This is a genomic window from Geodermatophilus sp. CPCC 205506 (assembly GCF_051383635.1).
Classification (GTDB): domain Bacteria; phylum Actinomycetota; class Actinomycetes; order Mycobacteriales; family Geodermatophilaceae; genus Geodermatophilus.
Window position 1 is genome coordinate 1 of sequence record NZ_JALPKP010000002.1, and the last position, 115,343, is coordinate 115,343.

Consider the following 115,343-nt stretch of genomic DNA (forward strand, 5'->3'; position numbering starts at 1 on the left):
GTGCCCCGGCGGGGCGCGCAGCCACCGGCCGCGCGGGGGCGCGCTGGGCAGCCACCCGGGCCGGCCGGGAACGGAGCGGCCCCGCGGCCCTCACCCCCGCCCGGCGCCGAGTCGCCGTCGCCGTCGCCGTCGTCCGTGCCGCCGGTGCCCCCGGTGTGGACGTGGGCCGTGCCGGGGAGCGGCACCGGCCGGGACGACCCCGCACCGCCCGCGCCCGACGGGCCCCTGCCCGCCCAGTGGGGGCCGAACCGCCGGCGCGGGCCCGCCGTCGCGGCCGCCGCCGCTCCGCCCGCGTTCTGGGAGCGCCGCCGTCTGGGGCGCCTGCTCACCAGGCCGCGGAGGTGAGCGCCTCCACCGCCATCGGCATGGTGAGCAGCTCGCTGCGCGCCATGCTGATGGCGCAGATGCGGCTGAACCTCACCGTGGACGTCACGGTGCTGGCGCCCGACGAGCAGGCCGGGGACCGGCGGGTGAACCTGTTCCTCTACCGGCTGGAGGAGAACGCCTACCTGCGCAACCAGGAGGCGACCGTCTCGCCGAGCGATCCCGGCCGCCTCGTCCCGCCGCCGCTGTCGCTCGTCCTCTACTACCTGCTCACGGCGTACGCGCCGAACGACGCGGAGACCGGCAACGCCACGGCGCACCAGATCCTCGGGGAGGCGATGCGGGTCTTCCACGACAACCCCGTCGTCCCCGACGCCCACCTCGACCCGGGCCTCCGCGACGCCCGCGAGGACCTGCAGGTCGTCGGCAAGGCCCTGGACCTCGAGCAGCTCAGCCAGATCTGGAGCACCTTCTCCCGCCCGTTCCGGCCCTCCGTCCAGTACCAGGTCTCCACCGTCCAGCTCGACGCCCGCCGGCACGAGGGGCTGCGCACGCCCGCTCGCGTCCGCCGCGTGGCCGTCCCGGTCGTCCGGACGTACCCGGGACCGCCCGTCGTCGACGCCATGTCCCCGGTCCGTGGCCCGGCCGGCAGCGCCGTCGACTTCGCCGGCGAGCACCTGGCCGGCTGGCGGGTGGGCGTCGTGATGGGCGGACGCGTGGTCCTCCGCGACCACGACCTGACCGGCGACGCCTTCACCGTCCCCGTTCCGCCCGACGTGGCCGCCGGTGTCTACGACCTGCGGGTCGACGTCGCCGGGGTGTTCCGCCGCACCTTCCTCTTCGAGGTGACGTCGTGACGACCGCGGTGCTGCCCGCGACCGGCGTGCGCGGCTACGCCGACGACCTCGAGCACCTCGCGGACGAGCTTCGGCGCCTGGACCTGCGGATCCGCCTCCGGGCGGCCGAGCTCCGTGCCCGGCTGCACCCCGAGTCCCAGCTGGACCGGCCCGTCTACATCTCCGACGAGGAGGTCGACCGGCTGCTGCGGAGCGACGAGGGGCCGGTGGTGCGGGCGCTCGACGGCGGTGCCGGCCCGTCGGCCCCGGCGCAGCGGTCCGCCCTGGCGGAGCTGTCGGCCCGCATCGACGGCCGGGTGCGGCGCAGCACCGCGGACGGCGTCCCCCTGCGCCTGCCGCGGTTGCGGCGGGCGTTCGCGCTGTCCGACCTGGACGTGCAGACGGTCCTCGTCTGCCTGGCGCCGGAGCTGCGCCGCAAGTACGACCGCCTCTACGCCTACCTCCAGGACGACATCACCCGCCAGCGCCCCAGCGTCGACCTGGTCCTGGAACTGCTGTGCCCGGACGAGGCCGAGCGGTGGCGGGCCCGGGCGCGCTTCGCCGAGGGCGCACCGCTGCGGCGCAGCGGTCTGCTCGAGGTCGTGGCGGATCCGGCCAGCCCGTCCGGATCGAGCGGCCTCGCGCGCTTCCTCCGGCTGGACCCGCGCATCCTCGGCTTCCTGCTCGGCGACGACGCACTCGACGCCCGCCTCGACGGGCGGGCCCGGCTGTACCCGCCCGCGTCGGACCAGGACGCACCCGATGTGCTCCCCGACGTCCTCACCCGCCTGCAGGCGATGGTCGAGGCGCGGCTGCGCGACCCAGGTGGACGACCGGCCGTCGTCCACCTGCACGGCCCGGCCGGTGCCGGCAAGCAGACGCTCGCGCGGTACGTGTGCGGGCGGCTCGGCGTCGGACTCCTCGCCGTCGACGTCGACGCGGTCGTCGCCGAGCCCGCCGACGAGGCCGTGGCGCTGCTCCGGCTGGCCCTGCGCGAGGGGCTGCTGCAGGACGCCGTGGTGTATCTCGGCGGGGTGGACCCGCTCCAGGAGGCATCGGGTCGCCCGGTGGTGCGGGCCCTCGCCGACACGCTGGCCGAGTGCCGCCGGATGGTGATCTCCGCCGGCCGCACCCCCTGGTACGACGCGGCGGACGATCCGGGCCTGGTCAGCCCGGTCGAGGTGCCGGAGACGCCGGCGCCGGTGCGGGCAGCGGTGTGGCGGCGCGAGCTGGCGGGCCGGACCCCGAGGGCGCGGGACTGGGCCGGTGACCTCGCGACCCGGTACCGGCTGACCCCCGGCCGCATCCGCGCGGCGGTCCTCGCCGCGGCCGAGGAGGCGACCATCCGCGGGGAGGGTCCGGCCCTGACGCTGGATGACCTGACCCGGGCCTGCCGCCGGCAGTCCAGCCACCGGGTGGCCGAGCTGGCGAGCACCGTCGAGCCCTGCTACGGCTGGGACGACCTGGTCCTGCCGGACGACCGGACGACGCTGCTGCGGGAGATCTGCGACCAGGTGCGCCACCACCAGCGCGTCTACGAGGACTGGGGCTTCCGGCGCCGGCTCGGGCACGGCACGAGCCTCAGCGTCCTGTTCAGCGGGCCGCCGGGCACGGGGAAGACGATGGCGGCGCAGGTGCTGGCCGGCGATCTCGGACTCGACCTCTACCGGATCGACCTGTCGCGCGTGGTGAGCAAGTACATCGGGGAGACGGAGAAGAACCTCGCCCGCGTCTTCGCCGAGGCCGAGACCAGCAACGCCATCCTGTTCTTCGACGAGGCCGACGCCCTCTTCGGCAAGCGGACCGAGGTCGCCGACGCGCACGACCGCTATGCCAACATCGAGACCAGCTACCTGCTGCAGCGCATGGAGGACTACGCCGGGGTGGTCGTCCTCGCGACGAACCTGCGGCAGAACCTCGACGACGCGTTCGCGCGCCGGATCCGCTTCCTGGTCGACTTCCCGTTCCCGGACGAGCGGTCCCGGCAGCTGATGTGGCGCAAGCACCTGCCGCCCGACGCGCCGGTGGCCCCGGACGTCGACTGGGAGCTCCTGGCGCGGTCGTTCCCCGTCACCGGCGGCAGCATCAAGAACATCGTGCTCAACGCCGCCTTCCTGGCGGCGGCCGACGGCGGGCCCATCCGGCCGCAGCACCTGCTGCAGGGCACCCGGCGGGAGTTCGACAAGGTCGGCAAGGTCTGGAGCGATCCCCGATGACCGATGGCTTCCCCAACAAGCCGCGCATCCTCCGCGGTGCGTTCGTCGAGTTCGGGCTGACGATCCCGCCGCTCGTGGTGGTGTTCCAGTTCAACCCCCTGCAGCTGACCCGCAGCCGCAGCCTGACGTTCGCCGCCCCGGCGGCGGAGACGGGCGGGTCGGCGGCGCCGCTGCGCACCATCCGCCAGTTCCACGGGACGTTCAGCGACCTGACGGAGCTGCAGAAGCAGCAGATGGTCACCGTGCAGGAGCAGAGCATCGGGTTCGACCTGCGGCTCGACGCGACCGACCGGCTGGACGAGGAGGACGCGATCACCGAGAACTTCGGCATCGGGCCGCAGATCGCCACGCTGGAGCTGATGGTGCACCCGAAGTCGGAGAGCCTGGTCGGCGGCGCGCTGGCCAAGCTCCTGGGCCGGCCCGACGGGTTCAGCTTCACCCGCAGCGCCAACCCGCCCCTGATCCTGTTCGTCTTCGGTCGCAAGCGGGTGCTCCCGGTCAACATCAACAGCATGACGATCACCGAGACCGAGTTCAGCTCGGACCTGAACCCGGTCCGGGCGACGGTGGGGGTCAACCTGACCGTGATCGAGGGCAAGAGCGTCCCCTACCTGTACTCCAAGGCCATGACCGAGGCGATGTCGGCGCTCAACCTGGCCGGCATCGCCGACGTCGCGAACGTCGTCATCCCGGGGTGAGGCCGGTGTTCAGCGCGAGCTCGCGGTACCGGGGCGTGCCGACCGTGGCGGTCCCCGACCGGCAGGGGCGGATCGTCCGCGCCACGCAGGCCCGCCCGCTGCCCGAGGTGACGGGGACCTTCCGCCACGTCGTCGCCGCGGGGGACCGGCTCGACCAGCTCGCCACCACCTACTACGGCCGGTCCCGGGACTGGTGGCACATCTGCGACGCCAACCCCGACTCGCTCTCCCCGCTCGGGCTCCTCTCCGACGACCCGGTGGTGACCACGGAGTTCCCGCTCGGCGACGGCGACCCGCCGTGGGCCCGCCTGATCGCCGCGGTCCAGGAGCTGTCGGGCGTCGAGCACGTCCGCGTCGTCGACGACGCGGCCGGCCCGGCGCGGCCCCCGTGGTCGTTGCGGGTCACGCACAACCGCGTCACCGTCGCCGCGGAGGAGATCGCCGCCGCCCTCCGGTCGGTCCCGGTCGGCGTGGGCGAGTGGGTGGTGCTGGACCGGCTCGGCCGGGAGATCGTCGTCCCGCCCCCGGTGACCGGGGGGTGACCGCCGTGGCGCACGAGAACCTCCGGGTGCAGGTCGGCGGGGCCGAGGTGGAGCAGCTGTACGAGGACCTCCTCCTCGCGGAGGTCGACCTCGACGACGAGCTGGCGGGCACGTGCCGGCTCAGCGTCGCCCTCCTGCTGCGTCCGGACGGCCGGTGGGACTACCTCGACGACGAGCGGTTCGCCCCCTGGCAGCCGATCACCGTGGCCGCCGGGGTGGCGGAGGAGACCCAGGAGCTCTTCAGCGGCTACATCACCCACCTGCGCCCCGAGTTCGGCGAGGGGCTCGACCGGTGCCGCCTGGAGATCCTCGCGATGGACGCCAGCGTCCTCATGGACCGGGACGACGTGCTCAAGGACTGGCCGAACAAGAAGGACAGCGACATCGCGCGGGAGACGTTCCAGGCCCACGACCTCGAGCCGGACGTCACCGACACCGAGGTGGTCCACGACGAGGAGGTCTCGACGATCATCCAGCGGGAGACCGACATGCAGTTCCTGCAGCGCCTCGCCGTGCGCAACGGGTTCGAGTGCTACGTCGACGGCACGCGCGGGTACTTCGGCCCCCCGGCGGCGTCCGAGGGCGACCAGCCGGTCCTCGCGGTCGCGTTCGGCGACGAGACCAACGTGACCCGGTTCGCCCTGGAGGTCGACGCGCTCACGCCGTCGGCGGTCGCGATGTCCCAGGTGGACCGGCTGAGCGGGGAGGTCCTCGACGCCCGCGCCGAGTCGGGCCTGCAGCCGCCCCTCGGGGCCAGGCCCCTCGCCGCGTACCTGTCGTCCGGGATGTCCCCGGGTGTGGTCCAGGTGGGCCGGGCGGTGACCACCGGCACGGCGGAGATGGCGGTCCTGTGCCAGGCGCTGTACGACCGGGCGGAGCACTTCGTGACCGGTGAGGGTGAGCTCGACTCGCACCGCTACGGAGCGGTGCTGCGACCGCGCTCCACGGTGGTGGTCAAGGGGGTCGGGCGGACCCACAGCGGCAGCTACCTGGTCACCCGGGTCCGGCACGCCTTCACCGCCGAGGGCTACACGCAGACCTTCGGCGTCAAGCGCAACGCCCTGGAACCCACCGGCGCCGAGGACTTCGCCGGTGCGGGCGACGGTCTGCTGGGAGCGCTGGCGTGATCGGCGCCGGGGCCGCTCTGGAGCGGGTCGTCGCCGACCTGGTGGAGCGGGTCGAGCGGCGGTTCTACGGCAAGTACCGGGGCTTCGTCGTCGACAACGAGGACCCGGCCCGGCTCGGCCGGCTCCGCGTCCGGGTGCCCAGCCTGCTCGGCAACGACGTGGTGACGGGGTGGGCGGCCCCCTGCCTCCCCTACGGCGGGGCCGCCGGCGAGGGCTTCCTGTTCCTGCCCGCACCCGAGGCCGGCGTGTGGGTGGAGTTCGAGGAGGGCGACCTGGAGTTCCCCGTCTGGGTGGGGACGTTCTGGAGCCGGCCCGGGGACAGCAGCCAGCTGCCCCGGCCGACCGCACCGGACGGCGAGGAGGCCGGGGAGGTGCAGGACCCCCCGACCCGCAAGATCCTCACGACGGCCTGCGGGCACACCCTCCAGTTCGAGGACGCCGACGGGGAGGAGTCGGTGCTCCTGCACGACGGCGTCAACGGGCACCTCGTCGTCCTCGACGGCGACGGGCTGAGCATCGTCGACGGCGTCAACGGCCACGAGATCCGGCTGTCCTCCAGCGGGGTGCGGATCACCGACGGGGTCTCCGAGGGCAACACCGTCGAGCTGGCCGCCGGCGGCATCACCCTGGCCGACAAGAACCAGAACAGGATCGTCATGGGCGCCGGCGGCATCCAGCTCGGGGACGGCGCCGCGCAGGCGCTCGTGCTCGGCACCCAGCTGGCCACCCAGGTCGGCACCTTCCTGACCGCGCTGAACGCGCACACGCACGTGGGGAACCTCGGCGCCCCGACGTCGCCGCCGGCCACCCCGATGCAGCTGTCGGTTCCGCTGTCGGCCAAGCACAAGGTCCAGTAGGGGGGCGCGGTGGCACTGACGGTCGGCACCCAGGACGCGGACCGCGGCCTGAGCAAGGCGGTCTACGACCAGCTGGACGCCCTGCTCTCACCGCCGCTGCAGCAGGCGGTCGAGGCCGCGTCCGGCCCCGCGAAGGAGGCCGCCCAGCAGGCCCTGGAGGGCGCTCGGTCGGGGTGGCGGAAGCTCGCCTTCGCGATCGCCACCGGCGTGGTCACCCACCTGCTGGACAACCTCGAGGTCACCGGCGTCCGGACCGGGGGCAACGTCGTCGCCCAGGTCTCCGGGCAGGTGGCCGTGCAGAACGGGGTCGTCCTCGCGCAGGTCAACGGCGGCACCGGCCTGGTGCGCTGACGGGGAGGCGGAGATGACGACTCGTGCGCCCGGCGGTCCCGGGTTCCCGTTCGCGGTGACCCCGGCGGGCGGCATCGCCACCCACGCCGACGGGGACGCCGAGCTGCGGGGGCGGATCCTCCAGGTGCTGTTCACCGCCCCCGGAGAGCGGGTGAACCTGCCCGAGTTCGGCTGCGGCCTGCTCAACCTGGTCTTCGACGCGAGCAACCCGGTGCTGGCGGCCGCGATCGAGTTCACCGTCGGCCAGGCCCTCACCCGCTGGCTCGGCGACGAGCTCGTCGTCACCGGCGTCGACGTGGAGGCACACGAGGAGGTGCTGACGGTCGAGGTGGCCTACCAGCGCCGGCTCGACCTGGCCCGCCGCTCGATCCGCTTCCAGGCGTCGTGAGGAGGCCGGCATGACCGCACCCGTACCGGACGGCCGGCCGGTGATCGACTACCTGGCCCGCGACCACGACAGCCTGCTCCAGGCGATGCGCGACCTGATCCCGCAGGTGCTGCCCGAGTGGCGCGACCACACCAACGAGGCCGACGTCGGCAGCGTCCTCCTCGAGCTGTTCGCGCACATGGGGGACATCCTCAGCTACTACCAGGACCGGGTCGCCGACGAGAGCTTCCTGGGGACGGCCCGCACCCGGCGCAGCGTCATCCACCACCTCCGGCTGATCGGCTACCAGCTGGCCACCGCCGCTCCGGCCGCCACGCAGCTGCGCGTGTCGGTCCGGGCCTCGGTCACCGACACGGTCACCCTGCGCCGGGGCGCCGCGTTCGCCACCCGCAGCCTCCGCGACCGCCCCAGCGTGCGCTTCGAGTACACCGGGGACACCGCCCTGACCATCGACTTCTCGAGGGTGACCGCGGTCGACGGCCGCAAGGTCGTGTCGTTCGACGTGGAGGAGGGCCGCCTGTTCGAGGACGAGCTGCTCGGGCAGGCCACCCGCGCCCCCGACCAGCGCTTCCCGGTGGCCCACCCCGGGATCATCCGGCGCCCGCCCGGTGCGCAGCAGCAGGCCAGCCGCGACATCCGGCTCACGACGCGGCTCGGCGAGGAGGTCGAGGACTGGGAGCTGCGCGACACGCTCACGTTCAGCAACGGCCGGTCGCGCCACTTCGCGCTCGAGATCGACGAGGACGACCAGGGGACCGTCGTCTTCGGGGACGGGGTCTTCGGGGCCGTGCCCCCCGCCGGTGCCGACATCCGGATCACCTACCGGACGGGCGGCGGGCGGCTCGGCAACGTGCCCGCCGACGCGATCCGGACGATCGCCGACGCCCCCGCCCTGGCCCGGCTCGGGGCCACGGTGACCAACCCGGCCGCCGCGACCGGCGGCGCCGAGCGGGAGTCGATCGAGCACGCCGTCGAGCACGCCCCCGCGGTGTTCCGCGCGCAGGAGCGGGCTGTCACGGCCGCCGACTACGAGGCGCTCGCGCTCAGCTTCGAGGGCGTCGGCAAGGTCAAGGCGCTCCCGGTGGGGTGGAACCGGGTGCAGCTGCTGGTCGCCCCGGCGGGCGGCGGAACGGTGAGCGACGTGCTGCGGGTCGGGCTCACCGGCTACCTGGAGGACAAGCGCATGCTCGGCCACGTCGTCGAGGTCGAGGACGCCGACCCGGTCCCCATCCTGGTCACGGCGGAGATCGGCGTGGAGAGCTACTACGTGCAGAGCGAGGTCGTCCCGGCCGTGGAAGCGGCCGCGGCCCGGCTCCTCGCGTTCGCGGACGTGCGCTTCGGGGAGCCCGTCTACCTCAGCGCGTTCTACGAGCGCATCCAGGACGTCCCCGGCGTCCGGTTCGTCAACATCACCGAGTTCCGCCGGGCCGACGTGCCGGACCCGCTGCTGGAACCCTCCGGGCGGATCCTGCTGGAGCCGACCGAGCTGCCGACGGTGCCCGACGTCGGGGAGTACTCCGCCGGTCTGAAGGTGGTCGTCGTCGGGGGCGGTGGCTGACCGTGCGGATCGACCGGCTCCGGGCGGTGCCGCACCCGCTGGGGCACCGCATCGACGTCGGCTGGCGGGTCGTGGACGCGGCGGGGGCCACCGGCGTCCGCGTGGTCCGGCGGGAGGGCACGCACCCGGTCGACCCGGGGGACGGCGAGGAGGTCCCCGGGGATCTCACCTCGGCCCACGACGAGGGCCTGCGGGCCGAGACGACGTACTACTACTCACTGTTCCCCTTCACCGGCGAGCCACCGCAGTTCGCCGACGACCCGCCGTACCGGATCAGCGCCACGGCGACGGCCTCCTACGACTTCGCCGGGCGCATGTACGACCTGCTGCCGGCCGTGTACCGGCGGTACGACACCGTGACCCAGGCCGGCACCGCTCCCGTGCCGGGCGGGCGCGGCCAGGGCGTCCTCCGCCGCTTCCTCGAGCTCCCGGGCTCGCAGCTGGACCAGCTCTACAGCCTGGCCCGGGTGGCGCTGGCGCTGCACGACGTCGACCGGGTGGACGGCCGGCTGCTGCCGCTGCTGGCCCGGTGGATCGGCTGGCGCACCGACCACGGGCTGCCGGTGCGCGCCCAGCGGAACGAGGTGCGCTTCGCCCCGCACCTCTACCGCCTCACCGGCGCGGTCGGCCCTGTGACCGCCGCCGTCCGGCGCGTGACGGGGCACTCGGCGCAGGTGAAGGAGTACCTGCACAACGTGGCGCTGACCAACCAGCCCGAGCGGCTCAACCTGTGGGCGGCGGCGCGCGATGCCCGGGAGTGGACCTCCGGAGCGGTCGTGTCGGTGGACTTCGCCCACGACGGCCGGGTCGCGCACGTGCGCGACGACGACGGCGCGGACCTGTTCGTGTTCCACACCCTCCGCCGGAGGGGGTGGGAGATCCGGGCCAAGCGCCGGGTGGGGGAGGAGTGGGAGCCCAGCACCGCGCTGGTCGACCGGCCCGAGATCGACCGGGACCCGGCCGTGGCCCGGCAGGGCCCACGGCTCTGGCTGTTCTGGAACGGCGTGAACGCACGGACCGGCCGGTGGGAGCTGCTCGCGCGCACCCGGGAGCGGGGGACCTGGTCGGATCCCACGGTCGTCGGCGCGTCGGACGCCGACCGCCGGACCCCCGTCGCGGTCGTCGACTCGACGGGTGGGCTCTGGCTGTTCTGGCGGGAGTGGGCCGGCTCGTCCTGGCAGGTGCGGTACGACCGGCACGACGGGAACCGGTGGCAGCTGGCGGACCCGGCGGTCCTGCGGGACGGCGACGGCCGGGCCGTCGTCGCAGACGACGACCTGGTGGCGGTGGCGGCCGCGGAGGGAGACGCCGGGCCTCCGCTGTGGCTGTTCTGGGCCACCCGGATCCCGGGTCCGGACGGAGCCCGCCGGTGGGCCGTCCGCTGGCGGACCAAGGAGGGGCTGGACCCGGCGACCGACGACTGGTCGCCGGTGCAGACGCTGCCGGGGGACGACGCCGGAGCCCACGACCGCGAGCCCGCACCCCTGCTGCGCACGTCCGGGGACCTGGAGCTGTTCTGGGCGACGACGAGGACCGGGAACTGGTCGATCGCCACCGCGGTCCTCGACGCCCCGGGCGGCACCTGGGGGCCGGTCGACCGGGTCGGCAGCGGCCCGTTCTCGAACCGCGCGCCGCTCGCCGTCGTGCTCGAGGGCGACCGCACGCTGCTGCTGTACCGGTCCAACGAGAGCCTGTCCCACCTCGAGGGCCGGACGGTGCTGGACGCGCGGTACGCGGGGACGACGACGGTCCGGTCCACCGACGCCGGCAAGATCGCGCTGCGCGGCGGTCCGGAGGACTTCCAGACCTACACGTACGACACGCGGGACCCCGGGCCGCCGGGTCACGGCCTGGTGACCCGGCACACGGTCGGCGTCTTCCTCGGCGCGGCCACGGCGCCCCCGGCACGTGACCGGTCCACCGAGCTCGCCGTCGCCCGGCTGGAGCGCGTCCTCCCCGAGGTCCTCCCGGTCACCGTCCGCGCGATCGTCCGGCCGCCCCCAGCCGAACCCTGAGGAGCACCATGAGCGACTTCTCCCGGCCTCCCCTGGACCTGCTGCGCGACAGCCGCGAGCGGGGCTACGCCGGCCTGCACGTCCAGCAGGGCGTGCCGATCCTCGACCGCGACCTCAACCTCCTGCAGGACCTCGTCGTGGCCGCGGTGCGCGACCTCGCCGCCCGCTACATCGGGAACGGTGTGTCCGCGGGGTCCGAGGCGTTTCTCATCGAGCCGGTGCAGGAGCCGCAGGACTTCCGCGTCGCGGCGGGGCCCGACGACGGCCCGGGCTGGTGCCTGGTGGACGGGATCGAGGTGCCCATCCGGGGACCGGTGCGCTACTCGGAGCAGCGCGACGCGGCCGGCCGGCCGCTGCCGGAGCTGACCACACCGGGCCCACCCGACGCCGATCCGCGGGTGGACGTCGTCTACCTCGACGCCTGGGTCGACGAGGTCGAGGGGACGCCCGACCTGGACAACAGCGCCGACGTCGGGATGCCCACCTCGACGCGCCTGGTGGTGCGGTCTCTGGTGCGGGTCGCCGAGGGGGGTGAGCCTCCGGCCGACGCGGGGGGACACGTGTTCTACCGGCTGGCGCGTCTGCAGCGGCCGCACGGCCGGAACGTGGTCGACGCGGCCATGATCGAGGACCTCCGGCAGCGCCGGCTCACCCTGGCCGACCTCGAGCGCCGGCTGACCGTCGTCGAGCGGGTGCTGCTGGTGCCCCGGTTCGTGCCGCCTCCGGGACAGCTGCTCCCCACCACGACGCCGACGCATGCGAACGACGCCGTGCGGCTGAAGGGCACCAACTTCAAGGTCGGGAAGCTGGAGGTGCTCATCGGTGGCGTCCTGGCGAAACAGCTGTCGGACCCGGGGGAGGACGAGGCGGTGGCCGAGGTGCCCTTCGGGCTGACCCCCGAGGGCCGGGAGACGCTGGTCAAGGTGACCGTCCGCAACGAGGGCGGGGGAACCACCAGCGACGAGGACCTGAAGATCACGCCGAAGCTCGCCCTCGTCCCGGACAGGGACGAGCAGTTCACCCCCGAGAGCGGCCCTCCGGGAACCGACGTGACGATCAGCGGTTACGACTTCAGCATCGGCCAGCTCACGGTGACCTTCGCGACGACCCGCGCCACCGTGGTCGGGACGCCGACGAACACCACGGTGGTGGCCCGGGTGCCCGACGGGCTTGCCCCGGGCAGGAGGCGCATCACGCTGTCCATCGCCGGGCAGCAGAACGTCAGCACGGCGAAGGAGTTCGAGGTCGCCGCCTTCCCCGTGCCGAGGTTCGACGCCGGGCCGTTCTCGGTGCCGGCCGGGAGCGCCGGGACGCAGGTGACGCTGAGGGGGGTGAACTTCGACGTGCTGCCGGTGAAGGTGTTCTTCGCCGATGCCCGTGCCGACATCGTCGGGACCCCGACCAACACCCGGATCGTCACGAAGGTGCCGCCCGACCTGGTCCCGACCGGCGCCCAGGACCGGCAGGTGCAGGTCTCCGTGAACACCCCCGGCGGCACCGCCGTCAGCGCCACGCTCTTCACCGTCCGGCGCTGACCCCTCCCGAGGGATCTCCCCGAAGCGGGGCCGCGCGCCCGCTGCCGAGCATGGTGGGCGGCCGAGCCGTCCGGTGACACCACGACCGGGGTGCGGCCCGCCCGAGCAGCGCGCGACCCGGGGGAGCGGTCGTGGACCCTCAGCCGATCAGCTGGACCGAGTACGGAGTGCCCACGGCGCCCGGGACGTGGCGGCCCGAGGAGGCGCGCTGCAGGGAGAGCGGCACCGACCAGGTCGGCCAACTGCGACCGCTGGAGCGGGCGCACCTCGGCGCCCTGCACGGCCACGGCGTCGCCTCTGGGCTGGCGGTCCGCGCGACCGCGGGAGAGACCGCCGTGCGGGTGGCTCCGGGCGTGGCCGTCGACCCCGCCGGCCGGCACGTCGTGCTCGCCGCCGGCGGCTGGGCGGAGCTCGCCGTCAACCTCGTGCTGGGCTCCCAGCTGACCGCGGTGACCCAGGAGGGTGTCGAGGTGCCGACGGCCGGCCGGTCGGGTACGTGCCGGGTCGTCGTCCGGTGGCGGGAGACGTTCGACCAGGCGCTGCGCAACCAGACGGGGCGTTTCCTCACCCACCAGACCCCCTGGCTGCGGGTCGTGGCCGCAGCGGAGGGCGACGACGTGGTGCTGGCCACCGTCGTGCTCACCGCGGACGGCCGGGTCACCCCGGGCGGGGTGAGCGCCGAGGGGCGGGCCGGCCCGGCCCCTGCCGCGGCGTCGCTGCAGCTGCGGGCCGCCACGACGCAGCCGGGTGGCCAGGACGGCGGGGTGCAGGTCGCCGAGCGGACCGCCGGCGAGGTGCGCGCGCGGCCCGGCGGAGGCGTGGAGATCCGTGCCGCCGCAACGGGTACCCCGTCGCTGACCGTCTCGGCCACGGGCAACGTGGGCATCGGCACCGCCACCCCGGCCCAGCCCCTCCAGGTGGCCGGTGCGGCCGACGTCACCGGTCCGCTCACCGCCGGGGGAGCGCTGCGGGTGGCCGGGGCGGCCACGCTGGACCAGGCGCTGACCGTGGCCGGCCTGCTCACCGCCGCCGGTCCGCTGCGGGTGACCGGCGCCGCCGACGTCTCCGGCCCGCTGACCGTCACCGGCCCGCTCACCGCCACCGGTCCGCTGCGGGTGACCGGCGCCGCCGACGTCTCCGGCCCGCTGACCGTCACCGGCCTGCTCACCACCGCCGGTCCGCTGCGGGTGACCGGCGCCGCCGACGTCTCCGGCCCGCTGACCGTCACCGGCGCGCTGACCGCGCGGGGGACGTTCCGGGTTGCCGGGGCGGTGACCCTCGAGCAGGAGCTCACCGTCGCCGCCGCCATCCGCCTGACCGCGGCCGGCGCGGCGCCGGGCCCGGTCCGCCTCCAGAGCGACGGCGTCCGCCGCCTGACCGTGCACGCCGACGAGCTCGGCGTCGTGCAGGAGGGCGCGGAGCGGATGACGGTCACCGGCGGGCGGCTGGGCCTCGGCGGTGCTCCCCGGGCGGCGCTGGACAGCCGCGCCGGCGGCCTGGCGAACGGGGTCACCCTCGGCACCGGCGGGGTCGCGACCGGAGGCGACCCGAGGAGCGTGGCCTACCCGTGGAGCTACGAGACCGTCGGGGTCACCGAGCCGATCTTCAACCTGCGCCTGCAGTCGCCCGGCCGGATCTTCCTGCACACCTACGACGCGGTGGGCAACACCCACTGGCCGCGACTGGCCGTCGGCGGCTCCGGGGGCTTCGCGGAGGTGGTCGTCGGCTCCACGGCGAACGGCCGGCTGTGGGTCCGGCACATCGACGGCAAGCACCACCTGCAGGACAGCGAGGACGACCTGTACCTCAACTGGGGGACCGGGCGCGCCGTGCACGTGGGTGGCGGTGCCCGCGCGGACCTGCTCGTCCACGGCGCGGTCCGGAGCGACGCCGATCTCACGGTGGGCGGCGGCCTGACGGTCGCCGGCGAGGTGTTCCTGGGCTACGCGCGCACGTCGCTGCGCGGTTTCGACGGCGGCGGCCGCAGCGGCTACCACTGGATCAGGACCGAGGGGGACGAGGACGACCTGTGGATGGCCTTCGCCTACCCGTTCCCCAACTCCACCATCCCGAAGCGGATCGAGGGTGCGGTCCCGTTCTACGGCCGGTTCGTCAACCACTCGGACGCCCGCGCGAAGACCGACGTCGCGCCCATCGGCGAGGCGCTGGCGAGGCTGGCGGGCATCCGCGGTGTCGCGTTCCGCTGGGCCGACAGCGCCCGCACGCTCGGCGGGACACCGGGGGAGCCGGCGATGGGGGTGGTCGCCCAGGAGGTGGCGGCCGTCTTCCCCGAGCTGGTGACCGGCACCGAGGACGACGAGTACATGGCGGTGGACTACGCGGGCCTCACCGGGGTCCTCGTCGAGGCCGTCAAGGAGCTGACCCGCCGCACCGAGGACCTCGCCACCCGGCTGGCCGCCCTGGAGCACGGCGGCTCGCCCGGGTAGCGCCCGGCGCAGGGACCTCCCGGAAGCGACGTACCCGGTCGGCGCCCGAGCATCCGGGGTGCCGGACCCGGATCGCGACGTCGGAGGCAACCGTGGAACCTCGTCCGATCAGTCACACCGAGTACGGCGTCGGAACGACCCCCGGTGTCCCGCGGCCCGGCTCCACGAGCCACGAGGAGAGCGGCATCGACCTCGAGTCCTACCTGCGCCCGCTGGAGCAGGCGCACGCCGGCGCGCTGCACGGGCACGGGGTCGCCGTGGGGCTGGCCGTCCGCGCGGTCCCCGGGGAGTCCGTCGTCCGCGTGACGACCGGGGTCGCCGTGGACGGCTCCGGCCGGCACGTGGTGCTCGCGCCCGGCGGCGCGGCGGAGGTGGCCGACGACCCCACCCTGGGCAGCGTCCTCGTCCCGGTCGACGGCTCGGGGGTGGAGCTGCCGACCGCGGGCCGGTCGGGGGCCTGCCGGGTGACGGTGCGCTGGCGGGAGACGTTCGACCAGGACCTGCGCGACCAGACCGGGGCGTTCCTGACCCGGCACACCCCCTGGCTCCGGCTGGAGCCGACCGCCGGCGGAGCGCCCGGACCGGAGGCGGTCGCGCTCGGCACGGTGACCCTGGACGGCACCGGCCGGATCGTCGCCGGAGGTGCCGACGCCGGTGAGCGGGGGAGCGTCGAGGCGGCGGCAGCCGTGGTCCGCGTGCGTGGCAGCGCGGTGCGCCCGTCGGCGGACGGGCTGGCGCTGGAGGTGGGCGAGGTCGCCCGCGCGGAGCTGCGCGGACGACCCGGCGGTGGCCTCGACCTCCGCGTCGGCGACCCGGCCGGGGACCCCCCGGCGCTGGCGGTCTCCTCGTCGGGGCACGTCGGCATCGGCACCCCCACCCCGAGCCGGTCGCTGGACGTGGCCGGTGGCGCCGCCGTGTCCGGCTCCCTGTCGGTCGGTGGCCGGCTGCGCGCCTCGGACGGTGTGACGCTGGCCGGCGGTCCCGGCGACGACGCGGCCGGCTTCCACCTGACGGTCGGAGCGGTCGGCGAGACCCCGGTGCTGCGCCTGCACGGTGGCGCCGACGACACCGGTCCGGTCCTGCTCAGCGTCACGTCCGCCGGCGCCCTCACCATCGGCACCGCGACCGGGCGGGTCTCGGTGCAGGACGACCTGTCGGTCCGCGGCGCCCTGTTCGTGACCAACTCGAGCGGCGGGACCGTCACGATCAGCGGCCGGACGTGGGACAACGAGGCCGACTTCTCCCCGAGCAACCTCAAGGTCGTGATGGCGAACCGCTTCCTGATCCCGAACCGGGACCGGCCCTTCCAGTTCCTCGTCGGCTACGGCCGGGAGCGGTTCATCCTGGGCGAGGGAGGGCTGGCGCACCGCTTCGTCCGGGTCTTCAGCGTCGACGACAAGGGCAACGCCTTCTTCGCCGGGAGCAAGGGCGGCTACGTGGTGGACTACTTCGTCAACGCCGTGGGCGGACCGCTGGAGCGGGGCGACGTCGTGGTGCTGCGCCGCAGCCCCCCGGTGGCGTCCTACGGCACGTCCGGAGCCATCCCGATCCCCGAGGTGGACCTCACCGACGAGGCCCACGACGGCCGGGTCTGCGGCATCGTCGCCGACGCGGTGCCCGCCGGCGGCCTGCCCGGGACCGACCCCGCCGACGACGACGGCGAGGCGTCCGCCCCCGGCCACCCCCTGGCCCGGTACGCCGGGGAGCAGGACGCCACCGACGCAACGGTCGCCGACCGGCGGATGGGCCGCATGGTGACGCTGGGCTGCTGGAACCACTGCAAGGTGGACGCCGACATCGCCCCGGTGGAGGTCGGCGACCTGCTCACCACCAGCCCGACCAGTGGCCACGCGCAGAAGGTGACCGACCGGAGCCGCGCGCCCGGGACGGTCCTGGGCAAGGCCCTGGCCCCGCTGCCGGGCGGCCGCGGCACGATCCCGGTCCTCGTGGCCCTGCAGTGACGTGACGCTGCAGTACAGCCGCGCGCCGGTCAGCCGGCCGGAGCCGCGTCCTCACCGGCGGGGTCGAGCAGTTCCTGCAGCACCTGCACCGCGCCGCTGATGCGCAGCAGCGTCTGCTGCAGCTGCGTCTGCTCGCGTTCCAGCTCGCGCAGCCGGGTCTCCCCGAGCTGTAGCTCGTGCCGCAGCACGGTCAGCCGGTCCCGGCTGCGCTCCGCCAGGTCACCGGGCGTGGTTACGGTCTCCGCCACCGTCGATCTCCTCCACCTCGGGCACCGGAACGGCCGGGAGCGGCCGGGCCGGCGCAGAGGACCCACCGTGTCCGCCCGGCCCGGATCGCGCTTCCGGGAACTCCCCATGCGGTCGGGACGGCGCACTCCGGAGGGGTGACCGGGGCCGCGCGGCGGGGCTACCGTCGCGCCGTGTCCCGTACGGTGCACGTCGTCGAGCGACAGCGGGCGGGCCCTCGCCGGGCCGCCGCCCGGAGGGACGTGCCGCTGCGCAGCCCGGTGGCGGCCCCCGTGCTGCAGCGGCAGCTCGGCAACCAGGCCGTGGCCCGGCTGCGCGTGCAACGGGCGTGCTGCGGCAGCTGCTCGTCGGGCGGCCCCTGCGAGGGGGAGCCGGAGCAGCGCACGGCGCCGTCGGTGGTCCCCGGCGTGGTCCAGCGCTACTACACCGAGGACTGCGAGGGGTACAGCGTCGACCAACGCCGCAACGGGGTGAGCGAGGCGACCTCCATGGCGCGGCGGGCCGTCGACGCCCTCACCGCCTACACCGCCGCCCACCCGGGCGGCACCCAGGACCCGAGGACGGCGCATCTCCTGCGGGACTGCTTCGCCAGCGACTCGCTGTGGACCGCCATGCGGGCGCGCGCCGGGTTCGCGCGGATCAAGGCCTACCTCGACGCCGACGACTTCACGATCGAGTGCGAGGACGACTGCGACACCGCCAACGCCTACGTCTACGGCGTCTGGACCGACATCCACATGTGCATGAACGTCATCAAGAACGAGTCGGCGCGGCGGTTCGGGGAGATCCTGCTCCACGAGGTGTCCCACGATGCGCACGGCACCGACGACGAGCAGTACTTCTACCCGCCGGCGGGGAGCCGGACGACGCTCTCGGTGGGCGACGCCCTGGACAACGCCGACTCCTACGAGGCCTTCGCCGCCCAGATCTGAGCCGGGACGTCACACCTCGCTGGTGAGGCGGGATCGTGCGCAGCCGCCACCCCGCGTACCAGGTGGCGCCCACCGTGACGACGACGAGCAGCGGCACCGCGGCGAGGCCGACCGCGGACGTCACACCCAGCTGCGCGGCCGGGGCGCCGATGACCCGTTCGGTGATCGCCAGCGCCCACTGCTGGATGCTCAGCGCCTGAGCACCGGGGACGAACTGGCCCACCAGGGACTCCCAGACCAGCGCGTACAACAGCCCGACCACGACGGCGTTCCGGGTCACGACCGCCAGCAGCACGAACAGCGCGCAGTAGGCGACGCCGGCCACGGCCGCTCCGGCGGCGTACCCGACCGCCAGGTAGCCGGCCGATCACGTGCCGGTTCAGCGGCTTGGTGAGCACGTACACGATCGAGCCGTCGTCGATCTCCGGCCCGATCGCTCCGGTCCCGGCGATGAGCCCGAGCAGCGGGACCAGCGTGCCGAGCGCGAACCCGCCGGGCAGGCCGACGACCAGCTCCTCGTCGGGCCCGGCGAGCGCCCGCGCGAGCGCCGCGAGCACGAGGAGCACCGCGGGCAGCAGCGGGAGCAGCAGCGCTCGCCGGCGGCCGAGCAGGCTCCGGGCGGTCAGCCGGGCGACGGTCGCGTTCACCGCGCCACCAGGTAGGCGAAGACGCTCTCGAGCGACTCGTCGGCCGGCGCCACCTCGTACAGCCGGATGCCGTGCCAGCCGCGGCAGCGCCCGGACGAACGCCGCGAAGTCCGTGGCCTGGACGTGCAGCGCACCGGAGGAGTCGCCGGCGCCGATGCGGGTGCGCCCGCCCGGCGCCAGCTGCACCGCGGAGACGCTCGGCTCCGCCATGACCGCCGCCGCCAGCCGGCGGTCGTCGTCCGACCGCGAGCCGGGCCGGGGTCAGCGCCGCACGGATCCGGTCGAGGCGGGAGGAGCGGGCCCGGGACGACCACGAGGGCGACGACCAACGCGGAGTCGGCGGGCGACCGGAGATCGGGTGACGTCCCGTCCCGGACGAACACGCACGGTGATCCGCGCAAGTCGGGGGCCCGCGGAGCCGCGACGAGGAGCACCATGACCCCGTGGGGACCGACCGGACCCACCCGTGACGCGGGAGCAGAGAATGAGACGTTTCCCGGCAGGCACCCTCGCGGTGCTCCTCCTGATCGCCGCCTGTGGCGGCCCCGCCGAGGAGGAGGACGCCGCGCCGAGTCCGGTCGCCGGGGCGCCGACGCTGCGGGCGACCGTCGGGACCGAGGAGTCCCCGGACGCCTTCGAGATCGCCCTGGTCGACGAGGACGGCAACCCGGTGACCGAGCTGCCCGCCGGCGAGTACAACATCGAGGTCAGCGACCCCACCGGCATCCACAACTTCCACCTCAGCGGCGGGGACGGGGCCGTCGACGAGCGGACCAGCCCCACGGAGCGGATCGAGACCACCTGGGTGGTGACGTTCGAGCCGGGCGAGTACCGCTACATCTGCGACCCGCACCCGAGCATGAACGGGCAGTTCACCGTCACCTGACCGGCTGCGCCGCGGACGTTCCGGCGGGCCCGGTGTCCTCGGGGTGGGCGCGGACGGCGAGCAGGGCGATGTCGTCGTCGGCCCGGCCGACCGCGATGCGGTCGAGCAGCTGGTCGCAGACCTTGTCCAGCGGGCTGTCGGCCAGCAGCGCGAGCTCACCGGCGAGCCGGGTGAGGCCGTCGTCGATGCCGGTGTGGCCGTGCTCCACCAGGCCGTCGGTGTAGAAGAGCACCGTGTCGCCGGGGTGGAGGACGGCCTCCTGGTTGCTGCGCGGCGCGGGGGAACCGGCGCCGAGCAGGCGCTCGGGCCGGCTGTCCAGCAGCTGCACCGTCCCGTCCGGGCGCAGCAGCGCCGGAGGGAGGTGCCCGGCCGACGACCAGCGCAGCGTGCGGTGTCCGGTGGCGGCCTGCTCGGCCGGCTGCTCGATCCGCGCCACCAGGGCGGTGGCGAGGGTGTCGACGTGCAGGCCGGTGAGAGCGGCGTCGACCCGGGTGAGCACCTGGGCCGGGCTCTCCGGCCGGTCGTAGGCGATGCCGCGCAGGATGCTGCGGATCTGGCCCATCGCCGCGGCGGCGTCGATGTTGTGCCCGACGACGTCGCCGATCACCAGCAGGGTCGCCCCGTCCGGCTGGTGGAACGCGTCGTACCAGTCGCCGCCGACCTGCTGGTAGCTGGCGGCCGGCCGGTAGCGGACGACGATCTCCAGGTGGTCCGGCTGCGGCGGGGCGGTGAGCAGGCTGTGCTGGAGGGTCTCGGCCACCTTCAGCTGCCGGCCGTAGAGGCGGGCGTTGTCGAGCGCGAGCGCGCCACGGCGGGCCACCTCGACCGCGGTGGCGATCTGCAGCTCGGTGTGCGGCGACCGGTCGCCGACGTTGAGCATCGCCAGCACGCCGAAGGTCTCCCCGCGGGCGCGCAGCGGGACGACCGTGCACGAGGCCGTGTCCAGCCGCCGCCAGGCCGCGCGCACCTCGTCGGTGGGCAGGGACGGCGCGACCAGCTCGTCGTCGAGCGTGGTCATCTGCACCGGCTCCCCGGTGAGCAGGGCCTCGATCATCGCGCCGTCGCCCCCGGTGTCGCGCAGCCGCCCGGTCAGGTAGGTCTCCAGATCGGCCCGGCGGGCCGGATCGCGGTGCGCCCACGCCTCCTCGCCGGGGCCGCCGTCGTCGTCGGCCAGCGCGACGAACGCCCAGTCGCAGAGGCGCCGCACCGCCAGCTCGGCCAGCCGGATGGCCGTCTCCCCGGTGTCGAGGGTGGCGATCATGGACTCCGAGACCTCGGCCAGGAAGCGCAGCCGGTCCTGCTCGCCGTCCTCGTCGGCGACTGCGCGCGCACCGGCGCCGGCCGGCTGCGCAGCGGGCTCGTCGACCGGCCGCGTGGACACGTGCAGCAGGTCGCCGACGACCGACGCGGTGGCCTGCAGCCAGCAGCCGGCCGGCGGCAGGTACCCCGTCCAGGTCACCGGCGTGCCCGTGCTGCGGGCGTGCAGCAGGAAGCTGTGGAAGATCGTGCCGCTGAGCTCGGGCACCGCGACCCAGATGTCGCGGCCGACCAACTCGGCGACCGGCCGGCCGAGCAGCCGCGCACCGGCGGGGTTGACGTAGCCGATCGTCCAGTCGCGGTCGAAGACCGCGACCGGGTCGGGCAGCGCATCCAGCACCGCCGCGAACGTCTCGGGGCCGAGGGGGGAGACCGCGGATCCACTCACCACAACTCCCGCGTCTCGGTGGGCGGCACTCCGGCTGGCCGCACCGGACCCTACGTCAGTCGGGGCGGTCGCACGCGTTTCCTCGCCGGGCGGCCGCATGGGAGACCGCTGCCCGGGTAGATCCTGCGGACCGAGCCGTATCAGAACAGGCCCGCCCGCTCTCAGGTCGGGGACGAGCCGCCGGGCGGTTCGGCGTGTCCAAACAGCGGCGCGACCCGGAACGAGGCAGATGGACGAGGCTCAGTGGGCCCACCGGCCGACACCGGAGGTGGGCGCCGACGTGACGGCGCGGTGGTCCGGGGAGCCGGCCACCGCCGAGGAGGTCTCCGCGTTGCGCCGGCAGCTGCGCGGGGCGCTCCGGGACGGCTCGCTGCCCGCCGGGGAGGACGACGCCGTCGACCTGCTCCTGCTGGTGTTCGAGGAGCTGGTCAGCAACGGCCTGCGGCACGGCAGACCGCCGGTGCGGGTGGCGGTCACCGCCGTCGGCACCGGCTGGCTGCTGGAGGTGTCCGACGCGGCCGTCGACCGGCTCCCGACCCCGGCGATCGGGCGCGACGCGGCCGCCGGCGGCCTCGGCCTGCACCTGGTGGCCCGGTTGTGCGCCGGCCACGGGTGGACGGTGCGGGAGGGCCGCAAGCACGTCTGGTGCCGCGTCTCCCGTACCGCTGCGGCCACCGGCAGCGCGCCCGACCGGTCCCGGCGGTAGCACGGCCGCCCGGGCCGGTGGAGACGGGAACGTGCCCCCGCCGCCGTGACGATCCCGTGACGGGTGACTGCCAGGCTGTCGCGATCGGACCGGCGGCGCCCCGGCGCCGCCCCACCAGTCGCCGCGAGGGGACCTCCCGTGACGGGTACGCACCGCAGGCCGGAGCGGGTCCCGCCGCGCGCCGGGACGTCGGGTCCCGGCAGCACGGCGGCCAGGCCGGCGCGGCCGGCCCGGCGGGGGAGTGCAGCGGAGGGGGACGTCGTCACCCCGACGGACGTCCCCCCGTCGGGGGAGTGCCTCACGCAGCGTCACGAGCGAGGATGGGACCCCGCGATCATGACAGCTCGTGGGCAACGGGTCGTCTGCTGGGGCGGGCCGCACGGACGACCCCGATGGGCGGTGACCTTGGACGGCGACCGCAGTGCCGCACTGCTCGTCCGCGTCTGGCTCGAGGACGGCGCCCAGTCCTTCCGCGGTCGGCTGACGACCATGGACACCTCTCCCGGTCAACGCGGGGCGCAGGAGACCACCGTGGCCCTGGCCTCGTCGCCCGGTGACGTCGTCGATGCGGTGCGTGCCTGGCTGGAGGGGTTCCTCGGCGACGCGCCGGACTCGATTGACAGCGACGAGTGACAGGCCAACGATCCAGACCCGGCGGTATCTGACGTCCTCTCCACCACGCTGACGGGCCGAGGGGGAATGCGCCGTGACCCTCGCTCCACCCACCCGGGTGACCCTCCTGGACGGCTTCGCGCTCCGGCTCGGGGGCGACGCCGAGGCCCCGGTCCGTGACCTGCCGCGAGCGGTCCAGCGGCTGGTCGCCCGCCTGAGCCTGTCGCGGTGTCCCGATCGGAACGCGATCGCCGGTCAGCTCTGGCCGGACGTGCCCGAGGACCACGCGCACGGCAGCCTCCGCTCCGCGCTGTGGCGTCTGAAGCGGGTGGCCCCGGGGATGGTCGAGGTGTCGGGCGGCTCGCTGTCGCTCGCGCAGGGCGTGCGGGTCGACGTCCGGGAGTTGGACACCTGGGCGGCGCGCGTCCTCGACCCCGACGTCGGCGGGACCGACGTCTCCGGGCTGGAGACCGCGCTCCAGGGGGAGCTGCTCCCCGGCTGGTACGAGGAGTGGGTGCTGCTCGAGCGGGAACGGCTGCGCCAGCTGCGGATGCACGCGCTGGAGGCCCTGGCCGACAAGCTCGTCGCCGCGGGCCGGTTCGGGGAGGCCGTCCAGGCGGCGTACGCCGCGGTCCACGAGGAGCCGCTGCGGGAGAGCGCGCACCGGGTCGTCGTGCGGGTGCACCTGGCCGAGGGCAACGTGGCCGAGGCCCGGCGGGCCTACGAGTCGTTCCGCGAGATGCTCGCCGACACCCTGGGCATCGCACCCACCCCGCACATGACCGGCCTGCTCACCCGGCTCGAGAACCGGGCGGGCGACCCGGAGCCGGCGCGTGTCCCCCGCGACCGTGGCTGACGGGACGCGTTCCCAGGGTCGGAGAGCCGTTACGGTCTGCTCATGAGCCGGGCGCTCCGGTACGCACCGCCCCTGACCGGTCGTGGCCTGATCCTGCGGCCCCGGCTCCTGGCCCCCCTGCACACCCGCTTCGAGCGGCCCCTCACGGCCGTCGTCGCGGCGGCCGGGTTCGGCAAGACGACGCTGCTGGCCCAGGCCGTGCGGGAGAACGCGCTCTCCCCGCTGGGCCGCGACGCCTGGCTGACCTGTCAGCGCGACGACGCCGCGCTCTCCTTCCTCGCGTCGGGTGCCCTCGCCGCGCTCGGCGTCTCCGCGCCGGCACCCGACGACCCGCGCGCGGCCGCGGTCACCGTCGCCGAGGCCATGTGGGGCACCGCACCCCGGCACGTCGCGCTGGTCCTCGACGACGCCCACCTGGTCGACCCCGGCTCACCCGGGGGCGCCTTCCTCGCCGCCCTGGTCGAGGAGCTCCCGCGCAACGGCCACCTGGTCGTCGCGTCCCGCCCGCCGCTGGCGGCGCTGCCCACCGCCCGCCTGCAGGCCAACGGGAACGCGGTCGTGCTGGGAGAGGCGGACCTGCAGTTCGGGGACGAGGAGGTGGCCGCGTTCGCCGGGACCCGGCAGGTGTCCCCGGAGCTGCTGCGCGAGGTGGGCGGCTGGCCGGCCCTGGCCGAGCTGACGGCGACCGCGGGCCCGGCCGCGGTCACCGGCTACGTGTGGGAGGAACTGCTCGGCCGGCTGCCCGCCGACCGCCTGCGCGCGCTCGCCCTGCTGGTGGCCGTGGGCGGCGCCGACGACGAGATCGCCGCGACGCTGCTCGGCGAGCACGTCCGGCTGGGCGACCTGCTCGACGGCCTGCCGCTGGTGGTCCGCGGGCGTTCGGGCTGGTGGTCGCTGCACTCGCTCTGGGGCGCCATCGTGGGCGACCGGCTCACTCCGGCGGAGGTCGCCTCGGCGCGGCGGAGCGCCGGCCGGGTGCTGGCCCGGCGGCGGCGCTACCACGACGCCATGGACCTGCTGACCGACGCGGGGGCCTGGGACGACGTCCGGGCCGTCGTCGTCGAGGTGTGCGAGGTCGGGACGCCGCTGGTGCCACCGGACGTCCTCGAGGCGTGGCGGGGCCGGCTGCCCGCGGAGGTGCAGGACAGCCCGGAGGGTCTCCTCCTGGCGGCGATGGTGGCCGAGCCGACCAACCCCGACGCCGCGGAGCAGCTCCTGGAGCGGGCCTTCGCGGCCGCGCCGCACGCCGCCGAGGTGGGCTTCGCCTGCCTGAACGCGCTCGTGGAGGTGGCGTTCCGGCGGTCGGACCGGCGCCAGATGAAGCTGTTCATCGAGCGGCTGACCGAGCTGGCCGCGCACGGTCACGAGCGGGCGGAGGGGTGGATCGCGCTCTTCCGCGCGCTGCTCGCCCGCAGCGCCGCCGAGGTGCGCGCCGAGCTGGCCGCCCCCGGTCTGGTCTCGGGAGCGCCGTTGAGCCCGGTGCAGGAGTGGCTGCGCGCGCACCTGCTCCTGCTCAAGCTGGGCGAGCCCGAGGCGGCCGAGGCGGTCGCCCGCCGGGCCATGGGCTCCGCCGTCCCGAACCTCGCGGTGCTCTTCTGCTGCCAGGTGGTCGAGTCGCTGCGGCTGCGCGGACGGCTCGACGAGGCTTCGCGGCTGCTGCCGGACCTGCTCGGCGGCATCCACCCGGCCAAGGTGCTCACCTCCCCGGAGGTCGTGACCTGCGCCGTCGTCCTGCTCGAGGTCCTCGGCCGGGACGACGAGGCCGAGGGGCTGCTGGAGCGGTCCCGGCCGTCCGTGGCCGCCTCCTCGGTGGCCTGGGGGCCGGTGGCCGGCGCCCTCGCCGAGGCGTTCTGCCAGGTGGGGCGGGGCGAGGAGGACCGGGCGGCCGCGACCCTGCGCGCGGTGCTCCACCTCGGCCTGGCGCGCACCCAGGCGGTCCTCCAGGTCTCGCCCGCGGCGCTGCCGCTGCTGTACGTGCTCCTGCCGGAGGTCCGGCAGACGTGGGACGCCGATCCGCCGGCCGGCAGCTTCACCGCCGTCTCCGCGCTCGCCGGGGCGCTCGTCGCGCTCCGGGACCGGGGTTCGGTCGCCGAGGCCGGTGACCTGCCGCCGGAGGCCCGGCGGATCGCGCGCGCGGTGCTGCCGGCGCCCTGGACGGCGGAGCTCGCCCTCGGCCTGGTCGCGACCGGCCGGGACGAGGGCCGCGCGCTCCTGGAGGACCTCGGCCCGCGGGTGCGGCCGACCCTGCGCGCCCGTGCCGGTGGGCTCCCGGGACCGGTCGCCGCCGCCGCCCGCCGCCTGCTCCGCGAGCTGCCGGCCGCCCCGGCCGCCCGGCTGCAGCTGCGGGTCCTCGGGCCGATGGAGCTGCGCCGGGACGGCGAGGTCGTGGCCGCTCCCGAGCTGCGCCGGGAGCGCGTCCGGCAGCTGCTGGCGTACCTGCTCGTCCACGACCGGCCGACCCGGTCCGCCGTCACCGCCGAGCTGTGGCCGGACCTGGACGAGCCGGCCGCGGGGCGCAACCTGCGGGTGACGCTGGCCTACCTGCACAGCCTCCTCGAGCCCGACCGCGGCGAGCTGGACCCGCCCTACTTCGTCCGCAGCGCCGGACCGGTGCTGCACCTGGTGGTCGACGGCGCGCTGGAGGTCGACGTGCGCACCTTCGACCGGTGCCTCGACGAGGCCGCGCGCCTGGAGCGGCAGGGGGTGCCCTCGGCGGCCCTCCCGGCCTACCTGCGGGCGGTCGACCTGTGGTGCACCGACCACCTCCCCGACGTCCCCGGCGGCGAGTGGCTGGAGTGGGAACGGGAGCGGGTGCGCGGCCGCTGCGTGGCGGCCGCGGTCCGCGCCGGGGAGCTCCTCCTCGCCCGCGGCGACCGCCGGGCGGCCCGCGGGCTGGGGGAGCGGGCGCTGCGGGTGGACCGGTGGTCCGAGCGCGCGTACCAGCTGGTCGTGGCCGCGCTCCTGGACGCCGGGGACCTCGTCGCCGCCCGGCAGTGGTCCCGGCGGTGCCTCCGGGCCCTGGCCGAGCTCGGCGTCCCCCCGCAGCCGCGGACCGTCGCGCTGGAGAAGCGGCTCGCCGAGCTGGGTGCGCGCCCCGGGGCGCCGCCTCGCTGACGTCCCGCTAACGCCCCCCTCCGACCCTCCTCCCGGCGGCGGTCCCGCCGCCGGGAGAAGGGGGAGGGGACATGGAGCCCGCAGACGTTCCCGCACTGGTCCGGCGCGCCACCGGAGGCGACCGCGCGGCATGGGACGCCATCGTCGCCGAGTACGGCGGCCTGGTGCGGTCGGTGGCCCGCGGTCACCGGCTGAGCGAGGCCCAGACCGCCGACGCGGTCCAGACCACCTGGCTGCTGCTGGTCGAGCACCTGGCGGCGATCCGCGAGCCGGAGCGGCTGGCCGGCTGGCTGCGGACGACGGCCCGGCGGGTGTCCCTGGCGATCGTGCGCGAGGCCGGCCGGGAGGAGCCCACGGACACCTGCGACCGGTGCTCGGGCACCGGCTCGGACGAGGCCGCTCCCGAGGCGAGCGCGGTGCGCCGGGACCAGCAGGTCCTGGTCCGCCGGGCCGTGGCGACGCTGCCGCCGCGGCACCGGCAGCTGCTGGTCCTGCTGGCCGCGTCGCCGCCGGCCAGCTACGCGCAGATCAGCGCGGGGCTCGGCATCCCGGTCGGCAGCATCGGGCCGACGCGGGCACGGGCCCTGGCCCGGCTCCGGACGGCGCTGGAGACCGCGGGCCTGCACGACGCGGCCCTCAACTGACCGTCACAGGCCGGCGAGGTGCCCGATCGCGGTGCGGCTCGGGAGGAAGAGATAGGCGCCGCCCCGGGTGGTGACCAGGCGGGGCAGGTCGGTGAGCGCGGACCGCCCGCCGGGAACGGCGAGGGGCAGCGTGCCGCCGGCGCCCAGGAGGGGGTCCTGCGACCGTCCGAGGCCCGGCGCGAAGCGCCCGTCGTTGGCCCACTCGCGCATCAGGAACTCGAACTGGTCCCGGAGGCTGACCCCGATGAACAGACCGAGCAGCCCGCGGTCCTGCCCGTCCCGCGGGTGCGCGGGGTCGGCGGGCGGGCCGTAGGTGAGCCCGCGCCGCACGATCCGGTGCTGGTGCCCGCCGTTGCCCGCCACGCGGGAGTCGCGCGGGTACATGCGCCGGATGTGCGACCCGATCGGGCAGCGCTCGCCGCGGGGGTCGCCGGCGTAGCCGAAGTCGTTCAGCCGCTCCGCGGACACCGGCGGCTCGGGGGAGCCGGTGTCCGGGGAGAGCACCAGCGGCGTTCCGTTGCGCCAGCGCCCGCAGAGCCGCGCGGCGACCAGCTCGGGGGACGTGCCGGTGCGGCGGGACTGCTCGGCGAGCAGGTCCCGGAAGGCGTCGACGTCCTGGGCCAGCATCCGGAACGCGGCGAAGCTGCCGTCGCGGCCCAGCGCCGGCGGCTCCGGCACCGGGTAGGTGAAGTCGCGGAACTGGCTCGGGTGGCCGAGCAGGAACGCCCCGGCCGGCGCCTCGGGCAGCCGGTCGGGCGGCCCCGGCGGAGGGGCGTCGCCGACGGTCGGCTGGGAGATCCCGTCGACGTAGCCGAAGTGGTCCACCCGGTCGCCCAGCACCGCGGCGTCCAGCCGGCACAGCTCCGTCACGCCCGGGGCGGTGCCGGCCAGGACGTCGTCCGTGGCCCGCTCCACGGCCGCGTCGGACTGCCCGAACAGCGAGACCAGCAGGTGGAACCCGGCGTCCCGGAACACGGGGAGCCAGTGCTCGGGAGCGCTGGGCCCGACGTCCCCCACCCGTTCCGCACGGGCCACGGCGCCCGCGGCGAACTCCTCGGGGAAGCTCGCCAGCGACTCCTCGGGGACGCCGAGGGCGCGCAGGCCGCCGTGGGTCACCGAGAGGTTGAGACAGCAGTCCGGCTTCTCCGTCCAGGGCGTGCCGGTCGTGACCTGGGGACGGCGGGAGCCCCCGTCGACGAGGGAGCCGAGCAGCTCCCGTGCGGCGGGGGCGGAGTCCACCCGCAGCACCAGGTGCCGGGCGCGGGGCATGGTGTACCCGCGGACCACGAGGCCCTGGACGTCGGCGAGGTCGAGCACCGGGACCTGCCCGCGGCCGGGTCAGCTGCCGCTGTCGGCGGCGAGGATGTCCAGCACCGTCCGGTCCGGGTAGGCGCTGTAGAACGGCGGCAGGCACCGCAGGTCGTTGCGACGCACGTAGTCGAGGAACTCCTGGCGGTGGCGCTGCACGGGAAGCGGCGGGGCGCTGTCCATGTGCTGCAGGAGGTCGTTGAAGACGTCACCGATGTGGTCGACGAACTCGTTGACGTAGGCGTCGAAGTCGCCGTCGTACGTGGTGATCACGGCGAGCTTCTGCTCGTCGAGGAACACGAACCGGGCGAAGTGCACCGTGGCGATCTTGTCCAGGGCGGCGATGATGGGGTTCTGCTCGCGGGGCAGTGACTGCAGCGCCTCGAGCTTCCCCTGCAGCGTCCGGCGCTCCTCGGGTGACCGCAGGGTCATGACGAGGGTGAGCGGGTTCTGCACCGGGTCGTCGGCGGCGTTCGGTCCGGTCATGGCCGATCCCTCGTCTCGTGTCCCGCGCCCCCTGCCGGGGCGGCTCGGTGCCGCCGACCCTCCCTCCGGGTCATCACCGCCGCGTCACCCGCCCGTCACCGCCGCGGTGTATCAGCGGCACCGCTGCCCGCCTCTGCTGGTCGACGACCGCACTGGGGAGGGGCACGCCGATGGACCAGGTCCTCGCGAGCAGGCCGCGGGTCACGCTGCTCGACGGGTTCTCCGTCCGCGGCGCACGGACGCCCGGCGCCCCGGTCGCCGGCGAGCTGCCCCGGGCGGTGCAGCGGGTGGTGGCCCACCTGTGCCTGGCCGGCCGGCCGGCGCGGGCGGCCGTGGCCGGCCGGCTGTGGCCCGACGTGCCCGAGGACCGGGCCCAGGCCAGCCTGCGGTCGGCCCTGTGGCGACTGCGCCGGTGCGCGCCCGAGCTGGTCGACGCGTCGGGCGGCCTGCTCCGGCTCGCCGCCGGCGTCGGCACCGACGTGCGCGAGCTGCACGCGTGGGCCGAGCGCGTCTGCGATCCCCGGACCGCAACCGGCCGGGTGACGCTGCCGCACGCGGCGCTCCTCGGGGACCTGCTCCCCGGCTGGTACGACGACTGGGTCCTCCTGGAGCGGGACCGGCTCCAGCAGCTGCGGCTGCACGCGCTGGAGACCGTGGCGGCCCGCCTCGCTGCCGCCGGTCGTCCTGCCGCGGCCCTCGAGGCCGCGTACCTGGCCATCCGGGCCGAGCCGCTGCGGGAGAGCGCCCACCGCACCGTCGTGCGGGTGCACCTCGCCGAGGGCAACGTGGCCGAGGCGCTCCGCGCCCACGACGTGTTCCGCGACCTGCTGAGCGACGAGCTCGGCGTGCCTCCGACCGCGCGGATGACCGGGCTGGTCCAGGGTCTTCCACGGCTGCGGCGGATCGCCTCCTGACCGCCCGGGATCCCGCCCGCGGCCCCGTGATCAGGGTCCAACGTCCATTGACGCCCGCCAGGCCGTGTCGGAACGATTGCGTTTCGTCACCACGCCGTGCAGAGACCCGCCGACCGCCCAGAGGGCTGGAGAGGGGCTTCATGAACGTTCCGACCGCACGCGTCTCCCTGCTCGACGGCTTCCGGGTCTCGGTCGACGACGTCCGCGCGGAGTCGACCGTGAGCGGCCTGCCGCACGGCGTCCAGCGCCTGATCGCCCACCTCAGCCTGTGCGGACGCCCGGCGCGCGGGGCCATCGCCGGCCAGCTCTGGCCCGACGTCCCCGAGACGCACGCCCACGGCAGCCTCCGCTCGGCGCTGTGGCGCGTGCAGAAGGCGGTGCCGGGGCTGGTCGACGTGTCCGGCGGCGCGGTCACGCTGGCCGAGGGCGTCTCCGTCGACGTCCGCGAGTTCGTCGACTGGGCGCACGCCGTCCTGGACCCGGGCATCCGGGTCGACCGCATCCAGACGCCGGCGACGGCCCTCGCCGGAGAGCTCCTGCCCGGCTGGTACGACGACTGGGTCCTCCTGGAGCGGGAGCGGCTGCGCCAGCTGCGCATGCACGCCCTCGAGGTGCTGTCGCACAAGCTGGTCGTCGCCGGGCGCCACGGCGAGGCGGTGCAGGCGGCCTACGCCGCCGTCCGGGACGAGCCGCTGCGCGAGAGCGCGCACCGGGCGATCGTCCGGGTCCACCTCGCCGAGGGGAACCTCGCCGAGGCGATGCGCGCCTACCGCGCCTTCCGGGACGCGCTCCTCCGGGAGCTCGGCGTCCCGCCCACCCGGCAGATGGAGGACCTGGTCGCCCGGGGGCAGGCGCGCCTCGCGGGCGGCGGCCGGGGCGCGGGTGTCCCGAGGCCCCGCCCGGTGACCGCCCCCGCGCCCGCCGGGGCGCCGGGCGGGTGACCCGGACAGCGACCCTCGCCCACACGGGCGGCGGCTGGGAGAGCCGGGGGACCGGCCGGTCAGGGAAGGGGTGGGGCCGGTGAAGATGGTGCTGTTCGACCTCGGTGACACGCTGGAGTCCGACGGCGTCCTCAGGCCGGGAGCGCTGGAGACCCTCGAGGAGCTCACCGGCCTGTGCGCCGGCGGGCGCCCGGCGGTGGTCCTGGGGCTGCTGTCGGACTTCCGCGACGCGGCGGACCCCGCGGACGTCCCCGAGATCGTCGCGGAGTACCACGCCCTGCTCGACGAGCTGCGCATCCGCCGGTTCTTCGAGCCGCTGTCCCGGCGGGTGACCCTCTCCACCGAGGTGGGGGTGCGCAAGCCCGCCCCGGCTGTCTTCCGGGCCGCCGTGGCGAAGGCCGAGCCCGCGCTCGCCTTCTCGGACGTCCTCTTCGTCACCGAGAACGCCGGGCACGTGCGGGCGGCCCGGGAGCTGGGGATGGCCGGCGTCCACCTCCGGCCGCCGGGCGGGACCGGCGGCGAAGTGGCCGAGCTGCCCGACCTCGTCCCCCTCGTGCGGGCCCTCGTGGAGGGGACGACGGGGGAGGACGCCCGCGGTCCGGCCCCGGACAGCGCCTGGACGCGGCTGGGGGACGAGGTCGTCGTCACCGGGGACGCGCCGCCGGCCGACGCCGGGGAGGCGCCCCGCGCGGGCCGGGTGCACGTGCACGCGGCCGACGCCGCCGAGCGGCTGTTCCTGGTCACCCAGAACGGACGGCTGTTCCAGACCGAGCACCCGGACGTGCCGGTGCTGGTCGACACCGGCCGCAACCTGGTGGTGGACCTGGAGCCGGCGGCGGCGGAGCGGCTGGGGACCGGCGACGGCGTCTGCTGGTCGATGCGGCCGCTGCCCGGCGGCTCCGTCGTCGTCGCCGCCGCACCCGTCCTCGACCGGGCGCCGGAGGAGCGGGACGAGGTGCGCTGCCTCGTGGACCGGCTGTCCCGCGACGGGCTGACCGCCGACCTGGAGACCCTGGTGGGCCACCCCACCCGGCACTCCGCGAGCGATGACTTCGACACCGCCGCGAGCCGGGCGGCGGACCAGCTGCAGACGGCGGGGTACGCCGTCACGACCCAGCCGGTCCCGCGCGGCGGAGGCCGCTGCCGCAACGTCATCGCCGACCGGCTCGGCACCGGCCCGGAGCCCCGGGACGTCGTCCTGGTCACCGCTCACCTGGACTCGGTGAACCGGCTCGGGTCGCAGGCCCCCGCGCCGGGGGCGGACGACAACGCGTCCGGCAGCGCCGGCGTGCTCGCCCTCGCGCGGGTGTTCGGGGACTCGCAGGCGGCGCTCGACCTGCGCCTGGTGCTGTTCGGCGGCGAGGAGCAGGGGCTGTTCGGCAGCCGGCGCTACGTCGCGGAGCTCGCCGGCCCGGAGCGGGCCCGCATCCGGGCGGTGGTCAACATGGACATGATCGCCGGCCGGAACACCCCGGCCGCGGGGGTGCTGCTCGAGGGAGCCGCCGTCTCCCAGGACGTCGTCGACGCGCTGGCGCGGGCCGCGGCGACCTACACCGGCCTCGCCGTGAGCACGAGCACCAGCCCGGCCAACAGCGACCACGTGCCGTTCATCGACGTCGGCATCCCCGCCGTCCTCACCATCGAGGGCGCCGACGGCACCAACGCGCGGGTGCACACCGAGCAGGACACGCTGCCGGCCCTGGACACCGAGCTGGCGATGGAGATCCTCCGGATGAACGTCGCCTTCGTCGCCGAGACGCTCGCCGGAGGCGACGGCGCCGGGGGCGACGGCCCGGCGTGACGGTCGCGTGACGGTGCCGTGACGCGACCCCTCCTAGCGTCCGTGCAGCGGCCCGGAGGTGACCGGACCAGCCGAGGAGGGGCCATGCCCAAGCGTCTGGTGCTGTGCTGCGACGGCACCTGGAACACCGCCGACCAGGAACGCGACGGCCACCTGTGCCCGACCAACGTCAGCAAGGTCGCGCTCGGGATCGCCGCCCGGGACGAGGACGGCGTCGAGCAGCGCGTCTACTACCAGCAGGGGGTCGGCACCAAGCCGGGGGAGCGCATCCGCGGCGGCGCGTTCGGCGTGGGGCTGTCGCGCAACGTGCAGGACGCCTACCGGTTCCTCGTCGAGCACTACGAGCCCGGCGACGAGATCTTCCTCCTCGGCTTCAGCCGCGGCGCGTACACGGCGCGGAGCACCGTCGGGCTGGTGCGCAACTGCGGCGTCCTGCGGCGGGAGCACGCCGGCCGGCTCAAGGAGGCCTACACGCTCTACCGGACCCGCGCCGTGCGCCCCCGCGACATCGAGTCGCAGCTGTTCCGGCGGTCCTACAGCGCCGAGCCCAGGGTCCGCTTCCTCGGCGTCTGGGACACCGTGGGGTCGCTGGGCATCCCGTCGGTCGGGCTGGGGCTGGCGGGGCTGGTCAACCGCCGGTGGGAGTTCCACGACACCAAGCTGAGCGGCATCGTCGACGCCGCCTTCCAGGCGCTGGCCATCGACGAGCGGCGCCGGCCGTTCGAACCTGCCCTCTGGGACCCCGCGCCGGTCGAGGGGGGCCGGCGGGTGGAGCAGGTGTGGTTCAGCGGCGACCACTGCGACGTCGGCGGAGGGCACCGGGAATCCGCCCTGGCCGACATCGCGCTGCTGTGGATGCTCGACCGCGCGCGGTCCTGCGGGCTGGCGTTCCGGGAGGACGCCTACCGGCGTCCGGCCGACGGCGGGCCGGAGAGCTTCGACGGCCGCACCTTCCCGGTCGACCCCGATCCGCTCGGCGAGCTGCACGACTCGCGGCGGTGGTTCTTCCGCCTGGTGCGGCCCTACGCGCGCCCGGTGGGCGCCCACGACCCGGCCTCGGAGTCGGTCGCCTCCAGCGCGGTCCGGCGGCGCGAGGACCGCCGGGCGAGGTACGCGCCCCGCCGGCTGGTCGCCTACCTCGACCGGGAGCCGCGGGTGACCGAGGTGCCGCTGCGGATCGGCCGGCCCACCACCGCACCGGTCGCGGTGGGCGCGGGCACCGGACGCTGACGGCCGGCCGACCGGCCTTCTCACGGGGGACGACGACGAGGGCGCCCGGCGCCCGGACAGGGGGACGACATGGCCACCAGGGAACTGCCGCAGGACTTCCACGCGCTCTACGACCCCGGGGTCCGGCGGACCCGGGTCGGCGCGCCGACGGTGGCCGAGGAGCCGCCGCCGGCACCCGTCGGCGAGGGGGTGCAGGTCGACCTCGACGAGGCCACCGGGCTCCCCAACCGGATCGCCGGCCTGACGCCGGCCGCGGCGCCGGCCGACCGGGCCGGCGGGTCCCCCGAGGAGGCGGTCGGGCGGTTCATGTCCGAGCACGGCGGCCTCTGGCGCCTGTCGCCGCAGGACGCCGCGGGTGTGGCGGTCGAGTCGGTCAGCGGCTCCCGGCTGCGCACCGCCCACCTCGTGCAGCGCGCCGACGGCGTCGAGGTGTTCAACTCCGAGGTCACCGCCGCGATCAGCCCGGACAACGAGGTCGTCTCCGTGGCGGGGCAGTTCTTCCCCGGCGCCGCGGACGCCTCCCGCGCCGACCGGTCCGGCGGGATCACGCCGGAGCAGGCGATCGCCGCCGCGGCCCGTGACCTCACCGGCGTGGAGTACGACGCCGCCTCCTTCGTCCGGAACGACAGCGGGTCCGGCGGGCCGGGCGCGTACCGCAGCTACCGCTGCGAGGCACCCGCGACCGAGGAGCGGCCGGCGTTCGAGCGCCCGGTCCGGATCAAGGACGTGCTCTTCCCGCTCGGCGCGCAGACGTTCAGCCCGGCCTACTACCTGGAGCTGTGGATCCGGACGTTCCCGGCCTTCAGCTACGTCGTGGAGGCCGCCGCCGAACCGGACGTGCTGTTCCGCAAGAACCTCCGGGCCGACGTCGCCTTCGGCTACCGGGTCCACAACACCGAGGACGCGGTGTGCCGGCCGGAGGACGGGCCGGCCCCCGGCTCGCCGCACCCGACCGGCGTGCCGGACGGGTTCCAGGCGCCGACCATCCCCGAGCGCCTGGTCACGCTGGAGGGCCTGCTGCCCGGCCGGCCGTGGCTGCCGGACGGCGCGACGACGACCGTGGGCAACAACTGCACCGCCTACGCCGACCTGGCCGCACCCGACGGGCTCGGCCCCGGCGACGTCTTCGGCGAGGTGACCGGCGACCACGTCTTCGACCACGTCTACGACCACGCGAAGCCGGCGACCGACCCGGAGAACCTGCAGGCCAGCCTGGTCGGGATGTTCTTCCACGTGAACTGGCTGCACGACCGCTGGTACGAGGCCGGGTTCGACGAGGCGGCCGGCAACGCGCAGCAGGACAACTTCGGGGCCGGCGGCCTCGGCGGCGACCCGGTCCTCGCGGAGGGCAACGACTTCAGCGGCACCGACAACGCCAACATGCAGACGCCGGCCGACGGCGACAGCCCCCGGATGCAGATGTTCGAGTTCCGCGGGATCAGCCCGTCCCGGACCAGCAACCACGAGGCGCTGATCACCTTCCACGAGATGGGTCACTACGTGACCAACCGGCTGGTCGGCAACGCCAGCGGCCTGGCCAACCGGCAGGGCCGGGCGATGGGGGAGGGCTGGGGCGACTTCTTCGCGATCTGCATGACCTCCCAGGCCGGCGACGACTTCGCCGGGGGCGTCTTCCCGGTCGGCGGGTGGACCGACCTGACCCCCGGGTTCACCGACAACTACTACTTCTCGATCCGGCGCTACCCGTACTCGGTCGACACGGCGAAGAACCCCCTGACGTTCCGGCACATCAGCGACGGCGTCGTGCTGCCGGCCGGCCCGCCGCGCAACCCCAACGGGGGCGGGTCGAACAGCGCGGTCCACAACGCCGGCGAGATCTGGTGCGCGGCGCTGTGGGAGGTCTTCGTCAACCTCGTGCAGCGGCACGGCCACGCCGACGCCGAGCGGCGGGTGCTGGAGTACGTCATCGGCGGGCTCAAGCTCACCCCGTCGATGCCCACGTTCACCCAGGCCCGCGACGGCATCGTCACGGCGGTGACGGCACTCGACCCGGGCGACCTGCCCGACGTGTGGGCCGGGTTCGCCAAGCGCGGCATGGGTGTGGGCGCGGTGGCACCGCCGGCCACGTCGACGTCGCTGGCCGGCGTCGTCGAGAGCTTCGCCGCCTCCTGAGCCCCCACCGGCGCCCCGCCGGGCGCCGGTGACGGCGCGGTGACGGTGCCTGCCGACGCTGGTCGTGCCGCGACCGCAGGGGAGGCCCCGCCATGACCATGGCCCTCGACCCCACCGTCCACGACGGCCTGGTGGGGACGCCGGAGGACGCCCTCGACCCCGGCGCCCCGTCCTCGAGCGCACCCGGCGACGGCCCGGCCGCCGCCGTGCCGCGGGCGGCGGTGAGCGGGCGCTACCAGGCGACGGTCGCCGGCTGGCAGGTCGAGCTGCGCGTGGACGTCGACGGCGACCGGCCGACCCGCCGGGTGAGCGGCGACTTCTTCGCCACGACCGGCGCGACGACGAGCTACTTCGGCTCGTTCGTCGTGGACACGCCGGAGATCACCGAGACGCCCGCCCTGGTCCGCGTGCGCGGCCGTGGCCGGTTCACCTGGGGCGCGACCGCCCGGCTGGTCACGGTGGTGGTCCCGCGGGTGCCCGCGGGAGCCGCCCGGGCGCCGGCCCTGCTGCGGTTCTCGACCGTGGCGGGCGATCCGGCGCCCGGCGGCCCGGAGGCCGCCGGCCCGAGCGCGACCTTCCCCTGCGCGTTCGCCTCGCCGTGGTTCCGCACGGTCGTGTGGGAGCAGGACTCGGTCGCCGGCGCCGTCCCGCTGGTCTCCTACGACACCGGCCTGCTGCCCCGGCCGCCCGGCGTCCCGGCGCGCGTCCTCGGCGTGACCGAGGCGTACGCCGACGCGGGTGTCCAGCTGCTGTCCTCGGGCATGGTCAACGTGCTGCCGCTCTCCGAGGCGGGGGCCGGCACCTCCCCCCGGTGGAGCGACAGCGAGCTGCACAACGCGATGGCCAAGCACTTCAGCCTGTTCGCCGACGCCCCCCGCTGGCAGGTGTGGCTGCTGGTCGCCACCGCCCACGACCAGGGCTACCGCGGGATCATGTTCGACTACGCCGACGCGTTCCAGCGGCAGGGCTGCGCGGTCTTCTACGACGCGATCAAGGGCGAGGACCCGGCCAGCCGGCGCGCCGCGCTGCGCACCTACGTGCACGAGCTCGGACACGCGTTCAACCTGCTGCACTCCTGGCAGAAGAACGGGGCGAGCCCGCCCGCGCCGCTCGGCCCCAACGCGGGCCTGGGCGACCTGTCGTGGATGAACTACCCCTGGCGGTACGAGCCGCCGCCTCCGGCACCCGGCGGCGAGCAGGCGTACTGGAGCGCGTTCCCGTTCCAGTTCACGACGAACGAGACGGTGCACCTGCGGCACGGCTTCTACCGGGACGTCGTCATGAGTGCCAACCCGTTCGGCACGGGCGCCGCCGACACGGAGCTGGACCCCGAGGTCTTCGCCGAACCCGTCGCCGACCGGTCCGGCCTCGCGCTGGAGCTGCGGGCCCGGCCCGCGTTCGCCTACGGCGAGCCGGTCGTGGTGGAGATCAAGCTCAGCGCCACCGACCTGCGGGGCACCACCACCCACGGTTATCTGCACCCGAACGACGAGTTCGTCTCGGTCGCCGTCCGGCAGCCGTCGGGCCGGACGGTGCTGTTCCGGCCCCTGCTGCGGCACTGCGTGGACGAGGACCGCCGGCTCCTGCTGGACCCGGGGCGGCCGGCGGTCTACGACAGCGCCTACATCGGGTTCGGCCGGGACGGCCACCTGTTCGAGGAGCCCGGCCGCTACACCCTCCGCGCCGTCTACTCCGGCACCGACGGGTCCCGCGTGCTCTCCGCTCCCACCGAGCTGCGGGTCCGCCGGCCGCTGACCGCCGAGGACGAGGAGATCGGCGACCTCCTGCTCGGCGGAGAACAGGGGCAGGTGCTGGCCCTCCTCGGGTCGAGCAGCGACCTGCTGCGGCAGGGCAACACCGCGCTCGACACCGTGCTGGAGGAGCACGCCGGGCACCCCCTGGCCGTCTACGCGCGGCTGGTGAAGGGCGTCAACGCCGAGCGGGACTTCAAGGACCTCGGCGCGGACGGCGTCCTCCGGGTCCACGACGCCGAACCCGGGGAGAGCATCCGGTTGCTGTCCGAGGTGGAGCAGGCGTCCACCGGCGCGGGCGGGGTCGACAACATCACCCTCAACACCGCGATGCGGACCCTGGCGATGGCCGAGGCGAGGGCCGGCAACCCCGAGCGCGCCCGGGAGGTCACCGAGCGCATGGTCGACGTGTTCGCGCAGAAGAAGCTCAACCCCGCGGTGCTGGAGACCATCCGGCAGCAGGCCGAGGCGACGGCGGCCGCCGTCACCGCGCTGACCGGCGAGGAGCCGCCCGCGCGGCGGGAGGACATCCCGGGGCAGCGGAAGGGCGAGTCGGCCCCGCGCTCGGGGGCGAAGCGGTCCGCCCGCCGGTAGCGCCGTCCGGCGGGCCAGGATGACCGGGTGACCGTCTCAGCCGCGGGCCGGGGCGACGGCGTCCACCTCGCCCTGCACGTCGCCGCGGGCCCGCACCCCGTCGGTGTCCCGGTGCCGGTCGAGGTGCGGATCACCAACACCGGGGCGGCGCCGATCCGGATGCCCCGCGTCCTCGACGGGTCGGAGACCGCGACGCGGCTGCCGCACTACCGGCCCGCCGTCCTCCGCGGTGCAGAGCAGGTGGCCGGCCCGCCGGCGGCCGAGGACCCCCTGGTGGGGCCGGTGCGACCGGAGGACCTCCGGCTGCTGGGGCCGGGGGAGGAGTTCGACCCGTCGGCGCGGTCGGACGGCGGGGGCCTGCCGCTGTCCACCTTCAGCACCTTCCGGCCGGACCGGCCCGGTGCGTACCGCTTCGCGCTCCAGCTGGACACCACCGGCGGCCCGGAGGCGTGGATGGGCCGCTTCGGCCAGGAGCCGTACCGGGCGCAGGTGCTGCCGCTGCTCGCGGAGGTCCCGCAGGTGTTGCTCACCGCCGCGGTCGACGTCACGGTCGGCCCCTGAGCCCGGCCGGAGAGTGGACTTCCGCGCGGAAAGTGCGGTGCGGGACGGACTCCCCGCGCGGGATGTCCGCGGCCGGGTGCTGGGTGACGGCGTCGTGACGGCGCCGTGATGCGGCGTTCCCTACCCTCCCGTCGTCCACCGCTGGCGGTCCACGCACGACGACGAGGATGAGATGCGCTTCGACGGAGTCGAGATCAAGGTGACCCTCGGCGGGAAGCAGACCGGTCCCGCCGTCCAGGCGCTCGATCTGCCCTCGGTGGATCCGTGGCAGATCTGGTTCTGGGAGGACGTCACGCCGGGCAGCGGTCCCGGGACGCCGCTGCTCGACCTCGGCGTCATCCTGCGGGCCCGCGACCGGGACGGCGACGACGACGCGACGATCAAGCTGCGGCCGTGCCGGCGCTCCCAGCTGACCGACCACTGGCTCGCCGCGAAGAAGGGCGAGACCGACGACGGCGACAAGTGGGAGCTCAAGGTCGAGGCCGACTGGTCGGGCGACCGGAGACTGCTGGCGGCGTCGCACACCTACGAGCGACCCGGCGCCCTGATCCGGGAGGCGGGGGGCGGCGACCGGCCGGTCGCGGAGCTCTTCACCCGGGAGCAGCTCGACTTCCTCCGCGACTGCGCGGGGACGGCGGTCAACCTCGCCACCCTCACCGCGCTCCCGCCGGTGACCGCGACGCGGTGGAAGAAGGTCGCCGAGGCCCCGGCCGAGCTCGGCCTCCGGGCCGAGCGGTGGACGGTGGGCGACCTCGACTTCCTCGAGTTCTCGGTGGTCGCCGACCTGGCGGAGGCCCGCCGGACGCAGGCCGCCCTGACCGACTTCGTGCGCTCCCTGCCCCTGCCGGCCGATCCCGGCGCGAAGCCCGAGAGCAAGACCCGCCAGGTGCTCGAGCACCTGGTGGCGCGCGCCGTCGAAGCACGCTGACCACCGCGCCGCGGGAGGACCGATGACCGGCATCGTCGCCAGGGTGACGTCCACGGGTGCCGAGGCCCCGCTCGCCGGGCTGCTCACCGCCCCGCTCGGACTGGACGTCTGGGAGGTCACCCCCGAGCACATGGTGCTGCAGCTCGAGGAGGCCCAGGCCGGCCGGCTGGAGTCGATGGGGTACGCCGTCGAGCAGCTGCAGGTGACCGAGGGCTACGTGTCGCGGTTCGCGACCGACGCGGCGGCGGCCGGCTACCACACCGTGGCGACCCTGGAGGCCGACCTGCGGCAGCTGGCCGAGCGGCACCCGGAGATCGCCGAGCTGCACGAGATCGGCCGCAGCGTCGAGGGCCGGCCGCTGTGGGCCCTGCGCCTCGGCGAGCGGCGGGGGAGCGATCGCCGGGTGGCCTTCCTCGGCTGCCACCACGCGCGCGAGTGGATCTCCGTCGAGGTGCCCTACCGGCTCGCCGAGCACCTGCTCGACCACTCCTCCTCCGACCCGGTGCAGCAGTGGCTGCAGCAGGGTGAGGTCTGGGTGGTGCCGATGGTCAACCCGGACGGGCACGAGCACACGCGGACCGAGAACCGGCTCTGGCGCAAGAACCGGCGACGGAACCCGAACGGCACCGTGGGCGTCGACCCCAATCGCAACTACGGCTACATGTGGGGCACGCTGGACACCAACACGGCCAGCCACGTCCCCGCGGACCAGACCTACGTCGGCCCCCGCGCCTTCTCCGAGCCGGAGGTGCGCGCGGTGCGCGACCTCGTCGCCCGGCAGCGCTTCGGCGGCGTCCTCACCTACCACAGCTACTCGCAGCTGATCCTGTACCCGTGGGGGTACACGACCGGGCCGATCAGGGACGCGGCCGACCTCGGTGAGATGCGGAGCCTGGCGGAGGAGATGGCGCAGCTGGTCAAGGGCGTGCACGGGGAGACGTACACGGCGAAGCAGTCCTCGCAGCTGTACCCGACCGCGGGGGACACCACCGACTGGACGCACGGGGAGTACGACGTCCCGTCCCTGACCATCGAACTGCGGCCGGCCTCCGCGATGGACGGCGGCTTCATCCTCCCGGCCGACCAGATCGAGCCGTGCTGGGAGGAGAACCGCCCCGCTGCCCTGGAGTTCATCCGGCACGTCCTGGCGGCACCCGAGGGCTGACGACGGCGGACCCGGACCGGCGGGAGCGACGGATGGCGGCGGCCGAGCAGATCTGGATCGCCCGCCTGACGCCGCCCGCGGGGGGCAGCGTCGCCGACCTGCTCGACCTGCCGCTGGGTCTCGACGTGTGGGAGCGCTCCGCCGGCTCCCTCGTCGTGGCCGCGCCCGAGAGCAGCCTCGCCGAGCTCGAGCGGCGCCGGCTGGCGTCCGTGGAGCGGTGGGCGACGAAGGAGGAGTACCAGGCGCGGATGAGGACGGAGTAGGCGGCCGGGTGACCCGCCGTGCCGCCTACGACGGGGCGTCGACGCCCGCGGGGGAGCGGCTCCTCCGCCGCCCCGGTTGCGGAGGGGCCGACGGGGCCGGACCCGTGACAGCGGGGTGACGGCCTGGTGACGCTCGTGCACGCAGGCTCGTCCGGGTCCGAGCGGAGGAGGCAGGGATGACAGGGGTGCCACGGGTGGAGCTGGCGGAGGACCACCCGCTGGGCGCGGTCCGGACGATGCCGGAGTTCCGGGCGGGACTGGCCGAGGCGACGATGTCGGAGGCGGACCGCCGGCTCCTGGTCGAGCAGGCCGAGGCGCTGGTCGACGGCGTCTACGTGCACCTGCCGCTCAAGCGGGCGATGCACGCGATCGACCCCGAGCAGTCGCTGCGCCTGCTCCGGCACCGGCTGGCGACCATGAGCGACGCCGCGTTCCACCGCGAGCTGCTGCGCATCTTCCAGCAGCTGCGCGACCTGCACACCAACTACATCCTGCCGGCGGGGTACGAGGGCTTCGCGTTCCTCGGCATCTTCGTCGAGCGCTACCGCGAGTCCGGCGAGGACCGCTGGCTCGTCTCCCAGGTCTACGACCACATCGTGGGCGACCCCCACCTGGTCCGCGGCGCCGAGATCACCCACTGGAACGGCGTCCCGATGGCCATCGCGGTGGAACGCAACGCCGAGCGCGAGGCCGGCAGCAACCCGGCCGCCCGCCGCGCCCGCGGCCTCGAGAACATGACGATGCGTCCGGTCCGCATGTCCCTGCCGCCCGACGAGGACTGGGTCGAGCTGACGTACCGCGTCCCGGCGGGGGACGGCGGCTCCACGACCCACGAGACCCGGGTGCCGTGGCGGGTGTTCGCCAGTGCCCGGGAGGTGCGCGACTTCGGCGTGGGGGTCACCGCGGCGGCGCCGTCGACCTCCCGCGGCACCCGGGCAGGTGCCCTCGGCACCGGCGTCGACCTGGACCACCTCGTCGGGCTCGACCTGCGCACCGAGCTGACCCGGCGGGCGAAGCGGGAGTTCTTCGCGCCGGAGTCCCTCGCCGAGGAGGAGCGGGTCCGTTCGGCAGCCGAGGAGGTGCCGCCCCCGACGGAGGGGCAGGCCGAGGCCGGGGTGATCCCCACGACCCGACCGGCCGAACTGCGGGCCCGGGTCATCACGACGTCGTCGGGCCGGTTCGGCCACCTGCGGATCTTCACCTTCTTCATGGCCGACCGCGACATCGAGGCGTTCCTCGACGAGGTGGTGCGGTTGCTGGCCGTGCTGCCCGAGGAGGGGCTGGTCCTCGACGTCCGGGGCAACGGCGGGGGATACGTCATCGCCGCGGAGTTCCTGCTGCAGTTCCTCACCCCGCAGCTCGTCCAGCCCGAACCGATGCAGTTCGTCACCACACCGGGGACCGCGCAGCTGTGCGCCGCCGTCGACGACTACGCGTCCTGGCGGCGGTCCATCGACGAGTCGGTGGAGACCGGGGCGCAGTACTCCAGCGCGATCCCGCTCTACCCGACGGACCTGGTCAACTCGGTCGGCCAGCTGTACCACGGCCCCGTCGTCCTGGTGACCGACGCGCTCTGCTACAGCGCGACGGACATCTTCTCGGCCGGGTTCCAGGACCACGGCATCGGGCGGGTGCTCGGCGTCGACCAGAACACCGGGGCCGGCGGGGCCAACGTCGTCCAGCACGGGCAGCTGCTGCAGGAGTGGACCGGTGGTCCACTGCGAGCCCTGCCCGGCGGCGCGGACTTCCGGGTCGCCCTGCGGCGGAGCCTCCGGGTGGGCGCCCGGGCGGGGCAGCCGGTCGAGGACCTGGGCGTCGTCCCCGACGAGGTCCACGAGCTCACCCGGCGGGACCTCCTCGGCGACAACGAGGACCTCATGGCGCACGCCGGGCGGATCCTCGCCGGCAGCCGGCCGCGACGTCTGTCCGCGACCGCCGGCGTCGTCGGCGCCACGCTCCGGTTGACCCTCGAGACCCGTGCCCTCTCGAGCGTGGACGTCTACGTCGACGGTCGGCCCGCGGTGTCCTCGGCCGTGACGGACGGGACCACCGAGGTGGACCTGCCCACCGCGGCAGCCCCCACCACGGTCCGGCTCGCGGGCTTCGACGGGGACCAGCTGGTCGCCGGCCGCGTCCTGCGGGCCCGCTGAAGGGAACCGCGATGACGACCGGCCGTCCCGAGGACCGCATCCAGCTGCGGTTGGCCCTGGTCTGCTACGGCGGTGTCTCGCTCGCCGTCTACATGCACGGGGTCACCAAGGAGCTGCACAAGCTGGTGCGGGCCTCCCGCCGCTTCGACGACGTCGACGACCTCGAGGCGCCCAACCCGTTCCCGGACGACGACACCGAGGCGGCCTACTTCGAGGCCCTCCGTGAGCTCGCGCAGGGCGGGCGCCGGCTGTCGGTGACCATCGACATCGTGGCCGGCACCTCCGCCGGGGGCATCAACGGCGTCGTCCTCGGCAAGGTCCTGGCGCGCGACGGGGACCAGGACGGCCTGCGGAAGCTGTGGATCGAGGAGGGCGACCTCCGCAAACTGCTGCGCGGCCCGCGCGTCGGGGGCCTGCGCCTGCGGGCCGCGCTGGCAGGCCTCCGACTGGCCGGGCTGCAGCTCTTCGGCAGCGACAAGGCCACCTCTCCGCTGCGCGGAGAGCGCATGTCCCGCCTGCTGATCGAAGCGATGCGGGACATCGACGTCGGTGCGCGGGGCGACGCGACCCTGCTGCCGCGGTCCGGATCCCTCGACCTGTTCGTCACGCTCACGGACCTGCACGGGTTCCAGGTGCTCGTACCGTCGGGTGCGGGGGGCGCCAGCCAGCGCGACCGGCAGCACGCCCAGGTGCTCCGGTTCTCCGCCCGGTACGGCGACACCGGCGAGTTCGGCCCGGAGGCGACGCCGGACCTCGCCTTCGCGGCCCGGGCGACGTCGAGCTTCCCGGGGGCGTTCGCCCCGGTCAGCGTCACGTCCTTCGGGCAGGAGTGCGACACCCGGATGGATCGCGAGACGCTGTCGCAGCGGTTCGTCTACCGCTACGACGAGCAGGGCGCCCGGGCGGTGAACGCCTGGTTCGTCGACGGCGGAGTCCTCGACAACGCCCCGTTCGACCTGGTGGTCCACGCCATCGGCCGGAAGCGGGCCGAGTCCGAGGTGATCCGGTCGCTGATCTACATCCAGCCCGATCCCGGCCAGCCGTTGGCCACCGCGCCGCCCGCGGACTCCGGCGGCGCCCCGCCCCCCGCGCCGTCCTGGCTCCAGGGCGTCGGCAAGGCGGTCCTCGGCGTGCGCGGGTCCCAGGGGGTCCTGCGCGACCTCTTCGCGCTCCGTGACCTGAACACCCGGATCAGTGAGGTCGGCTCGATCGCGGCCAACCAGATGGCCCAGGCGCAGCGGCTGCTCGACGATGCCGTTCCCCGCGCGGACGAGGACGCGCTCAGCTGGGAGGTGAGCAGGGAGGGGTTCCAGGCGGTCTCCGACGAGGTCCACCGGGGCGCACAGCGGGAACTGGGCGCGTCGTACGCCTCGTACTGCCGGCTCAAGGCGGGGGCGGCGGCCCGCCGGATGGCCGACGAGGTGGCCCGGCGCTTCGTCTGGCCACCGGACGCCGGCCGCACCGCCTTCGTGCGGGCGGCCATCGGGGCGTGGGCCCGCGGGCGCGAGGAGTGGAACGATCCCGACCCGACGCGGCTCATGGAGATGCTCGGTCCGGTCGACCTGCCCTACCGGGAGCGGCGGCTGCTGTTCCTGCTGGCGGGCGTCAACGACCTGTACGACTGCCTGGGCGAGGGCCCCCACGCCCCCACCCGCAGCGACCTGGACACGCTCAAGCGGCTGGCCTGGGACCTCATGGACCAGCTGCACCGGGTCCCCGGCGAGGCCGTCGCGGGCGTGCCCGACGCCCTGGTGCAGTTCCTCTCCGCCGACCGAGTCGACCCTGCCCTGCTCGAGGACCCCCAGGTGTTCGCCGAGGAACACGCGGACGACTTCCCCGAGCTGTTCGAGGCCTACCGAGACTCACTCACCCGGCGCCTCGGCGACGGCGGTGCGCAGCTGTGGCAGGCCTTCGAGACCTCGACGAAGGGCTGGGGGCGCACGTACCGCCGCGCGCTCCTGTCGCGGTACCTGGCCTTCCCCTTCTGGGACGGCCTCATCTTCCCGACCGTCGCCCTGTCGGAGGTCCCGCAGTTCTCACCCATCGGTGTCGCCCAGTTCAGCCCCCTGGCCGCGGGGGCGCTGGTCCCGCCGGAGGGCGGCAAGCTCAAGGGCGTGTCCCTGCACCACTTCGCCGGGTTCGTGAAGCCGGAGTGGCGGGAGAACGACTACCTGTGGGGGCGCCTGGACGGCGTCGAGCTGGTTCTGCGGACGCTCTACACCGCGGGGTCGGCGCGGCCCGCGGTCGCCGACACGGCGCCGCCCGAGTCGCAGGAGGCGGCCGTCCGCACGGCCGGCGGGGCGGTCCTCCAGCGGGGGTTGCGGGGAGTGCTCGCGGCGGAGAGCGGCCTGAGGCGGATCGCGGCCGCGCGCCGGAGCCTGCTCCAGCAGGTGGAAGCCCTGCCGCTCGCGTGAACTCCGGCCGGAAGGGGAGGACGTGTCCGCGGCTGCTGGTCGAGGGGGAGGAAGGAGCCGGCGCCGCCCCGAGGACTGGCGGGACCTGACCGGCCGCCTCCCGGCACCCTGTCACGATCCGGAGGGCCGGGACCTGCTGTGGCAGCAGTTCGAGGCGCGGCTGCGGTGGTACGACCGAGCCGCCGCGCGCAGTCGACGTGCCTGTCTGGCGCTGAAGACCATCACGCTGGCGGCCGGTGCGACCGTCACCGTCCTGGCCGCCGCAGGCGCCCCTGCGGTGCTGACCGCCTCGCTGGCCGCCGGAGCGGTGGTCGCCGAAGGCATCGAGCAGGTCTTCCAGCTCCATCCGCACTGGATCTCCTACCGCTCGACGGCAGAGACCCTGCGCCAGCACGGGTTCTCGTTCGCGGCCGGTGTCGTTCCCTATGACGTCAGCTCGACCCGTCGCGAGCTGCTCAACTCCGTCCTGTGGGCGGTGACGTCGAAGGAGAACGCCGACTGGGCGGCCGGCATGCGAGGTGCGGCACCACCGTCGCCCCCTCGCACGGCCGATGACGAACCGGCGACGCACGCGTGATGCCCGACGGTGACGATCAGAGCGACCAGTTCCTGCCGGGCATCGGCGGGTGACCGGCAGCGAGGGGTGTGCGATGGCCTTCACGTTGTGCGCGGACTTCACCCTCTTCCCGGACGACACCATCCTGGGGCCGGGGTTCACGTTCGCGGCGATGGACTTCCAGGACGTCCCGGGCGGGTCCTCGGCCTCCTTCGTCAACGCGACGGCGGGCGAGCGCGGGCTGCAGTTCCCGCACACCGGGCTCGAGGTCGGACTGCCCGTGCCGGTCCTCTATGCCCGCGCCTGCGGGTCGGGCAGTTCGCGGGGCCGTACACGATCGACGGCCTGGACCTCTCCGGCGTCGTCGTGAGCAGCTTCGCGATGACCTTCCTCTGCGTCCCCATCCCGTGAACGGGCGCCCGGCCAGGCGGGTCACGACCGGCGCGCCGCTGCCCAGAGCCAGCCGGCGAGCGCGAGCGGCACGACGGTGAACGCCGACATCGCCGGGACGGTGCCGACGGCCGAGCCCAGCCACGCGAGCAGCAGTGGGGTCCCGAAGCCGGCGTAGGCGAAGGCGTAGAACGCGCTGTTCATCGCGCCCCGGGTGTGCGGGGGCGCCAGCCGGGCGGTCAGGGTCAGCCCGGCGGTGAGGCACAGCCCGGCCCCGCCGCCGAGCAGCGCCGCCGCCGGCAGCAGCAGCGGCCTGGCGTGCGTCACGATCCCGACCACGCCGAGGCCGTGGCCGAGCGCACCGAGGACCATCCCGAGCGGCGCGGCGCCCCGCTCCGCCCGCCGCCCGACGCGGGCCGCGACCGCGCTGGCCGCCAGAGCCAGCCCGCCGATCAACCCGGCGTAGGCGACGCCGACGCCGTCCGGCACCACGAGCAGGGGGAGCAGGGTCGCGGCGATGGCGGGGAACGCGAACACCCCGACGGCGGTGGGCGCCAGCACCGCCCAGAACGGCCGCCGCGCCTCCGGCGGCAGGCCGAGCGTCATCAGCCGGCCCGGCCGGCGGACGTGCACGGTCTCGGGAACGGTCACCAGCGCGCCCACCCCGACGGCGAGGACGGCGACGTGCACGAGGTAGGGCAGGGTCGTCGGCGCGGGGCCGTACTGGGCGAGCACCCCGCTCATCGCCGGGGCGACGGCGAAGCCGAGGGACGTGGACACCGCACCGCGGGTGGCCGCGGAGCGCTGCCCGTCGGGACCGGCGAGGTCCTGCAGCCACGCGTTGGCGACGGAGAACACCACCCCGGACACGACGCCCTGCAGCAGCCGGCCCGCGTAGAGCAGGGGCAGGTGGTCGACTGCGGGGAGGAACAGCAGCGAGACCAGTCCGGCGACGACCGCGAACGGGAGGACCAGCGCCCGCCGTCCGAACCGGTCCGACGCCGCACCGGACACGGTGAGCGCGGCCATCAGGCCGACCGCGTAGCAGCCGAAGACGGCGGTGAGGTCGGCGTCCGACAGGCCAAGGGTGCGCCGGTAGACCAGCAGCAGCGGCGTGGGGATGTTGGTGCCGAGAGCCACCGTGAACAGCCCGAACGTGAGGGCGTCGAGCCGCCGTCGCACGGCGTCCCGCTGGACCGCGGCGTCCGGCACCTGCCGGACGCTACCGGTCGCCGGGTCAGCGCACCCGCACCGTGTCGGTGCGCACCAGCGTCGTCCCGGAGCCCGTGGTGGCCAGCACGCGCACGGTGACCTCGTCGCCGGGCACGTCGTCGACGGCCAGGCTCACGACCGGCTCGGGGAGGCCGACCGCGACCGTCCGCCAGGTCCCGCCGGCGTCGTCGCGGAGCTGGACGACGTACCGCTGGCCGGCCGGTGCGTCGGGCGCCTCCCAGCGCAGCACGACCGAGCCGGGCGCCGCGTCGAGATCCGCGCCGAGATCGTCGCCGGCCGGCGCTCCCAGCGGGGCCGCCTCGCCGCCGACCGGCTGGCTGTCCACCACCGCCCCGTCGACCAGGACCTCGACGCTGGCCGCGCCGGCCGGCGTGGGGAGGCCCATGTCGACGACGCCGGTGACGTCCTCGTCCGGGTCCTCGCACGCGCTGGGCACGAACGCGGCCGGGCGCTCGTCGAGGGTGGCCCCCGCGGCGTCGCGGATGCGGACGGTGACGTCGTGGGCTCCGGCCCGCCCCTCCGCGTCGCTCGCCGCCTCCCCGGCCAGGGGCAGCACCGCGGTGATCGACCCCGAGGCGCGGGTGAGGTTGACCGCCGCGATCAGCCGCATCTCCGGAGCCTCCCGCCTGCCGATCGCCGGCAGGTCGCCCGGGCCGGCCGGATCCGGTCCGCGCCCCGCGGGGAGGGCGTTCTCCGCCACGAGCCGGTCGAAGATGCCGCGGTAGGTGAACGAGCTCAGCCACTGGTCGTCGCAGTAGGTCATGAGGTCGTGCGCATCGGTCCCGTCGAGCAGCCGCATCGGCAGCCCCAGTCCCGGGTCGCCGACGTCGAACCCGACGAAGCTCTGGTCGGGACCGGACAGCTGGCCGCCCGGGAACGGGTAGTCGGCGCCGCCGGCGGCCCCGCAGAACTCCGCGTGGAACCGGCCGAAGGTGTGGCCGAGCTCGTGGCCGCCGTACCAGTCGCCGTAGGAGCCGTCGAAGTCCCAGCCGAAGGTCGCCGCGCCGGTCGGACCGGAGGCGACCGTGCCCGGTCGCGGCGTCTGCGGGATGTCGGACGCGCGCCCGCGCATGAAGAAGCCGCTGTCGGCGACCATCCCGTAGTAGTGCGTGCGGGCGTCCGTGCCGGTCGCGACGTCGACCGCCCGCAGGGCGAGGAGCTGGGCGTTGATCTGCGCGGCCTCGAACTCCGGGGCCGGGGCGGCGTCGACCGTCGTCGTCGTCAGGTCCAGCCGCGCGATCGGGTAGGCCCGGCGCAGCCAGGAGGCGATGAGCGTGCCGTCGGTGCCGGAGGGCAGGTGGACCCGGGCGGGGCTGCCCGTCCGGTAGCGCAGCCGGACGAGCCGCAGCCGCAGCGGGGCGGCCCGCTTGAACGCGACCTTGCGCCGGCGCAGCCTCCCCAGCGACGGCAGCGGCGTGCCGGTGGCGCGCTGCACCTCGCCCATCCGCAGCCACACGGTGCCGGGCGCGGTGAGCTTGGCCGGCAGCAGGAAGTTCAGGCTGCAGGCGAGGTCGGCGCGCCGCGAACGGAGCTGGGCCGGTGTCGTCCCCGACCGGGACGGGTCGAGCTCCGCCGTGCCGAGCGCGGGAACCGAGAGCCACGGCCCGCCGGCGGAGCGGGCGACCTCCAGCTCCCCGCGCACGGTGACCGGCTGCGGACAGGACAGGTACGCCCGCACGACCGTCGCCTTGCCCGCGACGAGGGGCACCGAGTGGTCGAGGTCCTGCACCACCTGGGTGACCTCGAGCCCGTCGAGCGCCACCAGTGGCGGCTGGTCGCCGGCGCCCCGGGCCCCGCCGTCGTCGGCCAGGTCCGCCAGCACCCGGGCGACGGCCGCGTCCTCGGGCACGTCGGGCGTGGTCAGCACGCGTGCGACGGCCCGGTCGGCGGCTCGGGCGAGCGCGATCTCGGCCTCGACGGCCGGTGACGGTGGGGAAGCGGTCAGCCTGCGGCCCATGGCAGCACCCTCCATCCGGGCCGTCATCCCGACGTCACGACCGCGTCACGTCCGGACGGTTCCGGACGCCGGGGTGGACACCGGCGGACCGAACGGGCAGCGGTGTATCCCGCGATGGGCAGACCTGTGTGCAGCCCTCACCGTTCCGAGCCGCCCGTCCGCGCGGGACGTCGGCGAAGCGGCGGTTCCATCCCCGAGTTCGCCGCCTTGGCGAGCGCCGGCGCTCGGTCGTGCAGCGACTTGCTGCATCCACTCTTGACTCCGGTTGGATACACCTCCTACGTTCGGTGGCGTGTCGAGCCCCGCGCTGGAGTCGGAGTCCTCCCCGGACCGGGTCACCTACCTGCACCAGGTGCTCCGGGAGTCGATCCTCAGCGGGGACATCGAGCCGGGCGCGGTGCTCACCCAGGCGGCGCTCGCCCGCGACCACAACGTGAGCCGGACGCCGCTGCGCGAGGCGCTCCGGCTGCTGCAGGCGGACGGCCTGGTCGACGTCAGGGAGCAGAGGCTCCGGGTCCGCCCGATGTCGTTCGACGACCTCGACGACCTGTACACGATGCGGATCACGATGGAGTCGCTGGGCGCGAGGATCACCGTCCCGAAGATGACGCCCGCGCACCTGGAGATGCTCAGGTCGCACCTGGATGCGATCGACGAGTTCGACCGGGTCGGCGACTTCGCGCAGCGCGAGGTGCCCCACGTCGCCTTCCACCGGGGACTGGTGAGTCTCGCGGGTCCCAGCCTGGTGTCGGCCTTCGACGAGTACAACGCCTTGACCACCAGGTATCGCCGGCTGCAGTCCACCCAGCCGCGCGCCTACGCGTTGGCCGCGCAGGAACACCGGGCGATCCTCAGCGCCTGCGAGGCGGGCGACGCGGAGGCGGCCGCCCAGAGGCTGGCGTACCACCTGGCCCGGGTGGCGCTGACCCTGGTCGCCGAGCTCGCCCCCACGAGGGATCCCGCCAACCTGCGGACCTCGATCAGGTTCGCGTGCGGCGGCTACGAGGTCGATCCCGCGTTCGCGGCGCCGCAGCCGTTCGAGAGCACCCCGTGATCCCCGAGCTGTCCGACAGCCCCTTCCACGTCGCACTCGTGGTGGACGACGTGCGGCGTCATGCCGATCTGATGACGCGTCGGTACGGGTGGACCTGGACTCCGATCCGCACGCGGCACCAGACCTACCGCGAGTTCCCGTCCGGGCTGGTCCGCGAGGTCGACGTCGACGTCTGCTTCTCCACGCACGACCCGTTCCGGATGGAGCTCATCTCGTCGGCGTCCGGGAGCCCGTGGGAGGTGTCCGACGGCCAGGCGTTCCACCACCTCGCGTGGTGGGTCGACGACCTGGCCGCCGTCTCGGCGGCGCTCCTGGAACGAGGAGCGGTGCCCGAGGCCCACGGCGTCGATCCCGACAGCGGACGCGAGCCCGCTCGCTTCGCCTACTTCACCGAGGCCGGCGTGCGCATCGAACTGCAGGAGACATCGCGGCGGCCCGACTTCGAGGCCTGGTTCGCCGAGTAGAGCACGACCCCGACCAACGGAGCGAGGAGTCGAGAGTGCTGCACCGAGAAGACAACGACCTGCTGACCCGGACCGGGGCGGACACGCCGGGCGGGCGGTTCATGCGCCGGTACTGGCTGCCGGCCCTGCTGGAAGCGGAGTTGCTCGACCACCAGCCGGTCCGGGTGAGACTGCTGGGTGAGTCCCTGGTCGCCTTCAGGACGGCGGACGGCTCGATCGGGTTGCAGGACGAGCGCTGCCCGCACCGGGGAGCATCCCTGGGGCTGGCGCGGTGCGAGCCGGACGGGATCCGCTGCCTCTTCCACGGGTGGAAGTTCGGACCCGACGGGAACGTGCTCGACCTCCCGACCGAGCCGGAGGGCCGTCAGCGGCTCAAGGACAGGATCCCGGTGCGGTCGTTCCGCACCCGGATCGCCGGCGGGATCGTGTGGGCCTACCTGGGGCCGCCCGGGAGCGAGCCCGAGTTCCCCGACTTCGCGCCCTTCTCCGCCGGACCGGGGCACTGGCACGCCTCCAAGCTCCACCTCGAGTGCAACTACCTGCAGGGAGTGGAAGGCAGCCTCGACCCGGCCCACGTGTCGGCACTCCACAGCTCGCAGACGACCGGGGCCGCGGCCGGGAGCTCGCTGGGGATGACGATGTCCAGCACCGCACCGAGCCTGGAGGTGGACGAGTCCTGGTTCGGCTTCCGGCTGGCGGCCCGCAGGCCGGGGCCGCAGGCGGGAACCGAGTACCTGCGGATCACGGCGTTCGCCTATCCGTGCTTCACCTTCCTGCCCGGGGAGGACAAGGTGCTGTGCGCGTGGGTGCCCATCGACGACCACCACTGCTGGCAGTACTGGCTCTTCTACGACCACGAGAACGAGCTCGACCACGACCTGCTCTTCGACCGCCTCGGGCTGGAGATCGTCGACCACCAGCACCGTCGCACCTCGTTGCGACAGGACGGCTGGCCGCAGGATCGCGCCGCCATGACGGCCGGTCACTTCTCCGGCATCAGGGGGATCGCCGAGGAGGACTGCGTCATCCAGGAGAGCCAGGGCTCCATCTCCGACCGGTCCACCGAACACCTCGGATCCAGCGACCTCGGGGTCGCCCGGATGCGGCGGATGATGCTCCGGGCGATCCGCGCGTCCGAGGAGGGTGACCCCCCGGCGATCAGGGAGTCGAGTGGTCGCTACCGGGAGATCGAGCGCGTCGACGAGGTGATCCCCGACGGGCTGGCCTGGAAGTCGCGGATCTCCGGCCGGTGAGGACCTCCGTGGTGGTCGAACGCAACGCCGGAGGCCGGCACGTCTCCAGGTCGGCGGACCGTGCTGGTTGCGGCCGGGTCGGCGCCGCTCGCTCCGGCCTGGCGTGGGGGGTGTAGGGGGATGCGACTGGGCTCGACGCGCACAGGCGGAAGCGCGCACCTGGTGGCCGCGGTCGATCAGGACCGTGTCCTCGACCTCACGGCGATGGCCGACGACGGCGGGCCCGACGTCCTCCGTGGGATCACCGACGTGGGCGCCCTGCTCGCGGCGGGACCGCCGGCGGTCGAGGCGGCCCGCTCGGTCCTCGGCTCGGCCCACGGCTCGGCGCACACCCTCGACGTCGCCGACGTGCTGCTGGACGCACCGGTCCTCCGGCCCTCCAAGATCATCTGTGTCGGCCTCAACTACACGAAACACGCCCACGAAGCCGGTCTGGAGCCGCCGGCCCGGCCCATCCTCTTTCCCAAGTGGCCGAACTCCCTGGTGGGGAACGGAGTGCCGATCAGCGATCTCGGGCTGACCGCGGAGTTGGACTACGAGGCCGAGCTGGCCATCGTGATGGGCCGCCGGGCCAGCCGCGTGAGCGAGTCCGAGGCGCTGGACCACGTCTTCGGTTTCACGATCCTCAACGACGTCAGTGCCCGGGACCTCCAGCACAGCGATCCCGGGAGCCAGTGGTCGTGGGGGAAGGCGCTGGACGGGTTCGCCCCGTTGGGTCCGTGGGTGGCCGCGAAGGAGGAGATCGCGGACTGGCGGGAGCTCCGCCTGACGACACACGTAAACGGGGAACTGCGGCAGGACGAGCTCTGCGGCGACATGGTCTTCGGGGTCGAGGAACTCGTGTCGTGGATCAGTCGCGGCGTCACCCTCGAGCCCGGGGACATCATCGCCACGGGCACTCCGTCCGGGGTGGGCTTCGGCTTCACACCGCCGGAGTACCTCGTGCCCGGGGACCTGGTCGAGGTCTCACTGACCGGCGTCGGGACGCTCGTGTCCCCGGTCGTCAGGTCACCCCACTCGCCGCGCTGAAGCCGGCACCGGTCTTCCCCGTCCCGTGGTCGTCACGAAGGCGAACGGCATGCGCGGGATCCGCTCCACCCGGTCGCAGTCTCGCGCCGGTCCCTCGAATGACTCACTAGGAGTTCGCATGATCGGTTCCCGAACCCCGCTCCGGGCCGTCGGCAGACCCGCACTGGCCGGCCTCGTCGCGCTCGCACTCGTCTCCGGCTGCGGATCCGGCGACGACCCCGCCGAGTCCTCGGGTGCAGCGGCGAGCACCGAGCTGACGACTGTCCGCGTGGGCATGTTCCCGGCTGCGGACGTCGCCCCGATCTTCCTCGGGATCTCGCAGGGGTTCTTCGAGGAGGAGGGGCTCGAGCTGGAGACGCAGATGCTGGGCGGCGGGGCGGCCGTGACGGCAGCGGTGGTCGCCGACGAGGCCGACATCGGCTTCTCCAACGTGGCCTCCCTGGTCATCGCCCGGAGCCAGGGGCTCCCGATCACGATCGTCGCGCCCGCGACCCAGGCCGGGGCGGACGCGTCCGAGGCGAACGCCGGCGTCTTCGTCCCGATGGACAGCGACATCCAGGATGCGGCCGGCCTGGCCGGCAAGACCGTGGCGGTCAACGCCCTCGGCAACATCCTCGAGATGACGCTGCGCGAATCGCTGGATCAGGCCGGCGTGGACCCCTTCGCCGTCAACCTCGTCGAGATCCCGTTCCCGGACATGCCTGCGATGCTGGACTCCGGGCAGGTCGACGCGGCGTTCGTCATCGAGCCCTTCGCGACCCAGATCCTCGGTGGCGGGAACGCGCGTGTCGTGGCCACCCCCTACGAGGAGACGACTCCCTCGCTCACCGGGGCGGTGTACTTCACGACGGAGTCCTTCGTGGAGTCGGACGGGGACACGGCCGCGGCGTTCCAGCGGGCCCTGGCGCAGTCGGTGGAGTACGCCCAGGAGAACCCGGACGAGCTGCGGGCCGCGGTGGGCGACTACACCGAGATCTCCGAGGACGTCATCAACGAGATGGTCTTCCCCCAGCTGGCCGCGGACGTGCCGCGCGACATGATCGAGCTCTACGTCGACCTCCTGACCGAGTACGGGATGGTCACCGGCGATGTCGACGTCGACGGGCTGATGGCCGGCCTGGACTGACCGGGGCGCTCATCGATCGCACCGAGCCGTCCCACGCGTCCGCGTCAGCAGCGGATCGCGTGGGACGGCGGCGCGCCCGGGCTCGTCACCCGTCGGGCAGTCCCCGGAGCCCCGACGAGTCGCACGCCGGGCCGGACTCGGCAGCGGTCAGTTCTGTGCCGCGAGCCGGATGCCCCTGTCCAGCCGAACGGTCAGCACACTCGGGAGGCGCTCCAGGCGGGCCTGCATGAGGTCGGCCTCGTCGTCGTCGGCGGTACACCCGATGCACAGGCGCCACTGCCCCTGGCCGGCCTCTTCGGCCTCCAGCCGGGTGATCTGGTGGTTGCGCCCGTTGAGCATCATGACGACCCGCTGCACGCTGATCAGGTCGGAAACGGTGACGAAGACCTTCAGGCTGTGGTCGACGGCGACATGGCGGTGGTGACGGAACACTGGATTCTCCGAGCCCCACGGGCTTCTGCGATCGGACGGGGTTCTCTCGTCGTGGTGTCGCCGGACCCGCCGTCGCGAGAGTCAGCTCGCGGCGAGCCCGCAGGGAATCCGTCGTCCGTGCACCTCCGCAGCCTACGGAGTGACGCGGCCGACTGCCAGTGCTCGTTCCCGCCGGCGGTTCGGAGTCAGGAGTCGGCCGGGCGGCCGCTGTCGTCCGGCAGGAGCGCCCGGACGAGCGGGACGCCGGGGCGGTAGGCCAGGTGCCGGTAGGACGGCGCGTCGAGGACGGCGAGGTCGGCCCGGGCGCCGGGACCGAGGTGCCCGACGTCCGGACGCCGCAGCGCCGCCGCTCCGCCGGCGGTCGCTGCCCACAGCGCCTCGACCGGCGTCATCCCCATCTCCCGGACGGCGAGCGCGATGCAGAACGGCATCGACGTCGTGAAGCTGCTGCCCGGGTTGCAGTCGGTGGCCAGGGCCACGGGAACCCCCGCCGACAGCAGCCGCCGGGCGTCGGGGTACGGCGACCGGGTGGAGAACTCGGCGCCCGGCAGCAGCGTCGCGACCGTGGTCCCACCGGCGAGCGCGTCCACGTCGGCGTCGGTCAGGTGGGTGCAGTGGTCGGCGCTGGCCGCGCCGAGCTCCACCGCCAGCTGCACGCCGGGGCCCGGCGCGAGCTGGTTGGCGTGCACCCGGAGCTGCAGCCCGCGGGCCCGGCCGGCCTCCAGCACGGCCCGCGCCGCCGCGCCGTCGAAGGCGTGCGCGGAGGCCGGCTCGCAGAAGACGTCGATCCACCGGGCGACCGGGGCGCACGCGTCGAGCATCGGACCGGTGACGAGGGCGACGTAGTCCTCGGTGCGGCCGGCGTACTCGGCCGGCACCACGTGCGCGCCGAGGAAGGTGGTCTCGGGGGTGACCTCCGCGGCCAGCCGCAGGCACCGCGCCTCGTCCTCGACGGTCAGCCCGTAGCCGCTCTTGACCTCCACCGTCGTCGTGCCCTGGCCGCGCAGCTCGGCCACCAGGCCGCCGAGCCGGCCGCGCAGGACGTCGTCGGAGGCGGAGCGGGTCGCGGCGACGGTGGCCGAGATGCCGCCGCCGTCGTAGCGCGCGCCGGCCATCCGGGCCTCGAACTCGGCGGCCCGGTCGCCGGCGAAGACCAGGTGGGTGTGGCTGTCGACGAAGCCGGGGACGACCGCGCGGCCGCCGACGTCGATCCGAGCGTCGGCCGCGGGGGCGTGCCGCCGCGACCCGGTCCAGGCGACGGCGCCGTCCTCGACGACCACGGCCGCGTCGGCGACCAGACCCAGCGGCCCGGCCCCGGCGGCGGGGTCGTTGGTGACGAGCTCCGCGATGCCGGTGACCAGGGTGCTCACCCGGGGTCGGTTCACGCGTCGTCCCACAGCGGATCGATGGCCGCGGCGAGCAGGTGGCCCACGTCGCCCAGGACGTGCCGGCCCTCCTCGACGACGACCCGGCCGTCCACCACGACGGTGTGCACGTCGGCGCCCCCGGCGGCCATGACCAGCTGGTCGGGGGCGCAGCCGGCCGTCCGGGGCGTGTCGGTGCGGACGGCGACCAGGTCGGCCCGCTGCCCGGGCGCGATCCGGCCGGCGTCGGGCCAGCCGAGGGCGCGGTGCCCGTCGACGGTGAGCGCGGCGACGAGCGCGGCCGGGCGGAACCGGCCGCGCTCGCCGGTGACCAGCCGCTGGTGGCTCTCGAGCAGCCGGGCCTCGCCAAGCAGGTCGGTGAGCGCGGACTGGTCGCTGCCCAGGCACAGCGGCGAGCCGGCGTCCCGCAGCCGGCGGAACGGGCCGACGCCGTCGGCGAGGTCGGCCTCGGTGCTGGGGCATCCGCAGACCGTCGTGCCGCTGGACCCGAGCAGGACCACGTCGTCGTCGGTCAGGTGGGTGGCGTGCACGGCGGTGGTGCTCGGGCCGAGGATGCCGTGCCGGTGCAGGAGCGCGGTCGGGGTGCTGCCGTGGACGGCGAGGCAGGCCTCGTTCTCGGCCGGCTGCTCGGAGAGGTGCACGTGCAGGGGACGGCCTCGGGCCGCCTCGGCGACCCGGCCGAGCTGCGCGGCGGGCACCGCGCGCACGGAGTGCACGGCGGCGCCGATCCGGATCCCCGGTCGCTCGGGGAGCGCGGCCACCCGTTCGGCCCAGGCCTCGGCGTCCCCGTCCGAGAACCGCGTCTGGACCTCGTCCAGGGGCAGGTACCCGCCGGCCGACAGCCCTCCGGTCAGGTAGACGGTGTCCAGCAGGGTCAGCCGGACGCCGGCGTCGGCGGCGGCCTGCACCAGCGCCTCGGCCATCGCGTTGGGATCGGGATACCGCCCGCCGCCGGGCGGGTGGTGCAGGTAGTGGAACTCGCCGACGCAGGTGACGCCGGCCAGGGCCATCTCCGCGTACGTCGCCCGCGCCAGGGCGAGGTGGCGGTCGGGGTCCAGCCGGGCGGCGACGGCGTACACGCGCTCGCGCCAGGTCCAGAAGGTGCCGCCGGAGTCGTGCGTTCGGCCGCGCAGGGCCCGGTGGAAGGCGTGCGAGTGCGCGTTGGCGAGGCCGGGGAGCACCTGGCCGGCGAGCACGTGGTCCCCGGCCGCGGGCGTGGGCGCTCGCCCGACCGCGGTGATCCGGCCGCCGTCGACGACGACCCGGACGCCCGCCCCGGGGCCGTCGTCCAGCTGCGCGGACTCGCACCACCAGGTGGTCAGCACGCGAGGTCCTCGACCACCCGGGCGAGCGCGGCGACCCCGGCGGCGCAGTCGTCCGGGTCGGCGTGCTCGGCGGGGGAGTGGCTGACGCCGGTCGGGTTGCGGACGAACAGCATCGCCGTCGGGACGCCGGCCGCGGCCAGGACGCCGGCGTCGTGGCCGGCCCCCGTGGCGAGCACCGGGCAGGAGCCCCCGTCGGTGCCGAGGAGGGTGGCCAGCCGGTCGCGCAGCGCGGGGTCGAAGGGCGTGGCCGGCGTCCACGACTCCTCGACCGGTTCGGCGCCCGCCGCCCGGCCCACGTCCCGGACCACGGCGCGCACCTCGTCGTCCAGCGGACCGCGGGCGTCGAGCCAGGCGGTGACCTCGGACGGGATGGCGTTGACGCCGTTGGGTCGGACCCGCACCTTGCCGACGGTGGCCAGCGAGCCGTACCGCGCGGCCGCGGCCCGGGCCTCGAGGACCGTCGCGGCCAGCGCGAGCATCGGGTCCTGCCGGTCGGCCAGCCGGGTGGTGCCGGCGTGGTCGGCCCGGCCGCGCAGGTCCAGCCGCCAGCGGCCGTGCGGCCAGATCGACGACCCGACGCCGACGGCCTCGGCACCGTCCACCAGCGCGCGGCCCTGCTCCACGTGCAGCTCCACGAAGGCGCCGATCCGGCGGAGGGCGGCGTCGTCGCGGCCGACGCTCCCGGCGTCGACCCCGGCGCGGTCCATCGCCTCGGCCATGGTGGTGCCGTCGTCGTCGGTCAGCGCCCGTGCCCGGTCGGGGTCGAGCGCGCCGGTGAGCAGCCGGGAGCCGGCGCAGGCGACGCCGAAGCGGGCGCCCTCCTCGTCGGCGAAGCTGGCGATGCCGACGGGCCGCCGGAGCGCGGCCCGGTCGACCCGGTCGAGCGCGGCGAGGGCCGAGACGACGCCCAGCGGTCCGTCGAAGGCGCCGCCGTCGGGCACGGAGTCGAGGTGGCTGCCCAGCACCAGCCCGGGCTCCCCGGCGTCGGGGTCCGCCGTCCACGCCCAGAGGTTGCCGGCCCGGTCCGGCACGACGTCCAGACCGCGCCGCCGGGCCTCGCCGCCGAACCACTCGCGCAGAGTGGCGTCGGTGGGCGTCCAGGCGAACCGGCGGTACCCGCCCGTGGCGGCGTCCCGCCCGACGGGTGCCAGGTCCGCCCACATCGCCGCGAACGTGCTCACCCGGCGTCCCCAGGGGCCGAAGTGGCCACGTCGGCCCTCATGGGCCCTCCGTCATCGGAACCCGGAGACCGCGCTCCTCCGCGACCTGCGCGGCGAGCTCGTAGCCGGCGTCGACGTGCCGCAGGACGCCCGTTCCGGGGTCGTTGCGCAGCACCCGCGCCAGCTTGCGGGCGGCCAGGTCGGTGCCGTCGGCGACGCTGACCTGCCCGGCGTGGATGGACCGGCCCATGCCGACGCCGCCGCCGTGGTGGATGGACACCCAGGTGGCGCCGGACGCGGTGCTGACCAGGGCGTTGAGCAGCGGCCAGTCGGCGATGGCGTCCGACCCGTCGGCCATGGCCTCCGTCTCCCGGTACGGCGAGGCGACGGAGCCGGCGTCGAGGTGGTCGCGGCCGATGACGATCGGCGCCGAGATCTCCCCGGAGGCGACCAGCTCGTTGAAGCGGAGGCCGGCGACGTCGCGCTCGCCGTACCCGAGCCAGCAGATCCGGGCCGGCAGCCCCTGGAAGGCGACCTTGTCCTGTGCCGCGCGGATCCAGCGCTGCAGGTGGTCGTCGTCGGGGAACAGGTCGAGGACGGCGCGGTCGGTCGCGGCGATGTCGGCCGGGTCCCCGGAGAGCGCCGCCCACCGGAAGGGGCCCCTGCCGGAGCAGAACAGCGGCCGGATGTAGGCGGGCACGAAGCCGGGGAACGCGAACGCCCGCTCGAAGCCGCCCTGGCGGGCCTCGTCCCGGATCGAGTTGCCGTAGTCGAAGACCTCGGCCCCGGCGTCGAGGAACCCGACCATCGCCTCCACGTGCCGGGCCATCGAGGCGCGGGCGCGGTCGGTGAACTCCTCGGGCTTGGCCTCGGCGTAGTCGTGCCAGTCGCCGGGGTCGACGCCCTCCGGCAGGTAGCTGAGCGGGTCGTGCGCGGAGGTCTGGTCGGTGACGACGTCGACCTCCACGCCGCGGCGCAGCAGCTCGGGGACCACCGTGGCCGCGTTGCCCTCCAGCCCGACCGACAGCGCCCGCCGGTCGCGCTTGGCGGCCAGGCAGCGCGCGACGGCGTCGTCGAGGTCGTCGGCCACCTCGTCGAGGTACCGGTGCTCGACGCGGCGGCGCAGCCGGGCGCCGTCGACGTCGACCACCAGGCAGACGCCGCCGTTCAGGGTGACCGCGAGCGGCTGGGCGCCGCCCATCCCGCCGCAGCCGCCGGTCAGCGTCAGGGTTCCGGCGAGCGTGCCGCCGAACCGCTTGGCCGCCACGGCCGCGAAGGTCTCGTAGGTGCCCTGCAGGATCCCCTGCGTCCCGATGTAGATCCAGGACCCCGCCGTCATCTGGCCGTACATGGTCAGGCCCAGGTGCTCCAGGCGCCGGAACTCCGGCCAGGTGGCCCAGTCGCCCACCAGGTTGGAGTTGGCGATCAGCACCCGGGGCGCCCACTCGGAGGTCTGCAGCACGCCGACCGGGCGGCCGGACTGGACGAGCATCGTCTCGTCGTCGGCCAGCGTGGTGAGGGTCGCCACCATGGCGTCGAAGCTGCGCCAGTCGCGCGCGGCACGGCCGGTGCCGCCGTAGACGACCAGGTCGTCGGGGCGCTCGGCGACGTCGGGGTCGAGGTTGTTCTGCAGCATCCGCAGCGGGGCCTCGGTCTGCCAGCTCCGGGCCGTGAGGGTGGTGCCGCGCGGGGACCGTACGGGTCGTGCGCCGTCCATGGTGGCTCTCCTCGTCTCGGCGGGGTCAGGTCAGGGGCAGTCCCGTGGCCCGGAGCAGGGCCCCGTCGGTCACCAGGCCGACGACGGTCTCGATCTCCGGTGCGAGGTGCCGGTCCGGTCCGGGACCGCCGACGCCGGCGGCGCGGACCGCGTCGCGGACGGCGGCCGTCGCCGGGGCCGGCTGCAGCGGGGCCCGGAGGTCCAGGGCCCGGGCAGCGGTCAGGACCTCGACGGCGAGGACGCGGGTGAGCCCGTCGACCACGCGCCGCAGCTTGCGGGCGGCCGCCCAGCCCATCGAGACGTGGTCCTCCTGCATCGCGGAGGAGGGGATGCTGTCGACGCTGGCCGGCACGGCGAGCCGCTTGAGCTCGCCGACGATCCCGGCCGCCGTGTACTGCGCGATCATGTGCCCGGAGTCGACCCCGGGTGCGTCGGCCAGGAACGGCGGCAGCCCGTTGCTGCGCGCGGCGTCGAGGAAGCGGTCGGTGCGCCGCTCGCTCATCCCGGCGACGTCGGCGGCCGCGATCGCGAGGAAGTCGAGGACGTAGCCGACCGGCGCGCCGTGGAAGTTGCCGTTGGACTCCACCCGGCCGTCGAGGGTGATCACCGGGTTGTCGATGGCGGCGGCGAGTTCGCGGTCGGCGACCGCGGCGGCGTGGGCGACGGTGTCGCGGGCCGCGCCGTGCACCTGCGGGGCGCACCGCAGCGAGTAGGCGTCCTGGACGCGCGTGCACTCGGGCCCGCGGTGGCTGGCCATCACGCCGCTGCCGCGCAGGAGCAGGCGCAGGTTGGCGGCCGAGTCCGCCTGCCCCGGGTGCGGCCGCAGCGCCTGGAGGTCCGCGGCGAAGACGGCGTCGGTGCCGAGCAGGGCCTCGACGCTCATGGCCGCCGCGACGTCGGCGGTCGTCAGCAGCCGGCGCAGGTCGGCGAGCGCGAGGACCAGCATCCCGAGCATCCCGTCGGTCCCGTTGACCAGTGCCAGCCCCTCCTTCTCGGCCGGCCGGACGGGATCGATGCCGTGCGCCCGCAGCGCCTCCGCGGCCGGGCGCAGCGCACCCGCGTCGTCCCGGAGCCGCCCTTCGCCCATCAGGGCGAGCGCGACGGAGGCCAGCGGGGCCAGGTCACCGGAACACCCGAGCGACCCGTACTCGTGCACGACCGGCGTGAGGCCGGCGTCGAGCGCCGCCGCGTAGGCCTGCGCCGTCTGCGGCCGGACGCCGGTGCGGCCGGTCGCCAGGGTGGACAGCCGCAGCAGCATCAGTGCCCGCACGACCTCCCGTTCCACCTCGGGCCCGGAGCCTGCGGCGTGGGAGCGGATGAGGCTGCGCTGCAACCGGGCGCGCTGCTCGACCGGGATGTGCAGGGTGGCCAGCGCTCCGAAGCCGGTCGAGACGCCGTAGTGCGGCCGGTCGTCCCGGGACAGGGCGTCGACGACGGCGCGGCTCCGGGCGATCTCCGCGAGGGCTGCGGGGTCCAGCCGTACGCCGCGGCCGTCGCGGGCGACGGACACCACGTCCTCGGGCCGGACCGGGCCGGTCCCGACGACCACGTGTTCGGCGGACATGGGGCCCATGGGACACCGGAACCGCCGGGCCGCCTAGACCTGTCCGCCCGCGCTGTATCACCGGAACCCCGCGCCGCCTCTTGATGGCATGGACCGCAGCCCATCCGCCGGCGTGGCACCCGGCGAGCGTCCTGCCGGCGGAACACCGCCGGAGCCGACGTACCAGCACGCCCTCGAGGTGGCGCTCGCGCTGGGCCGTGCGGACGGGCGCCTGGCGGTCGACGTCGAGCCGGACGGCGAGCCGGCCGCGGCGGGGCCGGTGTGCCACGGGCTCGACCCGGAGGAGTTCGCCGGCCTCGTCTGGGGTGCCGGAGCGGGGACCGCCCCCACCGGGGTCCTGCTCAACGCCCCGCTCTGGTACGCGCACGGCTTCCGCGAGGCCCTGGCGACCGCCCGCGCCCAGCGGGGGAGCAGCCCGCACCCGACTCCGCCCGGGGTCGGTCCGGGCCCCACCACAGAGAGACAGGAGATCCCGATGACGATGCCCAGCACGTCCGCCGGGCGGCGCGACAGCGACCCCCGCGGAACCCGCCCGGTCATCCCCGTTCCGCGCCCGCCCGCCGACGACGACGTGCCCGAGGAGGCGACGCCGACCGAGCAGTGGGTGACCTACCCGGGCGTCCACTACGCCCTCGAGCGGATCGCGGCGCTCCGGCGGGCGGACACCGCCCCGGACCGCGTGCACCGCGCCTGACCTCCGGCGTGGCGCCGGCCACCGGAGTCCGGCGCCACGCACGGGGCGCAGGATCGCGGCCGCGAACCTAGGCTCCGGGCATGCCTCATTTCGACGTGGTCGTCCTCGGTGCGGGCCCTGGGGGATACGTGGCGGCGATCCGGGCTGCACAGCTCGGGAAGAGCGTTGCCGTCGTCGAGGAGAAGTACTGGGGCGGGGTGTGCCTGAACGTCGGCTGCATCCCGTCCAAGGCGCTGCTGCGCAACGCCGAGCTCGCCCACCTGGTGACGACGGAGGCGAAGACCTTCGGGATCAACGGTGAGGTCTCCTTCGACTTCGGCGCCGCCTACGACCGGAGCCGCGTGGTGGCCGACGGCCGGGTCAAGGGCGTGCACTTCCTGATGAAGAAGAACAAGATCACCGAGTTCGACGGCTGGGGGACCTTCACCGACCCGCACAGCCTGCACGTGGCCCTGACCCAGGGCGGCTTCGAGAACGTCACCTTCGACAACGTCATCCTGGCGCCCGGCGCGGCCACCCGGCTGCTCCCGGGCACCTCGCTGTCGGAGCGGGTGGTCACGTACGAGGAGCAGATCATGACGCGGGACCTCCCGCGGAGCCTGATCATCGCCGGCGCGGGGGCCATCGGCGTCGAGTTCGCCTACGTCATGGCCAACTACGGCGTGAAGGTCACCATCGTCGAGTTCCTCGACCGGGTGCTGCCGCTGGAGGACGAAGAGGTCTCCAAGGAGCTCGCCAAGCGCTACCGCAAGCTGGGCGTCGAGGTCCTGACCTCCACGAAGGTCGAGCGGATCGAGGACTCGGGGGACACCGTCACCGTCACCGTCTCCGACGCCAAGGGCACCCGGGACCTGCAGGCGGACAAGGTCATGCAGGCGATCGGGTTCCGGCCGCGAGTGGACGGCTACGGCCTGGAGAAGCTGGGTGTGGACGTGACCGATCGCGGTGCCATCGCGATCGACGACCACATGCGCACCAACGTCCCCCACGCCTACGCGATCGGCGACGTCACGGCCAAGCTGATGCTGGCGCACGTGGCCGAGGCCCAGGGGGTCGTCGCGGCCGAGACCATCGCGGGCGCGGAGACCCAGGAGCTGGACTACGTGATGATGCCGCGGGCCACGTTCTGCCAGCCGCAGGTGGCCAGCTTCGGCTGGACCGAGGCCCAGGCGCGGGAACTGGCCGACCAGAACGGCTGGAAGGTGACGGTCGCCAAGTTCCCCTTCACCGCGAACGGCAAGGCCCAGGGCCTGGCCGACCCCGGTGGCTTCGTCAAGCTCATCGCCGACGAGACCTACGGCGAGCTGCTCGGCGGCCACCTGATCGGCCCCGAGGTGACCGAGCTGCTGCCCGAGCTGACGCTCGCGCAGAAGTGGGACCTGACCGCCACGGAGCTCGCGCGCAACGTGCACGCCCACCCGACGCTCAGCGAGGCTCTGCAGGAGGCGTTCCACGGCCTGACCGGCCACATGATCAACCTCTGAGGTCCGCCCGCGGAGGTCAGCCCCGGAGTCGCACCGGCAGCCGGGTCAGCCCGCGCATCAGGATGCTGGTGCGCCAGCTCAGCTCGTCCGGCCCGGCGGCCAGCGCCAGGTCGGGGAACCGGGCGAGCAGCGTCCGGAACGCGACGTCACCCTCCAGCCGGGCCAGGGGTGCGCCGAGGCAGTGGTGCAGCCCGAAGCCGAAGGCCAGGTGACCGGTCGTGTCGCGGTGCGGGTCGAGGTCGTCGGCGGCCGGGAACCGGTCGGGGTCGCGGTCGGCGGACGCCAGGGCGACCAGCACCACCTCGTCGGCCGGGATGGTGCACCCGCCGATCTCCACCGGCTCGGTGGTGTGGCGGAAGGTGGCCAGGTTGACGGGGCCGTCGAAGCGGAGGAACTCCTCCACCGCGCGCGGGACCAGGTCGGGGTCGGCGCGCAGCTCGGCGAGCCGGTCGGGAGCCCGGAGCAGGGCGAGCACGCCGTTGCCGATCAGGTTGACCGTCGTCTCGTGACCGGCCACCAGCAGCAGGAACGCCATCGACACCGTCTCGTCGGCCGAGAGCCGGTCGGCGTCGTCCGAGGCGGCGACGATCGCCGACAGCATGTCGTCGGCCGGCCGCGCCCGCTTCTCCGCCACCAGGCCACCGAGGTACTGCGCGATGGCCAGACCCGCGGCGGTGCGGTCGGCGCCGGTGCCGTCGGAGGACAGCAGGGTGTTGGACCACCGGCGGAACGTCGTCCGTTCGGTGTCGGGCACCCCGAGCAGGTCGCAGATGACGCTCATGGGCAGCGGGAAGGCGAAGGCGTCAAGCAGGTCGACCTCCGGCGGCCCGGCGGCCATCCGGTCGGCGAGGTCGGCGGCGAGCGCCTCGATGCGCGGTCGCATCCCGGCGATCGCGCGCATCGTGAAGGCCCGGCTCACCAGCTTCCGCAGCCGGGTGTGGTCCGGCGGGTCGGAGCTGAGCATGTGCCGGCCGAGCTCCTGGGCGAACACGGCGCGGCGCTCCGGTGGCACGGGGTGCCGGTCCAGCACCCTGGCGAAGCCGGTGGCGTCCTTGGCCAGGCGCGGGTCGTTGAGCGCCCGCCGCGCGTCGTCGTAGCGGGTCACGATCCAGACCGGGAGGCCCACCGGCGTGCGCGCCCGCGCGACCGGGCCCTCGGCGCGGAGCCGGGCGTAGAGGGCGTACGGATCGGCGAAGAAGGCCGCGTCCAGTTCCACCACGTCGTCGGCGGTCCGGACGGCGCCTGATCGAGCGTCTCCCATCGCCCGAGGCTCCTCGGGGGTGGGGATCGGCACAACCCCCGCCGCGCCGGCCCCGCGCAGCGGCCACGACCGGTCAGAGTCCAACGGCTCTGGTCGCGTCAGGTCGGGAGAGCCATCGTTCCGAAAACGCACCGTCTCGCGCGCGCTGCACGGAGGAACGTCTCGTCCGGCGACGTGGGATCGGTGGGGGAGCGCCGGCTCTGCACCGGTCAGCGCGTCGCGCAGGGCTCGCCGCGGCGGTCGCCCGGGTACCTCGCCCCGGCGGTCGCCCGGGGTACCTCGCCCCGAGGTCGACCCCCAGGCCGTCGAGACTCGCCCCCCGGGCGCCCGCGACCCGCCGACCCGGGCACCGGACCGGCCGCGCTGCCGGCCGACATCCTCCGACCGACGATGCGGATCGGGAAACACCATGGCTCGCTCCACTCCTGCACGTCGTCGCGGCGTCGTCGTCGCGACAGCCCTGCTCCTCCTCGGACTTCCGCCCGCGGCGGCCGCCCACCCCGACGGTCCGCGCGGCTCACGCGACCCGGGGGTGGTCCTCGCCTGGAACGCGATCGCCTGGCGCACCATCGGTGTCGAGGGCCAGAAGGCCGCGCCGGTGGCGCAGTTCTACCTCGGCCTCGTGTCGACGGCCGTCTACACAACGCGGTCGTGACGGTCGAGGGCGACGGCGAACCGACGCTCGACCAGCCGCGCGTCGGCTGAACGACGGGCGGCACCTCGGCCGCGGGGTGGCCGAGCACGTCGTCGACGGCTGGTTCTCGTCCACACACGGAGGACACGACTGAGACGGGTCAGCCGGCGTCCAGCAGCCCCAGCCGCTCCAGCACCCCGACCAGGTACAGCCGCCGGGGCCGGATCAACCCGGGCACGTTGCACCACCCGGAGCCGGCCACCTCCGCCATCCGGCCGAGCGCGCGGTCGACCGCGGCTCGTGCGTCCTCCGGCAGCTGCGCGTAGACCTCGACGAGCTGCGCGCCGGTCAGCTCCGGCAGCCGGCGCGCGCCGGTCACCGCAGCGACCGCATCGTCCACGGGGCCCACGACGGCGGCCGGCGGCAGGGGCACCGGTGCGGTCACCGGCGGGGGAGCGGCGTCCGCCGCCCGGGGCCGCTGCGCCGCAGGACCCCCGCCCGCGAGCAGTCTGCGCAGGTAGGCACCGGGGTTCTTGATCTCGGAGAACCGCGCGGAGATCTCCCGCAGGGCGGCGTCGAGCACGTCCGGGTCGGCGGTCCGGACTACGGACTCGGCGTCGAACACGCCCCACTGCCCGAGGAGGGCGACCACCTCGGCCATCGGCAGCCCGGCGACGGCGGTCGCTGCCGGCGGCATCGCCGGACGGGACCCGTCGAGCGCAGACCCGGTCGACGGCGGCGTCAGCCGCGCGTCGGCGGACGCGAGGGATGAATGATCGTCATTCATCCCATCCTCATGACGGTGACTGCGGACGCCGGTGTCGGAGAACCTGTCACCGGTGCGACCTGCGGGTTCCAGCCCGACGTCAGGTTCGCTGACACCGGTCGGCCCGATGTCAGCTTTCCCGACACCGGCTGTCGGGACACCGGTGTCAGCTCCCGTGACGACGGTGGAGGGGTCACCCAGCGGGCGGTCACTGTGCGTGAGGGTCTGCCGGCGTTCGACCGCGCGGTACAGCTCGGGGCAGAGCACGTACCGGCCGCGGCCGAACCGGTCGGGACGCCCGCCCACGCCGCGGGCCTGCTGGCGGTCGAGGAAGCCGGCCTGCTCCAGCTGGGTGACCAGCTCGCCGGCCTTCTGCCGGCTGCAGCCCAGCTGCTCGGCGAGCTTCGTGGCGTTGGTGTCGACGACGAGCCGGAAGCCGTCGTCGCCGGCCATGCAGATCAGGGTGAACAGCGCCGAGAACAACCGGACACCCAGCGCCTTCTGCAGCTGCAGGGCGGCCTCGGGCATGACGGTCACCTTCAGCCCGCCACCGGGAGCGAGCCCGTCTGTGGTGTAGGCCGCGATGGTCTTGGTGACCTCGAAGACGAGCGACGGCCGGGCGACCGTCGGCGTGCTGTCCCCCGGGCGCGGGGGAGCGGAGTGGGGCGTCATTGGCGTCTTTCCGGGCGCAGGGCGCACGTCACCGCGGGAGCGGACACGTGCGTCCTGAAGGAACAACGAAGACATCCCGGACGGACCACTGCTAGCCTCGTGGTGTCGACTCCGCAGGCTCTCAGAGTCCGTCGGGCGTGCGTGGCATCAGCTTGGGGCTGGTGCCACGTCTCGTTTCTGGAGGGATGTCAGCTCACGACGTCCCTCTCGGGACGACGGCGGCCCGCATCACGCGGCGTCGGTGACGACGTCCGGCACGGTCAGCGTGGTCACCAGCAGCGAGGCGACCGGCTCCGGGTAGTCGCGCAGGTACTCCACCAGGCCGCTCGGGTCGTCGAGGAGCTCGACGTCGCCGTCCCGGTCGATGACGACCAGACCGTTCCAGCCGGGCCGCAGCCGCTTGCGCTTGAGCCGCAGTGCGTCGCTGAGCCGGCGCAGCTGCTCGCCGCGGACACCGAGCCGGTGCGCGGCCATCGCGAAGCGGCCGACGGCCAGGTCGCTGGTCGAGTACAGGACCGGTCGGGTGTCCCCGCGGCTGCGGCGCTGCTCGGCGCCGAGGACGCCGGCGCGCTCGAAGGTGTCCAGCTCGGTCGCCGTCAGCCCGAGGTCGGTCTCGACCTGTGCGCGGGTGTAGAAGCCCGGCTCACGGGAGGTGCGGCGGGCCCGGGTGGGGGCCGTGGTGCTGGTCGCCAAGGGACCTCCTCGACTCGCGTTGATCATTCCCCCGCATCCTGGCACGGGCCGCGGGGCAGCCCGGCGCGACTCGCGGGGCCCGTCCCGGTAGTTCACCGGTGCCGGTCGGCTCTCGTCCCACTCGGGGGGTTCACCCCGGAAGCCGTCCGCACACGCGCGGCTGCTCGGGGGAGGATGTCCCCGAGTTGCGCAACGAAGGGGAGTATTACGCAAGGGTGTCGGAGGGCGATCGACCCCAGTTACGCAAAGAGGCGAGTGCTGGTCCATTGCGTAAACGCTGTGGGGTTGGCTGTGCCGCGTTGATCCCGGTACGGCTCTGCGGAAGACTGTTGCGCAACAGTGGACGAGGGGGTTTGCGCACCATGACCGATCCGCCGGCCGATGACGGGGCGGCCGTCGGCGGCGACGGGGACTTCCTGACGGTCGAGCAGATGGCCCAGCTCCGCCGGGTCACCCCTGCCGCCATCCGGGCGCAGCTGCGGGCCGGCACCCTCGCCGGGCACCAGGTGCTCCAGGGACAGCGGACGGTCTGGCGGATCCCGGCGGGCGCGGCCCGGCGCTCCCCGGAGACGTCGGGAGGATCCCCGCCCCGCACTCCGCGGGATCCGGAGGCGGCGCGCTCCTCCGCGCCGGCGACCCCGTCCGTTCCGCAGCCGGTGCCGTCGGCGCCCGGGCGGGAGGCTCCCACCGCGCCGGCCGCGGTGCCGTCCGCTCCGGTGCCGTCCGCCCGGCTCGAGGCCCTCGAGTCCGAGGTGCGCCGGCTGCGACGGCAGCTGTCGGCGCTGGCCGAGGCGCACCGCCGGCTGCTCGACGCCCTGACCGCCGACCTGCATCGCGAGGCTCCCGGCTGATCGGTGCCGCGGTGCGCGCACGCGTCCCTGGTCCGCCTCCGCGGGGGCGGCGGGCCGGCTCAGCGCGCCACGGGCGGTGTCGCGTCGGTCAGGTGCTGCACGATCCCCCCGAGCAGGGTCACCCGGTCCGCGGCGGGCACCTGCTCGATGCCGAACCCGAGCAGTACGGTGTCGTCGGTGGTGATCGCCGCCCCCACCTGTGACTGCGCTCGCTGGAAGTCGTCGGCGTTCCCCGGGCTGCCCGCCGGGGCGCCGGGTGTTGCCCACGGCCCGAGGCCGGTCTCGAAGGCCTCCGGCTCGACCTCCGTGCCGCCGATCGTCACCCGCGTGCGGTCCACGAACACCCCGGCTCCGCCGATGAACGGGTCGGTGACGTAGCTGATCGCCACCTCGACCTGCCCGCCGGCGTAGGCGGAGAGGTCGAAGCGGACCTCCTGCCAGCCCGCGGAGGTGCCGGTGATCCGGTTCCACGCGCCCGTGGTCCCGGTCGGCGTGCAGGGAGCGCCGCCCGTGAGGTAGTGGCCGAGGAACGGGTGCAGCTCGAGCAGGGCCCCGGACTCGCACTCCGCCGGCGGAGTGGTGTCGCTCCGCCCGCCGGCCTCCGGCAGCGTCGTCCAGGCGTCGGTGCCGACGGGGTGGGCCTCGACGATGACGTTGTCGTAGCCGGCCTCGACGTCGTGGGACAGCGCGAACTCCAGCGCCGGCGCCTGCGCGGCGGTGACCCCGGTGAGGTCGACCGTGCGGCTGAGCCGCATGTAGGCGCCGTCGGCGTGCGCCGCGGCGGCGAACCAGCTGCCCTCGAACGTCTCCAGGTTGCTCGGCGACCCGCCCCGGTACAGGGCCGACACGGCGCTCGCGAACTGGGGGAAGCGCGCCACGGGGAGGACGGCGCTGGTCGGCAGGAACGTCCCGGCCTCGTCGACGGCGTTGGTCGGCGTGCCGGGCACCGTCGTGCTCGTGCCGGTGATCGGCACCCCGGTCGCCTCCACGGTCTGCGGCGCCGCCCGCGGCGACCGGGTGTAGGCGCCCAGGTAGTACTGCGCGAAGTCGTCGGCGAGCAGCAGGCAGTCGCTGAACGGATCGCCGGTCACCACGCAGTCCTGCTCCGGCGCGCCGTCCAGGCCGTAGTAGATGCCGCCGATCGCCGTGCCCAGCGTGCCGTGGTACGCGGCCGTCTCACCGGTGAGCGCGAGGGTGCCGCCACCGTTGAGGTAGTCCCGGACGGCGAGGGTCAGGAACTGCTGGCGCTCGGCGACCGCCGCGTCCTCCAGTTCCTCCCCCAGGACCACGGTCACGACGTCCTCGGCGTCCTGGGTCAGCCGGTTGTCGCCGAGGTACCAGACGACGCTGTCGAAGTGGCCGAGCACCCCGAGGTCGTGCGGCACGCCCTGGGCCGAGACGTCCCACACGGCCGAGCTCGTGCCGGCCGCCGTCAGCGCGTCGACGTGCTGCTGGGCGTACCGGGGGGCGGTGACCGCACCCGGGGTGCCGGGGTTGTAGCCCTCGTAGTCCTCGTTGGCCAGCACGAGCACCTCCCCGCCCTCCCGGGCCACGGTGTAGGTGAACCGCTCGCTGCTCACCGGACCGCCGTCGGGCCGCACGCCGGTGAACCACACCTCCACCGTGTCGCCCGTTCGGGCACCGGTGACCTCGCCGCGGAACTCGGCGTAGTAGACGTCGCCCTCGTCGCCGTAGCGCTCGCCACCCTCCCACTCCTGCACGGGAGCGCGTTGCTCGGCGCCGCCGGAGACGCGGTACCGCAGGTCGAGCGTGCGCAGGTCGCGCCGGGCGGTGACGGCGACCGTCTGGGGGCTGCCGTAGGAGACGGTGAACGGGTCGAGGACGAAGTCCGGCACCGTGCGGCCCACGACCGAGACGGGGTGGGACGGGTCCTGCGCCGACCGGGCGACCGCGAGCGCGAAGGGCAGGTTCTTGGCGAACTCCGCCTGCACCAGCGGCTCGGAGTCGGGGAACTCGAAGACGCTGGCGCAGGCGTCGGGCTCGAAGGGGTCCGCCGGGTCGGCGCCGCTGGCCGTCTGGCAGGTCGACATCTCCGGCGTGAACGCCAGCGTGCCGTAGACCTGCTGGGCGTGCTCGGTGGTCTCGCCGTTGGTGGTGTAGAGCTCGGCCGAGATGTCCGGGTCGTAGCCGGCGACCGCGGGGTTCGCGTCGTCCCCGGCCATGGCCTCGTAGAGCACGTCGTCCGGCGTGGGGGTGGCCACCTGCCAGCCGGTGCCGTAGAGCAGGAGTTCCGCCGCGGAGTGGTAGTTGACGAGGAACTCGAAGCCGATCCGGCGCATGAGGCCGTCCAGGGCCTGGGTCTCCGGTTCGGATGCCGGGGCCGGACCGCGGAAGGTCTCGCTCTCCGGCGCCGAGGAGGAGCCCTCCTCGTCGTAGCCGAACCGGGTCGCGAAGTTGCGGTTGAGGTCGACGCCGTCCACCCCGGTGATCGCGCCGTCGCCGTCGTTGTCCCGCAGGTTCTTCCGCCACAGCCGGTCGGTGGTGAAGGTGTGGTCGTAGCCGTCCGGGTTCAGCACCGGGACGAACCACAGCTCGGTGCGGTCGAGCACACCGCGGATCTCCGGGTCGCTGCCGGATGCGTCCAGCACGTGGCGCATGAGCCGTCGGGTCATCTCCGGGGTGATCCACTCGCGGGCGTGCTGCGCCGAGGCGTAGAGCACGGCGGGGCGCTGCCCGTCGGGCACCAGCCCGGCGTCCGCCGTCACCTTGAACGCGAGGATCTCCTGGCCGTTGACCGACCGGCCGATGACGACCTGCTCCACCAGGTCGGGGTGCGCGGCCGCCAGCGCGACGAACTCCTCCCGGAGCCCGCCCGCCCCGCTCCACGGGCGGAACACGCCGGTCGCGGCCGCGGCCCGGGCGGCCGCGGCGCGCGCCTGCAACGGGACCCCCTGCGCGATCAGCGTGGCCGCCGCGCGCCGGCCCAGCACGATCTCCACCCGCATCGAGCCGGGTGCCGAGCCGGGGGCGGTCAGCACCTCGCGGCGCTCGACGCCGCTGGCCATCACGAGGGCGAGCTGGTCGGCCGTCAGCTCGGCCGTGTAGGCGGCCGGGCCTGCGTGGCCGGCCGAGGGCGCGGCGGTCGCCGCGGGCGCGGTACCGGCCAGCAGGCTCAGGGCCAGCAGCACGACCGGGACGAGTGCGGGCACCGGCCCGCGGGGAGCGCGCTCGCGTGTACGCACCGTGCCGACCGTGAAGAGCGCCATGTCGACCGTCCAGAGCGGAAAGGCGGGAGAGGCGGGGAAGGCGACACAGCGTCCTCGCCTCGCGCTCGCGCCACAAGGCGACAGCGGGCACTCCCGGCGTGGCGACTCGCCGGCGGGGGCGCCGTGACGTTCCGGTGACGCCGCCGCCCTAGCGTCCGGAGGAGTCGGAGGGGGGAGTGGCAGTGGAGCAGGACGCCCGGCAGGCGATCGTCCGCCGCTTCTTCGAGGAGGGCTGGAACGCCGCGGACGCGGCGGCGGTCAGCGACATCATCGACGAGGGCTACGTCTCCAACGACGGCCTGTTCTTCTCGACCGACACCGACGTGGTGGGCGGGCTGGAGCGGCTCAGCGGCGCCGACGCGTTCGCGGAGCACATCCGCCAGTACCAGGCCCTCTACGACGGCCTCCGCTTCACCGTCCGGCGGATGGTCGCCGACGCCGGTGCGGTCATCACCGTGTGGGAGCCGAGCGGCACCACGAGGGACAAGACCTTCACCGACCGCGGCGGCAACGAGCGGCCGTACCGGCTGGAGGGCGAAGGCGTCAGCATCACCGAGGTCGTCGACGGGAAGATCACCCGGCACGACCTCTTCTGGAAGCGGGACCCGCTCTTCCCGTGACCGGGCCACCGCCGCCGGCGCCCGTCGCTAGCGCCGCTGGTCGTCGCCCGCCGAGGGGTCGACGAAGCCGGTCCGGTAGGCCCACACGACCGCCTGGGTGCGGTCACGGACGCCGAGCTTGGCCAGGATGCTCTTGACGTGCGTCTTGACCGTCTCCGGCGAGAGCCAGACCCGGCCGGCGATCTCGGCGTTGGACAGGCCGTCGGCGATGGCGCGGAGGATGTCGGCCTCGCGCTCGGTGAGGTGCGCGGCCAGCTGGAGCCGCTCCCGGTCGGGTGCCCGCCGGCCGGCGTAGGCGGCCAGGAGCCGGCGGGTGACGGCCGGCGCGACCAGTGCGTCCCCGGCGGCGACGGTCCGGATGCCGTCGATGAGCTGCTCCGGTGTGGCCCGCTTCAGGAGGAAGCCGTCGGCCCCCGCCTCCAGGGCGTCGTCGACCACGTCGTCCAGGTCGAACGTGGTGAGGACGAGCACCCTCGGCCGCCGTGGCCAGGAGGCGATCTCCCGGGTGGCCTGGACGCCGTCCACCCGCGGCATCCGGACGTCCATGAGGACCACGTCGGGGTGCAGCGTGCGGGCGCGCTCCACGGCCTCCCGCCCGTCGGCCGCCTCGCCGACGACCGTGATGTCCTCCTCGGCGTCGAGCAGGGCGCGCAGCCCGCTGCGGACGAGGACGTCGTCGTCGGCGAGCAGGACGCCGATCACGGGGCCACCGCCGCGCCGACGGGCAGCACCGCGCGCACCCGGAACCCGCCGTCCACCGGCGCGGCCTCCAGCTCGCCGCCCTCGAGCCGGGCCCGCTCGCGCATGTTGACCAGCCCGTGCCCCGGTACCGGAGCGGGGAGCGGCGGGCACTCGTTGAGGACCTCGAGCAGGAGCTGGGAACCGCTCCGCCGCAGCTCGATCCGGATCCGGCCGGACGGCGTGTGGCGGACGGCGTTGGTCAGGGCCTCCTGGGCGATCCGGTAGACCGCCCGGGCGGCTCCGGCCGGTACCTCGACCTCGTTGGTCCGCAGCTCCACCTGACGGCCGGTCGCCCGGATCCGCTCGGCCATCTCCTCCAGGTCGGCCAGCGTCGGCGCGAACGGCTCCGCCGTCCCGCCCCGGTCGGGCTGGAGCACCCGGAGCAGCCGGTTCAGCTCGTCGAGCGCCGCCCGCCCCGCCGTCTCGATGGATCCCAGCGCCTCGTGCGCGTAGGCCGGGTTGTCCGCGAACACCCGCCGTCCGACGCCGGCCTGCAGGACCATCACGTTGACCGTGTGCCCGAGCGAGTCGTGCAGCTCGCGGGCCAGCCGGCCGCGTTCCTGCGCGAGGAGGCGCTCGGCCTCCAGCGCCTGTCTCCGGCTCTCGGCCGCGTGGGCGGCCTCGGCGGCCACCGCGCGCGTCTGCCGGCTGGCGAGGGCTCCGGCGAGCGTGGCCACGAGGAAGCTGACCATGATCGAGGGCAGCGCGCTCACCGGGTCGCCGTGGTCGAAGGCCACGTAGCCGGCGACGCCCAGCGCCGCGAGGGCGGTGGCCGCCGCCCGGAGCCGGCGCCCGCCGACCACGAAGCAGCTGAACAGGGCGAACCAGGCCGGCCAGGCGAGGAAGTCGATCGGTGAGCCGGCGGCCGCCGTCGCCACGATGGCCAGGCTGGCCCCGGCCTGCGCCACCAGCGGCGCCGTCTGGCGCCAGATCAGCGCCAGCGGCCCGGCGGCGGCGACGACGAGCGTGACCGCGTCCGTCGGCTCGTAGGGAGGCCCGGCAGGCATCGCGAGGACCAGGCCGACCGAGACGACGGCCATGGCGACGGCGAGCACCGCGTCCCCGCGGGTGCCGCTCCAGGGCCGGCGCGCACGCGGCGGGGCCGCGATCGGGGTCGTCGACGTCGACACCTCCCATCGTGTCCCCGCGGGCGGCGGAAGGCGACACCCCTGGGAGTCGGCCGGGGTCCCTCGCGCGAGGGAGGCGACGGGCCGGCGCGGGGTGCCGGCGGTTCCGGACGGACCACTCGCGCGGGGCCCCCGATCGCTCCGTCCGAGGCTCGTGGCGGGCCGCGCCGGCGGAGAGGGTGGTCCTGCACGACCCCGGCACAGGAACCTCCAGCCGGCTCACCCCCTGCGCCCGCTCGAGCGCTCCGACCGGGAGGGCCGAAGTGGCCACTTCGGCCCTCCCGGCGCTCCTCGACCCGTCGATCCCCACTGGAGGGACGCCATGACCATCGACCCCGCACCCGAGTGGCCGACCGCGCAGGCCTGGCCCGCGCCCCCCGGCTGGCCGGCGCCGTCCCGCCGGACCACCCGCACCCGGCGGGTCGCCGCCGGCCTCGCGGGCGCCCTGCTGCTCCTGCCCGGCCTCGGGCTGCTCGCCGGCGGAGGGACCCTGCTGTGGGCCCACTCGCTGGACCGGTCGGACGGCTTCGTCGTCTCGCCGCGGGACGGCTTCACGTCCGCGGGCCACGCGCTGGTGAGCGACCGCATCGACCTCGCCGCCGCGCCCGACTGGCTGCCCCTGCCCGACAGCCTGGGCACCGCCCGGCTCGAGGTGACCGGCACCGGAGCGGGCGAGGTGTTCGTGGGCGTCGCCGCGGCCACCGACGTGGCGGAGTACCTCGACGGCGTCCAGCGGACCGTCGTCGACGGCCTCGGCTTCGACGGGCCGGCGAGCCGCAGCGACGCGCTGCCCGGCGGCGCGCCGGCGGCGCTCCCCGGCGACCAGGACTTCTGGATCGCGGCGGCTGCCGGTGCGGGCACCCAGGAGGTCACCTGGGAGCCGGCGGACGGCGAGTGGGCCTTCGTGGTGATGAACGCCGACGGCTCGGCGGGGGTGGACGTCGAGGCCCGGATCGGTGCCGAGGCACCCGCGCTCGGCGGCGTCGGCTGGGCCGCGCTGGTCGTCGGCTCGGTGCTGACCGTCCCCGCCGCGCGCCTGCTGGTCCGGGCGTCCCGGCGGCCGGAGGACCCGACGGTGCAGTACCGGCAGCCGCAGTGGTACTGGTCCACGCCCCGGGCGCCGGTCTCCTGACGCACCTCCGCAGTCGACGGGCCCCCCACGGCGACCGTGCCGTGGGGGGCCACCCGTGCCCGAGGGGGACGATGTGCCCTGGGCTGCTCGGGGACACCGGTGTCCCCTGGTCCGCAGCCCACGGGACGCCGCTGGGCGTCGGGAGCCCTGGAGGCGGGGCGATGCGGACCGAACTGGTGGGACGACGGCACGAGCTCGCCCTGCTCGTCGACTGCCTCGACGGGGCCATCGCCGGCCGGGCGCGCCTCGTGCTGTGCCGAGGCGAGCCGGGGATCGGCAAGACGAGGCTCACCGAGGAACTGGGCGCGCTCGCCGGTTCCCGGGACGTCGCCACGGCCTGGGGTGCGACCGCTGAGGCGACGGGGGCCCCGCCGTTCTGGCCGTGGCGCCAGGTCCTGCGCGCGCTGGCCGACTCCGTCGACCTCCGGGCCGTCGCCGCGGCATCCCGGCTGGAGGCGGACCTCGGTTCCCTGGCACCCGACCTCTTCCCCGACGGGCCGGGCCGCACCGAGGTCGGCCCCTCCGACGTCACGCGCTTCCGGTCGTTCGACGCGGTCGCCCGGCTCCTGCGGGAGGTCACCCGCGCCCGGCCGGTGCTCGTCGTCCTCGACGACCTCCACCGCGCCGACCCGGCCTCGCTCCTGCTGCTCCGGCACGTCGTCGGGACGATGGCCGGCCAGCGGCTCCTCGTCGTCGCCACCCACCGGGACACCGAGCCGGTCGCGCCCGTCGTGACCGAGCTGCGACTCGAGCCGGTCACCGAGGTGCTGCACCTGCGCGGTCTCCCCGCTCCGGCCGTCGGCGCCCAGCTGACCGCGCTCCTCGGACGGAGCCTCAGCGACGGCGAGGTCGAGCGGGTGCACGCCCGGACCGGGGGCAACCCGTTCTTCGTCCGCGAGGTCGCCCGGACGCTGGGGGACCCGCGGGCGGGGGCCGCGGACGCGCCCGTCCCGGACGGCGTGCGGGCGGCGATCGCGGCGCGGCTGGGGCGGCTGTCGGCCGGCTCGGCGCGGGCGCTGGCCGCGGCGTCGGTCATCGGGCGGGAGTTCGCCGCGCCCACGGTCGCCCGGGTGCTCGACGTCCCGGTGCTGGCGTGCCTGACCGTGCTGGACGAGGCGGCGGCGGCCGGGATGGTGGAGGCCACCGCGGTGGCGGGGCGGTTCCGGTTCCCGCACGACCTGGTCCACGACGCGGTGGAGGCGGACCTCGGCACGTCCGAGCGGGTGCGACTGCACCGCCGCGCGGCCGAGGCTCTCGAGCCCCCGCTCGACGGGACGTCGGACGGCCGGCTCGCCGACCTCGCCCGGCACTGGGCGGTCGCCGCCGTGGCGGGCGAGCGCGCCCGCGCCGCCGCCTGGATCCGGCGGGCGGCGGAGGAGGCCGGGCACCGCCTGGCCTACGAGGAGGCCGCCCGGCTCTACCGCCTCGCGGTGACGGTCGGCGCGGGAGACCTCGACGACGGCCTCCGGTGCCGGCTCCTGATCGACGCCGGCACGGCGCTCCGACTGGCCGGAGACCTCTCCGAACGGCTGACCGTCAGCCGCCAGGCCGCCGCCATCGCCCGCCGGCTCGGACGGGCCGACCTGCTGGCGGAGGCGGCCGTCGTGCTCGAGGGCGGGTTGCCCGACGTGGAGTCGGAGGTGACCCTCCGCCGGTGGTGCGAGGAGGCGCTGGCCGGCATGGAACCCCACCCCTCCGCGCTCCGGGCCAGGGTGCTGGCGACCCTCTCCGACACCTGCATGTACCTGGGCGACGTCGATGCCGCGCGCGCCGCCAGCGGGCAGGCGCTCACCGCGGCCGAGGCGTCCGGCGACCCGTCCACCCTGGCGGCCGCGATCCGCGCCCGGCAGCTGGTGGCGACGGGTCCGGACGGCGTCGACGAGCGGTCGGACCTGGCCGAGCGCATGGCCGCGCTCGGCAGCGTCACCCGGGACCCCCGCACGCGGATGTGGGCGCACCTGTGGCGGATCGACGTCGCCTTCCAGCACGGGGATCTGACCGCCGTGGACCGGGAGATCGGACCGCTGGCGCAGTGCGCCGAGGAGGTCCGCAGCCCGGTGGCGCGGTGGCACGTGCTGCAGTGCCGCGCCGTGCTGGCCCAGTCGCGGGCCCGCTTCGCCGACGCGCGCCGGCTGGCCGACGACGCCCTGGCCGCGCTCCCGCCGTCCGCCACCGGTCACGGGTCGGCGGTCATCAACCGCACCGGCCTGCTGGCCGGGGTCGCACTGCACACCGGCGACGAGGCGGACCTGACCGGGCTGCGGCCGCCGGGCCGTCCGGGTGCCGACGGCGGTGACCTGGACTTCCCGACCGAGGAGGTGATCTTCTCCGCCGCCGCGGCGTACCTGCTGGCGGTCACCGGTCGGTTGCCGGAGGCCGCCACGGTCCACCGCCGGCTGGGGCCACCCGCCGGCTGGCGGCCGATCCCGCACACCACGACGGTCTGCTTCGCCTTCGGGATCGGCACCGCGCTCGCCCTCGACCTGCGGGACGACGTCGCGGTCCTGCGCGAGCGGCTGGCCCCCTTCCGCGGCCAGCACGCCGTCAGCGGAGCCGGCGCCATCGCCTACGACGGCCCGGTGGACCTGTACCTGGGGATGGCCGCCGGCCACCTCGGCCGGCACGACGAGGCGATCGCCGACCTCGAGTCGGCCGTCCGGGCGTGCACGGCCAACGGCGCGGCCGGGTTCGCCGTCCAGGCCGGGTACGAGCTGGCGGCCGTGCTGGCCCGCCGCGGCCGGACCGGTGACCGCACCCGTGCGCGGCGGCTGGCCGCCGACGCGGCGGAGCGGGCCACGGCGCTCGGCATGCGCCCGTGGGCGGACCGGGCCCGCGACCTGGCCCGGCGGCTCGACGGCGGGCGGGCCGATCCGCTCACCGCCCGGGAGCGGGAGGTGGCCGCCCTCGTCGCGGAGGGCCTGACGAACCGGCAGATCGCTGCCCGCCTCCACCTCTCCGAGCGCACCGCGCAGAACCACGTCCAGCACATCCTCACCAAGCTGGGCCTGGCCAACCGGAGCCAGCTCGCCGTCCGCACCGTCCGGGGGACGATCCGCGCGGACGGGTAGTGCCGCCGCCGGCTCAGGCCGGAGTGCGGGCCGGGAGCGCCGCCGCGACGGCGTCCTCCAGGCTGGTGGCCGGATGACCGAGGACCGCCTCGAGATCCCCGGTCTGGTACTCGAACCCGCCGGTGCGGATGAACGGGCCGATCCCCAGCATCCCGATGATCCCCTCGTCCTCGTCGACGTCGCGGTGGACCACCGTGCGGCCGCTGAGCCCGGTCAGCACGGCGGCCAGCTGCGGGTACGTCCAGAGCCGGCCGGTGAAGTCGTAGGCCCTCCCGAAGCGGTTCCCGTCGGTGAGGACGACGGCGGCCGCCTCGGCGAGGTCGGCGCGGGTCGCCGTGTTCAGCCCGCGCCCACGCGTGCTGCTGGTCAGCTCGCCCGTCTCGATCGCGGCGGCGAGGTCGGGGCTGATGAAGAAGTCCGAGTAGATGGGGTGCCTGAGCACGGTGGCGGGCAGCCCGCACCGCAGGATCGCCTGTTCACCGGCGTGGTGCTCGCCGAGGACCCCCTCCTCGACCACGTCGGCCCCCAGCCCGCTGGTGTAGGCGATGCCGCCGACACCCGCGTCCAGCGCGGCGGCGACGACGTTGCGGTGCTGGGGGATGCGGGCGCCCAGGTCCGTACCGGAGATGTACAGGAGCCGGTCCGCGCCGTCGAACGCCGTCCGGAGACTCTCCGGCCGGTCGTAGTCCCCGAGACGGACGTCGACCCCCCGCTCGGCGAGGTCCGCGGCGCTCGCGGGGTTCCGGACCGCGACGGCGACCTCGGCCGCGGGCACGCGCTCCAGCAGGCGCTCGACCACGAGCCGGCCGTACTGACCGGTGGCTGCTGACACGACGATCATGACGACTCCCGAGAAACGCAGGCCGCGAGGGGCCCTCTGGTCGTCCCGGAAGGGGCACCGGGACGGCTCCACCTTGACCGGCCCGCCCGTCCGGGACATCCGCCGAACTACTCATCCGCGCCCGGTCACCGGCTGAGCTCGGCCTCCTCGTCCACCCGGGCCAGCTTGTGCGGGTTGCGGACCGCGTAGACCCGGGTGATCCGGCCGTCCTCGATCGCCAGGCTCACCATGGTGTCCAGCTCGCCGTCGACGTCGATGCGTGCCGCCGGGCCGCCGTTGAGCCACACCGGCACGACCTCCAGGCTGACCGGCAGCCGGACCAGGCCGGCCAGGAGTGCGGCCACCCGGGCGGCACCCTGGATCGGGCGGCGGGCCGCGGCGACCACACCGCCGCCGTCGGCCACGACGACGACGTCGGGCGCCAGCACGGCCAGCAGCCCCTGCAGGTCGCCGCCGCGGACCGCGGCCAGGAACCGTGCCACGACGGCCTCCCGCTCGGCCCGGCTCACCTGAACCCGCGGCCGCCGCGCGGCCACGTGCTCGTGGGCGCGGTGCGCGATCTGCCGCACCGCCGCCGGCGACCTGCCGATCGTCTCGGCGATCTCGTCGTACGGCGTCTCGAACACCTCGCGGAGCACGAACACCGCCCGCTCGGTGGGGCCGAGGGTCTCCAGCACGGTCAGCATCGCGAAGGAGACGCTCTCGGCGAGCTCGACGTCCTCGGCCACGTCGGGGCTGGTGAGCAGCGGCTCGGGCAGCCACTCGCCGACGTACTCCTCGCGCCGCCGGGCCAGCGTGCGCAGCCGGTTGAGCGCCTGCCGGGTGACGATCCGCACCAGGTAGGCCCGCGGGTCGCGGACGTCGGCCCGGGCCGCGTCCCCGAGGTCCGCCCACCGCAGCCAGGCCTCCTGGACGACGTCCTCCGCGTCGGCGGCGGAGCCGAGCATCTCGTAGGCGACCGTGAACAGCAGGCTGCGGTGGGCGACGAACGGGTCGTCGGTCATGCCGGCTGCACTGCCCCGTCCGGCCGCGCCAGCGGCGCCAGGCCGCACGAGGCCGCGAGGCCCGCGGCCTCGATGCCGAGGGCGACGTTCGAGCGCGCGTACAGGTTGGCCAGCGCGACGAACGTGGTGAGCTCGACGAGGGCCGGCGCGCCCAGCCGGTCCAGGAGCCGGGCGGAGAGCTCGTCGGTGACGGTCGGCGGCGTCTGCGACATGGCCTCGGCGTACTCCAGGACGTCGCGCTCCAGCGGGGTGAACACGTCGGACTCGCGCCACCGCGGCACCTCGCGGGCCTTGGCCTCGTCGAGCCCCTTGTTGTGCGCTTCGAAGTACCCCAGGTCCAGGCAGAACGAGCAGCCGATCAGCGCCGCCACCGCCATGTGGGCGTAGGACTTCAGGTCCTCGTCGCACGCGTGCCACCGCGCGGACCTCCGGCCCAGGCCGAAGCTGAACCGCAGCACCGGCCGGTGGTGCCACAGGACGCCGAGGGCCTCGGGCACCTCGCCGAGCATCTTCCTGCTGACCCCCTTGAGGACGGCGCCGTAGACGCCGGTGATCTCGGCCGGGGGGACGCGGGTGGTGCTGGTCATGTCTCCTCCTCGCTGCTGGTCTCGACATGGAGACACCGGCCGCGGCCGATCCGTGACAGCCTCCGGCGGATCTCCTCGGCCGCAGGTCACCTCACCGTCCGACCTTGACCGTTCCCGGCCACCCGGCGAAGCATGATGCCCCGCGGGGGGCCGAGTGCCGGGGGGACGTGCCGTGACTGCTTCCACGCTGCGCCATGAGCTGGACGATCTCCGTGCCCGCGTGGCGGGCACCGTGACCGCGCCGGGCGACCCGCGGTACGACGAGGCCCGTGCCATCTGGAACGGGATGATCGACCGCAGACCGGCCGCCGTGGTCCGGGCGTCGAGCGCGGACGACGTCGCACCCACCATCGCCTTCGCCCGGGAGCACGGGCTCGCCCTGGCCGTGCGCGGAGGTGGGCACAACGTCGCAGGCAACGGCTCGGTCGACGACGGGATCGTGCTCGACCTCGCCGACCTGTCCGCCGTGACGGTGGACCCGGCGACGGCGACCGTGCGCGTGGAGGCGGGTGCCACCCTGGCCCACATCGACGCAGCCACCGAGCCGCACGGGCTGGTCGTGCCGATGGGGGTGGTGTCGAGCACCGGGATCGCGGGGCTCACCCTCGGCGGGGGCGTCGGCTGGCTGACCCGGGCCCACGGGCTGGCCGCCGACAACCTGGTCTCGGTGGACCTGGTGACGGCCGACGGGCGGCAGCTCACCGTCGACGAGACGCACGACCCCGAGCTCTTCTGGGCCCTGCACGGCGGCGGCGGCAACTTCGGGGTGGTCACCGCCTTCACCTTCCGCGGGCACCGGCACGGCCCGCAGCTGTTCGCCGGCAACCTGGTGTTCGGGCCGGACCGCTGGCGGCAGGCGTGGGCGGCGCTGGAGGAGTGGACGCGGGACCTGCCGGACGCGATGCAGGCGATCACGACGACGTTGACCCCGCCACCCGTCGCCGAGATGGGGGACGAGCCCCTGCTGTTCATCGGCTTCGCGTGGGCCTCACCCGACCGTGCCGCGGGCGAGGCCCACGTCGGACGGTTGCGCGCGCTCGCCCCGCCCGACCAGGAGGAGATCGGCGACATGCGGTGGGTCGAGTGGCAGGCCGTCTTCGACCCGCTGTTCCCCAAGGGATCGCGGGCGTACTGGCGCAACACCTCCTTCGACCGGCTGGACGCCGACGTGGTCGACGTGCTGGTCGGCCGCGGAACGGAGCAGACCTGGTCCGGCACCGCGTTCGACGTCCACCACATGGGTGGCGCGTTCGGCCGGGTGGCGGAGGGCGCCACGCCGTTCCCCAACCGGGCCGCCCGGTTCTGGCTCAACATCTACGGGTTCTGGACCGACCCGGCCGACGACGACGAGCGGGTCGGGTTCGTCCGCGGCATGTCCGCCGACATGGAGCCGTTCGCGACAGGGGGCCACTACGCCAACTTCCAGGGCCTCGAGCCGGCCGGCCACCGCGGCTTCGACCCCCGCACGGTCTTCGGACCCGCGAAGTACCAGCGGCTCGTCGAGGTGAAGCGCCGCCACGACCCCGGGAACGTCTTCCACGTCAACCAGAACATCCCTCCCGGCTGAGAGCTCCGGTCGGCTCCGCGGTAGGACGTCCCGGACCGCGGCCGCCCCGCCCCGGAGCGGGCGTGGCGCTGCCGAGGACGACGAGCACGGCTCAGTCGCCGATCAGCGCGAGCTGCTTGTTGATCTCGCGCGGGTTGGAGTCGCCGGCCACCTTCTGCAGGAACGGCGTGTGGTCGAAGACGAAGTCGCGCACCGCCCGCAGCGGCGCCGGCGCGTGGTGGAACACCTTTCCGAGCACCCAGGCCATCTGCACCTGCCTGGCCGTGTGCGGCTTGCGCGGGGCCTCGTAGGACTGCAGCGCCCGCTGGACGGCGGCGAGGTCGGTGAGGTCGACGCCGCGGAGGGCCCGGCCGAGGAAGTAGCCGTCCTCGATCGACATGCCGGCGCCGTACGCGGCGTAGGGGGAGGTCGGGTGCGCGGCGTCGCCGACGAGCGTGGCGCGCCCCTTCGACCACTGCTTCAGCGGGGGGCGGTCGCGCAGCACCCAGCGCTGGACGTTCTCCGGCTCCGTCGCGGCGATCAGGCCGGGGAGCGGAGCGGGGAACTCCGCGGCGAGCTCGGTGGCCGACGCCTTGAGGTCCGCCGGAGCCGGGGCCTCGGGGTCGGTGGCGGTGAGCACCCACCACTGGTGGCCGTCACGGCCCTTGTGCCGGATCGACGTCCAGCTGCCCTGGGTCGTCCGGCTGTGGGTGAGGACGCACGTGTTCGGCACGGTCCCCGGGACCTCGGCGAAGGTGAAGCCGCCGAAGATGTGCAGCCGGTGCTCGCGCTTGGGCGCGTCGCCCCACAGGGTGCGGCGCACCAGGGAGTCGATGCCGTCGGCCCCGATCAGCACGTCGTGCTCGGCCCTGCTGCCGTCGGCGAATTGCAGCGTGACGGCCCGGTCGTCCTGCTCGATCCGGTCCACCTGCTGGTCGAAGCGGATCACCCCGCCCGGGATCGCGGCGAGCATCCGCTCGTAGAGCTCCGGGCGGAGCAGGCCGATGAAGCCACCGCCGAAGGCCCGCTGCACGTCCTCGTCGAGCTTGACGTCGACGCGGACCCGGCCCCGGACGTTGCGGAACTCGGAGTGGGTCGGCGCGCCGAGGTCGTCGGTGTCCACGCCGAGCGCACGCAGCGCCTTCAGCGGCGGCGGCCACAGGTTGAGGATGTTGCCGGCCGGCCGTGCCTCCCGGTAGCGCTCGTAGACGACGACGTCGTGGCCGGCCCTGATCGCTCCGAGCGCGGCGGCCATGCCGGCCGGCCCGGCACCGAGGACCGCGACGCGGCCACGGGCGGCGGACGGGGAGGAAGGGGTCACGGGACGCTCCGTCGTGGCGACTGAAACAGTAGCGTGCGCTATTGTTGACGGCGGACTGTAGTGCCCGCTCCAGCCGGGGAGGATGGGCGCCATGGGTGCTGCCGACTCGATCCCGTCCGCCGACCTCGAGGTGCGCCCGCCCAAGCAGCGCCGCAGCCGCGAGGCGTGGAACCGGGTGCTCGACGCCGGCGTGGGGCTCCTCGAGGACGGCGGCTACGACGCCTTCACGATCGCGGCGGTCTGCGAGCGCGCGCAGGTCGCCCCTCCCGCCATCTACGCGCGCACGACCAGCAAGGACGGGCTGTTCCTCGCCGTCTACGAGCACGGCATCGCCGGCATCCGCGCCGAGCAGGCGGTCTTCTCCGACGCCGCGCACTGGTCCGGGCTGGCTCCCGCCGCGCTGGTCCGCGAGGCCGTCGCCCAGCTCGTCGGCATCTCGCTGCGGCACCGGCGCTTCCTGCGCGCCGTCGTGCTCGTCTCCGGCGTCCACCCCGACGTCCAGGCGCGCGGCGGGCACTACGTGCACGAGCTCGCCGGCCTGTTCGCCGGCGTCGTCCTGCGCGCCCGGGAGACGATCACGCACGACGACCCGGAGCGCGCCGTGCGCAGCTGCTTCGGTTCGACGTTCTCGACGACGATCCTGCGGCTGGCCTACGGTCCCGGCTTCACCACGCCGGAGCCGGTCGGCGACGCCGCGTTCGTCGCCGACCTGGGGGAGACGGCGGTGCGCTACCTGCTCGGCGACGTCCCGGGCTGAGCGGCCTCGGTACGGTCAGTGCCGGACGCGGTAGCGCAGGTGGGTCGCGTCGCGGCCGTCGAGCCGCCGGACCAGCTCCAGCTCGACGCGCCGGCCGTCCCCGGCGTCGAACAGCCGGCGGCCGGCGCCCAGCAGGACCGGGACGAGGTGGATCTCCAGCTCGTCGAGCTGGCCCGCCCTGAGCAGGGCCTGCGCCGCGCCCGCGCCGTGCACCATGACGGCACGGTCGCCCGCGTCGGCCCGGGCCGCACGGGCGCACTCGGGGACGTCGGTGTGGAACGTCGTGGTGCCCGGCGGTACGTCACCGTCGTCGACGTGGTGGGTCAGCACGTGGATCGGCACGCCGTCGTGGTGGTCGCCGTTCCAGCGACCGGCGAGCTCGAAGGTGCGCCGTCCGGAGATCACGGCGCCGGTGGCCACGGCCTCGGCGAACACCTGCCCGTTCGGCCCCGGAGACATGCGGTCGTCGAGCCAGTTGAACAACCGCCCGCCGTCGCGGCCGAGCTCCTGCCCCGGCCGGTCGTCCGGTCCGGCGATGAAGCCGTCCAGCGACATCGACATGTAGAGCCGGATGGGCGCGGTCATCGGTCCGGCCAGTCGGCGGCGGTCAGGCCCTGGGGGTGACCCGGTGGCCACTGGACCAGCTCGATCCGGTTGCCGTCCGGATCGGTGATCCACGTCGTCCGGAGCTCGCCCGAGCCGTCCGGCGAGCCGGGCGGCTCCGCGTCGACGCCCCGGGCGGCGAGGTCGGCGATGGTCGTGTCCAGCGACTCCACCGAGATCACGAGATGGCTGAGCCGGGTACCGGGGCCGATCTCACCCCGGGCGGGATCGTGGACCAGCTCGATGGTGACGACGTCGTCGCCGGGCAGCTTGAGCATGGTCAGGTGCCCGATCTCGGTCTCGGGGACGGTCCCCACCACCTCGTACCCGACGGCCGTGTAGAAGGCGAGCGACCGCTCGAGGTCGGCCACCCGGAGTCCGAGGTGCGAGGTCCTCATCGGGGTGCTCCCGTCGTCGTGGTGGGCCGGACGAGAGGGGAGACCGGCCGGGACCCCGGTGCTCATCGGTCCGGCCGTGGTCACCGCTGGACGGGAGGGGCCTGGAGCAGCGTCCGGGCGGTGGTCGCGGCGTGCGCGGCGGCCTGCCGGACCTCGAGCCGGCGGTGCCCGGTGGAGAGGATCTCGACGCCCCAGGGGCCGCGCCAGCCGGCGGTGCGCAGGGCGGTGACGACGCCGGGCAGGTCGAAGGACCCCTCGCCGCAGTAGCGACGCCGGTCCACGGTGTCCTCGAACAGCGTGCCGACGACGTCGGCGTCGGCGTCGTCGAGCTCCACGCCGACGATCCGGTGCAGCGGGAGCGCCGCGAGCTCGGCCGCCGGCGTGCCGGCACGCTCGACGTGCCAGACGTCGACGACGACCCCGCCTGCGGGGTGGCCGGCCTCCTCGACGAGTCGCAGCGCGTCGGCGGCGGTCGGGATGTTGGACCAGGGCAGGAACTCGATGCCCAGCCGGGCCCCGGCGTCGGCGGCCTGGGCGGCGAGCAGCCCGAACTCGGCCGCCCAGTGCCCGGGGTCCCACGGCGCCCCGCTGGTGTCGGGGGTGACCTTGAGGTGGCGGGCGCCGAGCGCCTCGGCGGCGGTCAGGACGAACCGGCGCAGCCCGTCCGACCGGGCCCGCTCCGCGCCCTCGCTCCACCAGTCGGGCAGCCCCTCCAGCTCCAGGTGGACGATGCCGTTGTCGGCCAGCATCGCCCGGACGCCGGCCAGGCCGTGCTCCCGCTCGGCGACGGCCAGGTCGACGGCGAGCACCCCGAAGCCGGTGAACCCCGCGGCGGCCGCCGCCTCGATCCGCTCCCGCAGCGGGACCGGGCTGCGCCAGTCCTCCCGTGACGGCGCAGCGTCGCCTGCCGTCGTCCAGCAGGTGGCCAGCAGCTCCTCGGCGGCGGTTCCGTCGTCCATCTCCGCTCGTGGTCCTCAGTCAGAGGGCGCTGGCGCGCCGCTGGGTGTGAGCGGTGAGCTCGGCGTCCAGCGCGTCGGGGGTCCAGCGGGCCTGCAGCGCGCGGAGGACCAGCTCGGCCTGGCTCTCGGGCGCCAGGCCGCCGATCGGCTGGTCGCGGTCGAGGTTGGTCGGGAACGCGTACCCCTCGGCGGCGGCGGCGACCACGTTGCGCAGCGTGCGCTCGTCGGTGCCGCGGCCGGCCAGCTCCAGCAGCGTCGGGTAGACCGCGCGGACCATCGCCGTCCGGTCGACGGTCTCCATCGCCCGGCCGAAGGCGGAGGACACCTGCAGCAGGTTGGCCATGCGGCGCACGTCGGCCGACCGGTTGGTGCCGGCGCCGTGGAAGAGCGCCGGGTTGAAGAACGCGGCGTCGCCCTTCTCCAGCGGCAGCTGCACGAAGTGCTCGTCGAAGTAGGCGGTGAACTCCGGCTGGTGGAACCCCACGTAGCCGGGGGCGTACTTCTGCGAGTGCGGCAGGTACATCGTCGGGCCCGTGACCACCGGCATGTCGCAGTGCGCCACCGCGCCCTGCAGGGTCATGGCGGGGGAGAGGCGGTGCACGTGCGCCGGGTAGGCCAGCGCCTGCTGCTCCGACATGAAGCCCAGGTGGTAGTCGCGGTGCGCGACCTGGGCCTTCCCGCCGGGGTTGACCACGTTGACCTGGCTGGTCACCTGGTAGTTCGGGCCCAGCCACGCCTCGGACACCAGCGCGATGACGTCGTTGCCGTAGTACGCGGCGAAGGCCTCCGGGTCGCGGACGGCGAACTTGTCCAGCGCACCCCAGACGCGGTCGTTGGCGCCGGGCGTGGCGAAGTGGTCCCCGCCGACCACGCCCGCCGCCTTCTGCTCGGCGATCATCGACTCGAAGACGGCGGTGGCCCGGTCGACGACGGCGGGATCGGGGAAGGCGCCGGCGAAGACGACGATGCCGGGCCCGTCGGTGAGGGCGCGGGCGAGCTCGGCCTGGACCTCGCGCCGCCCCTCCGGGGTGGCGGCGTGCTCGCGCAGCCGGGAGCCGTAGACCAGGACGTTCTCGCGCACCTCGTCGGCGTGGGGGTGGTCGGCCAGGTCGGTCGGGGTCTCGACGACGGCGCGGAAGTCGGTCAGGCGGCAGTCCTCGGCGGTGAACCAGCCGGAGCCGGTGCGGGTGGTGGCCGGTGCGGGCATGACGGCGTCCTTCCGGAGGGGGTGGGTGGACCGAGCCTGACGGAGCCGGCGACGGACCCACAACCTCGCCGGGCCATCATTTCCCCCTCAGAATGGCCCCGTGCCGCACCCGTACCCGATCCGCGAGATCGCCCGGCAGGCCGGCCTGTCCGAGGCGACCGTCGACCGTGTCCTCAACCGGCGCGGCGGCGTCCGGCAGAGCACGGTGGACGAGGTGCACCGCGCGATCGCCGACCTGGACCGGCAGCGGTCGCAGGTGCGGCTGACCGGCCGGACGTTCTTCCTCGACGTGGTCGTCGACGCGCCCGCCCGCTTCTCGCAGGCGGTGCGGGCCGCGCTGGAGTCACAGCTGCCGCTGGTGCGCCCGGCCACCTTCCGCGCGCGGTTCCACCTCGCCGAGGCCCCGCCGATCCCGGAGCTGGTGGCCACGCTGGACGGCATCGCGCGGCGCGGCTCGCAGGGCGTCGTCCTCAAGGCCCCCGACACCCCGCCGGTCGTCGCGGCGGTGGAGCGGCTGGCCGAGGCCGGGGTCCCCGTCGTCACGCTGGTCACCGACCTGCCGACCAGCCGCCGGGTCGGCTACGTCGGCCTGGACAACCGGGCCGCCGGGGCCACCGCGGCCTACCTGCTCGACCAGTGGCTCGGCGACGACGGCGGCGCGGTGCTGGTCACCCGCGGAACCGGCTCCTTCCGCGGCGAGGACGACCGCGAGATGGGTTTCCGCGCGACCCTGCGGCAGGTGCGGCCCGGCCGGCGCCAGGTCGACCTGGTCGACCCCAGCGGGGACGACGAGGTCCTGCGCGGTCTGGTCCGCGAGGCGCTCGACGCCGATCCGGAGATCGCCGCCGCCTACTCGCTGTACGCCACCGGCGGCAACGCCGCGACCCTCGCCGCCTTCGCCGACGCCGGGCGGCGCTGCCGCGCGTTCGTGGCCCACGACCTGGACGCCGAGAACCTCGCGCTGCTCCAGGAGGGGCGGCTGTCGGCGGTGCTGCACCACGACCTCGCCCTCGACCTGCGCCGCGCCTGCCACGTGGTCATGCAGGCCCACGGTGCGCTCCCCGGCGCGCCGCGCTCCTGGTACTCCGGCGTCCAGGTGGTCACCCCGCACAACGTGCCCGTCGATGCCCTGTCCGGGCGCTGAGGCATTGATGGGTATTTGAGGGATCGGCGACGTTGACGCTGCTGTGGTGGCGGCCACAGCCTTGACCCCGACGCGGCCCGCACCGGCGGGCCGGCCAGGAAGTCGGGGAGGCCGTCGTGGGGCTGGACGTCGGGGTCATCGGGGTGGGCATGATCGGCCAGGAGCACATCCGCCGCCTGGACGGCGGCCCGGGCGGCAGCCGGGTGGTCGCCGTCGCCGACGCGGACGCCGACCGCGCCGCCGCCGTGGCCGGGCAGCTCCCGGACGCGAAGGCGCTGCCCACCGGCGAGGAGCTGATCGCCTCGGACGCGGTCGACGCCGTCGTCGTCACCTCGTGGGGTCCGACGCACGAGCCGTACGTGCTCGCGGCCGTCGCCGCCGGCAAGCCGGTGTTCTGCGAGAAGCCGCTGGCCACCACGGAGGAGGCCTGCCGCCGGATCGTGGACGCGGAGGTCGCCGCCGGCAGCCGGCTGGTCCAGGTGGGCTTCAACCGGCGCTACGACCCGGCGCACCGTGCCCTCAAACAGGCGCTGGACGGCGGCGCCATCGGCGCTCCGCTGCTGGTGCACTGCGCGCACCGCAACGCCTCGGTGCCCCCGCACTACACGCGGGACATGTCGATCGCCGACACCGCGGTCCACGAGATCGACGAGCTGCGCTGGCTGCTCGGCCGGGAGATCGCCGCCGTGCAGGTGCTCACCCCGCGCAAGAGCAGCCGCGGCGGCGAATTGCAGGACCCGCTGCTGGTGCTGTTCGAGATGTCCGACGGCGTGCTGGTCGACGTCGAGGTGTCGGTCAACGTCCACTACGGCTACGAGATCCGCTGCGAGGTGTCCGGGGAGACCGGCACCGTCGAGCTGGCCGACCCCGCGCCGGTGACCATCCGCCGCGAGGGCGCCGTCGCCGGTCTCGTCCCCGGCGACTGGCGGGAGCGCTTCGCCCTCTCCTACGACGTCGAGCTGCGGGAGTGGGCGGGCACCGCCGCCGCCGCGCAGCCGCCGCAGGGACCGGGCGCCTGGGACGGCTACGTCGCGCAGGTCGTCTCGGACGCCGCGCTGCGGTCCCTGCACTCCGGCGGCCGGGTCCCGGTCGAGCTGCCGCCCCGCCCGGACCTGTACGCGTCTCCGACGTCGTGACGCCCCCCGGACCGAGGTCCGACCGCGCCCGTGCTGCCACGATGCGGGCACCGGCCGCCACGGAGCGCCTCGCGGCCGGCTGACCCGATCACGACGACCCACCTCCGGAGGCCCGTCATGCCCGATGCGCCCAGCGACACCGCGCTCTCCGCCCGATCAGGCGGCGAGCTGTTCACCGAGGAGGGCTCCGCCGAGGTGGTCGCCGCCAGCTTCGCGGCCACCCCGGACGCGCGGCTGAGGCAGGTGCTGACCTCGCTGGTGCGGCACCTGCACGCCTTCGTCAAGGACGTCGAGCTGACCGAGGAGGAGTGGGGGGTCGCGATCGACTTCCTCACCCGGACCGGGCAGATGAGCAACGAGGTGCGGCAGGAGTTCATCCTGCTGTCCGACGTCCTCGGCGTCTCGATGCTGGTGGAGACGATCAACCACCGCACCGGGGGGACCGCCACCGAGTCCACGGTGCTGGGTCCGTTCCACATGGTGGCGTCCCCGGAGCGGGAACTGGGCGACGACATCAACCTCGACCGCAAGGGCACGCCGTGTCTGGTGTCGGGGCGGGTGACCGGTCCGGACGGGGAGCCGCTGGCCGGCGCCAGCGTGGACGTGTGGCAGACCAACGAGGACGGCTTCTACGACGTCCAGCAGCCCGGCATCCAGCCGGCGGGCAACCTGCGCGGGCTGTTCACCGCCGACGCCGACGGGCGGTTCTGGTTCCGGTCGGTGGTGCCGCGGTTCTACCCGATCCCCGACGACGGCCCGGTCGGGCAGTTGCTGGCGGCGACCGGCCGGCATCCGAACCGGCCGGCGCACCTGCACTTCATCGTCGCAGCCCAGGGCTACCGGCCGGTGACCACGCACGTGTTCGTCGCCGACAGCCCCTATCTGGACTCCGATGCGGTCTTCGGGGTGAAGGAGAGCCTGATCCGCGAGGTGCCCGAGGTCGACGACCCGGCCCGGGCGGCGGAGCTGGGCCTGCCCAACCCGTTCCGCACGCTGACGTTCGACCTGTCCCTGTTGCGGGCCGGCGACGCCCCGCCGGCGGCGCAGCCGGCGCAGGTGCAGCCGACCGTGGTGCGCGGAGCGCCGTCGTGATCGGCCCGTTCACCTACCAGGCGCTGCCCATGCGGGTCGTGTTCGGCGCCGGCTCGCTGGCCTCGTTGCCCGGCGAGGTCGAGGCCCTCGGGCTGACCCGGGTGCTGGTGCTGTGCTCCCCGGAGCAGGAGGCCACCGGCGAGCAGGTCGCCGCCGCGCTGGGCGACAAGGCCGCCGGGGTGCTGGCCGAGGCGCGGATGCACGTGCCGGTCGAGGTCGCCCGCCGAGCCCGGGAGGTGGCCGCCGAGCGGGGCGCCGACGGCTGCGTCACCGTCGGCGGCGGGTCGGCGGTCGGGCTGGGCAAGGCGATCGCCCTCGAGCAGGACCTGCCGGTGATCGCCGTCCCGACGACCTACGCCGGGTCGGAGATGACGCCGGTGTGGGGGCTGACCGAGGGCGGGCAGAAGCGCACCGGCCGCGATCTGCGGGTGCTGCCCCGCAGCGTGCTCTACGACCCGGAGCTGACGGTCACCCTCCCCGCGCAGCTGTCGGCCACCTCCGGGATGAACGCGATCGCCCATTCCGTCGAGGGCCTGTACGCCCCCGACGCGACGCCGATCGTCTCGCTGATGGCCGAGGAGGGCGTGCGCGCCCTGGCCGCCGCCCTGCCCCGGGTCGTGGCCGACGGGTCCGACCTCGAGGGCCGCGGCGAGGCGCAGTACGGCGCCTGGCTGTGCGGCGCGGTGCTGGCCGCGACGACGATGTCGCTGCACCACAAGCTCTGCCACACCCTCGGCGGCACGCTGGACCTGCCGCACGCCCAGACGCACACCGTCGTCCTGCCGCACGCGCTGGCCTACAACCAGCCCGCCGCCCCGGACGCGGTCGCCGCGCTGGCCCGCGCCCTCGGCGGCGTGCCGGACCCGGCCGCCGAGCTGTGGCAGCTGGCCGGCCGGCTCGGCGCCCCCCGCTCGCTGCGCGAGCTGGGCATGGCGGAGGCGGACATCCCGCGGATCGCCGACCTCGCCGTCGCCGATCCGTACGCCAACCCCCGGCCGGTCACTCGCGACGGCGTCGAGGCCCTGCTCCGTGCCGCGTGGACCGGGGCACCACCCCCGGCAGACCCCACCACGGCACCGGCAGCACGCGGCTGAGGGCCCGTCCACCATCGACAGAGAGGCGCGCAGCATGCGGATCGGACTCATCGGGCTCGGCAGGATCGGGGCGTTCCACGCCGGCACGCTGGCCGGGATCCCGGCGATCGAGTCGCTCGTGGTCACCGACCTCGTCCCGGCGAAGACCGAGCAGGTGGTCGACCGCCACCGGGCCGACGGGGTCGAGGGGGTCGACTCCGTGGCGGCGCTGCTCGCCTCCGGCGTCGACGGGGTGGTCATCGCGGCGGGGACCGACGCGCACCCCGAGCTGGTCCTCGCCTGCGTGGAGGCCGGGTTGCCGACGCTGTGCGAGAAGCCGGTGGCGCAGACCGGAGCGGCGGGAGCCGAGCTGCTCCGCCGGCTCGAGGGCTCCACCGTGCCGGTCCAGATCGGCTTCCAGCGCCGGTACGACGCCGCCATCGCCGCGGCCCGGGCTGCGGTCGTCAGCGGGGAGCTCGGCTGGATCACCACGATCCGGTCCACCACGCTCGACCCCGAGCCGCCGCCTCCCGAGTACGTGGCGGTCTCCGGAGGGATGTTCCGCGACTGCGGCGTGCACGACTTCGACGCCATCCGCTGGGTCACCGGCCAGGAAGCCGTCGAGGTGTACGCCACCGGCAGCAACCGGGGCGCGGACTTCTTCCGCCGCTACGACGACGTCGACACCTCCGCCGCCATCGTCACCTTCGCCGACGGCGCGCTCGGGGTCGTGTCGAACACCCGCTACAACGGGCGCGGCTACGACGTGCGGCTGGAGGTCCACGGCTCGGAGGACAGCGTCGCCGCAGGTGTCGACGACGGGTGGCCGATCCGCGCCACCGAACCCGGGATCGGCTTCCCGGCCGGCCCGCCGCACCGGTTCTTCATGGACCGGTTCCAGCCGGCCTTCCGGGCGGAGTTCGAGACCTTCCTCGAGGTCGTCGCCGGGGAGCGGCCCTCGCCGTGCACGGTCGCCGACGGGCTGGAGGCGGACTGGATCGCCGAGGCCTGCGCCCGGTCGTGGAAGGAACACCGGCCGGTGCGGATCGACGAGGTGCGCATCGCATGACCGGCACCGGTGCCGAGCCCGGTGAACCGCTCCGGATCGGCGTGCTGGGCGCGGCCCGCATCGCCGAGCTGGCCATCGTCGGGCCGGCCCGGGCGACCGGGACCCGCCTGGTGGCGATCGCCGCCCGCGACCGGGCGCGCGCCTCGGGGTTCGCGGCGGAGCACGGGGTGGAACAGGCGCTGGACTCCTACGCCGACGTCGTCGCCGCGCCCGAGGTCGAGGCCGTCTACGACCCGCTGCCCAACGCGCTGCACGGCACCTGGAACCGAGCCGCGATCGACGCCGGCAAGCACGTGCTGTCGGAGAAGCCGTTCGCCGCGAACGCCGAGGAGGCGGCCGACGTCGCGGCCGCTGCCCGCGGCCGCGGCCTGGTCGTCGTCGAGGGCTTCCACTACCTGCACCACCCGGTGACCCGCCGGCTGCACGAGCTCCTGGCCTCCGGGGAGCTGGGGGAGCTGGTGCACGTCGAGACGACGCTGGAGATCCGCGACCCGGGGGCCGACGACCCCCGCTGGTCGCTGGCCCTCGCCGGCGGCGCCACGATGGACCTCGGCTGCTACAGCCTGCACGCCCAGCGGGTCCTCGCGCCGTGGGGTGGCGGGGAACCGGAACTGGTCGACGCCCGGGCGGGGGAGCGGCCCGGTGCGCCGGGGGTGGACGAGTGGCTGGAGGCGCGGCTGCGCTTCCCCTCGGGAGCCACCGGGGTGGCCCGCTGCCACATGGCCAGTGACCGCCGGCAGATGACCTACCGGGTCGTCGGGAGCCGCGGCGAGGCGCTCGTCGCGAACTTCGTCGAGCCGCACCTGGACGACCGGCTGGTCATCGAGACGCCGGCCGGCCGGCACGTGGAGCGCCACGGCACGCGGTCGTCGTACACCTACCAGCTGGAGGCGTTCGTCCGGGCCGTTCGGGAGGGGGTGCCGATGCCGATCGACGCCGACGACGCCGTCGCCACGATGCGGTTGATCGACGCGTGCTACGTGGCCGCCGGACTGCGGCCCCGGCCGCGGCTGGGGGCGACGGGCGCGCACCCGGTTCGGTAGGCCCGCCCAGGAGGGGCGCACCCGGGCCGGGAGCACTTCACAACCCGGCGGGTGGGGAGCACGCTGCAGATCACTGTCCCAGCGCCGGGGGAGGTGAGCCGTGAGTGCAGCCGCCGCCGTCTTCGAGCCGAGGCTCGCACCGTGTGGACGCAGGCACGGCGGCGAGCAGTACGTGACCGAGGACCACCAGGGCCTGATCACCGAGGACCTGCGCTACTCCTGCGGCTGCCGAAGCACCAGGGAGGAGTTCCACGACGGCAGCGTCCACCGCATGGTCGTCCACCACAGCGGCAAGGTGCTGGCCGACGAGGAGTGGCGAGGTGAGTGACGTCGTACGCGCCGCGCACGACGTCCTGATCGTGGGAGGAGGCGCAGCCGGCCTCCGGGCTGCCATCGCCCTCGCCGAGACCGACGCCCGGCTCGACGTCGCCGTGATCTCCAAGGTCTATCCGATGCGCAGCCACACGGTGTCGGCCGAGGGCGGCGCCGCCGGCGTCATCGCCGCCGACGACAGCCTCGACGAGCACTGCTACGACACGGTGTCGGGCAGCGACTGGCTCGGCGACCAGGACGCCATCGAGGCCTTCGTCCGGGAGGCCCCCGAGGAGCTCCTGCAGCTCGAGCACTGGGGCTGCCCCTGGAGCCGGCGTCCGGACGGCCGCGTCGCGGTCCGCGCGTTCGGCGGCATGAAGAAGATGCGCACCTGGTTCGCCGCGGACAAGACCGGGTTCCACATGCTGCACGCGCTGTTCCAGACGTCGCTGAAGTACGGCGAGGTCCGGCGGTACGACGAGGAGTTCGTCACCCGGCTGCTCGTCGACGACGGCCGGGTGCACGGCGTCGTGGCGATCGGGCTGATGACCGGGCGGATCCAGGCGATCACCGCGAAGGCCGTCGTCCTGTGCACCGGCGGCTGCGGCAAGGTCTTCCCGTTCACCACGAACGCCAACATCAACACCGGCGACGGCATGGCCCTGGCCTATCGTGCGGGCGCGCCGCTGAAGGACATGGAGTTCGTGCAGTACCACCCGACCGGTCTGCCGTTCACCGGCATCCTCATCACCGAGGCCGCCCGTGCCGAGGGCGGCTGGCTGCTGAACAGGGACGGCTACCGCTACCTGCAGGACTACGACCTGGGCAAGCCGTCTCCGACCCCCGAGCTCAGGAGCATGGAGCTCGGGCCCCGCGACCGCCTGTCACAGGCCTTCGTGCACGAGGTCGAGAAGGGCCGCACCACCGACTCGCCCTACGGCCCGATCGTCCACCTCGACCTGCGGCACCTGGGCGAGAAGCTCATCGACACGAAGCTGCCCTTCGTGCGCGAGCTGTGCCTGAAGTACGAGCGGATCGACCCCGTGCACGAGCTGGTCCCGGTCCGCCCGGTGGTGCACTACATGATGGGCGGGGTCTCCACCGACATCGACGGAGCGACGCCCCTCGGAGGGCTGTACGCCGCGGGCGAGACCGCGTGCGTGAGCATCAACGGAGCCAACCGGCTCGGCTCCAACTCGCTGCCCGAGTGCCTGGTGTTCGGCGCGCGGGCGGGTCGGGCGGCGGCCGAGTACGCCGCCACCGCGGGCGGGACGCCGTCCGTCGTCGAGGCCCAGGCGGCCGACGAGGTGCGCCGCCTGGAGCGGGACCTCCTCGGCAAGGGACCGGGCACCGAGAGCATCGCCGCGATCCGCGACGCCATGCAGGCCACGATGGAGGACGCCGCGGGCATCTTCCGGACCGGACCCGCGATGGCCAAGGGCGCGGACACCCTCGCCGAGCTGCAGGAGCGCGTCGGCAACGTCGGCCTCGCGGACGCGAGCCGTGCGTTCAACACCGAGCTCACGGCCGCCCTCGAGCTGGTCAACATGCTCGACATCAGCGAGTGCGTCCTCCAGTCCGGCATGCAGCGTGAGGAGTCGCGGGGGGCGCACCAGCGCACCGACTTCCCGGGCCGCGACGACGAACGCTTCCTGACCCATCTGCTGGTTCTCCGCGATCCCGACGGGACGGCGCGGGTCGAGCGCCTCCCGGTGACCATCACCCGCTGGCCCCCGGGCGAGCGGGTCTACGGCAGGTAGACATGGCGGACAGCATCCGGCTCAGGGTGTCCCGGTTCCGGCCCGACGAGGACTCGGAGCCGCACTGGCAGGAGTACGACGTCCCCCTGCGGAAGGAGTGGACGGTCCTCGACGGCCTCAACCACGTCAAGAACGAGGTCGACACCACCCTGTCGTTCCGCTGGTCGTGCCGGATGGGCATCTGCGGCAGCTGCGGCATGACCGTCGACGGCGAACCCAAGCTGACCTGCGCGACGTTCCTGAGCGACTACGCACCGGGGCCGGTCACGATCGAGCCGCTGTCGAACTTCCCCGTGATCCGGGATCTCGTCGTCGACCTGACCGACTTCATGGAGAAGCTGCCGCGGGTCAAGCCGTGGATCATCCCGAAGGAAGACCACGGGAACGTCGAACCCGACGTGGAGTTCCTCCAGTCGCCTCAGCAACTGGAGGCCTACAGCCAGTTCAGCATGTGCATCAACTGCATGCTCTGCTACGCCGCCTGCCCGGTGTACGGCCTCGACCCCGAGTTCATCGGCCCGGCCGCGATCGCCCTCGCCGAGCGGTACGACCTCGACTCGCGGGACGTGGGGAACCGGCAGCGCCTCGACGTGCTCATCGAGCACGACGGCGTCTGGGGCTGCACCTTCGTCGGCGAGTGCACGCGGGTCTGTCCCAAGCACGTGGACCCCGCGTCGGCCATCCAGCGCTACAAGCTCAAGGCGGCGCTGCAGACGGTGAAGGCGTTCCTGCTCCCGCGGGGGGCACGGTGACTCCCTCGGCGGGCGCGGTGACTCCCTCCGGGGGTACGCCGACCGGCCTGCGCCCCTACCGCCCCCGGATCTCGACCTGGTGGTGGACCAGGAAGCGGACCTACCTCGTCTTCGTGCTGCGCGAGCTGAGCAGCGTCTTCATCGCCTGGTTCGTGGTCTACCTGGTGCTGTTCCTCTACGCGGTCGGTCGGGGGGAGGCGGCCTACCAGCGCTTCCTCGACTGGGCCTCCTCGCCGTGGGTGACCGCGCTGAACGTCGTCGCGCTGGTCTTCGTGCTGCTGCACACGGTGACCTGGTTCAGCCTCACCCCGCAGGCGATGGGGGTGCGGGTCGCGGGCCAGAAGGTGCCGGACTTCCACATCATCGCCGGCCAGTACACCGGCCTGGTGGTGGTCTCCGGGTTCGTGCTCTGGCTGGTGACGCGATGACGTGGGTGACGCCGTGACCAGGCGGCGGGTGGAGCCGCTCGTGTGGCTGATGTTCAGCGCCGGCGGGGTGCTGGCCGCGGTGTTCCTGCCGAGCCTGATCCTCGTGTTCGGCCTGGCCCTCCCGCTGGGCTGGCTCGACCCGCCGGACCACGGGGACGTGCTCGCCGTCGTCGGCCACCCGGTGACTGTCGTGGTCCTCGTGGGCGCGTTCGTGCTGCTGCTGGTGCACAGCGCCCACCGCTTCCGGTACACGCTGTACGACGGGCTCCAGATCAAGAAGAAGCGGACGGTCGCGGTGCTCTGCTACGGCGCCGCGATCGTGGGCTCGGTCGCCACGCTGGCCGTGCTCCTCGGCGCCGCCGGAGGATGAGCGGGGCCGGCCGCCCGGGCGTCACAGGGCGGGATGGGCGGGCACCCCGCTGGTCTGCTCGATGTCCCGAGCGGCCGTGTCGAGCAGGAGGTGGCTCAGCTCCGACAGCGCCCGGGCCACCGCCAGCTCGTCCCCGATCTCGGGCACGTCGCGGTCCCCGGGGTTGAGCCGCGCGAGCCCGGTCCCGGTCAGGGACTGGCCCTCGGTGCGCAGCCGGGCGACGGCGCGGGTGCGGCCCTCGTGCTCGTCGATGTCGACTTGAACGGTCCACGTCTTGACGGCGTCCATGGCGATCCCATCGGTCGGGGGAGCGGTTCCATTGTGCTGCCGGGGAGCGCCGGCGGACCGGGTCGACTCCATCCGCGTCGGCCCTCGCCCCGGCAGTGCCGGACTCCCTAGCCTGGCCCGGTGACGGATGAGGCAGGACCGTCGGGCAGCCACGTGCACGTCCCGATGAGGGAACGGTCGACCGACGAGCCGCACCGGGCGTCCAGCCCGCTGGAGCTGTTGTTCGACCTGACGTTCGTCGTCGCCGTCGCGAGCATCACGGCGCAGCTCGCCCACGGGATCGCGACCGGACACGCCCTGGACGACCTGACGCCGTTCCTCCAGGTGTTCTTCGCGATCTGGTGGGCGTGGATGAACTTCACCTGGTTCGCCTCGTCCTACGACACCGACGACGTCCCCTACCGGCTCCTGACGATGGTCCAGATGGCGGGCGTGCTGGTGCTCGCGGCGGGGGTGCCGGTCGCCTTCGAGGACGCCGACTACCGCGCCATCACCATCGGCTACCTCGTCATGCGGGTCGGCCTGGTCGCGCAGTGGCTGCGGGCGGGGAGGGAGGACCCCGCGAGCCGGCGCACCGCCGTCCGCTACGCGCTCGGGATCTCGGTCGTCCAGGTCGGCTGGCTCGCCCGCCTCGTGCTCGCGGAGACCGGGGTGCTGCCGGAGGCGTCGCTGCTGCCGGTGTTCCTGGGTCTGGTCGTCCTCGAGCTGGCGGTCCCGCGGTGGGCGGAGCGGGCCCGGTCCACCAGCTGGCACCCGCACCACATCGCCGAGCGCTACGGCCTGTTCACGATCATCCTGCTCGGGGAGAGCGTGCTGGCCGCGTCGACCGGCGTGCAGGCGGCATCAGCGGCGGGGTCGGGTGTGAGCCGGTCCCTGGTGGCCATCGCCCTGGGCGGGCTGGTCCTGCTGTTCGCCCTCTGGTGGCAGTACTTCCTGGAGCCGGCGGGGGAGGGGCTCGCCACCCGGCGCCATCGGTCCTTCGTCTGGGGGTACGGCCACTACGGCATCTTCGCGGCGCTCGCGGCCGTCGGCGCGGGGCTCGAGGTCGCGGTGGAGTCCACCGGCCACCACCTCGAGGTGTCCGAGACCGGCGTCGGCTACGCGGTGGCGGTCCCCGTGGCCGTGTTCCTCGTCCTGCTGTGGGCGGTGCACGCCCCGATCGTGCGCCGGCCGGTCATCCCTCCGGTCCTGATCCTGGGCGCCGCCGTCGTCGTCTTCCTCGTGCCCCTCGCGGCGGGGTCCGTCGGGCTCGCGGTCGTCGTCGTCACCGTCGCCGCCGTGTGCTCGGCCCTCGTCGCGACGACGGTGCTCTCGCGCCCGCGGCGAGCGGGTGTCCGACGACGAGGGGTCCTGGAATGACGATCAGCGAGGTCGACCTCCGCCAGCGGTGGGCCGAGGGCCGGGCGTGCCACGGCGTGTGGAGCGTGCTGCCGGGGGCGGTGACCGGAGAGGTCCTGGCGCGGACCGGCGCGGACTTCGTCGTCGTCGATCTCCAGCACGGCGCCCGGACCGAGGCGGAGCTGCCGGGGGTCGCCGCCGCCGTCACCGCAGCGGGCTCGGTGCCGCTCGTCCGGGCCCGCAGCCCCCACTTCGCCGACGTCGGCCGCCCGCTGGACCTGGGCGCCCGCGGCGTCATCGTGCCCAACGTGCGCGATGCCGGCCACGCGCGGGAGGTCGTCGCCGCCGGCCGGTAAGCCCCGGCCGGCGGCCGGTCGATCGGGCGGCTCTCCGGTGGGGCCGACGAGCCCCTGGTGGTGGTGATGGTGGAGTCGGCGACCGCGCTCGACGACCTCGACGCCGTCCTCGCCGTGGAGGGGGTGGACGGGATCTACGTGGGGCCGGGGGACCTCTCGCTGTCCCTGGAGTTGACCGGTGCGGAGCACCGGGCGGAACTGCGCGGGATCCTGTCCTCGATCATCGCGCGGGCCGCAGCGGCGGGCGTGCCCGTCGGCGTCCACGCCCACAGCGGCGAGGAGGCTGCCGGCTACGAGGCCGAGGGGGCGACGATCGTCACGGTCGCCGCCGACGCCGCCGCCCTGGGCGCGGCCGTCGCGCACCACCTCGGTGTCGCCCGCGGCCGGTCGGGGCCGACCCCCGACTGACCGGCCGGGATCAGCCGGTGGCGACCCCGGTGGCCTCCTGCGCCGGCGTCTGCGGGCGGCCACGGTCGCGGGGCATGAGGAGCACCGCGGCGAGCATCGCCACGGCCAGCACCGTCGTCGCCAGGAAGACGTGGTGCACCGCGGTGGTGAGCGCCTCCGGCGCCACCCGGTCGCCCTCCACCCCCGACCGGCCGAGGGTCGCGTTGACGATCGCGCCGAAGACGGCGACCCCGACGGCGCTGCCCGCGGAGCGGAAGAACATGTTGGAGCCGGTGACCACCCCGCGCTGGTGCCACTGGACCGCCGCCTGCGCGGCGATCAGCGTCGGCGCCGCGGTGAACCCCATGCCCAGACCGATCACGAACGACGTCGCGCCGACCTGGACCACGCTGGAGGACCCGTCGAGCAGGAGCAGCAGCGCCGCGCCGAGGACGACGACGGCGGCGCCGATGAGCGCGGTGGACCGGATGCCGATCCGCAGGTAGACCCGGCCGGACAGCGCCGCCGAGATCGGCCAGCCCATCGTGAGCGCGGCCAGCGCGAAGCCGGCGACCAGAGGACCCGTGCCCAGCACGTCCTGGACGAACGTCGGCACGTACGACGTCAGGCCGAGCAGGACGGCCCCGACGCAGGCGGCGACCAGGTTCGTCGCGACGAGCAGCCGGTTCCGCAGCAGCCGGAGCGGGACGACCGGATCGGCCGCCCGGCGCTCGATGAGGACGAACACCCCGAGCAGGACGGCGCCGCCGGCGAGGACGGCGATGCTCTGCGGGGACCGCCACGCCCAGGCCTGGCCGCCCTCGAGCAGGCCGAGGATCAGCAGGGTGAGGGCGACGGTGAGCGTCGCGGCCCCGGCGTGGTCGATCCGCGGACGGCGCCGGTCGACCCGCTCGGTGAACCGCAGGCCGATCGCCGCCGCGGCGATCAGGCACAGCGGGATGTTGACGAGGAAGATCCACCGCCAGCTGACGTACTGGGAGAGGACGCCGCCGAGCGTCGGGCCCACGACCGACGAGACGGCCCAGACGCTGGCGATGTAGCCCTGCACCTTCGCCCGCTCCTCCAGCGAGTACAGGTCCCCGACCATCGTCATCGCCATCGGCTGGACCGCGCCGGCACCCAGGCCCTGCACCGCCCGGAACGCGATGAGGGCGCCCATGCTCCACGCCAGGCCGCAGAGGATCGAACCGAGGAGGAACAGGCCGATGCCGACGAGCATCACCGGCTTGCGGCCGAAGACGTCGGCCAGCTTGCCGTAGACCGGGACCGTCACCGCCTGCGCGAGCAGGTAGACGGAGAACAGCCACGGGAACTCGGCGAAGCCGCCGAGGCTGGCCACGATCGACGGGACGGCGGTGGCGATCACGGTCGCGTCGATGGCGACCAGGGCGGTGGACAGCATGATCCCGACGAGGACCGGGCCACGCTCCGACCGGAAGCCGACACCCGACGACGCTGCGGCCCGCTCCACGCTCACCGCTCCGAGGTTAGGGCGGCGGAGGCATCCCCACAGGGCCGCCTCGACGCCGCCGGCGGGGTCTCACCCGGCGAGGCCGTCCAGGATGCCGACGATCCCGGCGGGGCGGAGCTGGAACCGCAGATGGCTGCTGACCAGCGAGCGCACGTCGAACGGCCGGTCGGCGAGGAGCGCGTCGGCCTCGGGGACCGCTCCGTGGACGGTGCGCGGGTCAGGCGGGCTCGGGCACGCCTCCGGGGTCGCCGCCGGGATCGTCCGGTGTCGACTCGATCGGCGGGGGCGGGAGCGGCTGGGGGGCGTCGGGGAGCAGCTCGGCCGGATCGTCCGGCACCGGCTGGTCGGGATCGATCTCCGGACCCGGCTCCGGCAGGGGTGCGACCATGCGAGAAGTGAACCAGCGCGGTCGCGGCATCGGAGGGTCTCCCGTCGCCGTCATCCCGGCCGGCCGGCAGCGGGCGCGACCACCTGCCCTCGGGCCGCGCTCGCCCGTGCGGCCTCGAGCACCGCGAGGCAGCTGACCGCGTCCCACGGGTCGACCGGGGGCGGCCCGTCCCCCCGGACGGCGCGGGCCAAGCCGGTGTAGAAGGCGCTCCAGTCCCCGCGCTGCGAGGGCACGGGGACGGCGACGCCGCCGCGGTGGACGGCACCCCACCGGCTCTCGGGGACCGTGCCCCACGCGGCGCCCTCCGACCGGGGCGTCCGGCCGGCCATCAGCGGCGCGGTCTGTCCGTCGTCGTCGGGTACGACCAGGGTGGCCGCGGCGCCGTCGACCCGGAAGCGCGAGCCGACGTCCCCCTGCCGCGCCCAGTTGCCGGTCACGTGCGAGGTCACCCCGCCGTCGTGCCGGAGGGCCACGAAGAACCCCGCGTCGACCCCGTCCACACCCGGCGCCATGGTCAACTCGGCGTAGACCGACCGGACCGGGCCGAACAGGTGCAGCGCCTGGTCGACCGCGTGGCTGCCCAGGTCGAGCAGCGCGCCGCCACCGGTCACCGGGAGGCCCTCCGGCTGCGGCGGCTGCTCCATCCGGGACTCGACGTGCAGGACCTCCCCGAGCGTGCCCGCGGCGACCACCTCCCGGACGGTCCGGTAGTCCGCGTCCCACCGCCGGTTCTGGTAGACCGTCAGCAGGACGCCGGCCCGCTCGGCGGCGAGCACGGTCTCCCGCGCTGCCGCCGCGTCGCGGGCGAACGGCTTGTCGCAGACGACCGGCAGCCCGAGGTCGATCGCCTCGCGCACGAGCGGGACGTGCGAGTCGAGCGGCGTGGTGACCACGACCGCGTCCACGCCGGCGTCGGCCAGCTCGGCGAGGCTGCCCGCGACCGGTACGCCGGGGAGGTCGGCCGCGAGCGCCGCGCGCCGTTCGGGCGACCGGACGACGACGCCGCCCAGCTCGCAGCCCTCGGCGTGCTCGATCAGCGGAGCGTGGAAGAGGCGGCCGCCCTTGCCGTAGCCGACCAGGCCGATCCGCACCGGCGGCGCGCTCATGCGACCACCACGGCGACACAGGGGTTCTCCACGGCGCACTCCGTCCCGGGCGGCGTCCTGCGGGGCGGCTTCCGACTCTGCGCGACACCGCGGCCCAGGTCAACACTTTGTCAGTACAAACCGGTCGGGTCCGGAGCGCGCCGCGTCGGTCGGACGGCCGCGATCCCACCCCGGTGGAGCTCCGGCACGGAGGGGGACCACACTCGGCCAGTCCCGCCGCGACCGACCGTGAGCCGGGGACCCCGCTGCCCGAGGAGGATCCGTTGACCAGCCCCAGAGCCCTGCTGCTGGAGAACATCGACCCGGTGGCGGTAGAGCTGCTGTCCTCGGCCGGCTACGAGGTGGAGTCGGTGCGGGGAGCACTGGACGAGGCGGACCTGGCCGCCGCGCTGGACGGCGTCCACCTGCTGGGGATCCGGTCCAAGACCCAGGTGACCAAGGGGGTCCTGCAGGAACGTCCGGGGTTGGCGGCGGTGGGCGCCTTCTGCATCGGCACCAACCAGATCGACCTCGCCGCGGCGGCCGCCGCGGGGGTGGCGGTGTTCAACGCGCCGTACTCCAACACCCGCAGCGTCGTCGAGCTGGCGATCGCGGAGATCATCAGCCTGGCCCGGCGGCTGAACGACCGGGACCGCGCGCTGCACGCCGGGATCTGGGACAAGTCGGCCACCGGCAGCCACGAGATCCGCGGCCGGACACTCGGCATCGTCGGCTACGGCAACATCGGCAGCCAGCTGTCCGTGCTGGCCGAGGCCCTGGGCATGCGGGTGCTGTTCCACGACCTGGAGGACAAGCTCGCCCTGGGCAACGCCGAGGCCTGCGGCAGCCTGGAGGAGCTGCTCGAGCGAGCGGAGACCGTGACGCTGCACGTCGACGGGCGGGCCGGGAACGCGGGGCTGTTCGGCGCCGAGCAGTTCGCCCGGATGCGCCGCCGCAGCCTGTTCCTCAACCTGTCCCGCGGGTTCGTCGTCGACCACGAGGCGCTGCGCGAGCACATCCTCAGCGGCCACATCGCAGGCGCGGCCGTCGACGTGTTCCCCGACGAGCCCAAGGAGCAGGGGGACGAGTTCTCCTCGGTGCTGCGCGGGCTGCCCAACGTCATCCTCACCCCGCACGTCGGCGGGTCGACCCAGGAGGCCCAGTACGACATCGGGCGGTTCGTCGCCGGCAAGCTGGCCGACTACACCGTCACCGGGACGACGACGCTGAGCGTGAACCTGCCGGCGGTGGCCCTGCACGGGTCCTCGGCGGCCCGGTTCGCGCTGCTGCACCGCAACGTGCCGGGTGTCCTGGCCCGCGTCGACGCGCTGATCGGCGAGCACGGCCTCAACGTCGACGGTCAGGTCCTGGCCACCCGCGGTGAACTCGGCTACGTCGTGACCGACGTCAACGGCGCACTGCCCTCGGCCCTGCAGGCCTCGCTCGAGGCGCTGCCCGAGACCGTCCGCCTGACGGTCTTTCCCGAGCGCCCCTGAGCCGGCGGTCGGGCAGGGGCATCCGTCAGCAGCCGGTGGTGGATCCCGCAGCCGACGCCGTCCCGCTCGCGGTCGCGAGGTGGGCGGCGGTCGCTGCGCCAGGTGCACCAGGTCGGAGGCGACGGTCGCGAAGGTGAACCCCTCGGTCAGGCGCTGGGTGGCCTGCTCGCCCGAGTCGGTGTGGATCCCGGCGGCGACCCCGGCAGCGGCGGCGGCCTCGCGCACCCTGGTCAGCGCCGCCTGGCCGCGGCGCCCGGCCCCCGGCTCGCCGGCGGCGGTGCTGAGGCAGGCTGCGAGGTCGTGATGACGGACAGGACGGGGTGGGGCCGGCTGCTGCCCACCCGGCGCCCGGCGGTGGCGCTCCCGGCCATGCCGGCCACCCCCGGCCACGCGTGGGCGTTGCTGCGCCGGCCGGCGGTCCAGCGCGGCATCCGGGCGGCGATCGCGGCCGGGCTGGCGTGGCAGGTCGCCGTCCTCCTGCCGCCGGTGCTGTCGGACTACGCCTACTACGCCCCCCTGGGCGCCGTGATCGCGGTCCACCCCACCGTGGCCGACTCGGCCGGGGCGGCCTGGCGCACCGTGCTCGCGATCATGCTCGGCTTCGGCCTCGCCGTCGTGGTCTACGAGGCGACGCCGTCGTTGCCCGGCGCGCTCACCATCGCGCTGCTGGTGGCCCTCGCGATCGGGGTGGAGAAGTGGCGGCTGCTCGGCCAGCAGGCCGGCTGGGTCAGCTTCGCCGCCGTCCTCATGCTCACCGTGGGCGCCGAGGACCCCGGCTCCTACGTCCTGCGCTACGCCGGGCTCACCCTGATCGGCGCGGTGGTCGGGGTCCTCGTCACGACCGTCCTGTTCCCGCCGCTGCAGCTGACCCAGGCGGTGGAGCAGATCGACCGCACCCGGGACATGCTGGCCGGGCACCTGGAGCAGATGGCCGCCCGGCTGGCCCGCGACCAGGTCCCCTCGCCGGCCGAGGAGCGACGGTGGATGGCGGCGCTCGGCCCCGAGCTGGACCGGATGCGCCGCGCCGAGGCCCTCGTCGAGCGGGCGCGGCAGGCCAACCCGCGAGCCCGCCGCTGGCAGGAGGCCGCGGCGCGCATCCGCGCGGAGTCGCGGGCCCTGGACCGCGTGGCCGTCCTCATCGACGACCTCACCGCGCTCGTCTCCGAACGGCAGCCGCACCGTCGCGGGGACCGGACCGACGTCGGCACCGCCCACCTCCTCAGCGACGCCCTCGCCGGGCTCGCCGGCGTGCTGCGGAACCCCTACCACTCCGGCGACGGGACGACGCCCGACCCGAGGACCGAGCAGATCGACGCCGCCCGGGAGGCGCTGGACCGGATCGTCGAGCGGCTGAGCTCCCTCCCCAGGCACCGGTCCCTGATGTCCCTGAGTGCCGTGGTGGTCGGGGTGCAGCGCGGCCTCATGGCTCTCGAGGCGTACGAGCCCGACTGACCGCCCGGCCCGTCCGGCGGGCACCATGACAGGCGGACGGCACCGCATCGAGTCGCGCGCAGGGGAGGGAGTGCATGCCCGCCCCGATCGTCGACGTCATGGCCGCGGCGGATCCCGTCGCGGTGGTGCTGGACGCGCATGCGCGCGGGGCGTCGATCGCCCTGCGGACGTCGGGCACGACCAGCGGGCCCCGGTCGGTCGTCCGGACGGCGGCGTCGTGGGTCGACTCGTTCCCGGCCTTCTCCGGCCTGACGGGGATCGACGCCGGCGCGAGGGTCTGGGTGCCGGGGCCGCTGTCGGCCACCATGAACCTGTTCGCGGCGGTCCACGCGCGGTGGATCGGTGCCGCGGTCACCGGCTCTCCGGACGGCGCCACGCACGCGCAGCTGACCCCGGCGGCCCTGGCGGCGGCACTCGACGCCGGCACGCCGCTGGACGGCGTGCACGTGGTCGTGGCCGGTGACCGGCTGGGGGAGGGGCCGGCCCGGAGGGCGGCGGCGGCCGGGGTCCGCACGAGTCACTACTACGGCGCCGCCGAGCTGTCCTTCGTCGCCTGGGGGACGCACGAGGCGGACCTGCGGCCCTTCCCCGGCGTCGAGGTGTCCGTCCGGGACGGGTGCGTCTGGGCCCGCTCGCCCTGGCTGAGCCAGGGGTACGCCGGCGAGCCGGGGCCGTTGCGGATCGCCGCCGACGGATACGCGACGGTCGGTGACCGCGGGCGCCTGCGCGACGGCGTGCTCGCCGTGACCGGCCGGGACGAGGGCACCGTGGTCACCGCCGGCGCGACGGTGGTGGTCTCCGACGTGGAGCAGGCGCTGCGCCGGGCCACCGGCGGTGACCTCGTCGTCCTCGGGGTCGAGCACCCGCGCCTGGGTGCCCAGCTGGTCGCGGTCGTCGCCGACCGGGAGGTGCACGCCCGGGCCTTCGCCGCGGCGCGCAGCGGGCTGTCCCGCAGCCACCGCCCGGTCCGGTGGTATCTGGCGGCGGAGCTGCCGCTGACCGCGGCGGGGAAGATCGACCGGGCCGCGCTGGCCGCGCTGGTCACCCGGCGGGCGTTGACCGGTCTGCCGCCTCCCGGGCGGGCGGGGTGACCCGGCGCGAGGACCGGCCGGTGATCGTGCAGGCGCTCCGCACGCCGATCGGAACGGCCGGGATGTCGCTGGGCTCGGCCTCGGCGGCCGACCTCGCCGCGCCGGTGATCGACGCCGTGGCGGCCGGGCTCGGAGAGCACGCCGCCGCCGTCCGCGAGGTGGTGCTCGGCAACTGCATGGGCCCGGGGGGCAACCTGGCCCGGGTCGCCGCCCTGCAGGCGGGCCTGCCGGTGACGGTTCCCGGGCTCACGGTCGACCGGCAGTGCGGCAGCGGCCTGGCCGCGATCGTGCAGGCCGCTTCGACCGCGCGCGACGAGGCCGGGCTGGTGCTGGCCGGGGGAGTGGAGTCGCCGTCGACCGCGCCGTGGCGGTGCTGGCCGCCGGCTCCGGGCGGGGAGCCGACGAGGTACACGCGGGCGCCGTTCGCGCCGGCCGAGACCGGGGACCCGGACATGGGCCCGGCCGCCGACGCGCTCGCCGCGGACTTCGCCGTCTCCCGTGCCCGCCAGGACGACTACGCCGTCCGCTCGCACGCCCGGGCCGTGGCCACCCAGCGGGCCGGCGGGTTCACCGCCGAGATCGTCCCGGTCGCCGGTGTGGACCGGGACGAGCGACCCCGGGAGCGGTTCACCGCCGAACGGCTGGCCCGGCTGCGGCCCGCCTTCGGGGCCGGTGGCACGGTGACCGCCGGCAACTCCTGCGGCATCAACGACGGCGCCGCGGTCGTCGCGGTGGCCGACGCGGGCAGCCACCGGCGGATGGGGGTCCCGGCCCTGCGGATCCTGGCGACCGCCACGGCGGGGGTGGACCCCAACCGGCCCGGGCTGGGCATCGTGCCCGCCACCCGGACGGCGCTCGGCCGGGCGGGGCTGACGCTGGACGACATGGACGTCATCGAGTTCAACGAGGCCTTCGCCGGACAGGTGCTCGCCTGCTGCACGGCGCTGCACCTCGATCCCGAGCGGGTCTGCCCGGAGGGGGGAGCGCTCGCCCTCGGCCACCCCTGGGGCGCCTCCGGCGCGGTGCTGGTCGTCCGGCTGTTCACCCAGCTGCTGCGGGGCGGCGGCGGGCGGTACGGGCTCGCCGCCATCGCCGTCGGCGGGGGGCAGGGCGTGGCCCTGGTGGTGGAAGCCTGCGCCTGAGGCAGGCCGGGACGACGGCGGGAGAGGGTCGTGGCAGCGACGTCGCAGCTGGTTCGGGACCACGAGGGCAGGCCCCCGTTCGTCGTCGGACTGCGGGATCTCGACGCGGGCGCCGTGGGCATCGCGGGGGGCAAGGCCGCGAACCTGGGCGAGCTCATGGGCGCGGACCTCCCGGTGCCGGACGGCTTCTGCGTGACCACCGAGGCGTACCTCGAGCTGACCGCGGTCGCCGACCTCACGGAGGTCCTCGCGGACCTGGCCGGCGTGGCGGCGGACGACCGGGACCGGGCAGTCGCGCTGGCCGGGCGCGCACGGGACCGGATCCTGTCCGTCGCCGTGCCCGCTCCCGTGGCGGACGCGATCGCGTCGGCCTACCGGGCACTGGGTGACACGGCGGTGGTGGCGGTCAGGTCCTCGGCCACCGCCGAGGACCTGCCCTTCGCCAGCTTCGCGGGGCAGCAGGACACCTTTCTCGGGATCGCCGGGACCGCGGCCGTGCTCGACGCGGTCCGCCGCTGCATCGCGTCGCTCTGGACGGACCGGGCGGTCGTGTACCGCGTCCGCAACGGCGTCGACCACGCCGTGACGCGGCTGGCCGTCGTGGTGCAGCGGATGGTGGACGCGGCCGTGGCCGGCGTGATGTTCACCGTCAACCCGGTGACCGGACGGCGCGGGGAGACCGTCGTCGACGCCGGCCCGGGCCTGGGCGAGGCCGTGGTCAGCGGCGCGGTCAACCCCGACCACTTCGTGCTCGACAGCAGGACCGGCGCCGTGCTGGAGCGGCGGCTGGGGGACAAGCGCCTCGTCGTCCGGACCCGCGCGGAGGGCGGGACCGAAGCGGTCCCCCTGCCCGCGTCCGACGCCCCCTGCGTGTCCGACGACCAGCTCCGCGCACTGGTGCGGCTCGGCGACCGCGTCCAGCAGCACTTCGGGCGACCGCAGGACACCGAGTGGGCCATCGACGGGGCCGGCGGGCTGTGGCTCACGCAGGCGCGGCCGGTCACCACCCTCTTCCCGATCCCGGACGGCGATCCGGCGGAGGACGGGTGCCGCGTCTACTTCTGCTTCAGCCTGGCGCAGGGGTTGACCCGTCCGCTGACCCCGATGGGGCTGTCCGCGATCCGGGTGATCGGGTCGTCCGTCGCCCGGCTCTACGGCCGCCCGCCGGTCGACCCGGTCGCCGGCCCGCCGGGGGTCCGGGACGCGGCGGGGCGGTTGTTCTTCGACATCACGCCGATCCTGCGCAGCACCGCCGGCCGGGCCGTCTTCCCGCGGGTGCTCGACGTGATGGAGGCGCGCTCGGCGACGGTGCTGCGCGCGTTGTTCGACGATCCCCGGCTGTCCGTCGTGCACTCCTCGTGGTGGCCGGTCGTCCGGCGGCTCGCGTGGGTGGCGGCGCGGTTCGGCGTCCCGCTCCAGGTGGCGCAGGCCGTCGCCCGGCCGGCGGCGGCACGGCGGCGCCTCGCCCGCCTCGGCGAGCGCCTCCTGGAGCGCCCGGTGCCGCCGGCGTCCGCCGCTCCCGCGGACCGGCTGGACCACGTCGTCGGGCTCCTCGGCGACGCCGTCGTCCAGGTGGTGCCACGGGTGATGCCGCCCGCGGCGGCCGGCTTCGCGATGCTGGGACTGGCCGGTCGGCTGCTCGGGCCCGACCTGCGGCCCGGTGAGCTGGCCACCGTCCTGCGCGGTCTCCCGCACAACGTGACGACGGAGATGGACCTCGAGCTGTGGAGCCTGGCGACGCGGGTCCGGGCCGACCAGGACGCCGCGGCGGCGGTGCGGCGCGAGTCGGCCGGAGAGCTCACCCGGGCCCACCGGACCGGGGCACTGCCACCGGTCCTGCAGCACGGGCTGGCGGGCTTCCTCGAACGCTACGGCCATCGCGCCGTCGCCGAGATCGACGTCGGGGTGCCGCGCTGGGGTGAGGACCCGGCCCCGGTCTTCGGCGTCCTCGCCACCTACCTGCGGCTCGAGGACCCCGACCGGGCCCCGGACCGGGTGTTCGCCCGTGGCGCCGGAGAGGCCGAGGCCATGGTCGCGGCGCTGACGGAGCGGGCCCGGCGGCGCGGCCGGCTGCGGGGGAGGGCCGTGGGCCTCGCCCTGGACCGGGCCCGGCAGCTCGCCGGCATCCGTGAGCTGCCCAAGTCCCTCATCGTGGTGGTCCTCGCGCGGGTGCGGCAGCAGGTGCTGGGGATCGGAGCGGACCTGGCCGCCGCGGGCGGGCTCGTCCGGGCCGAGGACGTGTTCTTCCTCGACCTGGGCGAGGTCGCCGCCGGACTGGAGGGACGGGACCTCCGGGACGTCGTCGCCGGCCGGCGGGCGGACCACGACCGGGAGCTGCGGCGCCGGCACGTGCCCCGCGTGCTGCTCAGCGACGGCACCGAGCCGGAGGCGCTCGCGGGTGTCGCGCCGGCGCCAGACGGTGCCCTCGCCGGCACCCCGGCATCCGCGGGGGTCGTCACCGGTCCCGCCCGCGTCGTCCTGGACCCCGGAACGGCGCACCTCGTGCCCGGCGAGGTCCTCGTCGCGCCGTCCACCGACCCCGGCTGGACCCCGCTGTTCCTCACCGCGGGCGCCCTCGTCATGGAGATGGGCGGTGCCAACTCCCACGGTGCCGTGGTCGCCCGCGAGTACGGCATCCCGGCGGTCGTCGGCGTACCGGACGCCACCAGCCGGTTCACGACCGGTCAGCAGCTCACGGTCGACGGGACCCGTGGCCTGGTCACGGCCGCCGTGGAGGAGGGCGGGCGCTGATCCCCGGACGCGGGCGGACGCGGGCCGACCGGCGTGTCGGCCGTGGTGGGTGCGCTTCTTTCCGCGCGCCCGCGCGGGAACCCCGTGACACCGGGGTCGTCCCGGCCCCAGCATCTGCCCTACTTGTCGCGGGGGTTGGCCCAGTCAGAGGCGGTTGGGCGGGGGTGGCGGTCGGTGACGGACCTGAGAACCGAACGGGCGATCGAGCTCGACCCTGCCGGTCCGTCCGACCCCCACGAGCAGCAGCCGGGCGATCCGCCGCCGGCCGCGTCGGGCGGCGTGGCGTTGACCCGGCTGATCGGCCTGGCCCGCCTCACCCCGCCCCAGGCCCTCGAGATCGGTGCCGGTGTGCTGGCGGAGGCGGCGCGGCGGGCGGAGCCGGACGGCGGGAGCCCGGACAGCGACCGGTTCGAGATCGGTCCGGTCGTCGTCGGTGCCGACGGGCGGGTGGTCCTCGGCCCCGGAGGACCGGGTGGTGCGGCTGTCGAGGCGGTGCTCGCGGACCTGGCCGGTGCCGCCCGGCTCCGCGGTCGCCGTCCGGATCCGGCCGCCGACCAGCTGCTGGACGCGCTCGACCGGGCCGGAACGCTCCTGCCGGTCTCCGGCGTCCCCGCGGTCGCCCGGATGCTGGGGGAGGCGGCCGGCGCCGTCGACCGCAGTGCGGTCCGCGCCGAGCTGGCCGCGCTGGTGGCGGCGATCGGCGGGGCAGCGGGGCCGGCCGCCGGGCCGATCGGGAACCCGTCCCCGGCCGTCCGCGCCGCCCCGGCGGGACTCGACCCCCAGGGGGCGACCCGGACCACGCGGCGCCGGATCGGCGCGTGGCTCCTCTCCGCACTGGTGCTCGCCGCGGTCGTCTCGGTGGAGGTCGCCGTCCTGCGGGACGACATCGCCGTCGACATCCGCCTGCTCCTGGACGCGGGGCGCAGCGGGTCGACGCCGTCCGCCGCGCCGGAGCCCGACGGCCCGCCGATCGTGCCACCGGCCCCCGCGGCGGCCGGCACCGTGACCGCGGTCGACCTGCGCCTCCTCGCGCAGTGCGCGCCGGGCGCGCCCTGCGACCTCCGGCTCCTGGTGCGGCTCGTCCCGGGACCCGAGCCGCAGGTGGTGACCTGGTCGTACCGGATCGTCGACCGCTGCACCGGGGCCACGGAGACCGCACCGGGCGGAACCGTCACCGTGCCGCCGGAGGGGGAGCGGGCCGTTGCTGCCGGCACCGTGCCGCTCCCGGCCCTGCAGGCCGTGGCGGTGGTCGCCGTCACCGACCTCCCCGCAGCCGCGGCCTCTCCACCGGTGTTCGCCGGCTCGTGCCGCTCCGACGGACAGTCCGGCTGAGCCCACGGGGGGGTGCGACATGCCGATCACCGGACCCGCCGGGCCGCCGGCGCCGGGGCGGGAGAGCAGGGGCCGGACCCGGCAGCAGCGCAGGAACCGACGCAGCGGGGCCTTCGACCTGCTCGCGATCGTGGCCGCGCTGACGCTGGTCGGGCTCGGACTGGCGAACCTGCACCTCATCGGCGCGACCGAGCTCGCGGCGCGGCAGGGCGTGATCGCCGCCGGCGGGGTGCTGGCCCTCATGGTGTTCTGGCGCGTCCGGGCCCGGTACCTCCGCGTTCTGGGCTGGGCCGCCTACGGCGCGGCCGTCCTCCTCCTCGTCGGCGTGCTCACGGTCGGCCTGTCCGCGAACGGCGCCACCCGGTGGATCGCGATCGGCTCCTTCACCTTCCAGCCCTCCGAGCTCGCCAAGCTCGGGCTGCTGCTGGTCCTGGCCACCGTCCTCGGGTCGGGCCGGCCGGCGTGGCAGCGCTTCACGGCGGCCGTGCTGCTCTCGGTCGTGCCCATCGGGCTCACCGTGCTCCAGCCGGACCTCAGCACCACGACCCTGCTCGCGGTCCTCGCCGGGACCATGCTGGTGATCGGACGCGTGCCCGCGCGGTTCCTCCTGCCGCTGGCCGCCGCGGTGGTGATCTCCGCGCCGCTCATGATCAGCCTCCTGCGGCCCTACCAGCTCGTCCGCCTCGGCAGCTTCCTGGTCGGTGCCCACGAGTCCCCGACCGGCTCGGGCTGGGCCGTGCGGCAGGCGCACATCGCCGTGGGCTCCGGAGGGCTGTTCGGGCGGACCGACGACCCGCTCCGGGGCCTGCGTGCGCAGTACCTGCCCGAGCGGGAGACCGACCTGGCCCTGGCCAGCCTGGTCGGGCAGTGGGGCCTGGTCGCCGGCGCGGCAGCGGTGCTCGCCGCGATCATCCTCGTGTGGCGGCTCGCGCTGGCCAGCCGGGTGCCCCGCACGCCGCACGGCGCGCTCGTGGGCGGGGGGCTGGCGGTCCTCCTGGGTGTGGAGACCGTCGTCTCGGTGGGTGCCAACCTCGGGCTGCTCCCGCTCGCCGGCGTCCCGTTCCCCCTGCTCAGCTACGGCGGCACGGCACTCGTCGTGCACCTGGCCGCCATCGGGGTCGTCCTCGCCGTCCGCCGGGACGGCGCCCGCAGGCGGCTGTGGGCGCTGCCGAGCTGGCGCAACCCCCGGCCGCGGCTGATCAGGCTGGCCGCGCTCGGTGTCTCGGTCCTGCTGATCGCGTTCGGGGTCTACGGATGGCGGCTGCAGAGCACCCGTGGCGAGGCGCTCCAGGCGGTCGGCGACGAGCAGATGACCCGCTGCTTCCGGTTGCCGGCCGCCCGTGGCTCGATCACCGACCGGCACGACGCGCCGCTCGCCGTGAACGCCGTGGACGTCGGGGGCGGCGTCGACCAGGTGGTCGTGGTGCCCGCACTGGTGCGCACCCGGCCCGCCGACATCGACCGGCTGGCTGGGCTGACCGGCCGGCCGGTCGAGGACCTCGCCGCGCAGATCGGTGCGGCGGAGGGCACCACCCTGTCGCTGCCGGTGGCCGACGTGCCCCGCGACGTCGGCACCGCGGTCACCGCGGCCGGGATCCCCGGGGTGTTCGTGCTCCCGGAGCCGCGCCGCTGGTATCCGCAGGGGGCGCTGCTCGGGCCGGTGCTCGGCTTCGTCGGGGTGGCCACGCCCGAGGACGAGGCCCGCTGGCCCGGCCTGCCGTCGGGTGAGATCGTCGGCCGTGCCGGGCTCGAGCAGCAGTACGACGCGGTGCTCCGCGGGATCAACGGGCAGCAGTGCGTGTACGTGGACCCGACGGGCGTGCCGGTCGCGCTCGGGGAGCGGCGGGACCCCGTGCCCGGTGCCGACCTGCGGCTCTCGATCGACC

General features: G+C 75.0%; 100 protein-coding genes (1 of these 100 running past the window's edge). 70 read left to right on the forward strand and 30 right to left on the reverse strand.

Annotated elements, in window-relative coordinates:
- Positions 1-341: 341 nt before the first annotated feature.
- The 13 genes from MY520_RS01445 to MY520_RS01505 all read left to right on the forward strand — a co-directional run bounded on the left by MY520_RS01445 (position 342) and on the right by MY520_RS01505 (position 16,855).
- Positions 342-1,181: a DUF4255 domain-containing protein gene (locus MY520_RS01445; RefSeq protein ID WP_436689346.1), complete on the forward strand. Its 840-nt coding sequence runs from the start codon at positions 342-344 to the stop codon at positions 1,179-1,181.
- The gene (locus tag MY520_RS01450; protein WP_436689348.1) at positions 1,178-3,376 is read left to right on the forward strand and encodes an AAA family ATPase; all 2,199 of its coding nucleotides are present in this window, start codon (positions 1,178-1,180) and stop codon (positions 3,374-3,376) included. The genes MY520_RS01445 and MY520_RS01450 overlap by 4 nt, the downstream gene beginning before the upstream one ends.
- Complete coding sequence (locus MY520_RS01455; protein WP_436689350.1) at positions 3,373-4,074, forward strand: hypothetical protein; 702 nt, start codon at positions 3,373-3,375, stop codon at positions 4,072-4,074. The genes MY520_RS01450 and MY520_RS01455 overlap by 4 nt, the downstream gene beginning before the upstream one ends.
- 5 nt (positions 4,075-4,079) lie before the next feature.
- Positions 4,080-4,616 (forward strand): hypothetical protein, encoded by a 537-nt coding sequence (locus MY520_RS01460; protein WP_436689352.1) that lies wholly within the window; start codon positions 4,080-4,082, stop codon positions 4,614-4,616.
- A 5-nt stretch (positions 4,617-4,621) separates the two neighbouring features.
- Positions 4,622-5,743, forward strand: a complete 1,122-nt coding sequence (locus MY520_RS01465; protein WP_436689354.1) for a phage late control D family protein — start codon at positions 4,622-4,624, stop codon at positions 5,741-5,743.
- Positions 5,740-6,600, forward strand: a complete 861-nt coding sequence (locus MY520_RS01470; RefSeq protein ID WP_436689356.1) for a phage baseplate assembly protein V — start codon at positions 5,740-5,742, stop codon at positions 6,598-6,600. Before MY520_RS01465 ends, MY520_RS01470 begins: the two co-directional genes overlap by 4 nt.
- Positions 6,601-6,609: 9 nt before the next feature.
- The gene (locus MY520_RS01475; RefSeq protein ID WP_436689358.1) at positions 6,610-6,951 is read left to right on the forward strand and encodes a hypothetical protein; all 342 of its coding nucleotides are present in this window, start codon (positions 6,610-6,612) and stop codon (positions 6,949-6,951) included.
- A 13-nt stretch (positions 6,952-6,964) separates the two neighbouring features.
- Complete coding sequence (locus MY520_RS01480) at positions 6,965-7,339, forward strand: GPW/gp25 family protein (RefSeq protein WP_436689360.1); 375 nt, start codon at positions 6,965-6,967, stop codon at positions 7,337-7,339.
- A 10-nt stretch (positions 7,340-7,349) separates the two neighbouring features.
- On the forward strand, positions 7,350-8,897 hold the full coding sequence (locus MY520_RS01485) for a baseplate J/gp47 family protein (protein WP_436689362.1): 1,548 nt from the start codon (positions 7,350-7,352) through the stop codon (positions 8,895-8,897).
- A 2-nt stretch (positions 8,898-8,899) separates the two neighbouring features.
- Positions 8,900-10,912 (forward strand): phage tail protein, encoded by a 2,013-nt coding sequence (locus MY520_RS01490; RefSeq protein WP_436689364.1) that lies wholly within the window; start codon positions 8,900-8,902, stop codon positions 10,910-10,912.
- An 8-nt stretch (positions 10,913-10,920) separates the two neighbouring features.
- Positions 10,921-12,447: an IPT/TIG domain-containing protein gene (locus MY520_RS01495; protein ID WP_436689365.1), complete on the forward strand. Its 1,527-nt coding sequence runs from the start codon at positions 10,921-10,923 to the stop codon at positions 12,445-12,447.
- A 131-nt stretch (positions 12,448-12,578) separates the two neighbouring features.
- Complete coding sequence (locus MY520_RS01500) at positions 12,579-14,894, forward strand: tail fiber domain-containing protein (protein WP_436689367.1); 2,316 nt, start codon at positions 12,579-12,581, stop codon at positions 14,892-14,894.
- A gap of 92 nt (positions 14,895-14,986) precedes the next feature.
- The gene (locus tag MY520_RS01505; protein ID WP_436689369.1) at positions 14,987-16,855 is read left to right on the forward strand and encodes a hypothetical protein; all 1,869 of its coding nucleotides are present in this window, start codon (positions 14,987-14,989) and stop codon (positions 16,853-16,855) included.
- 29 nt (positions 16,856-16,884) lie between these two features.
- On the opposite strand, the gene MY520_RS01510 is transcribed toward MY520_RS01505, so the two are convergent.
- Positions 16,885-17,103: a hypothetical protein gene (locus MY520_RS01510; RefSeq protein ID WP_436689371.1), complete on the reverse strand. Its 219-nt coding sequence runs from the start codon at positions 17,101-17,103 to the stop codon at positions 16,885-16,887.
- A 171-nt stretch (positions 17,104-17,274) separates the two neighbouring features.
- Here MY520_RS01510 and MY520_RS01515 point away from each other — a divergent pair, with 171 nt between their 5' ends.
- From MY520_RS01515 to MY520_RS01525, 3 genes are all read left to right on the forward strand, one after another.
- Positions 17,275-18,033, forward strand: a complete 759-nt coding sequence (locus MY520_RS01515) for a M35 family metallo-endopeptidase (protein WP_436689373.1) — start codon at positions 17,275-17,277, stop codon at positions 18,031-18,033.
- A 35-nt stretch (positions 18,034-18,068) separates the two neighbouring features.
- Complete coding sequence (locus tag MY520_RS01520) at positions 18,069-18,233, forward strand: hypothetical protein (RefSeq protein WP_436689375.1); 165 nt, start codon at positions 18,069-18,071, stop codon at positions 18,231-18,233.
- Between the two features lie 931 nt (positions 18,234-19,164).
- Positions 19,165-19,566 carry a hypothetical protein gene (locus MY520_RS01525; RefSeq protein WP_436689377.1) on the forward strand — a complete coding sequence of 134 codons (402 nt, stop codon included), beginning with the start codon at positions 19,165-19,167 and terminating at the stop codon, positions 19,564-19,566.
- On the opposite strand, the gene MY520_RS01530 is transcribed toward MY520_RS01525, so the two are convergent.
- Positions 19,559-21,271 (reverse strand): SpoIIE family protein phosphatase, encoded by a 1,713-nt coding sequence (locus MY520_RS01530; protein WP_436689379.1) that lies wholly within the window; start codon positions 21,269-21,271, stop codon positions 19,559-19,561. The two genes, MY520_RS01525 and MY520_RS01530, sit on opposite strands and share 8 nt — an antisense overlap.
- Before the next feature lie 229 nt (positions 21,272-21,500).
- On the opposite strand from MY520_RS01530, the gene MY520_RS01535 reads away from it, so the two are divergent.
- From MY520_RS01535 to MY520_RS01555, 5 genes are all read left to right on the forward strand, one after another.
- Positions 21,501-21,977 (forward strand): ATP-binding protein, encoded by a 477-nt coding sequence (locus MY520_RS01535; protein ID WP_436689381.1) that lies wholly within the window; start codon positions 21,501-21,503, stop codon positions 21,975-21,977.
- A gap of 399 nt (positions 21,978-22,376) precedes the next feature.
- Positions 22,377-22,610: a hypothetical protein gene (locus MY520_RS01540; RefSeq protein ID WP_436689383.1), complete on the forward strand. Its 234-nt coding sequence runs from the start codon at positions 22,377-22,379 to the stop codon at positions 22,608-22,610.
- 73 nt (positions 22,611-22,683) lie between these two features.
- Entirely contained in the window at positions 22,684-23,445 is a 762-nt protein-coding gene (locus MY520_RS01545; protein WP_436689384.1) for an AfsR/SARP family transcriptional regulator, read from the forward strand.
- A gap of 42 nt (positions 23,446-23,487) precedes the next feature.
- Positions 23,488-26,559 (forward strand): BTAD domain-containing putative transcriptional regulator, encoded by a 3,072-nt coding sequence (locus MY520_RS01550; protein WP_436689386.1) that lies wholly within the window; start codon positions 23,488-23,490, stop codon positions 26,557-26,559.
- Between the two features lie 71 nt (positions 26,560-26,630).
- Entirely contained in the window at positions 26,631-27,203 is a 573-nt protein-coding gene (locus tag MY520_RS01555) for an RNA polymerase sigma factor (protein WP_436689388.1), read from the forward strand.
- 3 nt (positions 27,204-27,206) lie between these two features.
- Here MY520_RS01555 and MY520_RS01560 read toward each other — a convergent pair whose 3' ends face one another.
- Both MY520_RS01560 and MY520_RS01565 read right to left on the reverse strand, forming a co-directional pair.
- Entirely contained in the window at positions 27,207-28,520 is a 1,314-nt protein-coding gene (locus MY520_RS01560) for a Dyp-type peroxidase (protein WP_436689390.1), read from the reverse strand.
- 21 nt (positions 28,521-28,541) lie between these two features.
- Entirely contained in the window at positions 28,542-28,997 is a 456-nt protein-coding gene (locus MY520_RS01565; protein ID WP_436689392.1) for a hypothetical protein, read from the reverse strand.
- Between the two features lie 170 nt (positions 28,998-29,167).
- Between MY520_RS01565 and MY520_RS01570 the strand changes: the two genes are divergently transcribed.
- From MY520_RS01570 to MY520_RS01635, 14 genes are all read left to right on the forward strand, one after another.
- On the forward strand, positions 29,168-29,911 hold the full coding sequence (locus tag MY520_RS01570) for an AfsR/SARP family transcriptional regulator (protein ID WP_436689394.1): 744 nt from the start codon (positions 29,168-29,170) through the stop codon (positions 29,909-29,911).
- Positions 29,912-30,051: 140 nt separating this feature from the next.
- Complete coding sequence (locus tag MY520_RS01575) at positions 30,052-30,852, forward strand: AfsR/SARP family transcriptional regulator (RefSeq protein WP_436689396.1); 801 nt, start codon at positions 30,052-30,054, stop codon at positions 30,850-30,852.
- 85 nt (positions 30,853-30,937) lie between these two features.
- Positions 30,938-32,653, forward strand: a complete 1,716-nt coding sequence (locus MY520_RS01580; RefSeq protein WP_436689679.1) for a M20/M25/M40 family metallo-hydrolase — start codon at positions 30,938-30,940, stop codon at positions 32,651-32,653.
- Positions 32,654-32,737: 84 nt separating this feature from the next.
- Positions 32,738-33,883, forward strand: coding sequence for a DUF2235 domain-containing protein (locus tag MY520_RS01585; protein ID WP_436689398.1), 1,146 nt, complete (start codon positions 32,738-32,740; stop codon positions 33,881-33,883).
- A 69-nt stretch (positions 33,884-33,952) separates the two neighbouring features.
- On the forward strand, positions 33,953-36,016 hold the full coding sequence (locus MY520_RS01590; protein ID WP_436689400.1) for a M36 family metallopeptidase: 2,064 nt from the start codon (positions 33,953-33,955) through the stop codon (positions 36,014-36,016).
- Between the two features lie 92 nt (positions 36,017-36,108).
- Complete coding sequence (locus MY520_RS01595) at positions 36,109-38,361, forward strand: hypothetical protein (RefSeq protein WP_436689402.1); 2,253 nt, start codon at positions 36,109-36,111, stop codon at positions 38,359-38,361.
- A 27-nt stretch (positions 38,362-38,388) separates the two neighbouring features.
- A complete protein-coding gene (locus MY520_RS01600; protein WP_436689404.1) occupies positions 38,389-38,922 on the forward strand; it encodes a hypothetical protein in 534 nt (177 codons plus the stop codon).
- A 172-nt stretch (positions 38,923-39,094) separates the two neighbouring features.
- Positions 39,095-39,850 carry a hypothetical protein gene (locus tag MY520_RS01605; protein WP_436689405.1) on the forward strand — a complete coding sequence of 252 codons (756 nt, stop codon included), beginning with the start codon at positions 39,095-39,097 and terminating at the stop codon, positions 39,848-39,850.
- Between the two features lie 22 nt (positions 39,851-39,872).
- Entirely contained in the window at positions 39,873-41,015 is a 1,143-nt protein-coding gene (locus MY520_RS01610) for a M14 family metallopeptidase (RefSeq protein WP_436689407.1), read from the forward strand.
- Between the two features lie 32 nt (positions 41,016-41,047).
- Positions 41,048-41,278, forward strand: coding sequence for a hypothetical protein (locus MY520_RS01615; protein ID WP_436689409.1), 231 nt, complete (start codon positions 41,048-41,050; stop codon positions 41,276-41,278).
- Positions 41,279-41,454: 176 nt separating this feature from the next.
- Positions 41,455-43,428: a S41 family peptidase gene (locus tag MY520_RS01620; RefSeq protein WP_436689411.1), complete on the forward strand. Its 1,974-nt coding sequence runs from the start codon at positions 41,455-41,457 to the stop codon at positions 43,426-43,428.
- Positions 43,429-43,439: 11 nt separating this feature from the next.
- Positions 43,440-45,842 (forward strand): patatin-like protein, encoded by a 2,403-nt coding sequence (locus MY520_RS01625; RefSeq protein WP_436689413.1) that lies wholly within the window; start codon positions 43,440-43,442, stop codon positions 45,840-45,842.
- Positions 45,843-45,864: 22 nt separating this feature from the next.
- On the forward strand, positions 45,865-46,419 hold the full coding sequence (locus MY520_RS01630; RefSeq protein WP_436689415.1) for a DUF4231 domain-containing protein: 555 nt from the start codon (positions 45,865-45,867) through the stop codon (positions 46,417-46,419).
- A 73-nt stretch (positions 46,420-46,492) separates the two neighbouring features.
- The gene (locus MY520_RS01635) at positions 46,493-46,768 is read left to right on the forward strand and encodes a hypothetical protein (protein ID WP_436689417.1); all 276 of its coding nucleotides are present in this window, start codon (positions 46,493-46,495) and stop codon (positions 46,766-46,768) included.
- A gap of 62 nt (positions 46,769-46,830) precedes the next feature.
- On the opposite strand, the gene MY520_RS01640 is transcribed toward MY520_RS01635, so the two are convergent.
- Entirely contained in the window at positions 46,831-48,000 is a 1,170-nt protein-coding gene (locus MY520_RS01640; RefSeq protein WP_436689419.1) for an MFS transporter, read from the reverse strand.
- Between the two features lie 25 nt (positions 48,001-48,025).
- Positions 48,026-49,978, reverse strand: coding sequence for a fibronectin type III domain-containing protein (locus MY520_RS01645; RefSeq protein WP_436689421.1), 1,953 nt, complete (start codon positions 49,976-49,978; stop codon positions 48,026-48,028).
- A gap of 292 nt (positions 49,979-50,270) precedes the next feature.
- Between MY520_RS01645 and MY520_RS01650 the strand changes: the two genes are divergently transcribed.
- The 5 genes from MY520_RS01650 (at position 50,271) to MY520_RS01670 (ending at position 54,904) form a co-directional block, all read left to right on the forward strand.
- Positions 50,271-51,032, forward strand: coding sequence for a GntR family transcriptional regulator (locus MY520_RS01650; RefSeq protein ID WP_436689423.1), 762 nt, complete (start codon positions 50,271-50,273; stop codon positions 51,030-51,032).
- Positions 51,029-51,496, forward strand: coding sequence for a VOC family protein (locus MY520_RS01655; protein WP_436689425.1), 468 nt, complete (start codon positions 51,029-51,031; stop codon positions 51,494-51,496). Before MY520_RS01650 ends, MY520_RS01655 begins: the two co-directional genes overlap by 4 nt.
- Positions 51,497-51,531: 35 nt before the next feature.
- Positions 51,532-52,749 carry a Rieske 2Fe-2S domain-containing protein gene (locus tag MY520_RS01660; protein WP_436689427.1) on the forward strand — a complete coding sequence of 406 codons (1,218 nt, stop codon included), beginning with the start codon at positions 51,532-51,534 and terminating at the stop codon, positions 52,747-52,749.
- A gap of 162 nt (positions 52,750-52,911) precedes the next feature.
- On the forward strand, positions 52,912-53,778 hold the full coding sequence (locus tag MY520_RS01665) for a fumarylacetoacetate hydrolase family protein (protein ID WP_436689429.1): 867 nt from the start codon (positions 52,912-52,914) through the stop codon (positions 53,776-53,778).
- Between the two features lie 118 nt (positions 53,779-53,896).
- On the forward strand, positions 53,897-54,904 hold the full coding sequence (locus MY520_RS01670; RefSeq protein WP_436689431.1) for an ABC transporter substrate-binding protein: 1,008 nt from the start codon (positions 53,897-53,899) through the stop codon (positions 54,902-54,904).
- A gap of 147 nt (positions 54,905-55,051) precedes the next feature.
- Here the strand turns inward: MY520_RS01670 and MY520_RS01675 are convergent, their stop codons facing one another.
- From MY520_RS01675 to hutH, 6 genes are all read right to left on the reverse strand, one after another.
- Entirely contained in the window at positions 55,052-55,336 is a 285-nt protein-coding gene (locus MY520_RS01675) for a hypothetical protein (protein ID WP_436689433.1), read from the reverse strand.
- Between the two features lie 185 nt (positions 55,337-55,521).
- Complete coding sequence (gene hutI / locus MY520_RS01680; protein ID WP_436689435.1) at positions 55,522-56,721, reverse strand: imidazolonepropionase; 1,200 nt, start codon at positions 56,719-56,721, stop codon at positions 55,522-55,524.
- The gene (locus MY520_RS01685) at positions 56,718-58,046 is read right to left on the reverse strand and encodes a formimidoylglutamate deiminase (protein ID WP_436689437.1); all 1,329 of its coding nucleotides are present in this window, start codon (positions 58,044-58,046) and stop codon (positions 56,718-56,720) included. Before MY520_RS01685 ends, hutI begins: the two co-directional genes overlap by 4 nt.
- On the reverse strand, positions 58,040-59,227 hold the full coding sequence (locus MY520_RS01690; protein ID WP_436689439.1) for an allantoate amidohydrolase: 1,188 nt from the start codon (positions 59,225-59,227) through the stop codon (positions 58,040-58,042). Before MY520_RS01690 ends, MY520_RS01685 begins: the two co-directional genes overlap by 7 nt.
- A 37-nt stretch (positions 59,228-59,264) precedes the next feature.
- Positions 59,265-60,923: a urocanate hydratase gene (hutU, locus tag MY520_RS01695; RefSeq protein WP_436689441.1), complete on the reverse strand. Its 1,659-nt coding sequence runs from the start codon at positions 60,921-60,923 to the stop codon at positions 59,265-59,267.
- 25 nt (positions 60,924-60,948) lie between these two features.
- Positions 60,949-62,487, reverse strand: coding sequence for a histidine ammonia-lyase (gene hutH, locus MY520_RS01700; RefSeq protein WP_436689443.1), 1,539 nt, complete (start codon positions 62,485-62,487; stop codon positions 60,949-60,951).
- A gap of 88 nt (positions 62,488-62,575) precedes the next feature.
- Between hutH and MY520_RS01705 the strand changes: the two genes are divergently transcribed.
- Together MY520_RS01705 and lpdA are read left to right on the forward strand one after the other, a co-directional pair.
- Positions 62,576-63,181 (forward strand): hypothetical protein, encoded by a 606-nt coding sequence (locus MY520_RS01705; RefSeq protein WP_436689445.1) that lies wholly within the window; start codon positions 62,576-62,578, stop codon positions 63,179-63,181.
- An 80-nt stretch (positions 63,182-63,261) separates the two neighbouring features.
- Positions 63,262-64,665, forward strand: coding sequence for a dihydrolipoyl dehydrogenase (gene lpdA, locus MY520_RS01710; RefSeq protein ID WP_436689447.1), 1,404 nt, complete (start codon positions 63,262-63,264; stop codon positions 64,663-64,665).
- A 16-nt stretch (positions 64,666-64,681) separates the two neighbouring features.
- Here lpdA and MY520_RS01715 read toward each other — a convergent pair whose 3' ends face one another.
- The gene (locus MY520_RS01715) at positions 64,682-65,926 is read right to left on the reverse strand and encodes a cytochrome P450 family protein (protein ID WP_436689449.1); all 1,245 of its coding nucleotides are present in this window, start codon (positions 65,924-65,926) and stop codon (positions 64,682-64,684) included.
- Between the two features lie 409 nt (positions 65,927-66,335).
- Between MY520_RS01715 and MY520_RS01720 the strand changes: the two genes are divergently transcribed.
- Positions 66,336-66,581 (forward strand): hypothetical protein, encoded by a 246-nt coding sequence (locus MY520_RS01720; RefSeq protein ID WP_436689451.1) that lies wholly within the window; start codon positions 66,336-66,338, stop codon positions 66,579-66,581.
- 139 nt (positions 66,582-66,720) lie between these two features.
- On the opposite strand, the gene MY520_RS01725 is transcribed toward MY520_RS01720, so the two are convergent.
- Entirely contained in the window at positions 66,721-67,998 is a 1,278-nt protein-coding gene (locus tag MY520_RS01725; protein WP_436689452.1) for a hypothetical protein, read from the reverse strand.
- Between the two features lie 228 nt (positions 67,999-68,226).
- Positions 68,227-68,691, reverse strand: a complete 465-nt coding sequence (locus tag MY520_RS01730; RefSeq protein ID WP_436689454.1) for a hypothetical protein — start codon at positions 68,689-68,691, stop codon at positions 68,227-68,229.
- A 362-nt stretch (positions 68,692-69,053) separates the two neighbouring features.
- Between MY520_RS01730 and MY520_RS01735 the strand changes: the two genes are divergently transcribed.
- Entirely contained in the window at positions 69,054-69,542 is a 489-nt protein-coding gene (locus tag MY520_RS01735; RefSeq protein WP_436689456.1) for a hypothetical protein, read from the forward strand.
- Between the two features lie 59 nt (positions 69,543-69,601).
- Here MY520_RS01735 and MY520_RS01740 read toward each other — a convergent pair whose 3' ends face one another.
- Positions 69,602-72,769 (reverse strand): M14 family zinc carboxypeptidase, encoded by a 3,168-nt coding sequence (locus MY520_RS01740; RefSeq protein WP_436689458.1) that lies wholly within the window; start codon positions 72,767-72,769, stop codon positions 69,602-69,604.
- A gap of 176 nt (positions 72,770-72,945) precedes the next feature.
- Between MY520_RS01740 and MY520_RS01745 the strand changes: the two genes are divergently transcribed.
- Positions 72,946-73,389 (forward strand): nuclear transport factor 2 family protein, encoded by a 444-nt coding sequence (locus MY520_RS01745; RefSeq protein ID WP_436689460.1) that lies wholly within the window; start codon positions 72,946-72,948, stop codon positions 73,387-73,389.
- A 27-nt stretch (positions 73,390-73,416) separates the two neighbouring features.
- Here the strand turns inward: MY520_RS01745 and MY520_RS01750 are convergent, their stop codons facing one another.
- A complete protein-coding gene (locus MY520_RS01750) occupies positions 73,417-74,091 on the reverse strand; it encodes a response regulator (protein ID WP_436689462.1) in 675 nt (224 codons plus the stop codon).
- Entirely contained in the window at positions 74,088-75,260 is a 1,173-nt protein-coding gene (locus MY520_RS01755) for a sensor histidine kinase (RefSeq protein ID WP_436689464.1), read from the reverse strand. Before MY520_RS01755 ends, MY520_RS01750 begins: the two co-directional genes overlap by 4 nt.
- Before the next feature lie 319 nt (positions 75,261-75,579).
- On the opposite strand from MY520_RS01755, the gene MY520_RS01760 reads away from it, so the two are divergent.
- Entirely contained in the window at positions 75,580-76,389 is an 810-nt protein-coding gene (locus tag MY520_RS01760; RefSeq protein ID WP_436689466.1) for a hypothetical protein, read from the forward strand.
- A 161-nt stretch (positions 76,390-76,550) separates the two neighbouring features.
- Positions 76,551-79,457 (forward strand): ATP-binding protein, encoded by a 2,907-nt coding sequence (locus MY520_RS01765; RefSeq protein ID WP_436689467.1) that lies wholly within the window; start codon positions 76,551-76,553, stop codon positions 79,455-79,457.
- A gap of 13 nt (positions 79,458-79,470) precedes the next feature.
- On the opposite strand, the gene MY520_RS01770 is transcribed toward MY520_RS01765, so the two are convergent.
- The 3 genes from MY520_RS01770 to MY520_RS01780 all read right to left on the reverse strand — a co-directional run bounded on the left by MY520_RS01770 (position 79,471) and on the right by MY520_RS01780 (position 81,889).
- Positions 79,471-80,298, reverse strand: coding sequence for an NAD(P)H-binding protein (locus tag MY520_RS01770; RefSeq protein ID WP_436689469.1), 828 nt, complete (start codon positions 80,296-80,298; stop codon positions 79,471-79,473).
- Positions 80,299-80,423: 125 nt separating this feature from the next.
- Positions 80,424-81,302 (reverse strand): RNA polymerase sigma-70 factor, encoded by an 879-nt coding sequence (locus MY520_RS01775; protein ID WP_436689471.1) that lies wholly within the window; start codon positions 81,300-81,302, stop codon positions 80,424-80,426.
- Complete coding sequence (locus MY520_RS01780; protein ID WP_436689473.1) at positions 81,299-81,889, reverse strand: carboxymuconolactone decarboxylase family protein; 591 nt, start codon at positions 81,887-81,889, stop codon at positions 81,299-81,301. The genes MY520_RS01775 and MY520_RS01780 overlap by 4 nt, the downstream gene beginning before the upstream one ends.
- A 172-nt stretch (positions 81,890-82,061) precedes the next feature.
- Between MY520_RS01780 and MY520_RS01785 the strand changes: the two genes are divergently transcribed.
- Positions 82,062-83,456, forward strand: a complete 1,395-nt coding sequence (locus MY520_RS01785) for an FAD-binding oxidoreductase (RefSeq protein WP_436689475.1) — start codon at positions 82,062-82,064, stop codon at positions 83,454-83,456.
- 91 nt (positions 83,457-83,547) lie between these two features.
- On the opposite strand, the gene MY520_RS01790 is transcribed toward MY520_RS01785, so the two are convergent.
- A complete protein-coding gene (locus tag MY520_RS01790; RefSeq protein WP_436689477.1) occupies positions 83,548-84,756 on the reverse strand; it encodes an FAD-dependent oxidoreductase in 1,209 nt (402 codons plus the stop codon).
- Positions 84,757-84,847: 91 nt separating this feature from the next.
- Here MY520_RS01790 and MY520_RS01795 point away from each other — a divergent pair, with 91 nt between their 5' ends.
- Entirely contained in the window at positions 84,848-85,513 is a 666-nt protein-coding gene (locus MY520_RS01795; RefSeq protein ID WP_436689479.1) for a TetR/AcrR family transcriptional regulator, read from the forward strand.
- A 15-nt stretch (positions 85,514-85,528) separates the two neighbouring features.
- Here the strand turns inward: MY520_RS01795 and MY520_RS01800 are convergent, their stop codons facing one another.
- The 4 genes from MY520_RS01800 to MY520_RS01815 form a co-directional block, all read right to left on the reverse strand.
- Positions 85,529-86,098: a dihydrofolate reductase family protein gene (locus MY520_RS01800; protein ID WP_436689481.1), complete on the reverse strand. Its 570-nt coding sequence runs from the start codon at positions 86,096-86,098 to the stop codon at positions 85,529-85,531.
- Entirely contained in the window at positions 86,095-86,514 is a 420-nt protein-coding gene (locus MY520_RS01805) for a VOC family protein (protein WP_436689483.1), read from the reverse strand. Before MY520_RS01805 ends, MY520_RS01800 begins: the two co-directional genes overlap by 4 nt.
- 80 nt (positions 86,515-86,594) lie before the next feature.
- Positions 86,595-87,473 (reverse strand): sugar phosphate isomerase/epimerase family protein, encoded by an 879-nt coding sequence (locus MY520_RS01810; protein ID WP_436689485.1) that lies wholly within the window; start codon positions 87,471-87,473, stop codon positions 86,595-86,597.
- Between the two features lie 19 nt (positions 87,474-87,492).
- Positions 87,493-88,680 (reverse strand): phytanoyl-CoA dioxygenase family protein, encoded by a 1,188-nt coding sequence (locus MY520_RS01815; RefSeq protein ID WP_436689487.1) that lies wholly within the window; start codon positions 88,678-88,680, stop codon positions 87,493-87,495.
- 100 nt (positions 88,681-88,780) lie between these two features.
- On the opposite strand from MY520_RS01815, the gene MY520_RS01820 reads away from it, so the two are divergent.
- The 11 genes from MY520_RS01820 (at position 88,781) to frdD (ending at position 98,859) form a co-directional block, all read left to right on the forward strand.
- Positions 88,781-89,824, forward strand: a complete 1,044-nt coding sequence (locus MY520_RS01820) for a LacI family DNA-binding transcriptional regulator (protein WP_436689489.1) — start codon at positions 88,781-88,783, stop codon at positions 89,822-89,824.
- A gap of 116 nt (positions 89,825-89,940) precedes the next feature.
- Positions 89,941-90,960, forward strand: a complete 1,020-nt coding sequence (locus MY520_RS01825; protein ID WP_436689491.1) for a Gfo/Idh/MocA family oxidoreductase — start codon at positions 89,941-89,943, stop codon at positions 90,958-90,960.
- Positions 90,961-91,077: 117 nt separating this feature from the next.
- A complete protein-coding gene (locus MY520_RS01830) occupies positions 91,078-92,052 on the forward strand; it encodes an intradiol ring-cleavage dioxygenase (protein ID WP_436689493.1) in 975 nt (324 codons plus the stop codon).
- On the forward strand, positions 92,049-93,146 hold the full coding sequence (locus MY520_RS01835; RefSeq protein WP_436689495.1) for a maleylacetate reductase: 1,098 nt from the start codon (positions 92,049-92,051) through the stop codon (positions 93,144-93,146). The genes MY520_RS01830 and MY520_RS01835 overlap by 4 nt, the downstream gene beginning before the upstream one ends.
- Positions 93,147-93,180: 34 nt before the next feature.
- Positions 93,181-94,194: a Gfo/Idh/MocA family protein gene (locus tag MY520_RS01840; protein WP_436689497.1), complete on the forward strand. Its 1,014-nt coding sequence runs from the start codon at positions 93,181-93,183 to the stop codon at positions 94,192-94,194.
- Complete coding sequence (locus MY520_RS01845; protein ID WP_436689499.1) at positions 94,191-95,237, forward strand: Gfo/Idh/MocA family protein; 1,047 nt, start codon at positions 94,191-94,193, stop codon at positions 95,235-95,237. Before MY520_RS01840 ends, MY520_RS01845 begins: the two co-directional genes overlap by 4 nt.
- A 100-nt stretch (positions 95,238-95,337) precedes the next feature.
- Entirely contained in the window at positions 95,338-95,565 is a 228-nt protein-coding gene (locus MY520_RS01850) for a hypothetical protein (protein ID WP_436689501.1), read from the forward strand.
- Entirely contained in the window at positions 95,558-97,309 is a 1,752-nt protein-coding gene (gene frdA / locus MY520_RS01855) for a fumarate reductase (quinol) flavoprotein subunit (protein ID WP_436689503.1), read from the forward strand. The genes MY520_RS01850 and frdA overlap by 8 nt, the downstream gene beginning before the upstream one ends.
- 2 nt (positions 97,310-97,311) lie before the next feature.
- The gene (locus MY520_RS01860; protein ID WP_436689505.1) at positions 97,312-98,061 is read left to right on the forward strand and encodes a succinate dehydrogenase/fumarate reductase iron-sulfur subunit; all 750 of its coding nucleotides are present in this window, start codon (positions 97,312-97,314) and stop codon (positions 98,059-98,061) included.
- A gap of 17 nt (positions 98,062-98,078) precedes the next feature.
- The gene (locus MY520_RS01865; protein ID WP_436689507.1) at positions 98,079-98,489 is read left to right on the forward strand and encodes a hypothetical protein; all 411 of its coding nucleotides are present in this window, start codon (positions 98,079-98,081) and stop codon (positions 98,487-98,489) included.
- Positions 98,490-98,502: 13 nt separating this feature from the next.
- Positions 98,503-98,859, forward strand: a complete 357-nt coding sequence (gene frdD, locus MY520_RS01870; protein ID WP_436689509.1) for a fumarate reductase subunit FrdD — start codon at positions 98,503-98,505, stop codon at positions 98,857-98,859.
- A 21-nt stretch (positions 98,860-98,880) separates the two neighbouring features.
- Here frdD and MY520_RS01875 read toward each other — a convergent pair whose 3' ends face one another.
- Positions 98,881-99,147, reverse strand: coding sequence for a DUF1876 domain-containing protein (locus MY520_RS01875; RefSeq protein WP_436689510.1), 267 nt, complete (start codon positions 99,145-99,147; stop codon positions 98,881-98,883).
- Positions 99,148-99,267: 120 nt separating this feature from the next.
- Here MY520_RS01875 and MY520_RS01880 point away from each other — a divergent pair, with 120 nt between their 5' ends.
- The 3 genes from MY520_RS01880 to MY520_RS01890 are packed head-to-tail and all read left to right on the forward strand — an operon-like array spanning position 99,268 to position 101,249.
- On the forward strand, positions 99,268-100,506 hold the full coding sequence (locus tag MY520_RS01880; RefSeq protein WP_436689512.1) for a low temperature requirement protein A: 1,239 nt from the start codon (positions 99,268-99,270) through the stop codon (positions 100,504-100,506).
- Complete coding sequence (locus tag MY520_RS01885) at positions 100,503-100,841, forward strand: hypothetical protein (protein WP_436689514.1); 339 nt, start codon at positions 100,503-100,505, stop codon at positions 100,839-100,841. The genes MY520_RS01880 and MY520_RS01885 overlap by 4 nt, the downstream gene beginning before the upstream one ends.
- Positions 100,842-100,898: 57 nt before the next feature.
- Entirely contained in the window at positions 100,899-101,249 is a 351-nt protein-coding gene (locus MY520_RS01890) for an aldolase/citrate lyase family protein (protein ID WP_436689516.1), read from the forward strand.
- Between the two features lie 10 nt (positions 101,250-101,259).
- On the opposite strand, the gene MY520_RS01895 is transcribed toward MY520_RS01890, so the two are convergent.
- From MY520_RS01895 to MY520_RS01905, 3 genes are all read right to left on the reverse strand, one after another.
- Positions 101,260-102,726, reverse strand: coding sequence for an MDR family MFS transporter (locus tag MY520_RS01895; protein ID WP_436689518.1), 1,467 nt, complete (start codon positions 102,724-102,726; stop codon positions 101,260-101,262).
- Between the two features lie 211 nt (positions 102,727-102,937).
- Positions 102,938-103,108 carry a hypothetical protein gene (locus MY520_RS01900; RefSeq protein ID WP_436689520.1) on the reverse strand — a complete coding sequence of 57 codons (171 nt, stop codon included), beginning with the start codon at positions 103,106-103,108 and terminating at the stop codon, positions 102,938-102,940.
- 50 nt (positions 103,109-103,158) lie between these two features.
- Positions 103,159-104,214, reverse strand: a complete 1,056-nt coding sequence (locus tag MY520_RS01905) for a Gfo/Idh/MocA family protein (RefSeq protein ID WP_436689522.1) — start codon at positions 104,212-104,214, stop codon at positions 103,159-103,161.
- A 263-nt stretch (positions 104,215-104,477) separates the two neighbouring features.
- Here MY520_RS01905 and serA point away from each other — a divergent pair, with 263 nt between their 5' ends.
- The 7 genes from serA to MY520_RS01940 all read left to right on the forward strand — a co-directional run.
- Positions 104,478-105,689, forward strand: coding sequence for a phosphoglycerate dehydrogenase (gene serA / locus MY520_RS01910; protein WP_436689524.1), 1,212 nt, complete (start codon positions 104,478-104,480; stop codon positions 105,687-105,689).
- A 303-nt stretch (positions 105,690-105,992) separates the two neighbouring features.
- Positions 105,993-107,141 (forward strand): FUSC family protein, encoded by a 1,149-nt coding sequence (locus MY520_RS01915; protein WP_436689526.1) that lies wholly within the window; start codon positions 105,993-105,995, stop codon positions 107,139-107,141.
- Positions 107,142-107,215: 74 nt separating this feature from the next.
- Positions 107,216-108,232 carry a hypothetical protein gene (locus MY520_RS01920; protein ID WP_436689528.1) on the forward strand — a complete coding sequence of 339 codons (1,017 nt, stop codon included), beginning with the start codon at positions 107,216-107,218 and terminating at the stop codon, positions 108,230-108,232.
- Positions 108,233-108,252: 20 nt separating this feature from the next.
- Positions 108,253-109,374, forward strand: a complete 1,122-nt coding sequence (locus MY520_RS01925) for a thiolase family protein (protein ID WP_436689530.1) — start codon at positions 108,253-108,255, stop codon at positions 109,372-109,374.
- A 30-nt stretch (positions 109,375-109,404) separates the two neighbouring features.
- Entirely contained in the window at positions 109,405-112,125 is a 2,721-nt protein-coding gene (locus MY520_RS01930) for a PEP/pyruvate-binding domain-containing protein (protein ID WP_436689532.1), read from the forward strand.
- Between the two features lie 174 nt (positions 112,126-112,299).
- Entirely contained in the window at positions 112,300-113,457 is a 1,158-nt protein-coding gene (locus MY520_RS01935; RefSeq protein ID WP_436689534.1) for a hypothetical protein, read from the forward strand.
- Between the two features lie 19 nt (positions 113,458-113,476).
- A protein-coding gene (locus tag MY520_RS01940) for an FtsW/RodA/SpoVE family cell cycle protein (protein ID WP_436689536.1) crosses the window boundary here: on the forward strand, positions 113,477-115,343 show its 5' portion. The gene runs 1,085 nt beyond the window's last position; 1,867 of the gene's 2,952 nt are visible here — the first part of the coding sequence; it begins with the start codon at positions 113,477-113,479; its stop codon lies beyond the right edge, outside the window.

What these genes read in the sequence shown, in the direction of transcription:
- MY520_RS01455 (WP_436689350.1), top strand. Translation starts at nt 3,373, where the DNA reads ATGACCGATGGCTTCCCCAACAAGCCGCGCATCCTCCGCGGTGCGTTC.
- MY520_RS01480 (WP_436689360.1), top strand. Translation starts at nt 6,965, where the DNA reads ATGACGACTCGTGCGCCCGGCGGTCCCGGGTTCCCGTTCGCGGTGACC.
- MY520_RS01485 (WP_436689362.1), top strand. Translation starts at nt 7,350, where the DNA reads ATGACCGCACCCGTACCGGACGGCCGGCCGGTGATCGACTACCTGGCC.
- MY520_RS01495 (WP_436689365.1), top strand. Translation starts at nt 10,921, where the DNA reads ATGAGCGACTTCTCCCGGCCTCCCCTGGACCTGCTGCGCGACAGCCGC.
- MY520_RS01525 (WP_436689377.1), top strand. Translation starts at nt 19,165, where the DNA reads ATGAGACGTTTCCCGGCAGGCACCCTCGCGGTGCTCCTCCTGATCGCC.
- MY520_RS01535 (WP_436689381.1), top strand. Translation starts at nt 21,501, where the DNA reads ATGGACGAGGCTCAGTGGGCCCACCGGCCGACACCGGAGGTGGGCGCC.
- MY520_RS01550 (WP_436689386.1), top strand. Translation starts at nt 23,488, where the DNA reads ATGAGCCGGGCGCTCCGGTACGCACCGCCCCTGACCGGTCGTGGCCTG.
- MY520_RS01555 (WP_436689388.1), top strand. Translation starts at nt 26,631, where the DNA reads ATGGAGCCCGCAGACGTTCCCGCACTGGTCCGGCGCGCCACCGGAGGC.
- MY520_RS01565 (WP_436689392.1), bottom strand. Translation starts at nt 28,997, where the DNA reads ATGACCGGACCGAACGCCGCCGACGACCCGGTGCAGAACCCGCTCACC.
- MY520_RS01570 (WP_436689394.1), top strand. Translation starts at nt 29,168, where the DNA reads ATGGACCAGGTCCTCGCGAGCAGGCCGCGGGTCACGCTGCTCGACGGG.
- MY520_RS01575 (WP_436689396.1), top strand. Translation starts at nt 30,052, where the DNA reads ATGAACGTTCCGACCGCACGCGTCTCCCTGCTCGACGGCTTCCGGGTC.
- MY520_RS01580 (WP_436689679.1), top strand. Translation starts at nt 30,938, where the DNA reads ATGGTGCTGTTCGACCTCGGTGACACGCTGGAGTCCGACGGCGTCCTC.
- MY520_RS01585 (WP_436689398.1), top strand. Translation starts at nt 32,738, where the DNA reads ATGCCCAAGCGTCTGGTGCTGTGCTGCGACGGCACCTGGAACACCGCC.
- MY520_RS01590 (WP_436689400.1), top strand. Translation starts at nt 33,953, where the DNA reads ATGGCCACCAGGGAACTGCCGCAGGACTTCCACGCGCTCTACGACCCC.
- MY520_RS01595 (WP_436689402.1), top strand. Translation starts at nt 36,109, where the DNA reads ATGACCATGGCCCTCGACCCCACCGTCCACGACGGCCTGGTGGGGACG.
- MY520_RS01605 (WP_436689405.1), top strand. Translation starts at nt 39,095, where the DNA reads ATGCGCTTCGACGGAGTCGAGATCAAGGTGACCCTCGGCGGGAAGCAG.
- MY520_RS01610 (WP_436689407.1), top strand. Translation starts at nt 39,873, where the DNA reads ATGACCGGCATCGTCGCCAGGGTGACGTCCACGGGTGCCGAGGCCCCG.
- MY520_RS01615 (WP_436689409.1), top strand. Translation starts at nt 41,048, where the DNA reads ATGGCGGCGGCCGAGCAGATCTGGATCGCCCGCCTGACGCCGCCCGCG.
- MY520_RS01620 (WP_436689411.1), top strand. Translation starts at nt 41,455, where the DNA reads ATGACAGGGGTGCCACGGGTGGAGCTGGCGGAGGACCACCCGCTGGGC.
- MY520_RS01625 (WP_436689413.1), top strand. Translation starts at nt 43,440, where the DNA reads ATGACGACCGGCCGTCCCGAGGACCGCATCCAGCTGCGGTTGGCCCTG.
- MY520_RS01635 (WP_436689417.1), top strand. Translation starts at nt 46,493, where the DNA reads ATGGCCTTCACGTTGTGCGCGGACTTCACCCTCTTCCCGGACGACACC.
- MY520_RS01645 (WP_436689421.1), bottom strand. Translation starts at nt 49,978, where the DNA reads ATGGGCCGCAGGCTGACCGCTTCCCCACCGTCACCGGCCGTCGAGGCC.
- MY520_RS01670 (WP_436689431.1), top strand. Translation starts at nt 53,897, where the DNA reads ATGATCGGTTCCCGAACCCCGCTCCGGGCCGTCGGCAGACCCGCACTG.
- hutU (WP_436689441.1), bottom strand. Translation starts at nt 60,923, where the DNA reads ATGGACGGCGCACGACCCGTACGGTCCCCGCGCGGCACCACCCTCACG.
- hutH (WP_436689443.1), bottom strand. Translation starts at nt 62,487, where the DNA reads ATGTCCGCCGAACACGTGGTCGTCGGGACCGGCCCGGTCCGGCCCGAG.
- MY520_RS01705 (WP_436689445.1), top strand. Translation starts at nt 62,576, where the DNA reads ATGGACCGCAGCCCATCCGCCGGCGTGGCACCCGGCGAGCGTCCTGCC.
- lpdA (WP_436689447.1), top strand. Translation starts at nt 63,262, where the DNA reads ATGCCTCATTTCGACGTGGTCGTCCTCGGTGCGGGCCCTGGGGGATAC.
- MY520_RS01715 (WP_436689449.1), bottom strand. Translation starts at nt 65,926, where the DNA reads ATGGGAGACGCTCGATCAGGCGCCGTCCGGACCGCCGACGACGTGGTG.
- MY520_RS01720 (WP_436689451.1), top strand. Translation starts at nt 66,336, where the DNA reads ATGGCTCGCTCCACTCCTGCACGTCGTCGCGGCGTCGTCGTCGCGACA.
- MY520_RS01725 (WP_436689452.1), bottom strand. Translation starts at nt 67,998, where the DNA reads ATGACGCCCCACTCCGCTCCCCCGCGCCCGGGGGACAGCACGCCGACG.
- MY520_RS01735 (WP_436689456.1), top strand. Translation starts at nt 69,054, where the DNA reads ATGACCGATCCGCCGGCCGATGACGGGGCGGCCGTCGGCGGCGACGGG.
- MY520_RS01740 (WP_436689458.1), bottom strand. Translation starts at nt 72,769, where the DNA reads ATGGCGCTCTTCACGGTCGGCACGGTGCGTACACGCGAGCGCGCTCCC.
- MY520_RS01760 (WP_436689466.1), top strand. Translation starts at nt 75,580, where the DNA reads ATGACCATCGACCCCGCACCCGAGTGGCCGACCGCGCAGGCCTGGCCC.
- MY520_RS01765 (WP_436689467.1), top strand. Translation starts at nt 76,551, where the DNA reads ATGCGGACCGAACTGGTGGGACGACGGCACGAGCTCGCCCTGCTCGTC.
- MY520_RS01770 (WP_436689469.1), bottom strand. Translation starts at nt 80,298, where the DNA reads ATGATCGTCGTGTCAGCAGCCACCGGTCAGTACGGCCGGCTCGTGGTC.
- MY520_RS01775 (WP_436689471.1), bottom strand. Translation starts at nt 81,302, where the DNA reads ATGACCGACGACCCGTTCGTCGCCCACCGCAGCCTGCTGTTCACGGTC.
- MY520_RS01780 (WP_436689473.1), bottom strand. Translation starts at nt 81,889, where the DNA reads ATGACCAGCACCACCCGCGTCCCCCCGGCCGAGATCACCGGCGTCTAC.
- MY520_RS01795 (WP_436689479.1), top strand. Translation starts at nt 84,848, where the DNA reads ATGGGTGCTGCCGACTCGATCCCGTCCGCCGACCTCGAGGTGCGCCCG.
- MY520_RS01800 (WP_436689481.1), bottom strand. Translation starts at nt 86,098, where the DNA reads ATGACCGCGCCCATCCGGCTCTACATGTCGATGTCGCTGGACGGCTTC.
- MY520_RS01805 (WP_436689483.1), bottom strand. Translation starts at nt 86,514, where the DNA reads ATGAGGACCTCGCACCTCGGACTCCGGGTGGCCGACCTCGAGCGGTCG.
- MY520_RS01810 (WP_436689485.1), bottom strand. Translation starts at nt 87,473, where the DNA reads ATGGACGACGGAACCGCCGCCGAGGAGCTGCTGGCCACCTGCTGGACG.
- MY520_RS01815 (WP_436689487.1), bottom strand. Translation starts at nt 88,680, where the DNA reads ATGCCCGCACCGGCCACCACCCGCACCGGCTCCGGCTGGTTCACCGCC.
- MY520_RS01830 (WP_436689493.1), top strand. Translation starts at nt 91,078, where the DNA reads ATGCCCGATGCGCCCAGCGACACCGCGCTCTCCGCCCGATCAGGCGGC.
- MY520_RS01840 (WP_436689497.1), top strand. Translation starts at nt 93,181, where the DNA reads ATGCGGATCGGACTCATCGGGCTCGGCAGGATCGGGGCGTTCCACGCC.
- MY520_RS01845 (WP_436689499.1), top strand. Translation starts at nt 94,191, where the DNA reads ATGACCGGCACCGGTGCCGAGCCCGGTGAACCGCTCCGGATCGGCGTG.
- MY520_RS01860 (WP_436689505.1), top strand. Translation starts at nt 97,312, where the DNA reads ATGGCGGACAGCATCCGGCTCAGGGTGTCCCGGTTCCGGCCCGACGAG.
- MY520_RS01875 (WP_436689510.1), bottom strand. Translation starts at nt 99,147, where the DNA reads ATGGACGCCGTCAAGACGTGGACCGTTCAAGTCGACATCGACGAGCAC.
- MY520_RS01885 (WP_436689514.1), top strand. Translation starts at nt 100,503, where the DNA reads ATGACGATCAGCGAGGTCGACCTCCGCCAGCGGTGGGCCGAGGGCCGG.
- MY520_RS01900 (WP_436689520.1), bottom strand. Translation starts at nt 103,108, where the DNA reads ATGGTCGCACCCCTGCCGGAGCCGGGTCCGGAGATCGATCCCGACCAG.
- MY520_RS01905 (WP_436689522.1), bottom strand. Translation starts at nt 104,214, where the DNA reads ATGAGCGCGCCGCCGGTGCGGATCGGCCTGGTCGGCTACGGCAAGGGC.
- MY520_RS01915 (WP_436689526.1), top strand. Translation starts at nt 105,993, where the DNA reads ATGACGGACAGGACGGGGTGGGGCCGGCTGCTGCCCACCCGGCGCCCG.
- MY520_RS01920 (WP_436689528.1), top strand. Translation starts at nt 107,216, where the DNA reads ATGCCCGCCCCGATCGTCGACGTCATGGCCGCGGCGGATCCCGTCGCG.